The organism is Aquimarina sp. 2-A2, from assembly GCF_045505135.1.
GTDB classification, from domain to species: domain Bacteria; phylum Bacteroidota; class Bacteroidia; order Flavobacteriales; family Flavobacteriaceae; genus Aquimarina; species Aquimarina intermedia.
The window spans coordinates 1-115343 of the sequence record NZ_JBJKFI010000006.1; the positions used below are offsets into that span (position 1 = coordinate 1).

Annotated in this window: 135 protein-coding genes and 2 pseudogenes (1 of these 137 running past the window's edge); 58 read left to right on the forward strand and 79 right to left on the reverse strand. The window is 35.1% G+C overall.

The genetic code is table 11. From position 1 onward, the window contains the following. Positions 1–72: 72 nt before the first annotated feature. From ACJRPK_RS13350 to ACJRPK_RS13375, 6 genes are all read right to left on the reverse strand, one after another. Positions 73–867, reverse strand: a complete 795-nt coding sequence (locus ACJRPK_RS13350; RefSeq protein ID WP_407140637.1) for a hypothetical protein — start codon at positions 865–867, stop codon at positions 73–75. A 369-nt stretch (positions 868–1236) separates the two neighbouring features. After that, positions 1237–2349: an SMP-30/gluconolactonase/LRE family protein gene (locus ACJRPK_RS13355; RefSeq protein ID WP_407140638.1), complete on the reverse strand. Its 1113-nt coding sequence runs from the start codon at positions 2347–2349 to the stop codon at positions 1237–1239. Positions 2350–2420: 71 nt separating this feature from the next. Next, positions 2421–2996, reverse strand: a complete 576-nt coding sequence (locus tag ACJRPK_RS13360) for a Crp/Fnr family transcriptional regulator (RefSeq protein WP_407140640.1) — start codon at positions 2994–2996, stop codon at positions 2421–2423. A gap of 271 nt (positions 2997–3267) precedes the next feature. Next, a complete protein-coding gene (locus ACJRPK_RS13365) occupies positions 3268–3768 on the reverse strand; it encodes a hypothetical protein (protein WP_407140642.1) in 501 nt (166 codons plus the stop codon). A 752-nt stretch (positions 3769–4520) separates the two neighbouring features. After that, positions 4521–7004: a YCF48-related protein gene (locus ACJRPK_RS13370; protein ID WP_407140644.1), complete on the reverse strand. Its 2484-nt coding sequence runs from the start codon at positions 7002–7004 to the stop codon at positions 4521–4523. Between the two features lie 354 nt (positions 7005–7358). Continuing rightward, positions 7359–7940, reverse strand: coding sequence for a hypothetical protein (locus tag ACJRPK_RS13375; RefSeq protein ID WP_407140646.1), 582 nt, complete (start codon positions 7938–7940; stop codon positions 7359–7361). Positions 7941–8066: 126 nt separating this feature from the next. Here ACJRPK_RS13375 and ACJRPK_RS13380 point away from each other — a divergent pair, with 126 nt between their 5' ends. Continuing rightward, positions 8067–8264, forward strand: a complete 198-nt coding sequence (locus ACJRPK_RS13380; RefSeq protein WP_407140648.1) for a transposase — start codon at positions 8067–8069, stop codon at positions 8262–8264. Between the two features lie 154 nt (positions 8265–8418). Here the strand turns inward: ACJRPK_RS13380 and ACJRPK_RS13385 are convergent, their stop codons facing one another. The 6 genes from ACJRPK_RS13385 to ACJRPK_RS13410 form a co-directional block, all read right to left on the reverse strand. Further along, the gene (locus tag ACJRPK_RS13385; protein ID WP_407140650.1) at positions 8419–9831 is read right to left on the reverse strand and encodes an RtcB family protein; all 1413 of its coding nucleotides are present in this window, start codon (positions 9829–9831) and stop codon (positions 8419–8421) included. 365 nt (positions 9832–10196) lie between these two features. Continuing rightward, positions 10197–10835: a hypothetical protein gene (locus tag ACJRPK_RS13390; RefSeq protein WP_407140652.1), complete on the reverse strand. Its 639-nt coding sequence runs from the start codon at positions 10833–10835 to the stop codon at positions 10197–10199. A 509-nt stretch (positions 10836–11344) separates the two neighbouring features. Continuing rightward, positions 11345–12454, reverse strand: a complete 1110-nt coding sequence (locus tag ACJRPK_RS13395; protein WP_407140654.1) for a hypothetical protein — start codon at positions 12452–12454, stop codon at positions 11345–11347. A 137-nt stretch (positions 12455–12591) separates the two neighbouring features. Further along, positions 12592–13260, reverse strand: a complete 669-nt coding sequence (locus ACJRPK_RS13400) for a hypothetical protein (protein WP_407140656.1) — start codon at positions 13258–13260, stop codon at positions 12592–12594. A 173-nt stretch (positions 13261–13433) separates the two neighbouring features. After that, a complete protein-coding gene (locus tag ACJRPK_RS13405) occupies positions 13434–13892 on the reverse strand; it encodes a hypothetical protein (protein ID WP_407140658.1) in 459 nt (152 codons plus the stop codon). A gap of 721 nt (positions 13893–14613) precedes the next feature. Further along, positions 14614–15903, reverse strand: a complete 1290-nt coding sequence (locus ACJRPK_RS13410; protein ID WP_407140659.1) for an HNH endonuclease — start codon at positions 15901–15903, stop codon at positions 14614–14616. Positions 15904–17314: 1411 nt separating this feature from the next. On the opposite strand from ACJRPK_RS13410, the gene ACJRPK_RS13415 reads away from it, so the two are divergent. Beyond that, positions 17315–17647 (forward strand): single-stranded DNA-binding protein, encoded by a 333-nt coding sequence (locus tag ACJRPK_RS13415; protein ID WP_407140661.1) that lies wholly within the window; start codon positions 17315–17317, stop codon positions 17645–17647. Positions 17648–17787: 140 nt separating this feature from the next. After that, complete coding sequence (locus ACJRPK_RS13420; protein WP_407140663.1) at positions 17788–18999, forward strand: alpha/beta fold hydrolase; 1212 nt, start codon at positions 17788–17790, stop codon at positions 18997–18999. Between the two features lie 88 nt (positions 19000–19087). Here the strand turns inward: ACJRPK_RS13420 and ACJRPK_RS13425 are convergent, their stop codons facing one another. Continuing rightward, positions 19088–21358 (reverse strand): fibronectin type III domain-containing protein, encoded by a 2271-nt coding sequence (locus tag ACJRPK_RS13425; protein WP_407140665.1) that lies wholly within the window; start codon positions 21356–21358, stop codon positions 19088–19090. Between the two features lie 177 nt (positions 21359–21535). On the opposite strand from ACJRPK_RS13425, the gene ACJRPK_RS13430 reads away from it, so the two are divergent. From ACJRPK_RS13430 to ACJRPK_RS13445, 4 genes are all read left to right on the forward strand, one after another. Beyond that, entirely contained in the window at positions 21536–22423 is an 888-nt protein-coding gene (locus ACJRPK_RS13430) for a hypothetical protein (RefSeq protein ID WP_407140667.1), read from the forward strand. A 122-nt stretch (positions 22424–22545) separates the two neighbouring features. Further along, positions 22546–23148 (forward strand): superoxide dismutase family protein, encoded by a 603-nt coding sequence (locus ACJRPK_RS13435; RefSeq protein WP_407140668.1) that lies wholly within the window; start codon positions 22546–22548, stop codon positions 23146–23148. A 100-nt stretch (positions 23149–23248) separates the two neighbouring features. Continuing rightward, positions 23249–23779 (forward strand): RNA polymerase sigma factor, encoded by a 531-nt coding sequence (locus tag ACJRPK_RS13440; RefSeq protein ID WP_407140670.1) that lies wholly within the window; start codon positions 23249–23251, stop codon positions 23777–23779. Between the two features lie 2 nt (positions 23780–23781). After that, positions 23782–24582: an anti-sigma factor domain-containing protein gene (locus tag ACJRPK_RS13445; protein WP_407140671.1), complete on the forward strand. Its 801-nt coding sequence runs from the start codon at positions 23782–23784 to the stop codon at positions 24580–24582. A 105-nt stretch (positions 24583–24687) separates the two neighbouring features. Here the strand turns inward: ACJRPK_RS13445 and ACJRPK_RS13450 are convergent, their stop codons facing one another. The 7 genes and pseudogenes from ACJRPK_RS13450 to ACJRPK_RS13480 all read right to left on the reverse strand — a co-directional run bounded on the left by ACJRPK_RS13450 (position 24688) and on the right by ACJRPK_RS13480 (position 31616). After that, complete coding sequence (locus ACJRPK_RS13450) at positions 24688–24840, reverse strand: hypothetical protein (RefSeq protein ID WP_407140673.1); 153 nt, start codon at positions 24838–24840, stop codon at positions 24688–24690. A gap of 101 nt (positions 24841–24941) precedes the next feature. Beyond that, a complete protein-coding gene (locus ACJRPK_RS13455) occupies positions 24942–25094 on the reverse strand; it encodes a hypothetical protein (protein WP_407140674.1) in 153 nt (50 codons plus the stop codon). A gap of 21 nt (positions 25095–25115) precedes the next feature. Next, positions 25116–25454, reverse strand: coding sequence for a hypothetical protein (locus ACJRPK_RS13460; RefSeq protein ID WP_407140675.1), 339 nt, complete (start codon positions 25452–25454; stop codon positions 25116–25118). A gap of 3 nt (positions 25455–25457) precedes the next feature. Next, positions 25458–26309: pseudogene (locus ACJRPK_RS13465) on the reverse strand (methylated-DNA--[protein]-cysteine S-methyltransferase). Between the two features lie 263 nt (positions 26310–26572). After that, the gene (locus ACJRPK_RS13470) at positions 26573–28798 is read right to left on the reverse strand and encodes a TonB-dependent receptor (RefSeq protein WP_407140677.1); all 2226 of its coding nucleotides are present in this window, start codon (positions 28796–28798) and stop codon (positions 26573–26575) included. 23 nt (positions 28799–28821) lie between these two features. Beyond that, positions 28822–30114 carry a tetratricopeptide repeat protein gene (locus ACJRPK_RS13475; RefSeq protein ID WP_407140679.1) on the reverse strand — a complete coding sequence of 431 codons (1293 nt, stop codon included), beginning with the start codon at positions 30112–30114 and terminating at the stop codon, positions 28822–28824. Between the two features lie 182 nt (positions 30115–30296). Further along, positions 30297–31616: pseudogene (locus ACJRPK_RS13480) on the reverse strand (DUF4331 family protein). A 122-nt stretch (positions 31617–31738) separates the two neighbouring features. Here ACJRPK_RS13480 and ACJRPK_RS13485 point away from each other — a divergent pair. Continuing rightward, a complete protein-coding gene (locus ACJRPK_RS13485; protein WP_407140681.1) occupies positions 31739–32920 on the forward strand; it encodes an LETM1-related biofilm-associated protein in 1182 nt (393 codons plus the stop codon). A gap of 23 nt (positions 32921–32943) precedes the next feature. On the opposite strand, the gene ACJRPK_RS13490 is transcribed toward ACJRPK_RS13485, so the two are convergent. Both ACJRPK_RS13490 and ACJRPK_RS13495 read right to left on the reverse strand, forming a co-directional pair. Next, positions 32944–33564 (reverse strand): hypothetical protein, encoded by a 621-nt coding sequence (locus ACJRPK_RS13490; RefSeq protein WP_407140682.1) that lies wholly within the window; start codon positions 33562–33564, stop codon positions 32944–32946. 2 nt (positions 33565–33566) lie between these two features. Beyond that, positions 33567–34061, reverse strand: coding sequence for an RNA polymerase sigma factor (locus ACJRPK_RS13495; protein WP_148782809.1), 495 nt, complete (start codon positions 34059–34061; stop codon positions 33567–33569). 193 nt (positions 34062–34254) lie between these two features. Here ACJRPK_RS13495 and ACJRPK_RS13500 point away from each other — a divergent pair, with 193 nt between their 5' ends. The 7 genes from ACJRPK_RS13500 (at position 34255) to ACJRPK_RS13530 (ending at position 41432) form a co-directional block, all read left to right on the forward strand. Further along, on the forward strand, positions 34255–35553 hold the full coding sequence (locus tag ACJRPK_RS13500) for an NAD(P)/FAD-dependent oxidoreductase (RefSeq protein ID WP_407140684.1): 1299 nt from the start codon (positions 34255–34257) through the stop codon (positions 35551–35553). Positions 35554–35682: 129 nt separating this feature from the next. After that, complete coding sequence (locus tag ACJRPK_RS13505) at positions 35683–37839, forward strand: TonB-dependent receptor (protein WP_407140685.1); 2157 nt, start codon at positions 35683–35685, stop codon at positions 37837–37839. A gap of 94 nt (positions 37840–37933) precedes the next feature. Then, on the forward strand, positions 37934–38554 hold the full coding sequence (locus tag ACJRPK_RS13510) for a hypothetical protein (protein ID WP_407140687.1): 621 nt from the start codon (positions 37934–37936) through the stop codon (positions 38552–38554). 49 nt (positions 38555–38603) lie between these two features. After that, the gene (locus ACJRPK_RS13515; RefSeq protein ID WP_407140689.1) at positions 38604–39953 is read left to right on the forward strand and encodes a 2TM domain-containing protein; all 1350 of its coding nucleotides are present in this window, start codon (positions 38604–38606) and stop codon (positions 39951–39953) included. Further along, the gene (locus ACJRPK_RS13520; protein WP_407140690.1) at positions 39950–40276 is read left to right on the forward strand and encodes a 2TM domain-containing protein; all 327 of its coding nucleotides are present in this window, start codon (positions 39950–39952) and stop codon (positions 40274–40276) included. Before ACJRPK_RS13515 ends, ACJRPK_RS13520 begins: the two co-directional genes overlap by 4 nt. A gap of 48 nt (positions 40277–40324) precedes the next feature. Beyond that, the gene (locus ACJRPK_RS13525) at positions 40325–40630 is read left to right on the forward strand and encodes a 2TM domain-containing protein (RefSeq protein ID WP_407140692.1); all 306 of its coding nucleotides are present in this window, start codon (positions 40325–40327) and stop codon (positions 40628–40630) included. A 49-nt stretch (positions 40631–40679) separates the two neighbouring features. Next, positions 40680–41432: a LytR/AlgR family response regulator transcription factor gene (locus ACJRPK_RS13530; RefSeq protein ID WP_407140693.1), complete on the forward strand. Its 753-nt coding sequence runs from the start codon at positions 40680–40682 to the stop codon at positions 41430–41432. 41 nt (positions 41433–41473) lie between these two features. Here the strand turns inward: ACJRPK_RS13530 and ACJRPK_RS13535 are convergent, their stop codons facing one another. Both ACJRPK_RS13535 and ACJRPK_RS13540 read right to left on the reverse strand, forming a co-directional pair. Beyond that, positions 41474–42277 (reverse strand): lysophospholipid acyltransferase family protein, encoded by an 804-nt coding sequence (locus tag ACJRPK_RS13535; RefSeq protein WP_407140695.1) that lies wholly within the window; start codon positions 42275–42277, stop codon positions 41474–41476. Positions 42278–42422: 145 nt separating this feature from the next. Further along, on the reverse strand, positions 42423–43019 hold the full coding sequence (locus ACJRPK_RS13540) for an NUDIX hydrolase (RefSeq protein ID WP_407140696.1): 597 nt from the start codon (positions 43017–43019) through the stop codon (positions 42423–42425). A 38-nt stretch (positions 43020–43057) separates the two neighbouring features. On the opposite strand from ACJRPK_RS13540, the gene ACJRPK_RS13545 reads away from it, so the two are divergent. Then, positions 43058–43822, forward strand: a complete 765-nt coding sequence (locus ACJRPK_RS13545; protein ID WP_407140698.1) for a peptidylprolyl isomerase — start codon at positions 43058–43060, stop codon at positions 43820–43822. Positions 43823–43827: 5 nt separating this feature from the next. On the opposite strand, the gene ACJRPK_RS13550 is transcribed toward ACJRPK_RS13545, so the two are convergent. Beyond that, the gene (locus ACJRPK_RS13550) at positions 43828–44544 is read right to left on the reverse strand and encodes an RDD family protein (RefSeq protein ID WP_407140699.1); all 717 of its coding nucleotides are present in this window, start codon (positions 44542–44544) and stop codon (positions 43828–43830) included. Positions 44545–44580: 36 nt separating this feature from the next. On the opposite strand from ACJRPK_RS13550, the gene ACJRPK_RS13555 reads away from it, so the two are divergent. The 7 genes from ACJRPK_RS13555 to ACJRPK_RS13585 all read left to right on the forward strand — a co-directional run bounded on the left by ACJRPK_RS13555 (position 44581) and on the right by ACJRPK_RS13585 (position 51858). Then, entirely contained in the window at positions 44581–45540 is a 960-nt protein-coding gene (locus ACJRPK_RS13555; RefSeq protein ID WP_407140701.1) for a stage II sporulation protein M, read from the forward strand. Next, positions 45537–46424, forward strand: a complete 888-nt coding sequence (locus tag ACJRPK_RS13560; protein WP_407140703.1) for a hypothetical protein — start codon at positions 45537–45539, stop codon at positions 46422–46424. The genes ACJRPK_RS13555 and ACJRPK_RS13560 overlap by 4 nt, the downstream gene beginning before the upstream one ends. Further along, entirely contained in the window at positions 46414–47178 is a 765-nt protein-coding gene (locus ACJRPK_RS13565) for a hypothetical protein (protein WP_407140705.1), read from the forward strand. Before ACJRPK_RS13560 ends, ACJRPK_RS13565 begins: the two co-directional genes overlap by 11 nt. Beyond that, positions 47175–48392, forward strand: coding sequence for a DUF4350 domain-containing protein (locus ACJRPK_RS13570; RefSeq protein ID WP_407140707.1), 1218 nt, complete (start codon positions 47175–47177; stop codon positions 48390–48392). The genes ACJRPK_RS13565 and ACJRPK_RS13570 overlap by 4 nt, the downstream gene beginning before the upstream one ends. A gap of 41 nt (positions 48393–48433) precedes the next feature. After that, positions 48434–49465 carry an AAA family ATPase gene (locus ACJRPK_RS13575; RefSeq protein WP_407140709.1) on the forward strand — a complete coding sequence of 344 codons (1032 nt, stop codon included), beginning with the start codon at positions 48434–48436 and terminating at the stop codon, positions 49463–49465. A 23-nt stretch (positions 49466–49488) separates the two neighbouring features. Beyond that, the gene (locus ACJRPK_RS13580) at positions 49489–50802 is read left to right on the forward strand and encodes a DUF58 domain-containing protein (protein ID WP_407140711.1); all 1314 of its coding nucleotides are present in this window, start codon (positions 49489–49491) and stop codon (positions 50800–50802) included. Between the two features lie 102 nt (positions 50803–50904). Further along, entirely contained in the window at positions 50905–51858 is a 954-nt protein-coding gene (locus tag ACJRPK_RS13585; RefSeq protein ID WP_407140713.1) for a LysR family transcriptional regulator, read from the forward strand. A gap of 20 nt (positions 51859–51878) precedes the next feature. Here the strand turns inward: ACJRPK_RS13585 and ACJRPK_RS13590 are convergent, their stop codons facing one another. From ACJRPK_RS13590 to ACJRPK_RS13600, 3 genes are all read right to left on the reverse strand, one after another. Then, a complete protein-coding gene (locus ACJRPK_RS13590) occupies positions 51879–52076 on the reverse strand; it encodes a hypothetical protein (RefSeq protein ID WP_148782828.1) in 198 nt (65 codons plus the stop codon). Positions 52077–52209: 133 nt separating this feature from the next. After that, positions 52210–53010: a TIGR00266 family protein gene (locus tag ACJRPK_RS13595; RefSeq protein WP_407140715.1), complete on the reverse strand. Its 801-nt coding sequence runs from the start codon at positions 53008–53010 to the stop codon at positions 52210–52212. A gap of 79 nt (positions 53011–53089) precedes the next feature. Further along, positions 53090–53554: a DUF4442 domain-containing protein gene (locus tag ACJRPK_RS13600; RefSeq protein WP_407140717.1), complete on the reverse strand. Its 465-nt coding sequence runs from the start codon at positions 53552–53554 to the stop codon at positions 53090–53092. A 152-nt stretch (positions 53555–53706) separates the two neighbouring features. Here ACJRPK_RS13600 and ACJRPK_RS13605 point away from each other — a divergent pair, with 152 nt between their 5' ends. The 6 genes from ACJRPK_RS13605 to ACJRPK_RS13630 all read left to right on the forward strand — a co-directional run bounded on the left by ACJRPK_RS13605 (position 53707) and on the right by ACJRPK_RS13630 (position 59723). After that, positions 53707–54159, forward strand: coding sequence for a DUF4870 domain-containing protein (locus ACJRPK_RS13605; RefSeq protein WP_148782831.1), 453 nt, complete (start codon positions 53707–53709; stop codon positions 54157–54159). 56 nt (positions 54160–54215) lie between these two features. After that, positions 54216–54551: a PadR family transcriptional regulator gene (locus ACJRPK_RS13610; protein ID WP_148782832.1), complete on the forward strand. Its 336-nt coding sequence runs from the start codon at positions 54216–54218 to the stop codon at positions 54549–54551. 1 nt (position 54552) lies between these two features. Next, positions 54553–56310, forward strand: a complete 1758-nt coding sequence (locus ACJRPK_RS13615) for a PspC domain-containing protein (protein WP_407140720.1) — start codon at positions 54553–54555, stop codon at positions 56308–56310. A gap of 41 nt (positions 56311–56351) precedes the next feature. Next, complete coding sequence (locus ACJRPK_RS13620) at positions 56352–57071, forward strand: head GIN domain-containing protein (protein ID WP_407140722.1); 720 nt, start codon at positions 56352–56354, stop codon at positions 57069–57071. A gap of 95 nt (positions 57072–57166) precedes the next feature. After that, on the forward strand, positions 57167–58633 hold the full coding sequence (locus tag ACJRPK_RS13625; RefSeq protein ID WP_407140724.1) for a serine hydrolase: 1467 nt from the start codon (positions 57167–57169) through the stop codon (positions 58631–58633). 223 nt (positions 58634–58856) lie between these two features. Then, positions 58857–59723 (forward strand): GIN domain-containing protein, encoded by an 867-nt coding sequence (locus tag ACJRPK_RS13630; protein WP_407140726.1) that lies wholly within the window; start codon positions 58857–58859, stop codon positions 59721–59723. Positions 59724–59788: 65 nt separating this feature from the next. Here ACJRPK_RS13630 and trxB read toward each other — a convergent pair whose 3' ends face one another. Then, complete coding sequence (trxB, locus tag ACJRPK_RS13635) at positions 59789–60757, reverse strand: thioredoxin-disulfide reductase (protein WP_407140728.1); 969 nt, start codon at positions 60755–60757, stop codon at positions 59789–59791. Positions 60758–60919: 162 nt separating this feature from the next. On the opposite strand from trxB, the gene ACJRPK_RS13640 reads away from it, so the two are divergent. From ACJRPK_RS13640 to ACJRPK_RS13700, 13 genes are all read left to right on the forward strand, one after another. Next, on the forward strand, positions 60920–61555 hold the full coding sequence (locus ACJRPK_RS13640) for a trimeric intracellular cation channel family protein (protein ID WP_148782838.1): 636 nt from the start codon (positions 60920–60922) through the stop codon (positions 61553–61555). A gap of 75 nt (positions 61556–61630) precedes the next feature. Then, the gene (locus ACJRPK_RS13645; RefSeq protein WP_407140730.1) at positions 61631–62161 is read left to right on the forward strand and encodes a hypothetical protein; all 531 of its coding nucleotides are present in this window, start codon (positions 61631–61633) and stop codon (positions 62159–62161) included. Between the two features lie 483 nt (positions 62162–62644). Continuing rightward, positions 62645–63259 carry a hypothetical protein gene (locus ACJRPK_RS13650; RefSeq protein ID WP_407140732.1) on the forward strand — a complete coding sequence of 205 codons (615 nt, stop codon included), beginning with the start codon at positions 62645–62647 and terminating at the stop codon, positions 63257–63259. A 123-nt stretch (positions 63260–63382) separates the two neighbouring features. Then, entirely contained in the window at positions 63383–63829 is a 447-nt protein-coding gene (locus ACJRPK_RS13655) for a hypothetical protein (protein ID WP_407140734.1), read from the forward strand. Positions 63830–63879: 50 nt separating this feature from the next. Further along, a complete protein-coding gene (locus ACJRPK_RS13660) occupies positions 63880–64692 on the forward strand; it encodes an OmpA family protein (RefSeq protein WP_407140736.1) in 813 nt (270 codons plus the stop codon). A 128-nt stretch (positions 64693–64820) separates the two neighbouring features. Next, the gene (locus ACJRPK_RS13665; RefSeq protein WP_407140738.1) at positions 64821–65222 is read left to right on the forward strand and encodes a DUF983 domain-containing protein; all 402 of its coding nucleotides are present in this window, start codon (positions 64821–64823) and stop codon (positions 65220–65222) included. Further along, positions 65219–65854: a Crp/Fnr family transcriptional regulator gene (locus ACJRPK_RS13670; RefSeq protein WP_148782846.1), complete on the forward strand. Its 636-nt coding sequence runs from the start codon at positions 65219–65221 to the stop codon at positions 65852–65854. Before ACJRPK_RS13665 ends, ACJRPK_RS13670 begins: the two co-directional genes overlap by 4 nt. Positions 65855–65921: 67 nt before the next feature. Next, entirely contained in the window at positions 65922–67643 is a 1722-nt protein-coding gene (locus ACJRPK_RS13675) for a SulP family inorganic anion transporter (RefSeq protein WP_407140739.1), read from the forward strand. A 140-nt stretch (positions 67644–67783) separates the two neighbouring features. Next, on the forward strand, positions 67784–68317 hold the full coding sequence (locus ACJRPK_RS13680; protein ID WP_407140741.1) for a GNAT family N-acetyltransferase: 534 nt from the start codon (positions 67784–67786) through the stop codon (positions 68315–68317). 255 nt (positions 68318–68572) lie between these two features. Beyond that, positions 68573–69922 (forward strand): rhodanese-like domain-containing protein, encoded by a 1350-nt coding sequence (locus tag ACJRPK_RS13685; protein WP_407140743.1) that lies wholly within the window; start codon positions 68573–68575, stop codon positions 69920–69922. Positions 69923–70043: 121 nt separating this feature from the next. Further along, positions 70044–71057: a zinc-binding alcohol dehydrogenase family protein gene (locus ACJRPK_RS13690; RefSeq protein WP_407140745.1), complete on the forward strand. Its 1014-nt coding sequence runs from the start codon at positions 70044–70046 to the stop codon at positions 71055–71057. Positions 71058–71213: 156 nt separating this feature from the next. Beyond that, positions 71214–71597, forward strand: a complete 384-nt coding sequence (locus ACJRPK_RS13695) for a hypothetical protein (protein ID WP_407140746.1) — start codon at positions 71214–71216, stop codon at positions 71595–71597. A gap of 112 nt (positions 71598–71709) precedes the next feature. Then, positions 71710–72099, forward strand: a complete 390-nt coding sequence (locus tag ACJRPK_RS13700; protein ID WP_407140747.1) for a hypothetical protein — start codon at positions 71710–71712, stop codon at positions 72097–72099. Between the two features lie 51 nt (positions 72100–72150). On the opposite strand, the gene ACJRPK_RS13705 is transcribed toward ACJRPK_RS13700, so the two are convergent. From ACJRPK_RS13705 to ACJRPK_RS13750, 10 genes are all read right to left on the reverse strand, one after another. Next, positions 72151–72345 carry a hypothetical protein gene (locus ACJRPK_RS13705; RefSeq protein ID WP_407140748.1) on the reverse strand — a complete coding sequence of 65 codons (195 nt, stop codon included), beginning with the start codon at positions 72343–72345 and terminating at the stop codon, positions 72151–72153. 76 nt (positions 72346–72421) lie between these two features. Further along, on the reverse strand, positions 72422–72664 hold the full coding sequence (locus tag ACJRPK_RS13710; protein ID WP_407140750.1) for a hypothetical protein: 243 nt from the start codon (positions 72662–72664) through the stop codon (positions 72422–72424). A 27-nt stretch (positions 72665–72691) separates the two neighbouring features. Beyond that, complete coding sequence (locus tag ACJRPK_RS13715; RefSeq protein WP_407140751.1) at positions 72692–73021, reverse strand: hypothetical protein; 330 nt, start codon at positions 73019–73021, stop codon at positions 72692–72694. A gap of 32 nt (positions 73022–73053) precedes the next feature. After that, a complete protein-coding gene (locus ACJRPK_RS13720; RefSeq protein ID WP_407140752.1) occupies positions 73054–73305 on the reverse strand; it encodes a hypothetical protein in 252 nt (83 codons plus the stop codon). Between the two features lie 13 nt (positions 73306–73318). Further along, positions 73319–73543: a hypothetical protein gene (locus tag ACJRPK_RS13725; RefSeq protein ID WP_407140754.1), complete on the reverse strand. Its 225-nt coding sequence runs from the start codon at positions 73541–73543 to the stop codon at positions 73319–73321. Beyond that, positions 73540–73785 (reverse strand): hypothetical protein, encoded by a 246-nt coding sequence (locus ACJRPK_RS13730; protein ID WP_407140755.1) that lies wholly within the window; start codon positions 73783–73785, stop codon positions 73540–73542. Before ACJRPK_RS13730 ends, ACJRPK_RS13725 begins: the two co-directional genes overlap by 4 nt. 12 nt (positions 73786–73797) lie before the next feature. Beyond that, the gene (locus ACJRPK_RS13735) at positions 73798–74022 is read right to left on the reverse strand and encodes a hypothetical protein (RefSeq protein WP_407140757.1); all 225 of its coding nucleotides are present in this window, start codon (positions 74020–74022) and stop codon (positions 73798–73800) included. 159 nt (positions 74023–74181) lie between these two features. Further along, positions 74182–74373: a hypothetical protein gene (locus tag ACJRPK_RS13740; protein WP_407140758.1), complete on the reverse strand. Its 192-nt coding sequence runs from the start codon at positions 74371–74373 to the stop codon at positions 74182–74184. A 10-nt stretch (positions 74374–74383) separates the two neighbouring features. Further along, positions 74384–74581 carry a hypothetical protein gene (locus ACJRPK_RS13745; RefSeq protein ID WP_407140759.1) on the reverse strand — a complete coding sequence of 66 codons (198 nt, stop codon included), beginning with the start codon at positions 74579–74581 and terminating at the stop codon, positions 74384–74386. Beyond that, positions 74578–74745: a hypothetical protein gene (locus ACJRPK_RS13750; RefSeq protein WP_407140761.1), complete on the reverse strand. Its 168-nt coding sequence runs from the start codon at positions 74743–74745 to the stop codon at positions 74578–74580. The genes ACJRPK_RS13745 and ACJRPK_RS13750 overlap by 4 nt, the downstream gene beginning before the upstream one ends. 205 nt (positions 74746–74950) lie before the next feature. Between ACJRPK_RS13750 and ACJRPK_RS13755 the strand changes: the two genes are divergently transcribed. The 5 genes from ACJRPK_RS13755 to ACJRPK_RS13775 all read left to right on the forward strand — a co-directional run bounded on the left by ACJRPK_RS13755 (position 74951) and on the right by ACJRPK_RS13775 (position 76855). After that, entirely contained in the window at positions 74951–75442 is a 492-nt protein-coding gene (locus ACJRPK_RS13755) for a hypothetical protein (RefSeq protein WP_407140763.1), read from the forward strand. Positions 75443–75449: 7 nt separating this feature from the next. Then, a complete protein-coding gene (locus ACJRPK_RS13760) occupies positions 75450–75755 on the forward strand; it encodes a hypothetical protein (protein WP_407140764.1) in 306 nt (101 codons plus the stop codon). A gap of 94 nt (positions 75756–75849) precedes the next feature. Further along, positions 75850–76017, forward strand: coding sequence for a hypothetical protein (locus ACJRPK_RS13765; RefSeq protein ID WP_407140766.1), 168 nt, complete (start codon positions 75850–75852; stop codon positions 76015–76017). 74 nt (positions 76018–76091) lie between these two features. Beyond that, a complete protein-coding gene (locus tag ACJRPK_RS13770; RefSeq protein ID WP_407140768.1) occupies positions 76092–76397 on the forward strand; it encodes a hypothetical protein in 306 nt (101 codons plus the stop codon). A 245-nt stretch (positions 76398–76642) separates the two neighbouring features. Continuing rightward, entirely contained in the window at positions 76643–76855 is a 213-nt protein-coding gene (locus tag ACJRPK_RS13775) for a hypothetical protein (RefSeq protein ID WP_407140770.1), read from the forward strand. On the opposite strand, the gene ACJRPK_RS13780 is transcribed toward ACJRPK_RS13775, so the two are convergent. The 29 genes from ACJRPK_RS13780 to ACJRPK_RS13920 form a co-directional block, all read right to left on the reverse strand. Next, positions 76845–77513: a DUF6549 family protein gene (locus ACJRPK_RS13780; protein ID WP_407140772.1), complete on the reverse strand. Its 669-nt coding sequence runs from the start codon at positions 77511–77513 to the stop codon at positions 76845–76847. The two genes, ACJRPK_RS13775 and ACJRPK_RS13780, sit on opposite strands and share 11 nt — an antisense overlap. Next, on the reverse strand, positions 77510–78106 hold the full coding sequence (locus ACJRPK_RS13785; protein ID WP_407140774.1) for an N-acetylmuramidase family protein: 597 nt from the start codon (positions 78104–78106) through the stop codon (positions 77510–77512). The genes ACJRPK_RS13780 and ACJRPK_RS13785 overlap by 4 nt, the downstream gene beginning before the upstream one ends. Then, positions 78103–78651, reverse strand: coding sequence for a cupin domain-containing protein (locus ACJRPK_RS13790; protein WP_407140776.1), 549 nt, complete (start codon positions 78649–78651; stop codon positions 78103–78105). The genes ACJRPK_RS13785 and ACJRPK_RS13790 overlap by 4 nt, the downstream gene beginning before the upstream one ends. After that, positions 78629–78919 (reverse strand): hypothetical protein, encoded by a 291-nt coding sequence (locus ACJRPK_RS13795; RefSeq protein WP_407140777.1) that lies wholly within the window; start codon positions 78917–78919, stop codon positions 78629–78631. The genes ACJRPK_RS13790 and ACJRPK_RS13795 overlap by 23 nt, the downstream gene beginning before the upstream one ends. 3 nt (positions 78920–78922) lie before the next feature. Beyond that, positions 78923–79159: a hypothetical protein gene (locus tag ACJRPK_RS13800; protein ID WP_407140779.1), complete on the reverse strand. Its 237-nt coding sequence runs from the start codon at positions 79157–79159 to the stop codon at positions 78923–78925. Next, positions 79156–83247, reverse strand: a complete 4092-nt coding sequence (locus tag ACJRPK_RS13805) for a GDSL-type esterase/lipase family protein (protein ID WP_407140780.1) — start codon at positions 83245–83247, stop codon at positions 79156–79158. The genes ACJRPK_RS13800 and ACJRPK_RS13805 overlap by 4 nt, the downstream gene beginning before the upstream one ends. Continuing rightward, positions 83247–86042, reverse strand: coding sequence for a tail fiber domain-containing protein (locus tag ACJRPK_RS13810; RefSeq protein WP_407140782.1), 2796 nt, complete (start codon positions 86040–86042; stop codon positions 83247–83249). The genes ACJRPK_RS13805 and ACJRPK_RS13810 overlap by 1 nt, the downstream gene beginning before the upstream one ends. After that, the gene (locus ACJRPK_RS13815) at positions 86039–86998 is read right to left on the reverse strand and encodes a hypothetical protein (RefSeq protein ID WP_407140784.1); all 960 of its coding nucleotides are present in this window, start codon (positions 86996–86998) and stop codon (positions 86039–86041) included. The genes ACJRPK_RS13810 and ACJRPK_RS13815 overlap by 4 nt, the downstream gene beginning before the upstream one ends. 56 nt (positions 86999–87054) lie before the next feature. Further along, on the reverse strand, positions 87055–89055 hold the full coding sequence (locus tag ACJRPK_RS13820; RefSeq protein ID WP_407140786.1) for a hypothetical protein: 2001 nt from the start codon (positions 89053–89055) through the stop codon (positions 87055–87057). Beyond that, a complete protein-coding gene (locus ACJRPK_RS13825) occupies positions 89055–91241 on the reverse strand; it encodes a hypothetical protein (protein WP_407140787.1) in 2187 nt (728 codons plus the stop codon). The genes ACJRPK_RS13820 and ACJRPK_RS13825 overlap by 1 nt, the downstream gene beginning before the upstream one ends. Further along, positions 91234–94017: a hypothetical protein gene (locus ACJRPK_RS13830; protein ID WP_407140788.1), complete on the reverse strand. Its 2784-nt coding sequence runs from the start codon at positions 94015–94017 to the stop codon at positions 91234–91236. Before ACJRPK_RS13830 ends, ACJRPK_RS13825 begins: the two co-directional genes overlap by 8 nt. Beyond that, positions 94007–94639, reverse strand: a complete 633-nt coding sequence (locus tag ACJRPK_RS13835) for a hypothetical protein (protein ID WP_407140789.1) — start codon at positions 94637–94639, stop codon at positions 94007–94009. The genes ACJRPK_RS13830 and ACJRPK_RS13835 overlap by 11 nt, the downstream gene beginning before the upstream one ends. After that, on the reverse strand, positions 94636–95079 hold the full coding sequence (locus tag ACJRPK_RS13840) for a hypothetical protein (RefSeq protein ID WP_407140791.1): 444 nt from the start codon (positions 95077–95079) through the stop codon (positions 94636–94638). Before ACJRPK_RS13840 ends, ACJRPK_RS13835 begins: the two co-directional genes overlap by 4 nt. Next, the gene (locus tag ACJRPK_RS13845) at positions 94970–95224 is read right to left on the reverse strand and encodes a hypothetical protein (protein ID WP_407140792.1); all 255 of its coding nucleotides are present in this window, start codon (positions 95222–95224) and stop codon (positions 94970–94972) included. Before ACJRPK_RS13845 ends, ACJRPK_RS13840 begins: the two co-directional genes overlap by 110 nt. Before the next feature lie 42 nt (positions 95225–95266). After that, the gene (locus ACJRPK_RS13850; RefSeq protein ID WP_407140794.1) at positions 95267–96175 is read right to left on the reverse strand and encodes a hypothetical protein; all 909 of its coding nucleotides are present in this window, start codon (positions 96173–96175) and stop codon (positions 95267–95269) included. A gap of 2 nt (positions 96176–96177) precedes the next feature. Beyond that, positions 96178–96726: a hypothetical protein gene (locus ACJRPK_RS13855; protein ID WP_407140795.1), complete on the reverse strand. Its 549-nt coding sequence runs from the start codon at positions 96724–96726 to the stop codon at positions 96178–96180. Continuing rightward, positions 96723–97370: a hypothetical protein gene (locus tag ACJRPK_RS13860; protein ID WP_407140796.1), complete on the reverse strand. Its 648-nt coding sequence runs from the start codon at positions 97368–97370 to the stop codon at positions 96723–96725. The genes ACJRPK_RS13855 and ACJRPK_RS13860 overlap by 4 nt, the downstream gene beginning before the upstream one ends. Next, on the reverse strand, positions 97370–97528 hold the full coding sequence (locus tag ACJRPK_RS13865; protein ID WP_407140797.1) for a hypothetical protein: 159 nt from the start codon (positions 97526–97528) through the stop codon (positions 97370–97372). The genes ACJRPK_RS13860 and ACJRPK_RS13865 overlap by 1 nt, the downstream gene beginning before the upstream one ends. Further along, complete coding sequence (locus tag ACJRPK_RS13870) at positions 97528–98835, reverse strand: phage major capsid protein (RefSeq protein ID WP_407140799.1); 1308 nt, start codon at positions 98833–98835, stop codon at positions 97528–97530. Before ACJRPK_RS13870 ends, ACJRPK_RS13865 begins: the two co-directional genes overlap by 1 nt. Positions 98836–98840: 5 nt before the next feature. Beyond that, the gene (locus ACJRPK_RS13875) at positions 98841–99719 is read right to left on the reverse strand and encodes a hypothetical protein (protein WP_407140800.1); all 879 of its coding nucleotides are present in this window, start codon (positions 99717–99719) and stop codon (positions 98841–98843) included. A gap of 114 nt (positions 99720–99833) precedes the next feature. After that, positions 99834–101042: a hypothetical protein gene (locus ACJRPK_RS13880; protein ID WP_407140802.1), complete on the reverse strand. Its 1209-nt coding sequence runs from the start codon at positions 101040–101042 to the stop codon at positions 99834–99836. A gap of 485 nt (positions 101043–101527) precedes the next feature. Next, positions 101528–101905 (reverse strand): hypothetical protein, encoded by a 378-nt coding sequence (locus ACJRPK_RS13885; protein WP_407140804.1) that lies wholly within the window; start codon positions 101903–101905, stop codon positions 101528–101530. A gap of 2 nt (positions 101906–101907) precedes the next feature. Continuing rightward, complete coding sequence (locus tag ACJRPK_RS13890) at positions 101908–102255, reverse strand: hypothetical protein (RefSeq protein ID WP_407140805.1); 348 nt, start codon at positions 102253–102255, stop codon at positions 101908–101910. 13 nt (positions 102256–102268) lie between these two features. Further along, on the reverse strand, positions 102269–102574 hold the full coding sequence (locus ACJRPK_RS13895; RefSeq protein WP_407140807.1) for a hypothetical protein: 306 nt from the start codon (positions 102572–102574) through the stop codon (positions 102269–102271). Next, complete coding sequence (locus tag ACJRPK_RS13900; protein WP_407140809.1) at positions 102571–102897, reverse strand: hypothetical protein; 327 nt, start codon at positions 102895–102897, stop codon at positions 102571–102573. Before ACJRPK_RS13900 ends, ACJRPK_RS13895 begins: the two co-directional genes overlap by 4 nt. A gap of 186 nt (positions 102898–103083) precedes the next feature. Beyond that, positions 103084–103419, reverse strand: a complete 336-nt coding sequence (locus ACJRPK_RS13905; protein WP_407140810.1) for a hypothetical protein — start codon at positions 103417–103419, stop codon at positions 103084–103086. 319 nt (positions 103420–103738) lie between these two features. After that, the gene (locus tag ACJRPK_RS13910; RefSeq protein ID WP_407140812.1) at positions 103739–103981 is read right to left on the reverse strand and encodes a hypothetical protein; all 243 of its coding nucleotides are present in this window, start codon (positions 103979–103981) and stop codon (positions 103739–103741) included. Positions 103982–104155: 174 nt separating this feature from the next. Then, the gene (locus tag ACJRPK_RS13915; protein ID WP_407140814.1) at positions 104156–104365 is read right to left on the reverse strand and encodes a hypothetical protein; all 210 of its coding nucleotides are present in this window, start codon (positions 104363–104365) and stop codon (positions 104156–104158) included. Between the two features lie 2 nt (positions 104366–104367). Next, entirely contained in the window at positions 104368–104592 is a 225-nt protein-coding gene (locus tag ACJRPK_RS13920; protein WP_407140816.1) for a hypothetical protein, read from the reverse strand. A gap of 227 nt (positions 104593–104819) precedes the next feature. On the opposite strand from ACJRPK_RS13920, the gene ACJRPK_RS13925 reads away from it, so the two are divergent. From ACJRPK_RS13925 to ACJRPK_RS13975, 11 genes are all read left to right on the forward strand, one after another. Continuing rightward, positions 104820–105095, forward strand: a complete 276-nt coding sequence (locus ACJRPK_RS13925) for a hypothetical protein (RefSeq protein WP_407140818.1) — start codon at positions 104820–104822, stop codon at positions 105093–105095. Positions 105096–105125: 30 nt separating this feature from the next. Next, the gene (locus ACJRPK_RS13930; protein WP_407140820.1) at positions 105126–105485 is read left to right on the forward strand and encodes a hypothetical protein; all 360 of its coding nucleotides are present in this window, start codon (positions 105126–105128) and stop codon (positions 105483–105485) included. A 2-nt stretch (positions 105486–105487) separates the two neighbouring features. Beyond that, the gene (locus ACJRPK_RS13935; protein ID WP_407140821.1) at positions 105488–105673 is read left to right on the forward strand and encodes a hypothetical protein; all 186 of its coding nucleotides are present in this window, start codon (positions 105488–105490) and stop codon (positions 105671–105673) included. Between the two features lie 10 nt (positions 105674–105683). After that, positions 105684–105947, forward strand: coding sequence for a hypothetical protein (locus tag ACJRPK_RS13940; protein ID WP_407140823.1), 264 nt, complete (start codon positions 105684–105686; stop codon positions 105945–105947). A gap of 3 nt (positions 105948–105950) precedes the next feature. After that, positions 105951–106115, forward strand: a complete 165-nt coding sequence (locus tag ACJRPK_RS13945) for a hypothetical protein (protein ID WP_407140825.1) — start codon at positions 105951–105953, stop codon at positions 106113–106115. 13 nt (positions 106116–106128) lie between these two features. Then, complete coding sequence (locus tag ACJRPK_RS13950; RefSeq protein WP_407140827.1) at positions 106129–106374, forward strand: hypothetical protein; 246 nt, start codon at positions 106129–106131, stop codon at positions 106372–106374. A gap of 68 nt (positions 106375–106442) precedes the next feature. Beyond that, positions 106443–106748 (forward strand): hypothetical protein, encoded by a 306-nt coding sequence (locus ACJRPK_RS13955; protein ID WP_407140829.1) that lies wholly within the window; start codon positions 106443–106445, stop codon positions 106746–106748. 26 nt (positions 106749–106774) lie between these two features. Further along, on the forward strand, positions 106775–107209 hold the full coding sequence (locus ACJRPK_RS13960) for a DUF1778 domain-containing protein (protein ID WP_407140831.1): 435 nt from the start codon (positions 106775–106777) through the stop codon (positions 107207–107209). Beyond that, positions 107206–107685, forward strand: a complete 480-nt coding sequence (locus tag ACJRPK_RS13965) for a hypothetical protein (RefSeq protein ID WP_407140833.1) — start codon at positions 107206–107208, stop codon at positions 107683–107685. Before ACJRPK_RS13960 ends, ACJRPK_RS13965 begins: the two co-directional genes overlap by 4 nt. Positions 107686–107878: 193 nt before the next feature. Further along, the gene (locus tag ACJRPK_RS13970; RefSeq protein WP_407140835.1) at positions 107879–108118 is read left to right on the forward strand and encodes a helix-turn-helix domain-containing protein; all 240 of its coding nucleotides are present in this window, start codon (positions 107879–107881) and stop codon (positions 108116–108118) included. Between the two features lie 13 nt (positions 108119–108131). After that, positions 108132–109499: an RtcB family protein gene (locus ACJRPK_RS13975; RefSeq protein WP_407141137.1), complete on the forward strand. Its 1368-nt coding sequence runs from the start codon at positions 108132–108134 to the stop codon at positions 109497–109499. Here ACJRPK_RS13975 and ACJRPK_RS13980 read toward each other — a convergent pair. The 11 genes from ACJRPK_RS13980 to ACJRPK_RS14030 form a co-directional block, all read right to left on the reverse strand. Continuing rightward, positions 109489–110847, reverse strand: coding sequence for a phage terminase large subunit (locus tag ACJRPK_RS13980; RefSeq protein ID WP_407140837.1), 1359 nt, complete (start codon positions 110845–110847; stop codon positions 109489–109491). The two genes, ACJRPK_RS13975 and ACJRPK_RS13980, sit on opposite strands and share 11 nt — an antisense overlap. After that, positions 110819–111241 (reverse strand): hypothetical protein, encoded by a 423-nt coding sequence (locus tag ACJRPK_RS13985; RefSeq protein ID WP_407140838.1) that lies wholly within the window; start codon positions 111239–111241, stop codon positions 110819–110821. The genes ACJRPK_RS13980 and ACJRPK_RS13985 overlap by 29 nt, the downstream gene beginning before the upstream one ends. 191 nt (positions 111242–111432) lie before the next feature. Beyond that, positions 111433–111900, reverse strand: coding sequence for a hypothetical protein (locus ACJRPK_RS13990; protein WP_407140840.1), 468 nt, complete (start codon positions 111898–111900; stop codon positions 111433–111435). Positions 111901–112621: 721 nt separating this feature from the next. Further along, positions 112622–112900, reverse strand: a complete 279-nt coding sequence (locus tag ACJRPK_RS13995) for a hypothetical protein (protein WP_407140842.1) — start codon at positions 112898–112900, stop codon at positions 112622–112624. Between the two features lie 76 nt (positions 112901–112976). After that, positions 112977–113327, reverse strand: coding sequence for a hypothetical protein (locus tag ACJRPK_RS14000; protein ID WP_407140844.1), 351 nt, complete (start codon positions 113325–113327; stop codon positions 112977–112979). Between the two features lie 49 nt (positions 113328–113376). Continuing rightward, positions 113377–113583: a hypothetical protein gene (locus ACJRPK_RS14005; protein WP_407140846.1), complete on the reverse strand. Its 207-nt coding sequence runs from the start codon at positions 113581–113583 to the stop codon at positions 113377–113379. Between the two features lie 30 nt (positions 113584–113613). After that, complete coding sequence (locus tag ACJRPK_RS14010) at positions 113614–113919, reverse strand: hypothetical protein (protein WP_407140848.1); 306 nt, start codon at positions 113917–113919, stop codon at positions 113614–113616. Positions 113920–113946: 27 nt separating this feature from the next. Further along, positions 113947–114165 (reverse strand): hypothetical protein, encoded by a 219-nt coding sequence (locus ACJRPK_RS14015; RefSeq protein ID WP_407140849.1) that lies wholly within the window; start codon positions 114163–114165, stop codon positions 113947–113949. Positions 114166–114509: 344 nt separating this feature from the next. Beyond that, entirely contained in the window at positions 114510–114800 is a 291-nt protein-coding gene (locus ACJRPK_RS14020; RefSeq protein WP_407140850.1) for a hypothetical protein, read from the reverse strand. 18 nt (positions 114801–114818) lie between these two features. After that, positions 114819–115301, reverse strand: coding sequence for a hypothetical protein (locus ACJRPK_RS14025; protein WP_407140852.1), 483 nt, complete (start codon positions 115299–115301; stop codon positions 114819–114821). 31 nt (positions 115302–115332) lie between these two features. Further along, on the reverse strand, positions 115333–115343 hold the 3' portion of the coding sequence (locus tag ACJRPK_RS14030; RefSeq protein WP_407140853.1) for a hypothetical protein. Its footprint extends 175 nt past the window's final position; only the last 11 of its 186 coding nucleotides appear in the window; its start codon lies off the right edge, out of view — the gene reads right to left on this strand; it ends in the stop codon at positions 115333–115335.

The following is a 115343-nucleotide window of genomic DNA, read 5'->3' on the forward strand; positions in this document are numbered from 1 at the left end:
GTTTTTCATGGTGACAGTTTGAATTTAAAGTTAGTAAATTCGAATTATTAACTGTCCTATTTTTAGGGAAGCCTACAAATTTATTTCTTCTTTTTTTACTTTTAGATTTTTATCATTATAACTATAAGTATCTCCATAAGATAAATTTCCATCCGCTGAGTATTTTTTAAATTCAATTTCGTTGTTCTTATTGTCGAATTTAGATTTATTTATGTATTGTATTGTGCTGTCCTTGAAGTAGCCAGTATGCTCGATTAGATTGTTTTTTAAATCATACTCAAATGTCTTTCGATAAGATGGGTTATTATTAGCATCAAGATTTATTTCTTCGATAAGATTTTTGTTATCATCGTATATATAGTTCATTATATCAATAACTACATTTTTTGAGTTATAGCTAATTTCAGAAACTTTGTTTCCTGATTGATCGTATTGAATTATTCCTTTTGCGACCAATTTATTTCCATTTTTATAAAAAGAATTTTCTATTTCTCTTGATTTTTCATATTTGTAGGTTCTCTTATATTGAATAGAAAGATCACTATTGTAATTAATATGCTCTATTTTGTTATTATACCTATCATAATGCGTGGAACTTTTAGAATAAAACCCACCCTTAGATGTGTAAACATATTCATCTATTTGATTCCCGGATATATTAAAGGTAATATCAATATCTAAATGATCTTCTCTTGGGACTATTAAAGGTTCTACTTTTACAATTTTATCGTTTTCCATGAGTGCCTTAAAACAACGCATTTTTAGCATTTTAACACTTCCCGTCAATCCCAGTTGATCTAATTTATTTTCATTTTGACTAAAACCTATAAAGGAAACCAGTAATAAGATAATAATTTTTGCTTTCATTAAATTTAAATTGTTTTTATTTTTAAATGTAGCCTAACAATGTTATATAATTTCCAAAGGTAACTATACTTCGCATTTACGATTCACTACCCTAAGTATACAAAGTGGAGTTGGTAGCGGGTTTTAACAGTGACTAAACTACAGATTTTAATTAAGATAAGCGAATTTTGTTAAGCACTAGTTAATAGCCACTAGCCAGAAGGTAAAATTTTATTGAAGGAAGACAGGAAATAGGATAGCATGAGGCTTAACTGAGCTCTATAGAAATACTCAGCAATCGACATACTAATAAATATCGACCCGGTTTAGTTAATACGGCCTTCATGCTCGGTCGTACCGACCACATGAATGGTTAGTTGTTAGCCACTGTTATTTATCTAATTTGTATTTCGAAATATGACCAGAAACATCTCCACCAAGGAAAAGATATCCATTGTGCTCTTCAACAGAGGTTGCTTCTGCCACAAACTCTCCAGTTGTATCGTAATATGTTTTTAAAATCTCTCCATTGCAACTCAAATGCATTAACATTCCATAAGGCACTCCTTCTGGTTGTAAAAAAGATGGAAGACCGTAAACGATTTTTTTAATTACAGGTTTTGGATGTATTTCATCTAATGAATTATCTCTTTTAGTAGAAAACCCAAGCCAAAAACTACCATCTAATCTTCTAGAAATTCCGTTTGGAAAGCCTGGTAAATTATCTAAAAAAACATCTTTAGTTCCTTTTTTATCACCTTTGAGCCAATATCTAATTATTCTATATCTTGCTAAATCAACCATTAAAACGAAGTCATCATTTTGAGATACTGCAACTCCGTTTCCAAAATAAGTTCCATCTATAAGAGTTTTTACTCGTTCGGTTTTTGGGTCGTAACTATAAAGCCCACCATCTGGTTTAGCTTCCATTAATAATTTCCAAATATTTTTATTGCTAAAGGTCAGTTTTGATGATGTATTTGTAAAGTATATCATCCCATCTTTAGCTATATCTACATCATTAGGTATTAAGAACTTGTTGCCGTTCTCATCTTCACTTGCCAAAGTTTTTATTTTACCATTTTGGTCAATACTTATCAAACCTCTTTCTAAGTCGCAAGCAATAAGATTCTGATTATAATCAAAATGTAATCCCGTAACCCAAGATTCTGAATTCGCAAATACAGAAACTTTTCCTGATACATCGATTTTTAAAACTCTACCATCTGTGAAGTCTGTTTTAGAAATGTGAACTCCACAATACAAATTTCCTTGATTATCTACTGCAATGTCCTCTGGGCCAAACCAACCATCTAAATCTATCCGCTCGCTTGTGCTTAATAATTCATTTTCTGCAAGTACTCCTTCCTGCTTTGGTAATAACGATGGCGACCAAGCTACTGCACTAAATGACCAAGAGTTATATAGAACACTAATACTACATACTGAAAATATTGAGAGTATTATGATAATTGATCCCTTTATTTTCCTTGATATTTTCATTGTGTTTCTTTTTTTACGATTTACAAAACACAAAGAAACAACAGCCTTTAATATTTACATCTTGACATTTGTTAGGAAATGGAAATCTCTTTCCTAACTCGACTTAGCGATTCGGAAGCTATGCCAAGAAAACTGGCGATTTGATGTTGAGGAACTCTACTTATTATTTTTTTGTCGTAATTTTCTAAAAAATCTAGATACTTTTTTTTTGCTGATTTTGTCTGCATTGTTAAAGTTCTTTCTAAAGCACAAAGATGATTTTTTTCGGCTAAAATTCTACCGAATTTTTCAAACTTTGAAGATTCTTTATATAACTGATCCAAACTATGAGATGATATTTCATAAACGATGCTATCTTCAATAACTTCTAAAATTTCTGAAGAAGTTGTTTGATTGATAAAACTGTTGAAAACCGTTATAAATTGATTGTCACAAGCGAAGTAAGTAGTAATATCTTTTTCGTCTAAACTTTTATATGTTCTTAATAGTCCAGATTCAATAAAGTACAAGGACTCTGCCATATTTTCTTCTTTAATTAATACGGTTTTCGCTTTAAACTCTTGCTTTTTTAGATGTTTAGAAAATTTTTCCCAGTCACTTTCTGTCAACCCAATTAATTCTTTCAATATTTTATTTAGTTCGTTCATTTTTTTTAATGTTTGTTACGGGACATTTACACTAAATTAGTTTCTAACCTTGTTATTTTTTGTTTATTTCTAAGATGTCTCTCATCAATGAAACCTAAAAATATATTTCTAAAAAAGACGTTCCAAATCCCATTTCCTATATGGTCAATAGCAACATGTTTTTCTTTATAAAGCCAAATCAAAAAGATTTGGCGAACTCAGTAAATATACGCTAAACATAGGATGTAGCATTTATTAGCTATGTTTTATAAATCGTAGTAATAACTAGTTTTTAATTCTCAATCAAATGCTCAATACTCTGTCCTGAATAAAGGTAAGATAATCCATTTCCATCACCACCACTCGATTCAGAATCGGAAATTGTTATTTTTAGTTTTTCAAATAAATAATTTCCTTGCTCAATTTCTTTAAAGTCATATCCTTTTGAGTTCAGCTGATTTAAATAAATATTAATATCCTTTTCAAACACCAATTCAATATTATCAATCCAAACTTTAAGTCCCCAATGAACTTCTAATTCACTAAGGGTATTGTCTTTGTCATAACTCAAAAAGAAATAATTTTTCGTTCCACTTATGTCTTGATAAACATCCCTTTTTTGGTCAATATCGTGACTTGTATCACCATCGAAGAATTCAGACATTTCAATCACTTTATCATCTTCTTTGTGTTGATTCTTTAGTTTTTGTCTGACCGATTTTCTATCATCATTCCAACGGAAAATATCAGAGTTCAATTTAAATCCTTCGTGCGGTAAAATCTCTATTTTCATATTTGGTCAACTTGTAGCCTAACAATGCTATATAATTTCCAAAGGTAACTATACTTCGCATTTACGATTCACTACCCTAAGTATACAAAGTGGAGTTGGTAGCGGGTTTTAACAGTGACTAAGCTACAGATTTTAATTAAGATAAGCTAATGTTAGCCAAGTGGCAGAAGTCAATATGAGGGAGACACAGAATACTGACTTATTAAATTCAAGTTATGGTTCCTGATTCCTGATTCATTACTACACGATTATTTGAAACTTTAAAATTTAAGATTTTTTATTTTACATTTAGTATTCAAAATACACCCTTTCCGACCGCGCGTTGCTTGGCCACCTTTCCCTGTCTAGGGAAAGGAGCCGTTTTTAGATTACTTACCCACTATAATCGCAACCGTCAAAGCACAGTTTAATCCATTTGTAACACTCACACAATTTATGGGCTTATTAAAAGTCAATACTATAGGTCTAAAACAGGCTAATAAAGTAATGCATCTATCCGCTATCGAATATAATTTAAAGAAGTACTTAAAATTCATTAAGAAAGACTCAATAAGTAAAGCGGGAGTGTTTTGATCCATATTTTTCGATCAGAATGCCTTCTAAGGCCTGAAATAAAGCGTTTAGAGCAATTTGTATTGCAGTAGTTATTAGTATATCGTTTTAAAGAACCAGCGCTTAGATCCAAGATTTTATACCGATCTTATCATTTTTAAGGGCTTATGCAACGGTTACCGGTGTTGGCAACAGTTATTTTATTTCCTAATTATTTTTTTTGTTATAGAAGAATTATCTGATTCAACTTTTATAAAATAAATACCTGGATTTATGGAATTAGGAATATTATTCAATTTGATTATTTGAGATGAGTAATATTCTTGTTTTGAATATACTGTTTGACCTAAAATATTTGTTATCGATATTAATAATTTTTTGTTTTCAAATCTTTCAGGTACAGAGATATTAATGTTTTCATCAAACGGATTTGGGTAAACTGCAATTTGTTCCTCATAGAAATCCTCAATACTTAATTCCGTGTTTACAACAACATTAATTTCCGTATATGTAGATTCGCCACAGTCATTTATTTTTTTTGCTTTCAATGTATGTAACCCCTCTGTTTCCCATAAAACTTTAACTTTATAATAGCTCGTATTATTATCTACTATTAACGTTCCTCCACTATCTAGTACCCATTCAGTTGTTGAAAATAAATCAACAGGTATTATATATTCTTCTTCTGTATTAATTAAAGTATTATCATTACCAAATATGAGTTCAGGTTCAGAAGGTATATATGTTTTTAGATTTTGAATAAAATTATAGTCCCATAAGAAAATATTATCTTCATTTTCAACGTAAATATTTGGATAAGAGCTATTATAATCAGCCCAAAATCGCTGAGACCATGTTAATCCATTGTCATGAGAAATATATAGATTTCCACTATTATCAAGTATCATAAATGAATCATCATCAATTGCTTTTATTTTATTGATATAATATGAAATGTTACTTTCAATAAGGTTTTGGTTGGGAATATCATATATAAAAATTTTACCTCCTGGATATCTAGGGTAGAAATATATTTTATTTGGATTACTATAATCAAATCTATCATATTGAAGATTGTGAGAATAGCCTGAAATCTGTGCAACAAAGTCCCAAGTTGTTCCTCCGTCGTTTGTTTTATAAACTATAGGTTCTGAATTTGTAGAACTACCATATAATATAAAGTTATCTTCATCTATGAACTGATATTGTCTAGTTGTCACATCACTAGGTGTTGGAATTAAACTCCAAGTTAAGCCTTTATCAGTTGAATGATGTATGTTTCCAAACCCAAAAACATATAAATCGTTTACTGATACTTGGGTAAGTTTACTTACTGAATAGTTTGTGTCAGCTGGCAAATCAGTAATATTTAAAATTGGACCATCTACCCATGTTGCTCCTTTGTCAAAAGATTCAGATATAATATATCCTTCACCATAATTACTTGGATTGGAATATCTCCAATGACTAATATAATCACCTTCTGCATACAAAGTAAAGCCGACAACACCATCTGTCTCATAGACTTTTTTCCAGCTAGAACCTTTATCTTCAGAGATTAAGATTGAAGAATGAGTGTAGTTACCTCCACTTACAACTGAATAGATATATTCATTTTCATTAATTTTTTTGAAATATCCAGCACTATTAGAATTTCCTTCTCTCGGTGAACCACTGTCAAGTTGAATCCAATTTGCTCCTCCATCTATAGTTTTATATATAAACCTTCCCATATTTGGTGAACCTTGTTCTTTCTTTCCTATAGCAAAACCAACATTGTTTGTTGTGATATATATATCAGTTAAATAGCCATCTTGGTTGATATTTGCACTTTCTTCAATTCCATTTCCTATATCAACTTTTTTAATTCCATTTACTACATAACTTGAATAATATAAGAAATCATTATTTACTGTAAATGCTCCAGTAGTCCATTCAACATAATAATTTGTTTGTGTCCAAGAATTTCCACCATCAACAGTTTTGTAAATGAAATCTCCTCCACTTAAATATCCTGTTTGAGAATCAATAAATTGTAATTTTTGTATATATGAGTTTGAGGGATTATTCTCAATTGTCCATGTTTCTCCTCCGTCAATAGTTTTGTAAAAGTCATTACTTCCCCAAACATAACCTATGTTTTCATCTAGGAACAATACATCATTTGGACTAAAACCACCAAAATCAAGTGTTGAAATGTTTGATGTTACTTCAATCCAAGTTTCTCCACCATCAATTGTTTTGTACAAAAAAGCTGTATCATTAACTAAATAATCATTTATACCAACTAGATATCCCAAATCATCATTAATAAAATTGACTCCTGTAAAATTTTCAAGACCATTAATTCCTATTCTTCTTTCCCAATCTATTCCCTTGTTTTCAGTGAAAAGAATAATTCCATCTGCGCCAAAAACAAAAGCTTTGTTAGAATCAATTAATTCAACATCATTTAATGGATTATAATAAAAAGCTTGGTAATGAGGTAGTTCATATGTTTCCCAAGAAATCCCACCATTATTGGTGGTCAGTAAAGAAGAACCTCCTATTACAAATCCATTATTTTCATCCCAAAATCTAACATCAGACAGTGCACTTATCTTGTTTTCAATATATTGTCCACATTGAGAATATGAGTTATAAAAAATTAAAAAGGTGATAATAATTGGTAATACTTTTTTCATTTGTAATGTTTGTTTTAATTGTTGCCAACAATGTTATATAATTTCCAAAGGTAACTATACTTCGCATTTACGATTCACTATCCTTAGGTTACCAAGTGAGGTGGGGATTTGGTTTTAACAGTGACTAAACTACATTTTTTATTTAAATAAAGCCAATGCTAGTAAAATGGCACTAGATATTAGCCATTAGCCAGAAGGAAAAATTTTATTGAAGGGAGACAGAAAACAGAATAGCATGAGGCTTGACTTAGATCTATAGAAACATATCGCAATCCAAATAGTAACAAGTATTGACCCGGTTGAGTTAACACCGTATTTATAGCTGGTCCGATCGACTGGATGAATGGTTAGTTGTTAGCAACTGTTTTTTATAAATTCTTCAATTCCGTTCTCAGAATGCAAATCAAAAGATTCGGATTTGTACCAGTCTATAGCAAGAAAGTCATAAGTCTTTACAAATTCAGAAAGTCCATTTTTAAATTTATTTTCCAGTTCTTCGTTTTCTATTCTTCCTGTCGTCCAAATATATTTTAGTTTTCCATTGTCTTCGTCTAGTAAAAGAGCAAACTTTTTTGAGCCAAAACCAAACGGAACTTTTTCTCCAGTCAAATGTCCAACATTCTGATGAACAACTTCTTTAATTCTTTCCATTCCATTCTTCTCAAAAATTTCCGCAACAGATTTAAAGTCAATTTTTTTGTCAATAGTCTTTATCGGTATTTCACCAATTTCGGTAATGTCTGTAAATCCGTAACCGTCAAAATGTTCTTTTCCAAATTCGTTGATTCTATTTGACTCCTTTTTGATGAATTCTAAATTGTCTTTTGGTAGTAATTCAATCATTAAATGGTCATCTTCCCACAAATGCAATACGTCAGCAAACTCATATGGTTTTTTCTCTTTTGGTTTAATTCCGAATAGTTTTCGTAGGTTCATTCTCAAATTGTGCAGTAGAGTAGAGCCTGATAGCTCTACTCCTATGTCTATCTGTTAAAGATATAAATATTCTAGAACTATCAGTGTCCCCTTCATCAAACCGTACGTGAACTTTGGAGTCACAACATGAAAGGCAAACGACAAAGCACAGTTGAGCCGGTCTTTGGGACACTCACACAATTTATGGGCTTATTGAAAAACATTACTATAGGTCTAAAACAGGCCAATAAGTGTATACATCTATCCGCTATCTCCCATAATTTAAAGAAGCATTTAAAATTCATCAAGAAAAACCCAGTACGTAAAGCGGGGGATTGTATTTAATCCATATTTTTCGATCAGAATGCCTTCTAAGCCCTGAAATAAAGTGTTTAGAGCAATTTGTATTGCAGTAGCTATTAATATATCATATTAAAAAACCAGCGTTTAGACTCTAGATTTTATACCGATTTTATTTTTTTTAGAGCTTGTGTAATGGTTACCGGTGTTTTGTGGTGTTTTTCTTTTCCTTCTCCCTTTGTTCTCGTTTCTGTCTTGCCTTAACTTTCCAAGGAGCATCAATGCCCCAATCTCCAGCCATTATGCAACCATAAGGCAAAATTTCATCTACAACTTCCCCCAAACCAAATTCTTTCATTTGATCTTGTACATTTTGTGCATTTTTATAAGCACTTGGCAATTCTGAAATGTCAATATGGTTGGAGAAAAAACGAATATCTAAACCATCAGTTTCTTCTGCAAAAATTTGTTCTTTCGTTTTACCTACTTGGTTTCTCTTGTGTTGCGTTCTACTAATATTTCTGCCAGCTCCGTGAGGTGCAAAACCTAAATTACTTTCAGTTGTTTCTCCTTTTACAATTAAGACAGGTTCACTCATATTCAATGGAATTAGTCTTAATCCATCTTGCGAATCAGGCACAAATTTATTATCCAATGGTGTTGCTCCTTTTGCGTGATAAAATAAATCATCTTCCTTAAACACAAAATTATGTTCGTTCCAAAATCTATTTACAGGTTCAATATTTAACCCTTGATATGTCGCATTATGAATTACTGTATGGTTTAATTTAGTCCAATCTCTAATTATCTGAAGAGCTTCCCAATACGTTTTTCCTTCATCAGTATCGTAAGGAATCCAAGCATTTTTGGCTAAGGTCTTTGGAGATATTTCTTTTCTAAAATATTCAGCCAATTTCATTCCAGTTGAATACAAGTTTGCTCCAAAACCACGACTTCCGTGGTGAGTCACCATAATTGTCTCACCAGTATTTTTTGACCTACCCATAAATAGGAAATGATTTCCATCTCCTTGAGTTCCCAAATGAGTTTTTGCGAAATTTATACTTCTTTCGCTGTTAAGGTATTTATTGTTTAAAATTCGTTCTAATAATTCCTTTTCTAATTCAAAATGGTCTGTACGACCACCACCTCCAAAATGTGTTACTGAATGAGCAATATCTAATGCTTTCTTTGGGTCTATCATACCAAAGTTTGTCATCATTACAGAGCAGCAAATATCCGCACTGTGCATTGCAGGGTGAATTGCGTTTTTTGTCGCAACAATTCCACCAACTGGAATTTGTCCATTTTCTCCAGTTGGACAAGCATCTGGCATTACTGCACCTTTTGTAATTGTAGGTGTTTTCATCAACTCTTCCATTGTCTCGAAAACTTGCTGAACATTAGATACTTCATCTTCTGATTCAGCTCTTATATTCTTATAATATGACAATGAATTTTCATATGGGTTTATAATTTCAGGCATTATAGAATTAGCATAATTCAATATTGATTGACCTTCCAAATTGTTTTTATTGGCAAATTCAATTATTTCCTCGAAGTATTTTGAGGGTTTTAAACCTAAACCTATTAATGTTTTTCCTGTTATCATTTTTAGTTTTTTCTAAATTGTTGCCATCAATTTTAAATAGTCACTTTTGGTAACTATATAGTTCTTTTACGATTCACTATCCTTAGGTTATGAAACGGGGTGGGGATTTGGTTTTAACAGTGACTAAGCTACAGAATTTAATTAAGATAAGCGAATTTTGTTAGGCACTAGTTAATAGCCACTAGCCAAAAGGTAAAATTTTATTGAAGTGAGAACAAGAGACAGGATGACAGCATGAGATATGATTGAAATCTATAGAAACACATAGCAATCCCTATACTCACTTGTATCGACCCGGTTTAGTCAACACGGCGTTCATGCTCGGTCGTACCGACTGGATGAATGCTTAGTTGTTGTGCATAGTTTTATCTTAAATAATTATATACACTTCCTGGTTTATTGAAAGATTCAACTATGTCAAATGTTATATGAATCTTAGAGGTGTATTTTCCTTTATAACCTTTTTTCTTGATCAACTGGATGAGTGTTTTTAATATTGTTTGATCATATAGTTCAGCCTTCTTCTGCTGCATTATTTCAGTGTTTTCAAATAAAAAAATATACTCCGATCCAAGACTAATTAATCTCTGAATAGTTGGTTCTTTTAATGAGCTAAGTATTTCGCGATCAAGGACAGTTAATTGAGTCTCCTCAAATAACATTTTATCGTATATTATATAATCTACATTTAATTCTTTAGCTGAAAAATTTTTCGGAGTTTCTGGATTTAACTTATTATAGATTTTAATAAATCTCTCTCCTATTATCTGTCTGTCTAAATAATAAATTGGTAGTTTAGTTTCATCGATTTCTTTATCAATTATCAACCTAAGTCGTGGCCCAAAGCTTTTAACTATTGGCTCATAATATATATCGGCATTTAAAAGATGTGCAGAATATTCCTTAATTAGAAAATCATTCAAGTGGGAATATTCAGGAGTTAGTTTTTCTATTCCTTCTTTTACCTTTTTTGCTTTAATATATGTTGGATCATTTGTGAGCATAGTCAATTTTATTTATTAAGCAGTAGAGTAGAGCCTGATAGTTCTACTCCTATTTGTATCTGTTAAAGATATAAATATTCTAGAACTATCAGTGCCCCCTTCATCAAACCGTACGTGAACTTTGGAGTCACAACATGAAAGGCAAACGACAAAGCACAGTTTAACCCATTTGGGACATTCACATAATTTGTGGGCTTAGGCATAATCAATACTATAGGGCTAAAACAGGCCAATACGTCTATGCATCTATCCGTTATAGCATATAATTTGACGAAGTCCTTAAAATTTATCAAGAAAAACCCAATATATGAAGTGGGAGTGTTTTTACTCCATATTTTTCGATCAGAATGCCTTCTAAGGCCTGAAATAAAGCGTTTAGAGCAATTTGTACTACAGTAGCTATTAGTATATCATATTAAAAAACCAGCGTTTAGGCTCTAGATTTTATACCGATCTTATCTTTTTTAAGGGCTTGTGCAACGGTTACCAATGTTGTAAGTAGTACTTATTCACCCTTCTTTCAATGGTTTTAAGACTAATTCATCTATTATTTCATATTCTTTATCTCCCCAATGACTATCTCCTGGAATAGCAGGAACTTCTAACCAATGAGTAACTTCTCCGTTGTCTAAAACTGTCTTTTTAGGAAATAGTTCTCCTCTCTGATTTTTCTGTATTGATTCTAAAGTTTCATTTAATTCATTTATAGACTTATAGTCACTTATAATCAATGAAATCAGATTAAACAATCCGATTAGAGCGTTGTCAACCTTTTCTTTATTTAGTTGTTTTCCATTATGAATAAAATCATTTCTGGTTTTACGAGCGAAGTTTAAAAGTCTATAAACTTCTAATGGAATATACCCTTTTTGAAACAATACCTCTATTCGTGTAGATGTTGTCCAACTTCTAAAATCTTTTAAGAAGTCTTTTCTTCCTTCAACTATTCCCTTAATTTCCTTATCAATCACTTGGGATTTCCATATTTGATTGACCAACTGCTCAATGGAAGTCCATAAAAATATAAGACTTTCAGACCATTGATTTCTAACATAATGAGATGTCCCATCAAGTAGCATATTTGGCGAAAGATTTTTTATTTTCTCAAAAATCAGTTCCCCTTTTTTATAACTATCCTGTAATTCAGTAATAGTTATTGAATTAGGTTCTAATAGTTTAATCGCATCCATTGTTCCAACAAGTTTATTTCTTATTGATTTATGAAAACCAGCAACAAGACCAGAACTTCCTCCGTGAATTTTTATATAACCATCAAAAAACAGAGTGCCAAATGAAATATTATCAGGCTGTACAGATTCAGAATAGATTCCTCCAAGTAATAATATTCCTAATGTTTGATTAAATTTCGCCAAAGAATCTTCTTTGTTTGAAAACTCTTTAGTGGCTGGTAATACTAAACTTCCGTCAAATCCAATACCAAGTGATAGAGGTGCAATACCAATATCTATAAACGTTGACATTCTATTTAATTTGACATAATCATAGTCTTTACCATTGATTTGCTCAAGTGAAGGGTCCCATATATCAGTTTCTCTTACTATAATCCTGAAAGGTTTACAATTTCCTATTATTATTGGTGTATGATTATTGCTTTTCAATTTAGTTATGTCGGTTTTGGGTATTACTTACAACGTTAAGTGTATGTTTTGATTGGTGATAATCGTTTGCGTAGCGATAGCGCAGACAAACTATTTGCCAAATGAAATCATACATAGTGTTGTGTGCTTTATACTTTTTAATCAAAGTAGTTTCTCCAACTACTTCCATACTTGTTGTCAAAATTTAATTTACTATCGAATTTGACGTAAATAAATTTGTTATTTTTTAAGTAGTTGAATTCATCATATGGTTTAATTGAATGAAAGTACAGTTCTCTTATTTCACTCTCCTTTTGTTTTGCTAATTCTAATTGTGATTCGTCATGGCAAAATATAATAATGGTTCTGTTAAAAAGTTTGACACACCATAAATTGTCAACCATCTTTCTAATTGACTCTTCCATCTGTAGTTCACTTACTTCATGGAAAGCCTCTTCACATGCAACGCTTTTGAAAGAACTAAAAATTGTGAATATTATATTGTCATAAGAGTTGTATTCAGGGTATTGTTCAATGAATATTTCAGATGCTTTTTCTTCCAGAGAAGGATACGGGTATTTTTCTCTTAGCCTAGAGTCTTTGAGGGAATCCAAAATCACATGTAATCTAGGTGCTGTGCCGAGAACTTTTCCAGCGGTTAGCATACCTTCATTTTTATGTTTAAGTATGTCAACGTATATGTTGAGCGGTTTGACTTTGAATTCATTAAAGAAAGCATCATAAAACCCTCTAAAATTAGAGTCCTTTTCTAAAAGACCATTTCTAATGTTTTTTGTCTCAATATATTCTTTGTCTCTACTTGTCATTTGTTATGCATAACGTTTAATATATGTGTCGTAGCAAGGCAAATTGTTACCGTGCTTTTCGATTTTTATTGCGCATTGGTTGCTAACTTTTATTTTGTGCAGGCATTGCGCTTTACCAAAAATACAATAACCATTCGATTGATCACTTTGCTGCTATGATCACATATATAATGTTAGGTTCCTTTATTTATTTCTCCGAATCGTTTAATTTTTGCGAAGGCTTTGTGTCTGAATTTTTGACTATATTTTTCATTTTCTATTAACCAGTTCAGTCCTTTTTTTAATTCAGGATTAATTTCATTCTCGTTCAACCATTCAATTCCTAATTCAGCCCAATGAGTTGAAATGCCAAAACTTACTTTAATTACTTCTATTTCCAGTTCAGCGATTTGGAAATCTGAGTTCAATTCAGACTCATCTATCTTTTCATTTAAATAATTTCCAAAATCGGTTCGATTCATCTCAAGAATAGGTAGAATTCCGAGTATTCCACCCTCCTCAAGAGATTTTAGTCCTTCGGCTGTATCAGCAAACCAATTTCCATATTTATCAACTCCAGCATAATATCCACTATTTTTTATATCAAAAATAGGGGTCCATTTTATATATTTTCCGCTTTTGGTCTTTTTCAATTTAAATCATTTTCATTGCACCTAAAACTGTTAAATAATCACCTTTGGCAACTATATTTCTCTAATATCTATATCAAAAAGCAACTAAAAGTTACCAAGTGGGGTGAGGATTTGGTTTTAACTGTCACTAAACTACAGATTTTATTTAAATAAAGCTAATGTTAGGCACAAGGCAAAAGTTTATAAAAGGGAGACAGGAATCATGACGCCAGCAAGATACATGACAATTAAATTCAAGTCTTGGTTCCTGATTTACGATTTATTACTACACTATTATTCAAAACACACCCTTTCCGACCGCGCGTTGCTTGGCCACCTTTCCCTGTCTAGGGAAAGGAGCGCTGTTCTATATTACCCACCAACTATAAAGGCAAACGACAAAGCACAGTTTAATCCATTTGGGACACTCACACAATTTATGGGCTTACGAAAAATCAATACTATAGGTCTAAAACAGGCTAATAAAGTAATGCATCTATCCGCTATAGCGTATAATTTGAAGAAGTACTTAAAATTCATCAAGAAAGACTCAATAAGTAAAGCGGGAGTGCATTTAGCCCATATTTTTCGATTTGAATGTTTTTTAAGGCCTGAAATAAAGCGTTTAGAGCAATTTGTATTGCAGTAGTTATTAGTATTTTGTTTTATAAAACTAGCGCTTAGACCCAAAATATTATACCGATTTTATCTTTCTTGAGGGCTTGTGCAACGGTTACCATTGTTACCTGCTGGCTTTTTTTCCTTTTAGTTCAAAATTTAAATTTATAGTAAAATCTCGTTTATTATTATTCGAAAAGTCGTTAAATACCCAACCTTTAGTTTTATCGAAGTGACGGAACGTTCTCCAAAATCTTTTGTATTCGTTTTCTTCCAAAAAATTATTGTTGTCTTGGTCACATAACGGAATTATAAAAGCAAATACTTTACACGTGAAATAGAATTCTCCGACAGCAAATGGAATCTCTTTGTCTTCCGTTTTTCGTAAAAAGTAAGTTAATTTGGGTTGTAGTGCAAAAGAATGATAAGAAGTCATTTCTGCAATTTTTGGTAATCTATCAATTTCTATTTTACCATTTATCCAATCAATGGTTTTTTCGAAATGATTCAAATACTTTTTGTCGATTATTGAGAGATAATATTTGCACAAAGCTTTGTATATGTTTTGAGATATAATTGGTTGCTCTGCTTCTAATTTTAGACTATAATTTTCATCATCTTCAATAGGTCTATCATCTTCACTTTGAAATGAAAATTCAACATTTCCATTATTCTTTAAATCAAAATTTTTTCCTTTAAATTTTTTAGAACCGCCTTTTCCTTTTCCTCTATTTTTTCCTTTTACATCATATATTGTTCTAAAAAGGGATAAGTATTGAACTATATCAGGTTCAATTGTTTCACTAAACCTCTTATTACACTCATCACATTCTTCATATAGTACAATTGTTTTGTTTCCAAGTGCTTCTGATATTGCGTGAGCTTTGCTGTCAAATGTTGTTGAATCACTTTTTCTATAACAAAACCTGCAAATTCTTTGAGGTTTGTTTTTTTCTCCTATTTCTACTCTTTTATCTCCAACTCCTCCCAAATTATAATTTCCCATTAAATCTCCAAATAGTTCTGTCGTCTGACTATTTAGTTCTTCAAAATCTAGCCCTTCTTTTATGGCTCGCAGATAGTCTCTTAATTTAATGCTTTCTGCAAGCTCCATTTTAATATTCGGAAGAAAAAAGAAAGATTCTTCATCTCCTAGTTTGTTGAAGAAAGCCTTCAAAGCATTTACTTGCGGTAACTTTCTGTTGTATTTTGATACGAAATCGCTTATTTTAGTTATACTTTCAGGTGAGTTGTTTTGTAATGAGATAACTAATGGTCGATCATTTTCATCAACTGTCGCAAATATTGAAATAATGTCATAAACAAATTCTTCAACTTCGTCTTTATTAGGCGATTTTAATTCAAATCCAATAGTATCGTCTAATGCTATAAATTTTATTTGATAACTGTACATTGTTTTCAGCTTGCAGGTAACACTGTTATATAATCACCTTTGGTAACTATATTTCTCTTTTGCGATCACTACCCTAAGGATACAAAGTGGAGTTGGTAGTGGGTTTTAATGTACTAAACTACAGATTTTATTTTACATAGAAGATTTTTTATATAGATAGGATTATAAACCACTAGTTCGATAGGAGCCAGGAATCATGATGACAGGAAACAGAATGTAATAGTTGCTAGCTTGTAATAGTATGTTTAAACTTCAACAGGCTAACTTCAGTATTCAATATTTTATATTCAATATTCAACTACTATATATTCTTTTTTGCATCACCCAAAAAAGAATCAACCCGCCCGAACGCATATTTTAGGTTACTACGCGATAAATCGTTTAGGCGGGCGGGAAAAGTCTAGTCTTAAAAAACTTTCGCTAAAAATAACGTTCAGTACGTTACATGAAATTAAACAGGCTAACTGATTTAACCTCAATAATTGCTACTGTTACTTTAAGAATGGCATATACTTCTCGTTTTATACGAATTTCCTGTAGCCACTCCCTTCACTTCATTTTTTACGCTAAAGTTTTTATAGGACGTTTTTATCTCGCACTAAAGTTAATGCGGGCCAAATACTTTTACATTTAGCGTTTACTATTTAATGTTTTAAACTTCAACATGCTAACTTCAGTGTTCGATATTTTATATTCAGTATTCTAAATTCACCCTTTTCCCACCTCCCGGAAACCTTCAGGACAAGTGCGGCACGCTTTCCAACCTCCGGGAAACCTTCAGGACACGGGCGGCAACGTTTCCCACCTCCGGGAAACCTTCCTGACAAGTGCGGCACCTTTTCCCACCATCGGGAAACGCTCCTGACAAGTGCGGCAACTTTCCAAGCAGTGATAGCAAGGGTTTGCAAAAAAATCGATGTTATGACTCTCCACATACTATGTCGACTGTTTATCGGGTTTCCCTTCGATATAAATCATACATTTTTAGACATGCTATCCGTTTTATCTTCAAAATCATAAAAAATAATAATGTATCGGTAAAACGCCCAGTGTGTGAAATAAACGTTTGGAATCCTTTTGAAACATAGGTTTTACATCCCAGCCCAGCCTTCCCTTCAAAGGGAAGGAGCATAAAGTCTCTCTTTGAAGAGAGACTTAGGGAGATGTTGAGCACATTATATAAATAGAAACCCTTTTAGGACAAATAGCAGATATACAAAAAAATAATAATTCCGTCGCTTTTTACATATCCCAGTGTTTACAGCTGTTCAAACCGACAACAAACGACTGTAACCGAATATAAACGAAAGCAAATACTTGATAACCACCTCCTACTCCACCCCCATCCTACTTTTGTCCCAGTGCTTTTAAAGCCATAATAAATACTTTAATTAATTTAAATTTTTATATCATGAGTACACTTAAAAACAAAGTTCAGTTAATCGGTAATTTAGGTCAGGATCCGGAAATCATCACCTTGGACAGTGGTAAAAAGCTAGCAAAATTCTCACTGGCAACCAATGATTATTATTACAACAAAGAGGGGGACAAAGTTACCGATACACAATGGCATCAAATCGTTGCCTGGGGTAAAACTGCCGAGGTGATCGAGAATTACGTAAACAAAGGTCAGGAACTGGCCATCGAAGGCAAACTTACCACACGTAGCTATGAGGATACCGCAGGGGCTAAACGCTATATTACCGAGGTGGTATGTAGCGAATTGCTTATGATGGGTAAGTAAGCCCACTAACTACTCTACAAACCTAAGACCTGCTCAGAAGCCTCGCTCCTGAGCAGGTCTTTTTAGGTTTAACAGATTTTTAACCGCGCTATGCTGTTAGTCTATGCCAAAAGTTCGACTTTTATACAAACGAATTCTTTATGAGTATTTCCAAAATTACCTTTACCAATGTAGACGGACAAACCTTGTCCGGTAAATTAGAACTTCCGGCAGATCAGCATCCGCATAATTTTGCAGTATTTGCGCATTGCTTTACCTGTACCAAAAACCTAAGCGCCGTACGTAACATCAGCCGTGCGCTCGTAGCGAAAGGTTTCGGAGTGTTACGTTTTGATTTTACAGGCTTGGGAGAAAGTGAAGGAGAATTTGAAGACACTAACTTTTCAGGAAATGTCGAGGATTTGATCGCTGCAGCTGAGTATCTTAGAGAACATCATAAGGCACCTACCCTGCTTGTCGGACATTCGTTGGGCGGAGCAGCAGTTATCTTTGCAGCATCTCAATTACCTTCTGTACAAGCAGTGGCTACCATTGGTGCGCCCTCTAATCCTATTCATGTGCAACATTTGCTAAAAAGTGAATTGGAAGAAATACAAAAAAACGGAAAGGCCGTGGTCAACCTCAGCGGAAGAGATTTTACTATCAAAAAGCAATTTCTGGAGGATCTGGAAACCAAATCTCTGCCCGATGTGGTCAAAAATTTTGGTAAATCCTTACTCGTCATGCATTCACCACAGGATAGCTTAGTTGGGATTCAAAATGCTGAAGAAATTTATGTCGCTGCGTACCATCCTAAAAGCTTTGTTTCGCTTGACGGTGCCGATCACTTATTAATGAAAAAAGAGGATTCTTTATATGCAGGTGATGTGATCGCTACCTGGGCCTCGCGTTATGTACCGATGCCTGAGCAAACCAAACTATCTACCACCCACGAAGTAGTGGCCAGTCTGGATGACATCAATAGTTTTGTAACGCAAATGAAAGTTGGGAATCATCATATGATTGCCGATGAACCTATCGCCGTTGGCGGAACGGATTTTGGTCCGAATCCATACGAACTTGTATCAGCCGGATTAGCGGCCTGTACCGCAATGACCATAAAGATGTATGTTGCCAGAAAAGGTTGGCCTTTAGATCGTGTCGAAGTACATACCAATTATAAGAAAACACACAAAATTGACAGTGACCATTCTGAAGATCCGGAGGCTAAAATTGACACATTTTATCGTGATATCAAGTTAGAGGGTGCGCTGGATGATAAACAAATCGCCCGCATTTTACAAATTGCTAATAAATGTCCGGTACACAAAACCTTACATACCGAAACACAGGTCATTACTGAGATTGTGTAAATAGTATCAATCGAACTTACTATAAATAAAAGAACCGCCTTTCGGCGGTTCTTTTGTATTTCAAAAACTAGTAGGATTCTTACAGTCTCTAATTTTTGAGTAGCTTTTTGACCTGAAGCGTCTTCCCTACTTCATTACGAACCGTAATAAAATAGATTCCTTTATCAAGTCTTTGCAATGGCAAGGTAATTCTGCCGGCTTTATGTTGATATGCATACACCAACGTACCTCCTACGCGATAGATTTCAATAGCTACGCTCCCCTCTTGAGTTGGTACATCGATTTGCAGGTCTCCCGAGAATGGATTCGGATAGATAGCTACCGCCTTATCTTCTGCAACTTCCAGTTGAATTTCAGGATACGCTATTTCGCTGCGTGTAGCAGTTGCAATTCTTGTGGTAGTACAAGCTCCCAAAAACTTCCAATCAGAAGGGGTTCGCTCAAATAAATTACCTTGATATGTGACTTTATCGCCGGTTTGATAAGAAACTCCGCTACGCCACTCGTTTATCCCAGCACAGATATCATTCGGAGGATTAGAAGTCGTTGTATAACTTACGATCAAGGTGGCTGCTTTGCTTGCACCTCCTTCATAAGAATCTGCTACGCGTTTTGCCGATGTACTCGTACTACTCACACCTGTACCTGTAATCACGAAGCTGGCACTGTTTGATGACACCCATCCGCTACTGTTTACCAGGTTTTGTACCATCCCTTTCAAATCCGGCGATCGTTGCGCACTACCCCGTTGTCCCCTCGTCCATGCAGCAGGTCTCCATACTACACGATTGCTAAATACCGAACGATCCGATACATTGTTTGCTGATGAAAACGCTGCAGAATTGCTGCTATTTTCAAGCGCTATTTGTAGTTCAGTCGTTGCGCTGTTACTCTCATCCGCAGTAAATTGTAAATACGCACTGGTTATGGTTGCATTTTTAGGAAGGCGTACCGATTGAAAACGTAATCCTATGGTTTGATAACTTGAATTGTTACTGCTATCATACACCAATTCTAAGTCAGAACTGTTGGTGTATAACGCCCCATTTTTATCCTCTTCAACATCATCTGCTCCACTTACAATGGGTACAGTGATCGTTCCCGAATCCGGATCAGGATCTACGGCTCCATTTCTGTTTATGGTTATCACACTGCCGTTAGAAGGATTCCAAATATCAAGGTTAGCAGGTACTGCAAATACATTGGCATTAGAAACTTCGCCAACTTGAGCAGCATTATCAACCTTTATCGTACGTGTTTCGATTGTATTTTCATCTACAAAAATCCACTTAAATTGATTGAAGGAGGCCGAGTTACGAGTCCAAGCCTTGCCATCATTATTAGAGCGTAATGGTGCTCCCCAACAACCTTCTCCGACATACACAGTTCCGTTTTGATTGTCTCTTACAAATCCTTCATCATTACCCGATCCTGAACTGGGACGTATCGGCCAGGTGGATTTTACGGTATGTGCATCACACTCCACTACAAGTTTGACCCCTTTGGTATAAAAAAGATTAGCCCAATAATTGTACTGATTATTACCTTCACGCTTTGCAGATACGTGTGGACGCATGGGCTTATGATATTGCGCCATCTTCCATAACACATCTGTGTTTGCATTAAGATCATTCTCTAACCAGGTAGTTTGATTTCCGGCTATCGATATCTCGGTATTCAGCGTATAGCTACGAACTAAATTTTTTCCAAAAGTAATAGCATAATAAACATTCGACGATGGTACATCAAACAGATTATAGATACTGTTGTTACTATCCTCATGATTACCACGAGTAGCGACTATAGGAAACATACGATTATCACCGGCGATAGTTAATTGCCAATCTGTAAACCATTCCCTCCACTCACTATTACTGTCGCCATTGGTCATATCCCCACCAAACAACACCGCATGAGGTTTCAGTTTTGCCACCAAACTGTTGGCATTACGGCGCGGAGTCCGGTTATTACGAGAATCACCTCCCGCGATAAAAGACAAACGACTATTATCTGACGGAGCGGTTTTGAACCAAAAACGTTCACTTACCCCCTGACTGTCGCTAATTACAAAATAATACGCAGTGTTAGGCTGTAATCCCGTTAATCGTGCAAAGGTATTGTTCATACCTTTATAATAGACGCTACGGTCTATGGATTTAGCATAGGAATACTTACTGACATTCGTCCCATGATCTACCGTGTCATAATATACAACGGGATTGGATCCCGAGGTTTGATCCCATCCTATAACAATGGAGGTGGCCGGATTACCTCGTAGCGTCAGTCGATACTTGTCATTAGAGGCATTAAGCTGCAAAGCAACTAAAAATACTAAAAAGAGTGTGTAGAAATTTTTCATGAATACATTATTAAGTTGGTACTGTTCCGTTAGTTTTTTACTAAAATAATTGCTTATTTCATACTAAAAATGGAGTTAATTCATTAGTAACCAAAACTTAAACCCGTTAACTATAACATTTAAAAAACTTAACATTGAAGGTATCAAAGACCAGTCAATAAACCTTTTATTTATAGCATGAATATTTTTAGAACCAACCAACTCCTGCATCTTTCGGTATTTCTTATTTTTATCGGCAGAGCGTATCAACATTTATTTTGGGACGCTCCCTATCGTACTTTCTTTTGGGACGAAGCTTTACTTAAACCAATAGTCGAAGGCTTATTCAATCGCTCCTGGCAAGAATATGTAACCGATTTGGAAACCGATACACTAATTACCACTATCATACGTATCAATGGATACTTATATCTTTCTGCTGCGATGGCTACCTTAGCATTTTTAAAGTATAAGCAGAAGCTTTTTACGGCTATCATTTTTTTGGGAGGCTGTAGTTTAGTACTCCTATCAATATTGCTAACTAAAGAGAAATTCTATCACACCGCACAGTTTTTTGAACATAGCATACAGTTCGGACTTCCCTTTATACTTCTTTATTATCGATCCAAAAGTGTCAATGAGAAAACGTTCTTTCTTTTACTGAAGCTCAGTATTGCAATTACCTTCTTCTCACATGGCTTATACGCATTCGGATTTTATCCGGTACCGGGGACTTTTGTGGATATGGTCATACAGATTTTAGGAACTGATGAAACGATGAGTGTAAACCTTTTGTACATCGCAGGAATACTGGATTTTGTTATTGCTATTCTTATTTTTGTACCTAAAACAGCACTATATGCCTTGCTTTACGCTGTTGTTTGGGGAATTCTCACAGCCATGGCACGTATTATCGCCTCTATAGATTTTATTTTTTTCTGGCAAAGCCTACATCAAAATTTGTATGAGACAGTCTATCGAATTCCGCACGGTATAGTTCCATTTATAGCCTACATCATCCAGCACAAGTTCGCAAAAACAGATGACTCTACAATTCAGCATGCTGAAGAGCGCGTTCCCTTATGATTCGTTAAAAAGCAGCAACTCTCTTTTAACATTTACACTTAAATCTACCTTAAATACTTTGTTAACTACAAAAACTGCATTACCTTGTCTTCTAATCAACGAATAAAACAAAATTAAAAAGTATGAAAACGCTTAATTTAGCAGTGTTGGCACTTGTTTCTATAGTTCTTGTAAACTGTAAGGACGGAAAAAAAGAAGATAAGACTGTTGACGACACAATGACAACCGATATGACTTCCGACACGAATATGGAAATGGAAGAGGAAGTCGAAGAAAAAATTCTTGAAGTAGTATTAGAACCAAAAAGTGAGACTGATGTCAAAGGTACCATACAGTTTACTGAAGCTGAAGGTATCGTAAGTATGGAAGCTAAAATCACCGGACTGTCTGAGGGACAACATGCTATTCACTTACATGAGAAAGCTGATTGCTCATCTGCCGATGGTAAATCCACCGGAGGTCACTGGAATCCAACCGCTGAGCCGCATGGTAAATGGGGTGCAGAATCAGGATACCACAAGGGTGATATTGGTAATTTTAACGCGAATGCACAAGGAGAAGGTACCATAACTTTTGCTACCAACGAATGGTGTATTGGCTGTGACGATGATCAAAAAAATATAATAGGTAAGGCTGTAATTGTACATCAGGGAACTGATGATTTTACCTCTCAACCTTCTGGAGCGGCAGGCACCAGAATAAGTTGTGCAGCAGTGATTGAATAAACACGTACCGATGAAAGTATAGAGGGCATGATGAATAATCATGCTCTTTTTTATTTTAAATGATTTTTATAGTACCTTAGAGGTATTCTAACAGAACTATATGCAACCAACAGAACTGATTCTTCAGTTACAACAGAAAAATGAAAAGGCTTTTCAGCGTATCTACGAGTTATATTCGGAAAATACGTTTGGTGTTATCTACAGCATCTTAAAAGATGAAGTTTTAGCTGAAGAAGTATTGCAAGATGTATTTATAAAAGTATGGGACAATGCAGCTCGATATTCAGAAAAAAAAGGTAGATTTTTTACTTGGATCTTAAATATTGCCCGCAACGCAGCGATAGATAAAACTCGCTCTAAGGCATTTAAAAATTCAAAACAAAACCAAACAGCCGATTATTTCGTAGATATACTGGAAGAGAAAAATAGTTTTTCTCATAAAATCGATGCAATTGGCATCCAAAAGTATATTGATGTATTAGAACCTGTTTGTAAAAAACTTATTGATTATCTGTTTTTTAAAGGGTTTACACAAAAAGAAACATCGGAGGCACTTGATATGCCATTGGGTACAGTGAAGACCAGAAACCGAAACTGCATTAATAAACTTAGAGAAATATTGGACGTATAATTATGGATAGTAAAAACTATATAGACTCTGGAATTCTTGAATTGTATGTGTACGGTGCTCTTTCTGAAAAAGAAAGCATGGAAGTCTCACAGACATTGCAGCAGCATCCCGAAATACGTGCCGAAGTTGAGGCAATAGAACGTTCTTTAACTCAATTGTCTACCGCAGCAGCGCCTTATCAACCGGATCAGGTATATCAGCAAATTAAAACAAAATTAAATTTTAAGGATAAGGAAGTAGCAGTGATTCCTATCACTCGCAAACGTACCAACTGGCCTGCCTATATTGGTTGGGCTGCATCTGTAGCATTGCTTATCGGTTTGTTTATACAATTTGATAAGAACAAAGAGCTACGTCAAGAAGTGGTACAATCTCAAATTGAAAAGAATCTCCTCGAAGGTAAAATTCAGGTGGCTGAAGAAGACTTGACAAAAACCAAAACTATTCTTAGTGTGCTGCGTAACAAGGATGTGATCGAAGTGCCATTACAAGCACAACAAGTAGCTCCTGAAGCGTATGCTGCAGTATATTGGGATAAAGAGAGTCAGACCGCCTATATTGATGTTGCCGGTTTACCTACGCCTCCCCCGGGAAAAGTTTATCAGGTATGGTCCCTGAAGTTGGATCCGTTGACGCCAACAAGTTTAGGTACACTGGATAGTTTTAACGAAGAAGCTACGAAGGTTTTTGCCTTAAACAATGCCAACGAATCTGAAGCATTTGGTATTACACTGGAGCCTGAAGGCGGTAGTGAATCTCCTACTATGGAACAATTATATACCTTGGGTGTGGTAGCATCATAACTCTACAGATTTATATAACTAAACACAGAAGTCCGAATTAAAATTCGGACTTCTGCGTTAATAATACCTCCACACTATCATTTCTAACAGCGACTCATGATAAAATTAATGAGTAAGATAGTAATATAGCTGACCCGCCCAATAGCCTATTAAAAGTGTTGCCAGAACTGCAAATGAAGTCAGAATGATCCAAAATGCCGCGCTATTTATATCAAAAAGTGATTTTGAAGAGATTGTAGTGATTTTTACTTTACTCATGATTACAGGTTTTAACTATCAGTATAGAATTCTCAAAATTTGTTACATATCTACTGATAAATCATTTGTCTTACACTTTTTTAAATGTAAAATTTTTGGAATTAACTAACTTCTAGTTCAAACAAACAGACCGGTGCAGTTTTATAGTGATCGGGTAAACTGCTGGTATCCTTTAAATCTTGCATTCCCAAAAAATCAAACCCTGCGTTGGTATAGTGCGCTATTAATTTTTGATTATCGCCTAATGTATCCAATCGCACAAATCGCTTGTCATGTTACTTCGCATACTCTTTAGCCCAAGTTACGATGGACTTCACAAAATTATGTCCACGATATTTCGGATTTGTTGCAATACGGTGGATATATACCGCGGCATCCTTATTTTTTTCTTCCCAGATTTGTGCATCGCTAAAGGTGGTTGCCCACACACAAGCAACGTCTCCTTCAATCAGTAGCTTCCATTGACGATTATCCTGAATCTCCCCAATCACCAAATCCCGATCAAATTCCGGCCAAACCACTACCGTTTTTTTTGCTTTTTGATAAGCAGCTGCTATAGCATACAGTTCAAAAATTGTTTCCAGATCTCGTATCGTGCTGTTTGTTATATCCATTGATTATAAAGTTATTGGTTTTTCTTGATTTGCATGTTCCCATCCTATGAGTGTTGCTTTTGTTGTGGGTCCCCAGCGATACCCTCCCAATACTCCTGAAGCTTGTATAACCCGGTGACAAGGAATCAGAAAAGCTACCGGATTACTGCCAATTGCCGTGCCTACTGCTCTGGATGCCTTGGGCTGTTATATACTTTTGGCAATCGCTCCGTAGGTTGTGAGTTGTCCTTGCGGAATTTTAAGTAAGGCTTCCCAAACTTTTAACTGAAAATTTGTTCCTTTAATATGCAAAGGCACTTTGTCGGTTACTTTTTGATCTGTAAAGAAAGCTTCAGCCTGCGCATGAAATTGATTGCGTGCTTCTATAATTGTAGCTTGTGGAAAATCATTACGAATTGCCGCAATTTGTATAATCTCATCAGTTTTAAATGCCAGATGACATATGCCCTTTTGCGTTGCAGCAATAAGCAGTGTCCCAAACGGACTTGAAATGCTGTCAACGTACAATGATAAAGATTTACCTTCGTTTCTATATTCGGCCGGCGTCATGCCTTCAATACTTACAAATAAATTATGTAATCTACTTGAGCTTGACAATCCGGTCATAAAGGTCGTGTCAAGGACAGTGGCTTGTTCCTGACGTAAAATAGTTTTAGCATGCTCAATGCTGATATATTGCAAGAATTTCTTCGGACTTGTACCTGCCCATTGTGTAAAAACACGTTGAAAATGATGCGGACTCATATGCACCTGACTAGCTAATACGGCCAAATCTGGTTGCTCGGTGTAATTTGACACCAGATATCTGATAGCTTTTGCTATACGTTCATAATTGATATGTTTCTGCTCAGTCATATGTTTAATATCTATCACAAATATGAAAAAGACAGCTTAAGCAGACAATCCATTTCTTGCGATTGTGATAAAGTTAGTGTTTTGTATTACATCTTCTGTTTCTAAAATATACCCTGAACTGAAAAATCCTCTGGCTCAAAAAGAGCACAGAGGATTTAAAACTAAGGGCAAAAAAAGGAAGGCTTGCTTGAGAACCACCTCTAACAAGCCGTCTCCTTAAACAACATCCAAAAACAAATCATGGATCTTCATGTACTTAGCAGTTAAAAACTGTATGTGATACTTGCTTTCAAAAATCTTGAGGTTCCCGGTGTAAAGTGAATTTCTTCTACCGGTGCTGTCTCATTAGTCAATCTTGAGGTAGTCGCGAATTGTGTTTCATTCCACTCCACATCAAATACATTATCCATCGATACACCCAAAGTAATATTGCTGAAGGTATAACTCACATTGGCGTCAGTTACAAAATAACCTTTGGCCACTATACTGTTGTCCTCATTGGCTGCTCTATCTCCCAAATAACGATATCGAATTCCGCCAGAAAAATTATTTAAATTATCTACACCGAGTCCGCCCGCCACTGTGACTTTTGGAGCTAAAGGAATATAATCTTCGCCGGTTTCAGCTTCTTTGCTGCGTGCATGCGTATAGGTAAAATCACTATCGAGAAACAACCAATCGTTCATTTGGTATCGCGCGCTAAAATCTACACCCAATCGTCGTGTTGCTCCGCTAGGTTCTACAACACCTTCATCCCCTACATATACAAACTCTTGTTCCAGATCCAGTATCCATAATGCTGAACTTAAGAAGATTTTGGGAACAGGTTTCCAATACAGACCTAAGTCAGCTCCGCTTGCCTTGGGCAAGGTTTCTCTGCCATTTTGTTGTACGACCACACGAGTATCATTACTATGAAAACCTATCCCTGCCTTGAAGAACAAATTCATATTAGAGGTCGCAGCATAATCCAAACGTACTTTTGGACTGATCAAAGTTTCAGTTTTGGCAGTTGATTCATAAGTAACTGCTAGTTCATCTTCATAGATGTTTTTGAAATAGTCCAGACGCAATCCGGGTGTTATTTTAAATTTTCCTCGTGTAATTTCAGCTTCCAAAAAGCTAAAAATATTGGTCTCATCGATAGCTCCTAGTTGCTCATACGCTAATACGGTTTTACGATTGAGTGTTTTAGATAATTCGATATCATCTACGGCATCATATCGCATCCCAAAACCTGCTTTTGCGTCTATTTCTGTGCCGCCAACAACATAGTTGTTTGTCAACGTACTGGTAATACCCATAAGATTACGAGATTCGTATTGTTTGATTTGATCTCCATTAACAGGGTCATTTAAAAAAAACGTAAAATTAGAGAACAATAAAAAGTCATACTTGCTAACATACGCCTGAGTTCTAAAAGTTGAATTGGCAGTCAAATATTTGGTGAATGTTGCATTCACGTTACTACGCGAAGTTTCGCCACCTTCGGTAGCGTCTATGGCGCCAAATCTGGAAATGATTCCTTGTGCTACTGCGCGTTCAGGAATTTGACCCGAGGCGTCCCATCGACTTTTAAAATGTGATGCCGAAATCTCAAATTGTTGCGTATCAAAGACTTTTTTGTATTTACCAAAAAGATTAAGACGATTAAAGTTTTGGGGAGCCTCAAACGGTCCGTCCCCCTCCATATACTCTATGGCTGTAATAAATTGTTCATTATCATTTTTTGGACTCCAGTTAAATAAACCAATGGTACGTAGTGTATTAAAATCTCCTGTCTCAACCTTAATCTTGTTTTGCTCAAATCGATCAGTTGTTTGAAAAGCGATATATCCTGCAGTATTAAAGTTTCCTTGCGTAGCATAATAAGGTCCTTTATCAAATTCCATACGATCCATAGTTTCCGGAATCACAAAATGTAAATCAGCATAACCCTGACCATGCGCATGAGACACCATGTTTACCGGCATACCATCTACTGTAATACGCACATCGGTTCCATGATCAACATCAAATCCACGTAGGAATATTTGCTCGGCTTTACCACCGCCCGCATGTTGTCCTATAAATAATCCGGGAACACGCTGTAGTAATTCCTGCGAAGAATTCACCGGGTTAATGGTATTGTCAAACTTTTCTATCGTTTGTAAAGGGTTAAGTTCTTGTTGCAAGACCATTTCATCTAACTGAAAAACTTTTGATTTTAGCTTAAATGTAGTAGCTCCTGATAGCATACGCTCGTTGAGTACGATATCCTCAGGTTCAAATCCAAGTAATCTTAGTTTTAACGTATCTCCAACACTATTCTGAATTAATGAAAAGCTACCGTTTTCTAAGGTATGCACGTGTTTTTGAGAATTCGTATTGTATACATACACTTCAGCAACAGGTAGTTCAAATTCGTCTAGAATCACCCCTTGAACCGGACGCACCTGAGCCTGAACCACGATGCTCAGTAAAAAAAATAGCATAGTAAGGTATCTCATGATAGTAGATTTATAAGGGGTTTTTATAGCTTTTGAATACGTTTGGCAAGTACAGGACCTAATTCATAGGTGCTTTCTAATAAGCTTTCTTTAATTGGAAGCACCTTGTATTCTAATTTATTAGACTTATATACCTCAGCGATATGAAACTGTGCTTCGGGTTCAAATGTCTTATCAGCAATATGATCTTCTACAATCGTCAATGCTTTTTTATGATCTCCTTTTAAATGATAGATATAGGCTAACAAATCATAGGTTTGTGGTGTCGGTCGATTCGCGACTTCTTTTTGAGCCAAAGCCAAAGCTTCATCAAACTTGCTATGTTCCTCGGCTATTAGTAATGCTACCGGAATATTATACATATCACCATAGCTATCTTCTTTTACAACCTTTAAAAATGCCTGAATTTCTCTTTCTTTAGTGATTGCCTTATTTTCAAACTCCGCTAATTCTGCTTTAAACAAATGATAATCCGGAGATTGATGTGTCTGCATAACCGATACAATAATCCTACCCGCCTCTTGTGTATTATGCTCATGAGAGTATACAATCCAGGCAATTCCTTTTTTAGCATACGCGTTTGAAGGATCAATAGCTAAGGCTTTGAGGTAGTGTGCATACGACGCTTTAAGATTACCTGCATGACCATAATAATCTGCAAGGTTAGTATATGTCCAAAGCATCAATTCATCATCCTTACTCTGTACGGCGATCACTTTGGCTTTTTCCATATATTTTATGGTTGCATCGAGATTCCCTTTGTAATCATTCCATTTTGCCAATCGAATTAAAAAATTGAAATCCTTTTGATCTGCAAACTGATGTAGGTATTGTTCGGCTTCGAGATAATTTCCTAATTCCATAGCGATATCAAAAAGTACCATCTGAGTTTCTTTTTTATTTTGATCCAGAGACAGAGCTTCAATCGCTCTGGATTCTGCTTCCAAAAAGCGGTGTTGCGAAATGTAATTTCTAGCCAGTGCAAGTAAATATCCTTCTTTTTTAATAGCGGCAATAGTGACACCTTTTCTTAGAATCTTTTCAGCATTTTTGAGGTATTTTATATCTCCTGTAATTTGAAAAAGTTGAGAATATGCTGTACTCACAGGGTGAATTGCCATAATCCTTGTCGTGTCTGCATCAAGTTTTCCATTCCAAAAATTTAATCTCAGTTGCGCATTCTTCAAGGCTGATGTATCATTCGATTCCAGATACATAGTATAATCATTAGGATCTGTTACTTTTGGGTCGCTCGTTGTACATGCTATAAAGCTTATGCCAAGTGCTAGTAGGCTGGTTACGGTTTTTAAATTCATTAGATTTAGTTTTTGAAGATGTTGTTGTTGTTGTTTGGTAAATAGCGTAAGATATTGAGCTGTTTAAAGTTTGGTCATTTGCTCAATTAAGTGATCAAAAAGTAGACTGGGCGTATCATGGGTTTATCGTACTTACGTGCTGATAGAAATATGCCCAGTCCTTAACTTTTATAGAGTCTTTATTAGATACTATGAGGTGCCTCTAAGTATGGGAAACTGTTAGAGGGTGTCTCCCCTTCATTACTAACACCATCGGTTACTAATATTGGTAAATCTGCAACTCCGTCACCGTTAGTATCCTGTCCGTTAAAACGTGCTCCTGTTTCTCCTCCAAATAATAAGATCAAAGAAACGTCGATCACATCATCAGTAAGGTTTCTACCGGTTAACACATTAGTTCCATCATAATAAGTAGTAGGTAAATCCGGAGCAACCTGTAATACATCTGTAGCTAAAATTGTAGTCAAAGTCGTTGCGTCCAATCCAAGAATATTATTTTGATATTCTGCACCGAAAGCTGCGTGTAATGCCACTGCCTGGTTTAGAAATAAAGGTTGAAATTTTGCAGTTTGTTCAGAAGGAATCGTCACATTAAAACTGTTTTTCGTTTCTGATGAACCACTCAAAACTGTATTGATACCAGGACGTCCCATTTGATCTTGCTGGCTGTAAGTTCCGCTAAAATCTGCGGTCATCATTTCCATTTCGTTAGTCATACCATCATCGTCGTTTCCACAACTAGCCACTGCCGCTGCTAATACTATTGATGCTGCTAAATATTTTATTGTATGTAATTTCATAATTTTAATTTTTAAATAAATGATTGCTTATTGTTTTGTTTTAGCTTCTACCCAGGCATTAAATACTTTGGCTCCTGTGCCTGCCGGGTGATCAAAAGTTCCTCCTAAAAATGCGTTTGGCACTTCAACAACTATGGATAGTACATTTGTATTATCAAAGTCATCTGTTCCCGGAACATTAAATCCATTAGGTGCATCTCCGGCGATTACCTTATTATATTGACTAAAGTCAAAAAAGAAAGGATCTTCTCTAAGACCAGCGAAATACGAGATTCCGTTTGCCGTGGCAGTTTTAGCTTCAGAAGACGTACTGATTTCTACTTCGCCTAAATAAGACGCATCGGTTTTAATTACACTATTAAGACCTGTAGCACTTGGAGCAAAAGGTCCGAAGAAATACATTTTACCACCTCTGGGAATTGCTTGAATTACTAAATCTTCAATTAAATCTCCATCATTGTCAATATTAATTTCTACCAGAACATTCTCATCAAATGAGGCAGAAGTTCCTGCGGGTGCTAATGAACTTTGTACATTGGCAACAAAAACCGTATTGGATTCGGTTGCGCCTTCAAATGCATAAAAGTCTGTAATATCTGCTGTGGTTCCTGCAACCTTTGGCGCATCTAGGTGATCTGCCGCTGTCAAAACAACTCCTAACGATACCAGACCGCCAAGAATCCATAAATTTGTTTTTTTCATACTGTTCATTTTAATTATTTTTAAAGTTTACAGCTATATTTACGTCTAGAAACCAATCACGGTTTTTCAAAAAGAGTTAATAATTTGTTAAAGAAACTTAATTAAGCTTAAGCAACACATCTATGAATCCATCTACATCAGGTTGGCTTAACAAGTTTTTACGAGAGTTTACGGGAGATGAGAGGCAATCCTTTGCAAGTATGGAAGTACTTTATGAGGCGTTGCTGCAGTCAGGTTTTTTATATGGCGCTTCGGTAGAAACTTTGGTTTTTAAAGATTCCGGTATCGTTTATTCTGAAGAAGAGCGTACCAAGATAAATTTATTAACTGCGCTGGTTAGTATGTATTATGATACTATTGAAGATGGTAGCACCGAAGATTGTATAGCGGCTCTTTTACAGTTCTACCACCACTTAAATACTAAAAAATCTATTTTTCCTTGGACCACGTTAATTACCTCAAGCAAAAGTGAGAAGTTAGAAAAGATTTTACACGCGAGGATACAAACTAATGAGTCGGTAGTTATTAAAAACTTTAGTCACTTACTTACCAATGCGCTTTTATTTATAGATGTGTTAGCATTCGAACATTTTTTGATTCATGATATCAATCCGATCGACTATGCGACAAAACTGGAAGAATCAATTACCAACACCGTGTTTCTGGCCTTAAAATCCAAAAGTCAAAAAGACGAATATGACGGATTATTAATAAAATTATTTTCTTCCTCCGTTCGTTACAATCAAGTATCAGAAGATGATGTAACTTTTGACAATGTCCACCTGGAACGGTATACGGACGCATTAGAGAAACGTTACCTGCTTGATCTAACCAGTCTTGCCGTTTGGAACGATCATGAATTGGATCCAGGTGAATTAGATTTTTTAGCAACTTTGGGCATGGAGCTAAATATCCCTGAGAGTCAAATAAATAGTTCGCTCAAAAAAGTAAAAACTTTTATTCAAAACCATCGTCAGGAGATTTCCTTCTTTAACTATTCGAATCCGGCTCACCATTTTTATCGACAAACCTCGAGAACGGTTCGGGTATTAATATTGAGAAATAAGAAAAGATTAGTAAAAGAAATTTCTGAAAGTAAGGACTTAATGATCCTTTTGGGGCAGTCCACCGTACGTGATTTATCCAAAGAAGAGAAAAAACGTGTGAAAGATCAGTTACTGGATATCTGTAAGTCGGTCCCGTCGTTAACTATCTTTATATTACCGGGTGGTAGCTTATTGCTACCTTTATTAATCAAATTCATTCCGCAGCTATTGCCTTCAGCATTCAATGAAAATAAATAGCCTTCTATTTGAGTTCCGCAACTTTACATCTGTAACTGCTCGAGTTCGTCATAATTCTTTTTCAACCTTCGCGTAAGTATTCCATAGACTAACCGATAAAATAGCGCTATCACGGCTATAAAAACAATTATAACAATTACAGAAATTCCGAGGATCAGCCAAACAGGAACCTCTTTGGTATCACCATTCTGAAAATCATCTGTAAAAAAGATACTGTAAGACATGGTTGTCAAAAACAAGACGGCCAAAAAGCTAAGATTGATCCAAACATATAATTTAACCGTATTACGTGTTTTTAAGATATTCTGCATTAGAACCTTTGCAGAATCTGTAGTCTGTATTTTTTTGTAATTCAAATAAAATCGTATGATAAAATAAATCAAAATACCATAGGATACCACCGATGAAATCGTCAAATAGTTCTCCATACCGGAAGTTTTGATCTCATCATACTGTCCGTTCACCCTAAAAAACACATCCAATGATCCCCAAAGTAAAAACTCCAGAACACTAATGATAAAAATCCATTTGACCATTGAAGAAGATCGTTTTAAGATCATCTTATAAATATCATCATAAGAAAGCTTTGGGAGACCTTGCTCCTGCTTTTTCCAATGTTGCTTTAATACCTCTAATTCATCCATAGTTACGGATTTAATATTTTCTTTAATTTTGTTTTCACTCGATTCATCTTCACTCTTGCATTGACCTCTGTTATCCCCATGGTTTCTGAGATATCACGATACGATTTATCTTCGAGGTATAGAAAAACTAAAGCTTTTTCAATATCATTCAATTCTTTTACAGCTGCGTACATTAATTTGAGTTGTTGTTCCTCTTCATCATCATATTCTTCGGCACTTATTTTAAAATCTACCGTATCAAAATCTGTAGTCGGTATACTACGCTTCGACTTACGATACAAAGTTATAGCTGTATTCAATGCCACGCGATACATCCAGGTGCTAAACTTCGCGTCTCCTCTAAATTTTGGAAATGCTTTCCATAATTGTATAGTAATCTCCTGAAACAAATCATTATGTGACTCAATATCGTGTGTATAAATACGACATACTTTGTGCACTATATTCTGATTTTGCTCCAAATGGGTTACAAAATTATGTTCTAGTTCTTTATTCACTTGGTTGGGTTACTCATGATAAGTATACAAAAAATTAATTTTGTTACACCTATATTACAAACTAACTGTAACCACCTGTAAACAAGCACTATTTTGGGAAAATAATTTTCAACCATATACAAATCTTAATATATCTTTAAAACTATGGAGGTATCAAAAATTCGCTTTAACTTTACGGTATATCCTTTTGTATATGAATATTCCTTTCTCTAATCTACCCCGACTTGTTATTATCGGAGGTGGATTTGCCGGTGTTGCCTTAGCTCGAAATCTAATAAAAGAAAACTTACAAATCGTCGTATTGGATCGTCATAATTATCATACGTTTCAACCTTTGCTGTACCAAGTTTCTATTGCCGGGTTAGAACCCGATTCTATAGCATATCCTTTTAGAAAAATAATAAAAAAGGGCAAAAACTCTTATTTTAGAATGGCCGAGGTACAATCCATTGACCCTGATAAAACTCAGGTACATACGAATATAGGATCAATCTCTTATGATTATCTCGTGATTGCGACGGGTACGCGAACTAATTTCTTTGGAAATGAGGTTATTGAACGCAACGCTATGCGTATGAAAAACTTACCGCAAGCCTTAAATTTACGAAGTTTAATGCTTGAAAATTTGGAACAGGCGGTGATTACTACAGATCCTGAGAAGCGCAAAGAGTTAATGACCTTTGTTCTTGCCGGCGGCGGACCCACAGGCGTAGAATTGTCCGGCGGTATCGCAGAGCTCAAAAATCACGTATTACCCCGAGATTATCCTGATATGGACTTTGACGAGATGGAGATACATCTTATTGAGGGTGCAGAACGTTTGCTACCACCAATGAGCGAACATGCTTCTAAAAAAGCTGAAGGATTCTTGAATGAATTGGGGGTTATCATTCATCTCAACACACAGGTTACTAATTATGAGAACAAGCTTGTATCTACCAATACAGAGCTTAGTTTACGAAGTGCCACTTTTATCTGGTCTGCCGGAGTAACCGGAGCACCTGTTGAAGGTATACAGGCATCTTCTTTGATTGATAAAATGAATCGATATAAGGTGAACAGGTATAATCAAATTGAAGGATATACCAATATATATGCTTTGGGAGATATTGCCTATATGGAAACTGAAGACTTCCCTCAGGGGCATCCCATGGTTGCACAACCTGCCATACAACAGGGCAAACATTTGGCCAAAAACCTAAAGCGTCATTTTAAAAATAAAGCGATGGAACCTTTTACTTATTTTGATAAGGGTGCAATGGCAACGGTGGGTCGCAATAAAGCTGTCGTTGACATGGGGAAACTACGCTTTGGAGGTTTTATAGCTTGGTTTGTCTGGATGTTCATCCACTTGTGGTTTTTGGTTGGTTTTAGAAATCGATTGGTTACTTTTTTTAACTGGACCTATAACTACATCAACTACGACAAAGCAGCACGTTTAATCGTACGACCTTTTAAAAATAAGGAAGCGGATACCACACAGCGTGTATAATATACGTTCGTAATACGTATTTTTTATTTTGCAATTCATCTACTGATCTTTACAGTTGGGTCACAATTTATTTGAATCAAGTCTGATATACTGGAGTTTTGAGCTCTCAACCAAAACATCTAGTATCCAATGATAAAATTAGTTCTGATTTCAATTGTAAGTATATATGCCCATGCACTGTTTGCACAAACTGCTATCTCTGGTAAAGTTACAGACAAAACAGGAAGCCCAATTGCCGGAGCAAACATCTATATAGAAGGTTCCTATGACGGAGGTTCCTCAAATGAAAATGGAGAATTTTCCTTTACAACTTCTCTAACAGCACAACAGACGGTAACGGCTTCTTTTTTATCCTTTGAAACGTTCACCAAAACTATGCAGGTTTCTGAAATGAATGCGCTGACAATTGTGTTAAGAGAAGATGTAAACAGTCTGGAAAGCGTTGTACTAACCGCCGGTAACTTTGCTGCAGGTGATAATAGCAAAGCATCCGTACTTAGTCCGTTGGATATTGTAACCACAGCTGGAGCCGCGGGGGATTATATCGGAGCCTTTCAAACCTTACCCGGAACCTCCAATGTTGGTGAAGATGGTCGCTTGTTTGTACGTGGTGGCACCGCCGATGAGACCAATGTATATATTGACGACATCAAAGTCTTTCAACCCTACAATGCTTCAGCCAGTAACTTACCAACCCGCGGGAGATTCTCTCCTTTCTTGTTTAAAGGCACCAATTTTTCTACCGGTGGGTTTTCTTCGGAATATGGAGATGCGTTATCGGGTGTTTTATTACTCAACACAATTGATACGCCTGATCAAGATAAGACAGAAATATCGCTTATAAATGTAGGCGCAGGTATAGGACATACCAAAAAATGGAAGAAAAACTCACTAAGTATCAATACGTTTTACCTAAATCTAAAACCTTATCAAGATATTGTTTCCCAACGTGTTGATTGGATAAAAGCACCCGAAAGCTTTTCTGGTGAAGCCGTATACCGTCAACAATTCAAAAATGGATTATTAAAAGTATACAGTGCGCTAAGTGATACTAATTTTGAACTTATACAAGAGGATATAAATATTGGAGAGGGAATTCGTTTTAAGCTTAAAAACAAAAATTTTTATAGCAATACTTCCTATACTGGTACTTTAGGGACGGACTGGAAATTAACGACAGGAGCCAGTTTTGCCTTGGATAAAAATCGAATCGGAATTGAAGAAACCAAGGTGCGTAATGAGACGCAAAGTTTTCATTTGAAATTAAAGTTGAAAAAGCGATTTAGTAACAGGTTTCAATGGTTTACTGGTGTAGAACAGTTTATCGAAAAATTCGATGAAACGGTTGATGATCCCAGTTTTCCTTTTTTTACAAGTGATTTTAAAAACACAAGTACTGCACTATATACTGAAGCCAACGTCTTTTTCAGTAAAAAATTTGCAATGAAATTAGGTTTAAGAGGTGTTCATAATTATTCACTAAACTACACAAAGGTATCACCACGTGCGTCGCTGGCATATCAGCTCGATACTTCTTCTCAGATTTCCTTGGCTTACGGAGATTTTTACCAAGCACCTAAGCAAGATATTCTAAAATATTCAAGTCAGCTAGCTCCGGAAAAAGCGTCTCATTTTATTTTCAATTATCTATATCAAAAGAGTGGAAGAATGTTGCGATTGGAAGGATATTACAAAACCTATGACAACCTTATAAAATACACTACGGCGCAACCCGAATATAGTAGCTTGTATAGTAATGACGGAGAGGGGTATGCCGGGGGAATTGATGTTTTCTGGAAAGATAAAAAATCACTGAAAAATTTTGAGTATTGGATAAGTTATTCTTATCTGAATACAGAAAGGGATTACAAAAACTTTGAAAGAAGTGCCACTCCTAATTTTGCGGCTACTCATACTGCTTCATTAGTTGGTAAGTATTGGATTCAAGATTGGAAATCAATGGTTGGTGCATCACTAAATCTTGCTTCCGGACGGCCTTATGACAATCCAAATGCAAAGAATTTCCAAGCTGAAAAAACAAAAGGATTTTCTGCATTAAACCTGAACTGGGCATATTTGATAAGTCAACAAAAAATTCTATACGTTTCTGTTTCCAATGCCTTAGGCACTCCTGCAACCTATGGATATCAATACGCCAATACGCCCAATTCAAACGGTACTTTTGAACGACGCGCTATTCAACCCGCTGCAGATCGATTTTTTGTCGTAGGGTTCTTTTGGACAATAAGTACCGACAAAAAAGATAATCAATTGGATAGGCTGTAAGACAATTTAGTAAGCAATATTGACAATTCAGTCATTTTAAATTTAAAAACTACTGCTCTTACAGCATCTTTACAACTCACAAAAACAAGCACTCATGAAAACAGTTATTTTAATTTTAGTAAGTTTTACCTTAAACATGCTCACCGCACAAACCCCCTATGATGAGGGAATGAAAAAAGCCTTCGAACTTTGGGAAAGCGACAAAGCTGATGAAGCAGCCAACCTCTTCGAACGTATTGCTAATGCTGAGGACCAACATTGGTTACCTTATTATTATGCAGCTCAAATTAACATTATTCAAACGTATCGCACAAAAGATGCAGCTACCATTGAAGCACGATTGAAAAAAGCACAGAAGTTTATTAATCACGCGAACTTAATTTCGAAGGACAACGCCGAATTATTTATTCTCGAAGCCATGTTAAACACTGCTTATGTAGCATATAACCCTTCAAACTACGGCATGACACATTCTCCAAAAGAAGCCTTATACCAACAAGCAAAAAGCTTAGACTCCATGAACCCCAGAGCAATACTAAATCATGCGGAGTGGAAAATGGGTTCTGCTAAGTACTTCGGAACAGACCCAAAGCAGTATTGTCCCGAAATTAATAAGGCTATTGCCCTTTTTGAAAATATTGAAAACAAAACTCCCTATTATCCTACATGGGGATTAAATCAAGTAGCTCGCATACAGAAAAACTGTAATGAATAACACGTAATATTTGTTAACTTTATCATTCTTGTATCGCAAAACGTACCTCATGAAAGATCTGAAACTCGTACTCATCATCACCGGGATAATATCGATAGCTGTTGCATTGATAGTTCTTCTCAATAATGGGTTTAATACTACCTATATATTTACGGCGCAATGGTGGGGAATAAACATCATGTATTCGATGTTTCTTACGATTATCAATGTAATCTATTTTAGATTTATTAATTACAGATTTGCATGGAAAAACCAAGGGTTACGACGGGTTTTGATTGGTGCGGGTGGATCTATTGTAGTTACCATGATTGGTTACGCTATCTGTACGTATGTTACAATCGTTCTAATTCTGGGAGGTCAAACCACTCAAGAATTTTTAGCAGATCAGTCGTTTAAGGACTATGTAATTCCTTTACTGTTCACAACAATCGCTTCATTATTTTTTCATGCAATGTATTTTTACAAGGCATTACAGGAAAAAAAGGTTACCGAGCAAAAAATTATAGCAGGAACAGCATCGGCAAAATTTGCAGCCTTAAAGAACCAACTAGACCCACATTTTTTGTTCAATAGTTTGAATGTATTAACATCCCTTATAGAAGAAAATCCTGCTACAGCACAAGATTTTACAACTTCTTTATCAAAAGTGTATCGATACGTTTTGGAACAAAAAGATAAAGAATTGGTGAGTGTTGATGAAGAATTGAGGTTTGCAAAAACATATATGAAGCTATTGATGCTTCGATTTGAAGACAGTATTCAGGTTGACATTCCTTTGCAATCGTCTGATCCCGAAGCCAAAGTGGTTCCGCTTTCTTTACAGATTTTATTAGAAAACACCATCAAACACAATATGGTAACACCATCAAAACCCTTGTATATTCGAATTTACGAACAAGATGGTTTTTTGATCGTAGAAAACAATTTGCAACCCAAATCCGTACTTGCACAAAGCAGCGGGATGGGATTAACTAACATCAAACAGCGCTTTGCATTATTAACCAGAAGAGAATTTCTTGTCTATAAGTCTAAAGATGCATTTATTGCAAAGCTCCCTATGCTAACAAAATTAATAACAAGTAAAAATATGGACATGTCCGCAACATTTGAAAATCCAAAAGCGCTCAAATATAAACGAGCTCAAGAGCGTGTACAGAAGATTAAAGAATTCTATTTTAGTTTAACAGCCTATTGCATTGTCATTCCGTTCTTAATTTTTATAAACTATAAAACGACAGGTTTTGACTTACCATGGGTATGGTTTCCAATAATAGGTTGGGGATTCGGATTAATCTTTCACGCGATGGAGGCCTATAACTACAATCCAATACTTGGAAGAAACTGGGAAGAAAAAAAGATTAAAAAATTTATAAAAGAGTCTAAAAACAAAGGATTATGAATAGCCGAGAACAACACAGCGCTTATACTAAAGCAAAAGCCAGAGTTCAGCGAGAAAAAGGATTTTATAGTCACTTAATAGTTTATATAATTGTAAATGTAATCCTTCTTTTCTTAAGAAATGATGTTATCGATTATTTTACCATGGAAAATAAATCACTTGACTTTAAAAATTGGTTCGACTGGAATATTTTAATTACACCCTTTCTTTGGGGAATTGGTTTACTTTTTCATGGATTATCTGTTTTTGGTAAAGGTACCGTGTTTAATAAAGCCTGGGAAGAACGAAAGATTAAAGAATATATGGATCGTGATGATTTCTAACGAATAGCACATTAGAATAATAAGAATAACCAATAAAACAACACCATTATGGAAAATTTTCAAGAGCATCAAAGATATCAACGCGCAAAAGAACGGGTGGATGAGTTAAAAAAATTTTACAACAATTTATTTTCATATTTCGTAGTAATTGGTTTTCTGGCAGGACTGAATTATTATACAAATGAATGGAGAAATCCGTGGTTTCTATGGGCTGCATTTGGTTGGGGAATTGGATTGGCCTTTCATGCGATCAAAGCTTATCGTATAAATCCCGTATTTGATAAGGATTGGGAAGAACAACGCATACAAAAATATATGGAAGAAGAACAAGAGACACAACAGCGTTGGGAGTAGCAACTATTCATATAACTTGTAACTAAAATTTAAATCGTAAACTAGCGTAATGAAAATTTTAATAATCGAAGATGAGCGTCCTGCAGCCAGAAGACTCAGCAGAATGCTTGAAACACTAAATCTAAAGGCTGAAACCATGCTGCATTCTGTAGAAGAATCCATAGACTGGTTTACTTCAAATCCGCATCCGGATTTGATTTTTTTGGACATTCAATTAAGTGATGGATTATCATTTGAGATTTTTGACACGGTATCTGTTAAAAGTGCTATAATCTTCACAACCGCTTACGATGAATACGCTTTAAAAGCTTTTAAATTGAACAGCATTGATTATTTGATGAAGCCTATTGACCATGATGAACTAGCAGTTGCAATCAACAAGTTTAGAGACCATTTTGCGGTAAACGAAGTACAGCAGTTTAACATTGATGATATCAAAAAATTATTAAACACTTCTACTCCAACGTATAAAAAGCGCTATACCGCACGGCTCGGTCAACGTATTAAGATTATTGAGTCAAGTGATGTAAGCTATTTTTATTCAGAAAATAAAGGCACCTACATTCATACGCTAGAAGGACGAAATTACTTATTGGATACCACACTGGATTTGGTAGAGAATGAAACAGATCCAAAAATATTTTACCGGGTAAGCCGTAAGTATGTTGTAAATGTAAGTGCAATCGATGACATTATCTCATATACCAATTCGCGCCTGGAGCTAAAACTAAAGGCTACGGCTGATCATCAAATTATTGTAAGCCGTGAGCGTGTTAAAGATTTTAAAGAATGGCTGGAATAGTTCGATTCTTAGCATATTAGTAAACCCACCGCATCATGTGCTTAATACTCCCAACGACGCTTTTCGTTCAAGGCTTCTTCGGCTTCAAGCTCTTCTTGTGGAATGACTTTTAAGAAAGAAGAATGCTGTTCGATAGAATATTCTAATTTACTTACGATATCATCAATTGAATCATTCTCATAATCAATATCCAAAGGAGGTTTGATTACCATCGACTGTAAAATACCGCGTTTTTTAATTCGAATTCCTTTTTTGTCAAATGAACGTCTAAATCCATCAATAACAATAGGTATAACAATAGGTTTGTATTTTCTAATAATATGAGCAGTTCCTTTACGAATAGGTTTAAAAGGTTTAGTAGTTCCTTGGGGAAAAGTTATTACCCAACCATCGTCGAGCGCACGCGAGATATTGGTAATGTCACTCATTTTAACCTGACGGTTAATGTCTTGACCTTTTGCTCTCCAGGTACGTTCTACCGTAATTGCTCCGGCATAAGCCAGTACTCTGGCCAACAAACCTGCGCGCATGGTTTCCTTTGCCGCAACATAGTATAAATTAAGCTTTGGGTCCCACAAGTATCCAATATTCTTAATAGAGTCAACCCGTCCGCTTAAACTAGCATTGAACACATGAAACATGGCTACCACATCTGCAAAATAGGTTTGATGATTTGACACGAACAAAACATTTTGCTCTGGCAGTTCTTTAAAAATTTCACTCCCCTCGATCTGTAGTTCATTAAAACCACGATAACGACGATGTGTCAAAGCCCCCATTATACGGATGAGCCATTTTTTTAGAAATAATATATGACCAAAAGGATTCCTTTTAAATAATCCCATAATTTTTTTGAGTTGTTAGTTGTATTTACAGCCTAGACTGTTTCTTTTAAACTATTCTTTATTCTAAAATTAAACTCTTTTGTCACTTGAACAGCTACTGATTCATTTAGTTTTAGAAAAAACGAGGATCAAAGATACAAAATCCTTATCCTATAGCAGACTTTATAAAGACTTTAAGTTCACTTAACATCATGGCTGTTGCTCCCCAGACTATATAACCGTTTAATTCAAAGGAAGGTACTTCAATATTTTTTGCATACGAAGTAGTTAAGTTTTTAGAAATTACATTATCATCATCTAATAATTCACTTATCGGTACCTCAATAACTTTGGCAACTTCTTCCAACTGCGGAACAAAATCAGGCAAAATATCGGTAAACCCTAAGAAAGGATGCACCCAGAAATTTGAAGGTGGAATATAAACCTTTGTTAAAGGTGATAATATTTCTACGGTCTCACGATCAACACCTACCTCCTCCCAAGTTTCTCTGAGCGCTGCATCACCATAGGTACGATCATATTCCTCTACCTTACCACCGGGCAAAGCTATCTGCCCCGAATGCACGCCTTCGTACTCAGGTCTTAATATCAATACCAGATTTGTAATTTCTTCTTTTGGATATAAAAGCATCATTACGGCAGCATGTCTCGGGCGCTTTTCTTCTATTTTTATAGTATCCAATTCACGAATACGCATGTCAGGAGCCATAAGAAAATGAGAACGTTCGCCTGGTACTGACATTTTCTTTATTTTTGGAATCAATTGTTTAAATGTTTCAAATGTCATTGACCAGAATTGTTTTAAAGTATAGCCTGTTTATATGGGTTTTTATTATTTCGAGTTGTGAAGATACACAATCTACTAAAAATAAAAACACCCAGTTTACTAATGATCCTTCAAAAAAAGTTAAAACTGAATCAGGCTTAAAAGAAAGCCTTACTACTGATACTGTTAACCCACAAATTGAGCAGTCTGCTTCCTCAAAAGATACCCTCTCTAAAATTACGAACGATAATCTGATAGAATTCATGACGGCATATGGTGCCGAAAACCCGGAAACCTTAGTTGAGATCTCAACACGTTTAGGAAGTTTTAAAATTAGGTTGTATCAAAAAACTCCTATTCATCGCGCTAATTTTATTTACTTGGTAAATGAAGGGTATTTTGACGAAACATTTTTTTATCGTGTTGCTAAAAATTTTGTGATTCAGGGAGGTAATAGCGATCGCAATCAAATGGCATTAAAAAGGTTCGAAATTGGCGATTACACAGTACCGCAAGAACAAGTTAAGGGCTTAAAACATACACGAGGTGCTGTAGCTTTATCAAAACGTTGGGTAGACAATCCTTCAAACAGATCAACTCCATACGAGTTTTTTGTAGTTGTTGCAAAAAATGGAGCACATCATCTGGATGGTGAGCATACTATTTTTGGAAAGGTAGTAGAAGGCATGGACGTAGTTGATAAAATTTCGAATGTTCCGGTTGACCAAAGCGAGTGGCCCAAAAAGAATATTTTTATAAAGGCCCAAGTGATACAATAAAAGACTTATGCTTGTTCCGCATAATATTTATAATCTTCTAGTACTCGACTTATAAACTCAGCGGGAGGTGGTATTGGAGTTATTTCCAAAACTTGCGATACTCTATCGGCTAATTGTTCTAAAACTTTTTGTTCACGATGCGCTCGAGCATCATAAAACAATCTCTTTATTTTCTGAATATCCGAATCGTTGAACATAGTTACCTGAGGATAGGTTGGTTGGTAATCCTCGGGTAACTCTGCAAATATCGTATGTTTATGAGGTATGCGATTACGTTCACTAATCACTGTGGTATTTGCTGCCAGATCACCTAAACGCTGCCCTGTTCCTTTGAACACAATGGTAACAATAGCAATACTACCAAAGCCTAACGTAATATCTATAATTCGTAGCAACCAGCGCGTTAGATAATTAGAAAATGTAGGCGGCGTGCCATCAACGCGTACCACCCGAAGATTTACAAGAGCTTTACCAGGGGTTCTTCCATTCCATAAGGCTTCCCATAACAGATAATACAGCAATACAGGTAAACTTATAATCATTTGCGATACCCAACCTTGTGATAGACTACTTCCCAACTGACTCATTAGCAATACAGCCAAAATCATATAAGCGATCAAAAATAGTGAATCTAAAAAAAAAGCTAGAATACGATCTCCTACGCCCGCAACATTTTGCTGAATACTCACATTTTGCGCCGTTTCTATTTGAAAGTTATCCATGAATTATGTTACTTTATCCTCTTAATTTAATGATCCATGCGCGAAGCGGCATTTGTGAAGCAAAATAAGAATAAATGGTTAAGATTTGAAAGTGTTTTAGATAATACTACTCAGATTTCTCCAAAAGAGCTTTCGGATCTATATATCGAGGTAACAGATCATTTAAGTTATGCGCAAACTTTTTACCCTCAAAGTCAAACCTTGGCTTACTTGAACACTATTGCTTCAAAAGCACACCATAAAATTTATAAAACAAAAAAAGAAAAACGTAATCGTTTGCTCTCTTTTTGGTTAAAAGAGTTTCCTACGGAATTTTATTATTATCAAAAAGAATTACTCATTGCGTTTTTGATTGCTGCTTTGTTCACTGCTATTGGTGCGTACTCTGCAGCTACCGAAGGAGCATTTGTAAGATCTATTTTGGGAGATACGTATGTAAACATGACCTTAGAGAACATTGCGAATGGTGACCCCATGGCGGTTTACAAACAAATGGGAGAGGCTGATATGTTTCTTGGTATCACTATTAATAATATTCGGGTGGCCTTGTTATGTTTTGTCTTTGGAGTACTTTTTGGAATTGGCACACTCTTTATTTTAATGCAAAATTTTATAATGTTGGGATCTTTCCAATACTTTTTTTATGAAAAAGGGCTCCTTTGGGAAAGTGCCAGAACAATTTGGATACACGGGGTTATTGAGATTTCAGTAATTATTATAGCTGGCGCCGCAGGACTGGTAATTGGTAAATCCATACTTTTTCCTAAAACATATACACGGCTTACCTCTTTTGTTCGAGGTACCAAAGCTGGTCTTAAAATTGTTATAAGTACCATCCCATTTTTTATCATAGCCGGTTTTCTCGAAGGATTCGTAACCAGACATACCGAAATGCCTGACTGGCTTGCCATCTTTATCATTACCGCTTCTGTTATTCTAATTTGTTACTATTATATTTTCTACCCAATACGATTACATAAAACTACCCATCAATGAACGCTTCAAAGAAGATAAATTTTAGACAAAAACGTGAACTAGGTGACATCATCAATGATACCTTTTCCTTTTTGCGAAATCATGCCAAAGCTATGTTAACAGTTCTGGCAAAAACTGCAACTATACCCTTTCTGTTAGCTGTAGTAGCAACAGGATATTACACACAAGTCTCTTCAAAAATTTTTAATCCCGGTGGCTACTCCCCTTACGACATAGGAGATACTGGCACTATTTTTATTGCAATGCTTTTTTTATTTATTACGATGATTTTGTTCTATGCAGTTTTGTTTAGTACTGTATTACATTATATAAAAGCATACATAAGAGACGAAAATGCAATTGACGTAGACGAGATTAAAAATCAAGTAAGCGAAAATTTCATGAAATTTCTGGGACTTGGTATACTGTCCAGTCTAATGGTCGGTTTCGGTTTTATGCTTTGTTTTCTACCAGGCATTTACTTCTATGTTCCCTTAAGTTTAGTTTTTGCTATTATGGTATTCGAAGGAGGCTCTACGACAGATGTCATTTCAAAAAGTTTTGAGTTAATCAAAGGGCAATGGTGGGTAACATTTGGGACATTGCTAGTTGTTGGCGTGTTAGTGTCCCTAATCGGTCTTATTTTTTCTGTTCCGGCGATGATTTACACCTTTTCTAAAGGTTTTGTAGCTGCTTCAGAAAGTTCTTATCTTGATTCCGCTGATAGCATCGATTGGATTTATGTGGGATTAAACACCCTATCATCGGCAGCTCAATACATCTTATATACCATCTCTGCAGTAGCTTCTGCATTTATTTATTTCAATTTACATGAACGAAAATATAATACCGGAGCCTTGGAAGAAATTAATACGATAGGAAAAGATCATCATCTTGAAGAATAAAATACTGATATTTTATATTTTCTGTTTGAGTTTTGGATCGCATCAGGCAGCGGAATTCAAAAGTGTTGAATCTGATAGTGCTCAAATTCAAATTGACACTTCAAGTGTTCTAGAACCGTTATTTTTTGACCGAACAAGACTATCAGAATATAAAAAATCCAAAGATTTTGATTATACCGAAGTACCGGTTGAAGATTCTTGGTGGACACAATTAAAGCATTGGTTACAAGAGTGGTGGCATAAATTACTTGCTTCCTTATTTGATATAGATGAAGTTTCGGGAGCATGGTTGATTATCCTGGAAATTTTGCCATACCTGCTACTTTTGGGCATTTTAGGACTTATCGTGTGGCTATTTATACGTGGTAAAGTGGGGCGAATGCTTGATGAAAAAGAAGAATTTCCCGATAGCTTATTTCAAGAGGATCAAGAAATTATAAAAAATCAAAATATTTATCAGTTAATAGAACATGCCGTCGCAAAAGCTAACTATCGTTTGGCCATTCGTTATCAGTACCTTTTGGTTATAAAACTTTTATCCGATGAGGATCACATTCTATTGGTTGCACAAAAAACAAACGCAGATTATGTTTTGGAGCTTGAGTCAACTTTACTAAAATCTGGTTTTAAAGATCTTACACAGGTATATAATTTTATATGGTATGGTAATTTTGAGGTGGACAGTAAGAATTATAAACGCTTCGAAATCAAATTTGAACAGTTTCGTAATATGATCACTTCAGCATCCATATGAGTAAAGGATATAAAATAATTGCTATATTACTATTGGGACTGCTCGCGCTTCTCACATATTACGAAGCCACAGAGCCAGCACCTATCAATTGGTACCCTAGCTATTCCAAGTTGGATAAGATTCCGTTAGGCACTTACGTTTTTTATAATGTTTTAAAAGAATCCCATAAAAAAATTCAGGAAGTTAACACCTCTCCGTATGAATTTTTAGCAAGCAGCGATTCCATAAACGGAGTGTATTTTTTTGTAAATGGACATGTCAATATTGAAAATGAAGAACTAGATCAGGTATTGCAATGGGTTACGAATGGGAATACATTATTTATTTCTGCAAAAACTATAAGCCATCAACTGTTGGACACCTTAAATCTTACCGCTGATCATCTGATTTCACTTAAATCTATTGAGACCAAACCGGAAATTGCACTAACCAATTCCAACCTACCGGGTGATGATAACTATCACTACAATCGTGATATACATATTCCTTATTTCTCGAGTATTGACACATCTGCTACTAAAGTTTTGGGTACGGTAAAACTTTCAAATACTACTGATAGCCTACAACAAAGGCAATTTAATTTTGTATCTCAGTCTTTTGGAGACGGACAAATTTTGCTTCAAATGTTTCCTGAAGCTTTTGGTAATTATTTTATGTTGACAGATGAAAACTACCAGTACACAGAAAATACTTTGGCCTATATAGATCACAATCAACCTTTATTTTGGGATAATCATTACAAATCCGGAAAAACTACCTATTCCTCTCCCCTATACTTATTGTTCAGAACCAAATCATTAAAATGGGCATATTACACCATAATTTTTGGCTTAGTTCTATTTGTGATTTTTGAAGGGAAACGCAAACAGCGAAGTATCCCTGTGGTCAACCCGCTTCAAAATCAATCGGTGGCATTTGCACAAACGATTAGTGCCATGTACCTTGAAAGAAATGATCATAAAGCTATTGCTATAATGCAAATTCAGGAGTTTCTAAACTTTTTACGTGAAGAGTTCCGCTTAACGATTGATGAATTTTCCGGCATAGATTATAAAGAGATTTCATTAAAAAGTGGTAACTCGATCAAAGAGACAAAGCAGCTTTTTGAAGACATGCAAGCTATTAAAAACAAATCAAGCGTTACCAATGAAGAGCTTATTAAATTTGTAGCCAAAATAAAAGCATTCAAAATATCTTATATTGAACAAAAATGAAACTGAGAACTACAGCTGAGTTCATCAAATAAAAAAAATCCATGACAGACCAAGACTCAAATAAAACACCCATCAACACCGATGATAATACGGCTAATTCATCCTTGTCTTTTAAAAACAGAATAGACCTTACTGACTTGCAACAATCCTATAGCAGCATTAAAAAGGAGCTATCAAAAGTGATTATTGGTCAGTCTGACTTTGTTGAGTTACTTATGGTTGCTCTGTTGACAGAAGGACATGTCTTAATTGAAGGCGTTCCCGGTATCGCAAAAACGATAACGGCCAAATTATTTGCCAAAACATTACAGACTGACTTTAGTCGTATTCAATTTACACCAGATCTTATGCCAAGTGATGTTTTAGGTACATCAATCGTAGATCTCAAGACAAGCGAATTTGTCTTTAAAAAAGGTCCTGTTTTTTCAAATATCATTCTTATTGATGAGATCAATCGTGCTCCCGCAAAAACTCAGGCGGCTTTGTTTGAGGTAATGGAAGAAAAACAGATTACTATGGATGGGGTTCGTTATGTAATGGAACCTCCCTTTATGGTGTTAGCAACTCAGAATCCGATCGAACAAGAAGGAACCTACACCCTACCAGAAGCGCAGTTGGATCGATTCTTATTTAAGATAAAAGTAACCTATCCAACGTTTGCAGATGAAGTTGAAATATTAAAATCACATCATGAACGTACGGTTAAAGATCCGTTAGAACTCATAGATGCTATTCTGGACATAGATAAGCTTCTCGAATATCGCGACAAGGTTCAACAAGTGTTTATAGAAGAAAAGTTGCTTCAATATATTGCAGAAATTGTTACCAAGACCCGATCCCATCCTCACTTATACCTGGGAGGTTCGCCCCGGGCATCTATAGCTATCATGAAAAGCGCCAAGGCTTTTGCTGCCATTGATGGTCGTGATTTTGCTACGCCGGAAGATATTAAGAAATCAGTTGCACCGGTTATGAGGCATCGGGTTATCGTTTCTCCTGAAAGAGAAATGGAAGGTATGACCGAGGAAAAAGTTATGCAACTAATTCTACAATCTATAGAAATTCCACGATAATTGTGATCCGATTTTTCAAATCTTTGTATCTCACAGATCGCACCTATTATGTATTGGGTGCCATTATCCTGTTATTTTTTATATCGTATTGGATTGTGGCCTTATACCCATTTGTTTGGTTGTTATGCATAGGAATTTTTATCATTTTTGCTTTAGATTTTGCCGCCTTGTATGGTCTAAAAGATGGGATTGAGGGTTCCCGGGAATTAGCTGATAAATTTTCTAATGGCGATTACAACGAAGTTCAAATACGCTTAGAAAACAGATATCGATTTAGGATTAGAACCGAAATCATTGATGAAATCCCCTATCAGTTCCAAAAACGAGATTTTAATAAAACACTGACTGTAGATGCAGCGTCACAAACTCAATTTACGTATCAGCTAAAACCGCTAGCCCGAGGTGAATACAAATTTGGGTTTCTTAATGTATATATAAGTTCTCGTATCGCTTTGATCAAAAGACGCTATAGATTTGAAAAAGAGTATATTGTAAAAGTGTATCCCTCTTTTATACAGATGAAAAAGTACGATATTTTAGCATTGGATACCCGGTCCTATATTTTGGGAGTACGCAAGACCCGACGTATTGGACATACCATAGATTTTGAACAAATCAAAGAATATGTAACCGGTGATGATGTTCGCTCCATTAATTGGAAAGCAACGGCAAAGCGAGGTAGTCTCATGATTAATCAATTTCAGGATGAAAAATCTCAACCCGTATATTCCATTATCGATGCGAGTCGGGTCATGAAAATGCCGTTTAACGGATTATCATTACTGGATTATGCCATCAATAGCAGTTTATCTTTTTCGAATATCGCCATACGGAAACAAGATAAAGCAGGGCTTTTAGTGTTTTCTAATACGGTCTCTAGCTTTTTGCCACCTATGGGAAAACGCAGTTATATAAATGTGATCTCTGAAACACTTTACAATATTAAAACGGCTTTTTTGGACGCGGATTATGGGACTTTGTATGCCCATGTAAAACAAAAAATTACTCAGCGTAGTCTCCTTTTATTATACACAAATTTTGAGCATTTTTCTGCGTTAGAACGTCAGCTACCGTATTTAAGAACTTTGGCAAAAAAACATATGCTTGTTGTCATATTTTTCAAAAACACAGAGCTTGACAGCCTAATAAATTTACCCGGAACCTCAATCCCGGAAATCTATCAACAAACTATCGCACTCCAATTTGCACAAGAGAAAAAGCGAATGGTGAAAGAGTTACAGAAATACGGGATACAAACAATACTTACTACTCCGCAACAGTTGACTACAGATACCATTAATAAATATCTCGAAATAAAGGCAAGAGGCATTTTATAGAATTACTACTTCATTTTTAATATAAAGAAAATAGATTTTTAAAAATTTACGCATAATTTTTATCAATAGCTTTTGTATCTTCGTAGCGTAAAAGAAAAAAAAATGACGATCACTCAATTACGTTACGTATTAGCGGTAGCAGAACATCAAAATTTTACGAAAGCAGCAGAAAAGACTTTTGTGACTCAACCCACCTTAAGTATGCAAATACAAAAATTGGAAGATGAGTTGGACATACAAATTTTTGATAGAACCAAAAAACCTATAGAGCTTACCGAAGTTGGTAAAAAACTTGTGCAGCAGGCTCGCAATATTGTTAATGAAAGCGAACGTATTCAAGATATTGTGGATCAGCAAAAAGGATTTATTGGAGGTGAGTTCAAATTAGGTGTCATTCCAACGGTAATGCCTACCCTTTTACCGATGTTTTTAAATACGTTTATAAAGAAATATCCTAAAATAAAACTCAAAATTGAAGAACTCAATACTGAGACGATCATCCAACGATTATTAGACGGTCATTTGGATGCCGCAATTGCCGCTACACCCCTTGAGCATATGCACATAAAGGAGCGAGTGCTGTATTATGAACCTTTTGTAGGATACATCCCTCCAATGCATCGCCTTAACCAAAAGAAAAAAATTGATGTTGCCGATTTAGACATTGATGACATGCTATTGTTAGAAGATGGACACTGCTTTAGAGATGGAATTATCAACCTGTGCAAAATTGATAAAAATTATGATGACGATCACTTCCAGTTAGAAAGCGGAAGTTTTGAGACCTTGGTAAAATTGGCTAATGAAGGTTTAGGCATGACATTACTACCGTATCTTCATACGCTAGATATAAAAGAAGATGAGAAGCATAATCTACATTACTTTAACGAACCAAGCCCTGCGCGGGAGGTGAGCTTGATTTATAATAAAAGTGAATTGAAGATGCAAATTATCGAAGTACTTCACAATACCATTGCTGGCATTGTAAAAGGCGCGATAACATTTCAGAACGTACAAATTATCAGCCCGCTCGGAAAAATAAAAAGCGACTCGTAAGTCGCTTTCCATTTCAATATTTACTTTTTTAAATACACCAGACACGGTTGTAATTCTGGTCTATTGAGCGCTAGAGATTGAATCCAAATTTTTAATTCGTCGATCTCATGTGGAAGTAAGCGTTTCATTGCTTTGATAACTTCCTTTGTAAACAAATTTACATCAAAACTTACTTTGTCTAGCACAGTTTTGGTGTAATCAAACATTGCTCTAGCCATAAATTTTAGGGGTTTAAAGTTGTTAGTTATCCTACATTTATTTGTAGGAATTTATTTACGCTGTTAACGTTGTCTAAACGAATATAGCGAAATAAATCCAAAATTATTGTTTTTAATCCGTTATTTAACATTGTTAATATTTGTTATCGCCATCCAAGAGATCACCGATACCTCCTAGAATACTCCCTTCCCCTCTACTTTTACCACCTTCTCTTGGAGCTAAGGCTAATACCCTATTTGCCAATCGACTAAAAGGTAATGATTGAATAAATACTGTACCCGGACCTGTCAAGGTCGCAAAAAATAAACCTTCACCTCCAAAAATGGTGTTTTTGATACCTCCTACAAATTCGATATCATAATTTACCTCTTTGCTAAATCCGATGATACACCCCGTGTCTACTTTGAGTTGTTCTCCGGCGGCAAGATGCTTTACAGCCGTAGTTCCACCTGCGTGTACAAAAGCCATACCGTCACCTTCTAATTTTTGCATGATAAATCCTTCTCCGCCAAAAAGTCCACGGCCTAATTTTCTTGAAAATTCAATTCCGACAGAGACGCCTTTGGCTGCACATAAAAACGCGTCTTTCTGACACACAAATTTGCCATGAAATTGCGTTAAGTCTATGGGAATTATTTTACCCGGATATGGAGAGGCAAAACTAACCTTCTTTTTACCATTCAATTCATTATAAAAAGCCGTCATAAAAAGACTCTCACCTGTAAGCAATCGTTTACCTGCTCCAAATATCTTTCCCATAAATCCTCGATCGTTCTCAGAACCATCTCCAAATATGGTATCCATCTTTATGCCGGTCTCCATCATCATAAAACTTCCTGCCTCGGCTATAACCCCTTCCTGTGGATCAAGTTCTATCTCCACATATTGCATTTCTTCTCCGTGTATTTCGTAATCAATTTCGTGTGCTGTCATTATAGTATGTTTAGTTATTGTACATTCTATCTATACGACGTTAACAAAAAAAAATTGTTACAAGAAGATTGAGGATTTCTTAAACTTTTGATTGTTTTACTTTGATTGTCCACTCAAAATTGAACTGAGAGACTTCGATACCTTCACAATTCTTCCCTACAGATCGCATCCATACGGTTTGACCTTCTCCGGTTGCAATCGCTCTTTGAATTCCTTCTTTAATTAGCGGTCCATCTGTGCATTGAAAGGTAATCCTGCCAGTTGCTTTTTTTGTAAACGTAGCGTTATTCTGAGCAACTAACATAGAAATTTTCTTTTTAGAATCTTCTATATACCCAACTACTAATGCTCCCGTACTAAGCTCTGCTGCCATTCCTTGAACTGCCCAAAACATCGAATTAAAAGGGTTTTGGTTGATCCATTTGTGCGTAACACTCACGGTACATTGCTCATTGTCAATAGATTTTACCCGCACCCCACATAGCCATGCCGAAGGAAGTTTAAAAAGACTGAAAAGGTTTAATTTACGCGGTGTAATGGTCATAAGTATCATTTTAGACTCCTAAAATATTTATAATAAACATACCGTGCAAATTAAACTTATATCTTAAATAAATGTTAAATTATGGTACTATGTTTTGCATAATACCTTTTTTTAAACATATATTTGCATAAGCAACTATTATATCATTCATCATGTCAGACACTAATCACAAAAACATCGCAACTTTTATTCACTTAGGAATATTCTCTAAATTTTTTATTCCTTTTGGAAATTATATCATTCCAATAATTCTATGGTCGACTAACAAAGACAAATCTAATTTTGTAAATAGCCATGGAAAAGAAGCTATCAATTTTCAATTAAGTATTCTTTTATATACTATAATTTTGGGAACACTTTCTTTTCCTTTTTTTGTATTTAATTTTTTTAAACATATGTCAATTTCCGATATCATGCATGGACATGATTGGCATATCAATTTTGATCACAGTGGAGGCTTATGGATGCTCGCTGGTGCCTCTTTTATAGGTATTATAGCCCTGATAGGATTCTTCTTAGAAATTATTTTTATAATCAATGCTGCAATCAAAGCTAAAAACGGAGAATTATATCAATACCCGCTTACTATAAAATTTATTAAGTAAAAATTACAATCATCAATCAATCAAAATGAACAGTTTAACTTTTAAAAAATCTCTTTATGAAGATCGAAAACACAAAAGCGCAGATGCGCAAAGGTGTTCTAGAATATTGCATTCTTTCTATACTCAAGGATGATGATGCCTACGTGGCAGAAATTCTTGAAACATTAAAAGACGCAAAAATGCTAGTTGTAGAAGGCACTATCTACCCCTTATTAACCCGCCTCAAAAATGCAGGTTTACTTAGCTATCGCTGGGAGGAATCTACCTCAGGACCCCCTAGAAAATATTACGGACTCACAGATACCGGTAAAGTATTTTTGACCGAACTTAACACAACTTGGAGCGAACTACAGGGCGCTGTAAACTTGGTAACCAAACAAAAAAATAAATAAAATGAACAAGACAGTTAATATAAATCTTGCCGGAATATTTTTTCATATTGATGAAGACGCCTATATGAAACTTCAACGGTACCTTGACGCCATAAAACGTTCATTTACCGATTCCCAAGGAAGAGACGAGATCATCGCTGATATTGAAGCCAGAATTGCTGAGCTTTTTAATGAAAAAATTAAAGATGAGCGTCAGGTAATTGGACATAAAGAGGTAGATGCCGTAATAGAAGTTATGGGACAACCTGAGGATTATCAAATTGACGAAGACATTTTTGAAGATGAACCAAAAACAACAACTCAAGCAGCCCCACAACGGTCTAAATCTCTTTTTAGAGATACAACAAACTCCTACGTAGGAGGTGTAAGCAGCGGCTTAGGTCATTATTTGGCCATAGATCCTGTTTGGATTCGATTAGCTTGGATTCTGTTTACAATTTTCTCGAGCGGTGGGTTTATCCTCATTTATATCGCATTATGGATTTTTGTTCCAGAAGCAAAAACTACGGCTGATAAACTAGCTATGAGAGGAAAACCGGTAAACATCAATACGATTGAAAAAAAAATAAAGGAAGGTTTCAATGATGTTGCAGATTCAGTAAAAAATGTAGATTATCAAAAGTATAGCTCAAAGGTAAAGAGCAGTTCTACTTCTTTCTTTGATGCCTTAGGAGATGTGCTTATTTTTCTTTTCAAAATTGCTATAAAATTCATCGGAGTCATATTAATGATCGTCGCAGGTGTGACACTTATAAGTTTATTCTTTGGTCTGTTTGCTGTAAGTACTTTTGGTGTAATTGATACGCCGCTAAATGAACATTTACAAGTATTGAATCATAGTGATGTTTCTATTTGGTTGATCGCTATCTTTACCTTTCTAGCCGTAGGGATTCCTTTTTTCTTTCTTTTTATTTTGGGTCTAAAGATTATGATACCTAATCTAAAATCAATCGGAACTACAGCAAAACTTGGTCTTTTAGCTTTATGGATTATTTCAACCGTTGGATTAGCTGTCATAGGAATTCGACAGGCCACGCTCGAAAACTACACTGCAGAGGTAGTTACAGAAGAAATCATTCTTCCTATTAGTAAGAATGATACACTGCAAGTAAAAATGAAGAATAACAGAAGATACATACACCATTTATCCCATCGTAACGACTACAGCATTCGTAAAGATCCAAAAGGAAATAAAGTGATTGTATTACAGGATGTTCGGTTATACATCAAAGAAAGCACTGATTCCATAGCTCGTATTTCAATCCTAAAAAAAGCTGAAGGGTTTTCATACGATAACGCCAGCAATGCTGCCGACGCTTTACTTTATAAGTATGAGTTAAAAGATAATGTGTTAATACTAGATGGGTACGCACTAACGGCTATCAAGAATAAATACCGGGATCAGGAAGTTCAAATAATTCTTTCACTTCCTGAAGGTACAACGGTATTAGCAGATAAGAACACCTACAGTTATAACAATTCATGGAAATTTGATGAATATATCTCTTTATCAGGTAAAGAAGGAAAATATGTTACTCTTAAGGAAGGTAGTTTTACTTGTGACGACTGTCTAGATAATGAAGTGGATGGTGAGTGGAAATATAAAGAATGGAACGATGATGAGAATCAAAATGACTATAACTCAGACGAAAATGAGGAATTTAATCTTAAAATAGATGAAGATGGCCTAGAACTTAATAACGAACCCGTAAAAGTAAAAATCGACGAGAATGGTATAGAAATCAAAACCAAAAATTAAAACAATCAAAAATCGAACAGTAATTTTAAACTAATCACCTTATGACAACTTTAGCCAAAATTTTAGTAACTCTTTGTTTAACCTTAGTGTGTTGTTCCTGTAATATTCCGTTTAACGGAGTAAAAGGAACAGGAAAAGTTATACAAACCGAACGTGCAATCAGCCAACCGTTTAATCGTATTAAAGCAAGTAGCGGTCTGGACGTTATTTTATCAAAAGATATTGACGACAAAATTATCATTGATGCCAATGAGAACCTACATGATCTAATTGATATTTATGTAAAAGATGAGACGCTTGTTATCAAGTCAGAAGAAAATATCTATAGTGCAGATCAAAAAAGTGTATTGATCTCCTATGAAACTTTAGAAGAAATTGCTGTTAATAGTGGAGCGAGTGTCACCTCGACTCAAGTGATTGAACAGCCAAAAATGAAATTAAGTGCAACAAGTGGGGCTGATATTGAATTAGAGATTAAATCAGAATCCTTAACTACTTCGGCCACCAGCGGAGCCTTTATAGAAATATCGGGAATGGTAAATTCTCATAAAGTTTCTGCCACCAGCGGAGCAGTAATTAAAGCACAGGAAGTGCTGAGTTTAGTTACCGAGGCAAAAGCAACCAGTGGAGCTTCAGTTAAGGTTCATGCTAAAAATGAATTTAACGGACGTGCTACAAGTGGTGCAAGTGTTCGATATTTCGGAGCACCGGAAAAAGTATCAGAGGTTGATAATTCCGGAGGAAATGTAAGTCGTAATTAATCCAAAAATGAGGATGATCCATGTATGATGCAAAAAAAATGTAACTTACTGATATCATTCACCATAAAACTTTACACAAATTATATCTCTTTAAAATGAAAACAATATATCGTTATCCAACACGCTCCATTTCGTTAACCATAATAGTAGTTGCTCTCCTAGCCTTTGGCACCACATTTGGCCAGGATAAAGCTGATCAGATTGATAAATTAATGAAGACCTATCATGTGTATGATCAATTCAATGGTTCCATATTGGTCGCAGATAAGGGCGATGTCATATACAGCAGAGGCTTAGGCTTGGCCAATATGGAGTGGGACATTCCTAATGCTTCAGATACTAAACATCGATTAGGTTCGATTACTAAACAATTTACTGCTGCTTTGATTCTTCAATTTGTAGAACAAGGAAAATTGGATTTAAATGCACCTATCACTAAATATCTTAAAAATTATCCTAAAGCACAGGGTGATAAGATAACCATTCATCATTTATTAACGCATAGTGCGGGGATACCGAATTATACAAGTTTAGAAACTTTTCAGGATATCTATAGAAATCCATATACACCAAAAGAATTCTTAACGGTGTTTCAGGACTCCGTATTACAATTTAATCCGGGGGAAAAATTTGCATATAGTAACTCCGGCTATTTCTTGTTAGGTGTCATCCTGGAAGAAGTTTCCGGAAAAGCTTACGAAACTCTATTACATCAGAATATCCTAAATCCTTTAAACATGACAGCCACAGGATACGATCATCACGATCGCATTCTCAAAAACAGGGCTACAGGATATGACAGAGAAGGAAAAAAGTACACTAATTCTAAGTATTTAGACATGTCCTTGCCGTATGCTGCAGGATCTATGTATTCTACCGTTGAAGATTTGTATACTTGGGATCGTGCTTTATATACAAACAAGGTACTCACACAAAAATCTCGAGACCTTATGTTTACTGCGTATATGCCTACGGGTAGAGCTTCTTATGGATACGGATGGAGTATCGGTAAAGAAAAAGTAGCTAATCGCGATAGTATTACAGTGGTAGAACACGGAGGCGGAATCAATGGCTTCAATACGTTGATATACCGCATCCCCGAAGATAATCATGCTATTATTTTATTAAATAATACAGGAAGAATCGAACTGTTTGATATGGCCAAGGAGCTTACCAAAATCTTATACGATCAGCCTTTTGAAATGCCAAAACAATCGTTGGCTCTAGCGGTTATGGAGTCTATCAAATCACAAAACATCGAAAAGGGCATGAAGACTTTCGAAACCCATCAAAACAATAAGGATTACAATCTTAACGAAAATGAAATGAATCGTGTGGGCTATTATTTTCTTCAGAATAGCAAAACAAAAGAGGCTATCGAAGTTTTTAAAATGAATGTGGTGGCTTTTCCGGAATCATCAAATGTTTATGATAGCTTAGGGGAAGCTTACTTTATGGACAAGCAAAATGAACTTGCTCTCAAAAATTACAAAAAATCACTTGAATTAAATCCGGAAAACGAAAATGCTGAAAAATTTATCGAAAAAATAAAGAACCAATAATAGTAAGGCGAGTACATCGTACTTGATTTCACAAAAAAAATTATCACAATCCTATCATAGGCCAAATGATAGGATTTTTTTATCATATTTTTTAAAGTTACTCGTTAGAAGTATAGACATCAGATAAAAATAATTTATGAAGCTGTAACATGAATTTGCGCATAGAGTCTTTTATCTTTGCACTAACAGTATCCGAATTATTGTTTTATCGAAAAATCACACTATGAACATCTTGAAACAACTACCTATCCTACTTGTATTAATCTTTGTTACCGGTACGAGTATTGCTCAAAAAGAACGTCTTAAGGGAAATAAAATCGTTATGACCGAGCTTAGAGAAATTGATGCTTTTCATACCATCAAAGTTGAAGATAACTTTGAGATAAGCATTCAGGAAGGGTTAGAAAATTCGGTCGCCATCAAAGCTGATAGCAATCTACAAGATGCTATCATCCTTACAGTTCAAGATAGTATTCTCAAAATAGTTTCTGACAAAGACATACGACGCGCCAAATCGTTACATCTCACGATTTCGTATACCACCATTTTAAAACATATTGAACTACGTAACGAGGTTAAATTGACCACTGCCGGTCTGGTAAATGCAGAAAAACTCTCTTTACACCTGTATGACCAGACAGAAGCTTTTATGTCTACCGAGTCCACAAAATTTACTGCATACGCGTATGGAAAAGCGTCGGGAGAGTTTCATACCAAAGCAGAGGAAGTTTCTTATCAAGTAAATGAAAATTCGGAAATCCAAGGTATTGTTACCGCTGACAGCCTAAAGGTAGACCTGTACCAAAAAGGTTCTAGTAAATTGGAAGGAAAAGTTAACGGTGCATTAATACGTGTTGACAATTCAACTAATTTTAGAGGAGAAAAACTTAGTATCAATACAGCCAAACTCATTGCCGAGGGAGGAAGTGATTGCTATCTATTGGTTAATGAATTTTGTACTATTGAAGCCAAAGATACCTCCGAAATTTATCTTCTGGGTGAGCCCAAAGTAAACTTGGAAATTTTTAGCGGTGAAGCTTCACTTTATAAAAAGGGACTGGACTATTCTCCCAGTTTATTGAAGTTGTAAAAAAAACCCCTAAACATGTATAAAAGTTGAGGGGTTGATTTAAAAAGTATAAATTTAACCGCCAATTAAGCAGTTACTTCTTCACCTGATTCTACAGTGGCAAGATATCGCTCTGCATCGAGGGCTGCCATACAACCGGTACCTGCCGCAGTGATTGCCTGACGATATTCCTTATCTTGAACATCTCCAGAAGCAAACACACCAGGAACATTAGTTTTAGTCGTTTTTCCTTTTGTAATGATATATCCGGTATCATCCATATCCAATTTACCTTTAAAAATTTCGGTATTTGGCTTATGACCAATAGCTATAAATAATCCGGTAATAGCAATCTCCTCTTTCTCTCCGCTTTGATTATTCACCATACGTAATCCTTCGACTACCTGATCTCCCAAGACCTCATCAACTTCGGTATTATAAAGTACTTTGATATTTGGAGTACTATTGACACGATGCTGCATCGCTTTGGATGCTCTCATTTCGTCTTTTCTAACTAACATTGTTACACTTGAGCAGATATTTGCTAAGTATGTAGCCTCCTCGGCAGCAGTATCTCCTGCTCCCACAATTGCTACATCCTGACCTTTATAAAAGAATCCATCACAAACGGCACAGGCGGACACTCCCCCACCTCGTAAACGCTGTTCACTTGGCAGTCCTAAATATTTTGCTGTAGCACCCGTCGAAATGATGACTGTTTCTGCTTCAATTTCTTTTGAGTTATCAACGATCACTTTATGGATACCTCCTAATTCTTTGCTGAAATTTACTTCGGTTACCATCCCGATACGTACTTCGGTTCCAAAGCGCTCAGCTTGTTGTTGGAGTTGTACCATCATTGTAGGACCATCAATACCTTCAGGATACCCGGGAAAATTATCAACTTCGGTAGTTGTAGTTAATTGCCCGCCGGGCTCCATACCTGTATACATAAGAGGTTTCATGTCAGCACGCGCTGCATAGATAGCTGCTGTATAGCCAGCAGGACCGGATCCTATAATAAGACACTTTACTTTTTCAATAGTTTCAGACATAATCAATTCAGTTTACATTGGTAAAAGTAGTAATTCGAGCTAAAAACTTACAATAAAGTTATTAAGAAAAGTTATAATCTTATAATATTAAGTTATGAAAAAACAGCCTAAGAGTTCTTGGATATCCCTTCTAAATGGTACATTTGCCCAAAATTTCAATCAATGGTTATTGAGCTTACCGTATTTGATATACTCGATATTTTAGGAACAATGGCATTTACGATCTCAGGTGCTTTGAGTGCTATGAATCGTAGACTTGATTTATTCGGTATTTTCATTATTGCATTTGTTACCTCTGTGGGTGGAGGTACCGTACGGGATGTCCTCATTGGTCAGACCCCCGTGGTTTGGATGCAGAACACCACTACTATTTATTTAATTAGCTTGGTTACCCTCTTCGCAATTGTTTTCAGAAACAAACTTGATTATCTTAAAAAATCAGTCTTTTTATTTGATACTATAGGATTAGGGATTTTTACAATTACAGGAGTAGAGACTGGTATTAGAGCAGGTTTAGACCCTATTGTGTCTGTTGCTTTGGGAACTATTACTGGATGTTTTGGAGGTGTAATACGGGATATATTATGTAATGAAATTCCGGTAATCTTTAGAAAGGAAATTTACGCTACAGTTACCATCGTTGGGGGTATCTGCTTTATGTTTATGTATAGCATTGGCTTAGATATGACATTGACCTATATCGCTACTACACTTCTAATTATTGTTATACGGTTATTGGTAGTGACTTACCAGATAACGTTGCCCTCGTTTACAGTAAAAAACCCAAACATTGATTGAATTAATTAAAAATCAGTACCTTAAACAAATTATAAAATTTTTATTTTCCCGATTTAATCTAAAATCCTACTAGTTATGTCAAGCATTTTTAATCAAGTTTTAATACTTTTCTCTACACTTTTTAATGTCAATTCTGAGATAGTGGCAGATAGGTCAGAGCTTCTTCTGGATTTACAGAACCAAACTGCGACTATTACCTATTATGATTTGGAAACATCTGAAAATGTTGAAAAATTATTTATCCAAGAAGATTTAAAGCGTATAAAGCAAGCTACGAAGTTTACCTCCTCCTACGAATTTCTAAGTTTATCTAACGTTGCCGTAGAAGCCAAAAAAAATTCTGTAGATATCACGATCACCTTTACGTTTGACAAATTTAGTGACGTAGGTAAGTTTATTAATCTCAAATTGGTAGATGGTAAAATCATCTTTCCGCAAATGGAAATGGAAAAAGTAACCTCATCCAACGGCAAGAAAATGAAACTAGAAGAGTTAGATATAATAGCATGGGATGCTACAACGAAAATTTTTGAATTAGCTATCAAACGTGATAAGAACATTGATAGGTATCAAAATTTTGAAACTATTGCGCCTTATTTTGAGTAACAAAACCTAACAGCAAAACAAAACTTTAGGAAAAACACTTTTCATTGCATTAACCAGTATCACTTTAAAAAAGCTCAGTATCTTTGTTGAAAAATTTTTCAATCCATTGTGAGGATTCTGTTTTCTATACTATTACTGGCGACATTAGTACTACGGCCTGCAATTGAGATAAGTAATATCCTCTATTACCAACTTAATATTGATTACATCGTTGAAAAATATTGTGTAAACAAAGAGCGTCCCAGTCTTAATTGTAATGGAAAATGTTATTTAATGAGTCAAATAAAGACTCAAACCCCATCGCAAGAGAAGATACCTAAAACTACTATAAGTACTGAAGCTTTCATCCCTTTATTTTTTGAAGATCTATCTGTCCAAATTGAACAAAATAACAATTTTTCTATAGAGACTTACACGCTAATACCGGATTTTGGATTTCTATACTTTTGCTAATCACCTTAGCAGGAGGTTTCCCCTGGACCGATGTATTTGGTAAAAACTTCAAGTGGGTACAAAAAATCACTCATACAGGATCCGAATGACTGGAATGGTATCACGATTATCTCCACTCGAGATGGACTTCCTATCACACTTGATCAAATGATAGCTACCGCAAAACAGGAGAAGCTTCCCGGTATTACAAAAATAACTTTACCTCAAAATAAAACTGGTGTGTTTAGTGTATCTAATACTTATCCTCTAGATCAATCACAACAAGTCATGCTGCATTTTGATCAATATACAGGTAAAACGTTGGTGAAAAAAAAGTGGAATGATGTAGGTGTTTTAATGCGAGGCCGTATGTGGGTAATGGCATTTCATCAAGGTCAATTTGGCAACTGGAATTGGTTGCTAATGCTGTTTACAGCCTTATTTTTGATTATAATGAGTGTAGCCGCGATTACGCACTATTTGGTAAGAAAACGAAAAAACATTTGGGGCGTTCCCAATGTACCTTCCAGTTTTACCGCAGGGTATTGGGTGTTGGGAAGTATTATTTTTCTAAGTATTGTCTTTCCGCTTTTTGGCGCTAGTATTTTTCTCATAGCAACCACAAACTATATATATCGTAAGAACAAACAATTTACATCTTCATGATCTGAAAGACTTTCAGCAAAAAACTGGATTTTTTTCTAGTGTACAACTATTTGTAAGAATTTACGTTTATATCAAAAAAATACTGAGAAGTATCAATATATTTGAATGATAAAAAATTATACCATGACTAAACTAAGTAACCTAGTATTCATACTTGCAGCCTTGCTTCTTACGTACAGCTGTGATTCCCTATCTAAAGAAGAAGAAGCTTTTGACAAAAAAATGCAAGAAATAATCGATGTTCACGATGAAGTGATGCCAAAAATGGGAGAAATGAGTGCATTGATTAAAAATCTTGAGTCAAAAATTGACACTACAAATGCTACTAGAAATTATAAACAAGCGCAACAAAATTTAAAAGACGGATATGATTTTATGATGGAATGGATGAGCGATTTTAGTCAGAAATTTCCACATGATGAAAAAAACAAAGAACTCTCTAAAGAAGAGCTCAATGCTAAAATGAAAATTTTAGAGCAAGAGGAAGTCGAAGTTAAAGAATTGAGAGATCAAATAAATTCAAGCATTCAAAACGCCAAATCAGTATTAAAAATTACTGAAGAGGAATAGTCTTAAAAACTGGAGAAAATTATATTTTAGCAGCAACAAATCATATATTCATGAATAAGTTATACACCCTATTTATTCTTCTTGTAGTATCCTTTCAAACGATGAATGCTCAGAAGAAAAAAGATCTACTTGAAGAAATCAGTCAATTACGTCAGGAACTTAGAGTTTCGCAAGGCCAAGTAAGTGATTGCCAGCGCAAGGAGGTAGCTAGTCAAGCACAAATCGCCTCACTAGAAAGACAGGTGGAAGATCTACGAGAATCTAACACCTCCTTACTTTCTAATATGGGGAGTTTCACTGCACTATCAAAGAAAAAAGCAGAAAATCTAGAGTCTTCTTTAGTTAGTTTACAGTTAAAAGACAAAAAGATTAATGCGATCAACGATGCTTTTAGCAAAAATGACTCGATTAAATTAGCGGTGCTTACAAAGTTCAAACAAGCCGTTGGTAACGATGCAGCTATCGGTGTTCAACAAGGAGCTGTTTATATTACCATACCTAATAGCCTACTTTTTGGTGATGATGATAAAAATTATAGTCTTCAAGATAAGTCTAAAGCCTTATTGAGCCGTATAGGTACTGTGCTGGTTGCTAATCCTGATCTAAAAATTGCTGTTGAAGGTAATAGTAATGCACTTAAATTTGAAAAAACTGAATTGAGAAGTAACTGGGATTTGAGTTCATTACAGGCCGCTGCTGTTATCCAAAGTTTACAAGAAGAGTTTAAAGTACTTCCCAAACAAATGGAAGTCTTGGGAAAAAGTGAATATGCTACTGAGGGAATTGAAACCGTTACACGAATTCGTGTTGATCCGGGTTTCAAAGACTTTTATATTCGCATCAAAGATAATATGAAGGAGTAATCTTCTTACTTAGCTATAAACAAAAAAATCTTACATTATCGTAAGATTTTTTTGTTTATAGCTGTTCTATGTAACCTTTGTTACCAACTAAAATTGGAGTTTTTGTACCTTTAACTAAAATACAAGCTATGTTTGGTAAAGGCTCAAAATTGTATAGTATTCTCTTTTTGAAATGTCCAAGATGTCATGAAGGAGATTTTTTAGAATCACATCCTTATACGTTTTCTGATTTTAATAAGGTAAAAGAGCGATGTGAAAATTGTGAACTCAAATATAGTATCGAACCTAGCTTCTATTATGGTTCAATGTATGTCTCTTACGGTGTTGGTATAGCACTAGCAGTGGCTGTTTTTGCAACCCTATATTTGTTAGGATTAGATTTACAACCATTAACCATATTTTTTAGCATCCTTACCACCTTAGTTTTGCTGATGCCCTATATAGGTGCAATTTCTAAATCTATTTGGGCTAATCTTTTTTTTAAGTATGATAAAGAGTTTGCGATGAAAGTTAAACAATCACAACCATGATCCAGGAATTAAAAAAAAGTTATGGCCATCAATTTGAAGATGCCTTATTACAGGAAATTGCACAAGTCAGTACTTTTAGAGAACTTCCCGCAGGATACAAACTCATGGAAATCGGTGATTATGTGAAAGGTATGCCGCTACTGGTATCCGGAGCTATTAAGGTTTTACGCGAAGATAAAGATGGTGATGAATTACTGCTTTACTATCTGGAAAAAGGGGATACTTGTTCAATGACAATGACTTGTTGTATGGGTGAAACTAAAAGTGAAATCCGTGCTATTGCAGAACGCGATACCAAACTCATTATGGTGCCTATTCGCAAGATGGAAGAATGGATTACCAAATATAAGAGTTGGCGTAACTTTGTATTCGAAAGTTATCACAATCGTCTTAATGAGATGCTGCTGACAATAGACACGATCGCATTTGATCGAATGGATGAACGATTGGTTAGCCATTTGAAGGAGAAAGCCAGGGTGAATAAGGACAATGTGCTATATCAAACGCATCAAGAAATTGCTTATGAGCTCCACAGTTCACGTGTCGTTATTTCACGATTACTCAAAAAACTTGAAAGACTTGGTAAGATTGAACTGCATCGTAACCACATAACCATTGTTGATTTATCCTAGTTGTGTAACTCATGTTACTGTAAAATCTCTTAGCATCTCATAATTTTGACATTCTTATAAGTGCACTATGTTAAAAAAATATCTTCCTATACTACAATGGTTACCAAAATATCAGAAGGAGTACCTCTCAGGTGATCTAGCTGCCGGTATTACCGTTGGTATTATGCTGATTCCACAAGGAATGGCTTATGCTATGATTGCCGGTCTTCCTCCTGTCTTTGGGTTATATGCCTCTTTAATTCCTCAAATTATTTACGCATTATTGGGCACCTCAAGACAACTTGCTGTAGGTCCTGTGGCCATGGATTCATTGTTGGTCGCCTCAGGATTAGGAGCATTGGCTATTTCGGGTATTGATCAATACATCGCCATGGCTATATTTTTAGCGTTATTCATGGGTATAATTCAATTAGCGCTTGGGTTATTTCGCATGGGATTTTTGGTTAATTTTCTATCAAAACCAGTTATAAGTGGATTTACCTCAGCAGCCGCAATTATCATAGGTTTAAGTCAGTTGAAGCATTTATTAGGTACTTCTATTGAACGAAGCAATCAAGTTCATCTGGTTATTCTGAACGCCATAGACACAATTGATCAAACAAATTTGTATACGGTAGGCATTGGTATTGCTGCGATTATATTAATAAAAGGATTACAGAAAATTCATAAGAGTATCCCGGCTGCCTTGGTGGTTGTAGTGGTATCTATTCTAGGAATGTACCTAGGAGAACTTAACGACTTAGGTGTCAAAATTGTTGGCGAAATTCCGCAAGGTTTACCAGAGTTTGGCGTACCAACGGTAGATTATTCTCGTATTTCTGATTTAGTTCCTATTGCCCTAACACTGGCGTTGATTGCTTTTATGGAAGCTATATCGGTCGCAAAGGCCGTCGAAGAAAAACATTCTGACTATGAGGTGGATGCTAATCAGGAATTAATCGCACTGGGAACAGCCAATATTGTAGGATCATTTTTTCAATCGTATCCAACTACAGGTGGGTTTTCAAGAACTGCGGTTAATGATCAATCCGGAGCCAAAACCGGGATTGCTCCTCTGGTAAGTGCGCTGATCGTTGGACTGACCTTACTTTTTCTTACGCCACTATTTTATTATTTACCCAATACAGTTTTGGCCGCTATTATTATGGTAGCGGTGTTTGGACTCATTGATATTAAATATCCACTTCAGCTCTTAAAAAATGCTAAGGATGAATTTTTTCTACTGCTCATTACGTTCGCGATAACATTATTTGTGGGCATCAAAGAAGGCATTTTACTAGGAGTCTTATTGTCCTTGTTGCTTCTGGTCTACAGAACTTCGAATCCTCATATTGCCATACTCGGTAGGATAAAGAATACAGATTATTTTAAAAATGTATTACGTTTTGAAAATACCGTAGAAATTCATGAAGAAATATTAATTCTACGGTTCGATGCTCAGTTATATTTTGGAAACAAAGATTATTTTAAGAATGAATTACAAAAACATATACTAAAGAAAGGAAGTTCATTAAAATATGTGATACTCAATGCAGAGGCTATCAATTACATAGACAGTAGTGCTACAAATCTGTTGTTTAATCTAATCGAAGAGCTGAAACAGAAACAAATAACGCTACTAATAGCTGGAGCTATAGGTCCTACACGTGATATCATCTTTAAGACCGGCCTTGCAGAGGTGATCAAACGTGACCATTTATTTGTCAAAACTAGCGAAGCTTATAACTATGCACTCAATATGGGGGAGCGTACCGAAATACAACAAAAAATCACAACCCAAACCCAATAATCCATAAAAACACACAGCCCTACGCCAATTATATGTAGGTTTTTATAACTATCAACCTGTCTTAGCATATCAAGTTCAAAACATTTTTTGATTTTGGGGCAAAAAAGTATAGCTTAGCTAAACATCACAACCAATTGGAAATGGATTTGAAGGTAAGAGAATTAACCAGTAAAGATATACCTCAGATAGTAGCGTATTGGCATACATCTCCGTCTGATTTTTTAGAAGGCATGGGTGTTGATCTCACAAAACTTCCGTCTCGGGAGTCGCTTAGCAAGATGTTATCTAATCAATTAGCTTTGCCTATCAAAGAAAGAGCCTCCTATGCGCTAATTTGGGAATGTGATGGTGTAGCTGTTGGACACTCTAATGTAAATGCAATTAGTTATGGTCAACAAGCTAACATGCACTTACACCTTTGGACAACACCATATCGAAAGCGTGGTATGGGTACAGAATTAGTTAAGAAATCCCTTCCTTTTTACTTTAACAATTTAAAATTACAACTTCTAATTTGTGAGCCCTACGCTTTAAATCCGGCACCAAATAAGACCCTGGAAAAGGTTGGGTTTACCTATGAAAAAACCTATCGAACAATTCCGGGATCCTTAAATTTTGAGCAAGATGTCTGCAGGTGGGTGTTAGATCGTGAACAGTTGGAAGTTCTTTTCTAATCTAATGCTATTTTTTTTTCGTTTTGATAATCTTATTTCACGACATCAATGATTCGCTTTAGTATTTAAATACGGTTCAAGTTTTCCATTCCTTACTTTAGCGTTATAACCACGTTAAACTCTGTTAAACCTCTCTTTAAATGTAACATAAGTTACACTACTTCTAAACGATACTTTCTAATTTTAAAAGAAATAAAGTAATGTATGTCAAACTGAACATACTTTCCGTTTACAGTAAACTTTAAAAATACACCCATGATTATCAAACAATTCGAAGATAAACCCCTAGCGCATTACTCATATGCCATTCTTAGTGATAATAAGTTAGCCATCATAGATCCGGCACGAGATCCTCTACCCTATTATGTTTTTGCGGAAAAACATAATGCCAAAATAGTTGCGGTCTTTGAAACACATCCGCATGCTGACTTTATAAGTAGTCATTTACAGATCCATAAAGAAACCGGAGCTACGCTTTTCACCAGTAAACTAGTAGATGCCGCCTATCCTCATGAAACGTTTGATGATGATGATACCTTCACAATGGGATCGGTTCTGTTTAAAGGAATCAATACCCCGGGTCATTCTCCGGACAGCATTTCGATTGTAGCAAGCACTACTGAAGATTCTGATGAAGCGCCAGCCCTATTTACCGGCGATACGTTATTTATTGGTGATGTTGGGAGACCTGATTTACGAGAGAAATCAGGTAAAATGCAAGCCAAAAGAGAAGAGCTGGCCAAACAAATGTATCACACCGTGCAAAACAAATATAACGATCTACCCAACGAGACCCTTGTTTATCCTGCACACGGAGCAGGATCCCTTTGCGGTAAAAACATGAGCTCAGATTCATCAAGTACTTTAGGAAGAGAGAGAGAAGAAAACTGGGCTTTCAAAAAACAAACAGAAGAACAGTTTGTAAATCATATCCTCAGTGATCAACCCTTTATTCCATCCTATTTTGGTTTTAATGTGGACCTCAATAAAACAGGAGTTGAACACTATGCCAAGTCCATTCACAATGTAGCTACAAGGATTGGGGTGTCTTCCCTAGATACGGACATAATCATAATTGACACCCGGGATGAAGAAGTATTTAAGAAGAATCATTTGCCGGGAAGTTTTAATATTATGGCAAGAAATGATGATGATAGCTTTGAAACCTGGTTAGGTGCTATTGTAGAACCTGAAGAAAAGTTTCATATAGTATTGAATTCTATCTCCGATAGCAATTACATACTAAGTCGTGTAGCAAAGATCGGATACGAAAAACAGATGAAAACTTTACTTACGCTGGAACCACAAATATCTTTGCACAGGGCTGAGCCCTTAGACTTGGAAACTTTCAAACGAAATCCAAAAGATTATACAATTGTAGATGTTCGTAACAAAAGTGAAGTTAGTGACGGTAAGATTTTTGAGCATGCCCACGCCATACCCTTAAATACTTTGAGAGATTCTATAGACACGATTCCTGACGACAAACCTGTAGTAGTTCATTGTGCCGGTGGCTATCGTAGTGCAGCAGGTAGTAGTATAATCGATGATTTAAAGAGCGCTGTAAAAGTGTATGATTTGAGTGATCATATCAAAGAATTTTAATTAATCGATATAGGGTTTCGGTAGATAACAATATTAAATATACAGCCATTGTACAATTTTTAAAGCTTCATTCTGACGTAGCCATTTAGCAATTTTGTATTTTTAAAATAAAAACATACCAATGAAAGCAATAGGATTTAAAACCTCCCTCCCAATTACTGAAAAAGAAAGTTTTATCGCTTTTGAAACCGATAAACCATCAGCTTCAGGCTATGATCTCCTGATTAAAATTGCAGCTATTTCTGTGAATCCGGTGGATTTTAAAATCCGACAAAATGCTGCAAAGGACACGGTACTGGATACTCCTAAAATAATTGGTTGGGATGCCGTAGGAACAGTAGAAGCCGTAGGTGATAAAACTTCCAGATTCAAAGTCGGGGATCAGGTGTATTATGCAGGAGATCTTACGCGTAGCGGAAGTAATGCCGAATATCAATTGGTTGATGAACGTATCGTAGGTAAAAAACCAAAAAAATTGTCAAATGCTGAAGCGGCAGCCATCCCGCTCACCGGACTTACGGCATGGGAATCTCTTTTTGACCGGATCAAAGTAAACCCAGACACTGACCGAGGAAAATCTGTTTTAATTCTTGCCGGAGCTGGCGGCGTAGGTTCTATTGGCATACAGCTAGCAAAAAAGGTTGCAGGACTTACCGTAATAGCAACCGCATCCCGAAGTGAAACAGAAGATTGGTGTAAAAAACTGGGAGCTGATTTTGTAGTAAACCATTATCATTTAAAGGACGAACTTAAGAAAATTAGTCATAGTGAAGTAGATTATATTTTGGATTTTGTGGATATGAATTCGTATTGGGAAACTATGATCGATACTATCAAACCCCAAGGTCACATCGTATCAATTACCGGGAGTAGCGATCCTTTGGATCTCTCGCTCCTCAAAAATAAAAGTGTCACCTTCTCTTTTGAATTTATGTATACACGATCAATGTTCACAACCGATGATATGGAACGGCAACATGAGATTTTGAATAGATTAGCAGATTTATTAGATGATGGCACTTTACGAACAACTTTAAACAAAACGATGCAAGGTCTTACGGTGGAAAATTTAAAAGCGGCACATGCTTTACAAGAATCCGGTAAAGCAATAGGTAAAACCGTAATTGAATTTTGAGTTAGTGCCTTTTTATAAGTGATTAAATTAAACTTTTCTTATCTTTTTGGTTGTTTTCGTTACATAAATATATATCAATATATAACTCATCAAATCATAAATATATAATTGTCTAAGTTGAACACAAAATTACACAACAACCTTTAAATTCCAAACATGATAAAATCAGAAAGGCTCAATAGAATTCTTAAAGAGATAGAAAAAAGAGGTTTAACAGCTTATAAAATAAGCCAACACACCAACCTTACAGCCAACGGAGTACAGAAAATTATAGATAAAGACACGGAAAATCCAAGAATAGGGACTATAATTGAAATTGAAGAGTTTTTAAAATTAGATGACAATTTTTCTGTTGTACAAGAGCCACAAGAAAGTTATATGAACAATCAAGAGTTGGACAACTTAACTCGTCTAGTACAAGATAATTGGGAAGAATTAAGTAAAAGGGAATCTTTTAAAGGTTTCTTTTTTTCCCAGATTGCAAAGGCTCTTAATATGAAGATAGAAGATATTTTTACTTTGGCACTAAATAAAAAGTAAAGTATATATCTGTTTTTGTTATGCAATTACAATGAAAATTTTGGTGCTAAAAAATTAGAGCTACTTAAGTATTTCTACCATTCTTCGAACCAACCTCAATAACAACCAAATAATGAATAAATTAGAAAGGGTAAATAAAATAATAGAGGCTATGGAGTCTCAGAACATAAAAGCCTATGAGATAGCCAAACATACGAGCCTAACTCCAAAAGAAATACAGAAAACTAAGGATAAAGCTACAGAAAACCCAAGAATTACCACTTTAAATGAGATAGAATCCTATTTAGGTATAAGCACGAATACGGGTCAAACTTCCTCTATAACAAATAAGGATATTCTGAATGATGAAGATTTAGTTATTCTATCTCATCAGGTGAAAAAAAATTGGAATCGATTATTACAACTTGAAGATTTTAAAACCTTCTTTTTTTATCAAATTGCAAAATCTATCGACATGCAGATAGAAGATATTTTTGCTGTGGCATTAAATAAAAGAAAATAAAAAAGACCGACTAAAACCGAGTATCTGTCAAAACAAAAAACTATACAAAACTTATACATTAAGGTAGTAAAAACTACTAAAACTACTGTTCAAAGTTGAAAAATTATTATTTAGAATTAACGCCTTGTGAAGCAAAACCCCCGTGTTTACAGGGGCTGTTAACTTAGTCGGGATGACAGGATTTGAACCTGCGACCACACGGCCCCCAGCCGTGTAGGTAATCCCTAGTTTTACTATACTTGCCATGGGTTAAAACTAAAATTTATACAAAATTTGCAATATTAAATTATTAAAGGTGACTATATTTCGGTGTTATGTGGCATTAGGTTGGAACATTTACATAAGCCCACCATTCAGCGTCAATACTTATTTTATAAAATTGACTATCTATTAACCTAATTCTAAAAGGATCGTTTTCTTCGTACATTGGAGACATTATCAATATACGGTGTCCGTCTGCTGGCATTTGTTCATTTCTGTGATACCAAACTAAACTTGTACTAAATCTTTTCTTTGCATTCATGTTTCTAAAACTTAACGGCATACAACACAAAATAAATTGCATTGAAACGCCAATTTATTCAAACCGTTATCAAAAACGCTCTCTAAGTTCTTGTATAAGATATTTTAATAAAACATCTCCGTACTCTTTTTTAGTTAAGTGTCTGCCATCTTCGTGCATTAGCTCATTTACAGGCATAGCAATTTCTGCATCATTTTCAATGTACCTTATCACTTCATCCGCGCATTTGCTGACATTAGCTATACCCAATAATTTTATCTTCATCTCGCTATAAGATTCTGCGTATTTATTAATAGCTTCGTTGATGTCCTTTTTGTTTTTGTGTTCTCCTATAAGCTCATCAAAAATATACTCTTTTAATGAGTCTAAGTTTTTTAATTCCCAAGTTATATCTTCCATTATCTTTTATTTAAGGTTATTGTGTTTTGGTGTTAGTGATCATGTTTCACTTCACCAATACATAGTTGATTAATGCAAACCCATTGCGCGACGCTTCTTTTCATTAGTTCTTTACACTTACTGCAATACGTTACTTTAGGCTTGATAACACTACCTGTACGTAATTGCTCAGCATGGTATATTTTTGCATATTCAGTCATTATAAATTTTAAGTGATGCTCTTCGTGTTTATGAACACTTACTCTTTTTTTAAACCATTCTACTAATCTGTCTAATTCTTTCATTTCTCTACTTTATTTATAAACCACCTATTAGGTTTGCTAATCGTTCAGGGTCACACAAAGTAGCTTCCATGTCCTTTTGGTAACGTCTTAACTCCTTTAGTTCTTTTTCCATTTGTTTGATTTTGTCAGTCTTTCTTTCTTCTCTGCCAAGCCTTAGACCCGCTTCAAAAGCTTCTTTAGCTATTTGTTGGTAAGTTGGGTAAGCTCTGTATTTGGAAATAATGTCTTCTTTAGTCATTTCTCTAATTTATTTTTTAACCTGTCAAACTCTCGTTTCAATTTAAAGTATTCAATCGCTAATAAAAGAGCAAAACGCCACCCTGATCTTATAAGAGAATCACCTGCCATTATCTTTTTGATTGTGTTTTCTGATACTCCAATCTTTTTAGATAGTTCAGCGTAGTTCTCACAACCGATTACCTCCATTGCTTTTTTAAGCTTTTCACGTTCTGTTTTAAGTGATACTTTTCTTTTTGCCATTTAAGGGGTGTTTTAAAAAGGTGTCTCCTGTTTTGGAATTAATTCTAATTGAGATCTTAAGTTATTTAAAGTTATGAATTCACCTTTTATCCAATAACCTATAGATCTACCATTAACTGTTTTCTTTATTTTCCTTCCTGTTCTTGCATTGAACAGCTTACCGCAAACACTCCACTTATAATGTGTGTGTGTTTTGTGTTGCCACTTCAAACTGTAATTAACTGATATTAAGTTCATAATGCTTTGGTTAAGGTGAGTATACAACATTGTTGTAGTGCATTTACCTTTTAAAAACCAAGCTATGCGTGTATGGCAAACGACACTACAACACCATATATAAAACATAGCTTAAAGCCTGTGTTTAATTCGATTGTTCGTGTCTGTTTGCTTTTAATTTTAATTTTTTGCCTTTGCGCTCTGTGGTTTTTGCAAAACCATTAAGAACTTACTCAAACGTTCCTCGTATTTCTTTGGTAAATTCTGTGAACCATTAACAGCTTTTATTAAAGTGCTATCAGGCATTTCAAGATGTTGCTCTATTGCTCTAATACTTAAAAACTTTTTATTTTTTTGCATCCATTCAATCATAGAATTATATTTAGTTGATTTGTTTTTTTGTCAATCCAATAGCCCTATCTATTTCCATTCGCCATTGGTCTCTTTGACTTCTTAATATCTCTAAATATTTTCTTTTAGCTTCACCAAAGGTTTTAAATACAGAATCGTTGTCAACTTCATCTTCGGTCTTTTCAATACCGCATTCAACATAATTACTTGTATAAATTTTATAATTCATTCTTCCCAAAGTATTAAATCGTTATTTACATCTAAACCAACATCAGCCCATTTTCCCATAGCTTCATATTTAGCTTTGATTTCTTCGGCTTTAGATTCTTCAAATTTTTCAAGACACTTGTTGTTATCAGCGTCAATTACCATTTTTAATTCTTGATTTTTCATTATTATAAGTTTTAATATTACCTTCTTCTTATCGCTCATAATCTTATATAATTACGTTACTATTCATTTTCAAAAGCTATTTAAACACGTTTTAAAACCTGTCTACCAAACTAATGTTAAGCAAATATAATAAAAAAGTATAACATATTGCACTTTTATTGAATTTATTTTGTATATTTGTTGTGTAATTAATTGATAGTTAAAGATGGATAAAACAAAAAGGCTTATCATATTAGAAAACTCTTTAGAGAAAAAGAAACAGCAGTTTAGCGATAAACTACAGCATCATTTTGATACAGTTAAGCAAGCTAACGGGCAACCTTTAAATGATAAAAGAAACGGGCAAGCAACATTAAACAAGTGGGAAAAGCAAAACGATTCCTTGATAAATTTAAATGAAAGTATAGCCAAAACAGAAGATGCAATTGAAAGAGAAAAAGGTAAAATAATAGATTGCGAAAGCGTTAAAAACAATCTTCCCGGTACTATATTAGAAATGATTGAAAACGGAAGGTTAACTCAATGGAGAAAACACCCCAACACTTTTTTTGTGGATGGAGTTGATAAAGCAAGAATAGTTTGGGATAACAAAAAGAAGATTGTCGCCCATAAATACATCAATAAAATAACCGATAAGGATCAATGGAAAACATTCGCTAAAACATATAACGAATTATTTAAAAACTTGAATAAATAAACAGAAAATGAAAACAATTAATTACAAAGGAAAAGGCAATCACTCGGTTAATGAACTAGAGTTAATAATAGAGCAACAAGCAGAGGAACTACACTTATTAAGAAGTGGTCAAAAGGAATTACCGATACACGGTGTTAGCGTTTCGTTATTAGATACGATAGACCAACTCATAGAATTGTACGAAGAACGATTGACAAAAGCAAATAGAAACAGAAATTACATAGAAGCACATAACAACCAATTTGGTATAGACGTATTAGACCACTTGAAAGCAGTAGTTAAACATAATGCGAACTTTAACGTTAAAGCATAAGGTTTCGTTGCGACCTTGAAACACAGAGTTTTGAATTAAATATAAACTTTAATAAGGGTATTAATTATAGCCCTTGTTAGCAACTTTTAAAATTATGGATGAATTACTTAAATTACTAACAAAGAAAGAAACAAAAATAGGTAACGGACTTATGAGTATAAGAATATTTACTGATGGAAGTGGATTTATATTAGCAGAAACAGAAGTGGAAATTTTTGAGTTTAATAGTTATAACGAACTTATTAAATACTTAAAAAAGTAATAATTTTTATTGTTGCTAACGTGATTACATAAGATTAGTTGCGGAAATTATTAACTGAATTAAATAAAAATACAATGACAATACAAAACGTTTTAGATTGGCTACAAGAAGCAGAAGATAACAACTGTTGGCAAGTAAGTACCCAAAGTGTTAAACGACATTTGGAAGAAGTACAGAAACAGCAATTAATTTTATATGGTGTTACCCAACAAAGTGAACAGTTTGCTTTTGATGATGGTAAGGAATTTAAGGAATGGCAGAAAAAACAAGGAATAACAAGAATTGGTGACAGTAGGTATAAATGGAATGACTTTGAATATGATAGACGATTCTTTTTAGAAAAGTACTTAGAAGACCGAAATAAAGCAAATTGTGCTTAACACCGAAATATAGTTACCTAAAACTTAAATAAATGAAAGGCAGGACATTAGAATCATACTCGCATCCTATATTGTCAGTATTTATTAAAACTTTAATCAGTATCACTTATCTTGCGATACTAGTTTTTGAAATAATTACTATAGCTCCAATATTAGTAATGTTGATAGAAGAAAGTGTATATAAAGATGGTAAAACCCTGTTAAAGCATCAAATGAATATGATATGCTACGATAAACTTAAATAAATGAAAGAGCTAAACAAAGAAATAGAACACGGAAATTACACAAGCTCTTTTAACTACAAAGACAGGACTTTTATAGTTGATAAATTTGCGGGTTACTGGTTAATAACAGAAAGTCAATTTATAATAAGAGAGCGTGGAGAAACATTAGAAGAAGCCACTTTGAAAATAAAAACCAAGTGGGATGAAGTTAGCGAAAAGTATTCTAAAATTTAAAAAGATCATAGCTAACACCAAAGCCAATAATACCTTCCCCTTTAATATCTATTCCTGCTATAAAACCAACCCCAAAACGTTTGTTACGAACGGTGATAACTTGGCTATCTATATCTTTAATTTTAACGTGTGGGTTATCGCTAACTATGTCAGTTGTGTAATGGCTTTTAGTCCATCGGTTTTTAATGCCTGTAACAACTCTTAATTTTGCAGGAACTGATATTTTTTCTATTCCGTTTTCATCTTGATTAGACCATCCTGCTATTGAATAATCCTCTGTATTTAAAATGAATTTACGCTCAAAATCGAAAGGCACTTTCGTTTCGTGGGGAACAGTAACCGAATCAATTATAGTTTCTGTTTGAATGATCGTAGCAGAATGAACTTTATCGAACTTCTTAGATAAATCTATTAATTTTTGATCTTTAATGTAAAGACCTTCTTTTAATTCCTTGTTAGTAACCTCTAAAGCGCGTTTTGAAGCCACTAGATCACCTTCTTTGTTTTTGTAATACTTTACAGTGTCCTGTATAGCCAAAAGGTTGTTAGCGTGCCTTAAACCTTGATCTATATTTTTATTATTCGATTGTATCAGCAGGAACACCAAAACACTAACCGCAAATATCCAATACCAATTTTTCTTTACATAATCTATCATCCTATTCCTTTTAACTTTTTATATTCCTGCTCCATTTTTCCATCATAATTATGTTTTGCGTATCCCGCTCCGTTATAATAGTAAGCGAACTTCGCCCAGTTTTTTGACCTTAGATACTTATCTATTTTCCTGTATTTAACGAAGCTTACAAAAGCTCTTAGATGCGTATTTACGTCCAAGTCCATTGCCAACACAAAGTTTATTACATCAGAATAACCGCACTTGTCATGGTTGAACCCCATTATCTGGAATTTGCCATAAGAAGCAGATTTTAAAGCAGCTTCAGGAAATAACATAAATGCCTTATCAAGCCTTGAATATTCTGCTATCCCTCCTTTATAATACTTACTCCCTTTTGACCAACTTTTTTGTATAATGTCCTCGTTGCCTTCTTGGTAATCTTCAGGGCGCAATCCTAATTTTTTAATCTCGCTATAAAAGATATGTGCTTCAAATAGTATTTTAGGCGAACCATCTTTATTAAATCCTGAACTTCTACTTTCCACTTTTGCAACTGCTTCAATAACTTCAACCTCGCACCCTAATACTAAGGCAGCTTCTTTGTAATCACGTTGTGTTAGCCCTTTTCTCATGTAAAAGATGGTGTTAAATTATCTGGCGGGGAATAAATGAACCGGACTTCCAAAGATCCTTTTTCAAGTGCTGCGGTTTGGTGTGGAATCCCCCTATCAATTGTAAGTGTATCACCTACTTTTAAAATGTACTTTACGTTTTCTTTAATGCCGTTATTTTTAATCTCTAAAGTAACTTCAAACTCACCCTCTAAAGGGGCTAGTTCTTCAATGGCATTACTGTGATAATGTTTCAATAGAATAGCTCCTGAAGTCCAGTAAGTATCATATTCTATCAATTGTGGTGCAGCTGTTTCACGTTTAACGGTATGGATTACACCGCCTTGAACTGTTGGCAATACAAGTTTATCCCCCGGATTAGGCTTATCCAAGAACTCAAACGGTATATCTTGTGTAACAGTAAATTTGTTGTAAAAAAGTTCATTGAACAAGCCATTAATAGCGCGATCGTGGTTCTTTACGAACTTATCGACAATATCAAATTTCTGCTCTAAGATTTTCATCTTCTCTTCGAAAACTTCTTTACTTACCATGATTCTTAACAAAATCTATTATATTTTGACCATGCGTTAAATGTGCGTTTGCCATTCCTTCAAAACGTTTTAAACTATCTTCTTTTTCATCTACTCTTTTATCCTGTAATGTTGCTATCTGAGTGTCTTTTTCTTTTATATCCTTCCTTAGATACCAAATCACAACACCTAAGTATATGCAGAATCCTAAAAGAATACCTCCTATAGTTAATTCTCTAGCGGTTAATATCTTCATTGCATCATCGGCATTTTGGGCTATAAGAGTAGGGGGTAAAATCATTCCTTATTTATTCTTTGAAAGGGGATTAGCATTTTTTATAATCTGCTTTGCCTTGTCTTTTAAAACAGTCTGCAAAAACATAAGACCGATACCACAAACTAATAATATTAGATCGTGAGCGTCCATCTTAACTGTGCTATCAAAGAAGTAATATTTGATAAGCTTGAATCCTTGCGCAATGAAAATCACACAGCCCAAAAGCCATAAGATTGCATTACCTACTTTATTCCAATTTCTCATAATTTATTTATTTGTGTTTGTAAAAATTTAACTACTAAAGGATACATGAAAATCCTGTGTCCTTCATTGTTTGGATGAAGCCCGTCCGCTGACACAAAATAAGCGGTGTTAAAATGTGATCTATATGGGTCTATTCCTGATTTATTAAATAAGTCTAAATATCCGTGTCCGTTAGTTATAGCGTACTTTACAATTGCATCTGCGTAATCCTTTAAAATATTTCCTGTAGCGTTGGCGGTTTCTCCATTAGACCTTTTAATCGGTGTTAAAAACACAATCTTAGCACTTGGATTAGCTGTTTCAATATCCGTAACAATATCATTAATACTACCGTAGAAGTTTCCGGGATCTGACCCTACATTCAGCGTACCAATAGGTCTGTTATACCCAAAATCGTTAGTTCCTAAAGCAATTATATAAAGATCGGATGTAGAAGGTAAGTTTTGCGCTCCTGTGTTTATATTAGTCGCAAAGTTATTCATCGATTTACCTGATACCGATAAGTTATGCAGCGTGCTAACACCTAAAGCATTACTAGCAACTGAAGCATAAGAAGAAGCCGTTGCATAACTATCATCTTCTGTACCGATAGAATCACCTATTAAACAGACTTCAATACCGTTTCCTAAATTAGAATCAATTTTATATGCGTTGTAAGACGCGTTATTTGCGTTTGATCCTTGAACTACTTGAACGTCTTTAACGTCTGGAATAGTTCTCGGTAACTGTACGTTCACATAAGCTGCGGTGGCAGGAGAAACGAATTTTTTACCGACTAACCCACTTATAAAAGTGTTGGATTCGTTCCAGAATGAAACATTAAGATTACCCGTATAATTATGTGAATAAGCTGTGTTTGGATCGACTTTCAAAAATCCTGTTGATCCAACATTTGAAGCCACCGTTCCAGTACTTGTGTAGCCCGTGGTGTAATCTCCATATCTGTAATCAAAAATACTATTAGTGGTACTTGGGAATATCTCCCCGTTTTCTTTAAAGGTGTAAAACTTTGATTTTACCCATGTGCCATAGTTAGCCCACCCCGAAGGTTCAGCCCCGGATGCTTTATTATATTCCTTAACAACCATGTCGGTAATGCCCTTGTCCGCAATATTTCCTGTCCAACGTACAAACGCTACTTTATCATCAGTGATGTTAATATCATCGTTATTGTTAGATCCTCCATATGCGGCATCAGCTCTTGGTATCGCTACCTTGTTTTCATCGTAAAACCTGTATGTTTGAAAGTTGATACGCCCTAATCTATCTCCTTTTTTAACTGGTATATAATTAGATAAATATGTAGCTGCATTTACAGAAGTTCCATCACCACCATTTACAAAAGCTAAACCATCTTCAATATCAGGGCTATCAAGATTAATCTCGTTTATTTCTGATCTGTATACTGGTATTTTAGGATCTGAGTTATGATAAATTAGCTTCCATGCTCCGTCAACAATAGCGTGAAGTCCTAAATTATTACTTGCTGTGTCGTTGACCACCATAGCGTAATTAATGGGGCTGTCGTGTGTATCTGGCAAGTCCGCAACAGTGTTGTAATCCGCAACATACGTATCACTTCCTTTTATAACAGATCCGTCGGCTTTTATAATCCTGTCTTGCGCTCTTAGCTTTACGGTGATGTTTGAAGAAAACGGACAATTATTAAAAGTAATCCCACCACCTGAAGCTAATAAGTGCAGGTCTAATGTTATTGGATCTGCTGCATTAAATTTTAAATTATTAAAAACCTTAGTTCCTGTGTTTTGTAAGTTAATAATTCTGGAAATGCCTGTGATAACATTTATTTCTCCGCCGTTAACTATTAAATTAAAGTCGTGTTTTTCTGTTTCTAACGGATAAGCCGTGAAGCTTGTGTAATCTACATGGTCTGTATGTATATTTAGATTGTCAATAGTTAAATTGACTATATTGCTTCCTGTGGCAGAAAAATCTCTCGGTCTAATTCTAAACCTAGGAACTGTGATGTTTCCAAGATGCGCGTCCTCTTGTTTACCGTAGAGCAACTGAAGCGGTATAGATGAGTGTAAATTACGTATGTCCGACCAATACCAGTTAAATCCCTGTGAAAATTTAAAAGAATCGGCAACCTCAAAGTTAATTATATTTAAGTTATCGATATAACCTCTCTCATAAGTTAGTCCGTTTAAAGATGTTTCAAGGTTAAATGTAGGTTTCCCATTAGCCGGATCAACCTCAAATAAAAAACTGTTTTTGAAATCAATAAGTACGTTTTCAATAACTGCATCACCTCGAAATGAAAACACTGGATTTCTTAAAGGTTCGTCATAATACAAAGTAGCGTTACGTATATGCGACCTACCTTCTAATTGTTCAGGCGCATTATTGTTTTTAAACCACACGTTATGAAACTCTCCTCCATCAATAGCGGATTCTTTCCCGTAAATCTGCACCTGTCCGTCGATCATGGTAAGGTTTTGTGCAATTACACCGCGACCTAACGTTACTGATCTGTTGTAGAATCTTGATCCTATTAATTTTGTATACCTTCCTCGCTCTGCATTAACACCTCCTACACCGTTTTCATCTGTTATAAAATTATAGGTGTCATTTTGAGCGTGTTCATTAAAAGCAATTGTATTATGCTCCGCACCCTTAACAGATATATCACCATTGTAATTGTCTCTGAAAGTGTTATAACGGATTGTATTGTTTCGAATCACGTGGTAACCGTCCTCTAAGTTTATACCAAGACCAGGAGACTTAGTACCCGTGTTATAAATCTGGTTATACTCGATTATAGAAAATTGCCCCGGGTTAGATATACCGTCACGTTTATTAAATGCAATAATGTTATTTCTTATAACCGTGCCTTCCGATATATAAGGAGTTGTTACTCTTATCACATGACTAACTGTGGTATAAGGTATAATAATCCTAACTTGACTCGCTCCATCTGGTATCCTTACCGACTCGTACCAATACAGACGCTCCGATTTACCAACATAAGTTCCAACACCATCATAGTAAGCTGCAAAGAATATTTTAGGTTTAAAGGTTGTTCCAAAAGCATCCCCGACTAACATGAATTTACCTTGCTCTACCATTTCGGCAGTTGTCAAGCTAAAAAGCGAGTTTGAATACATATACTGATCATCGACTAGGATAGCACCATCCGACTCATTTATATTCCCCTGCGTATAAGCAAGTGTGTTATGAGGATTAGAAAAATTATTGTCATTTGCAAACCAAATTCCGTCCGCTTCGGCTTTAGTAATTGAGCAATTCTCTATAGTAACATTCATTGCATCAGAGCCTACAACTATAAGGTGATTTCGCTCGTCTGGATTCCCGACACCACTTAACGTATGTTCGTCGCGTTCCCCGATTAAATCAATACCTCTAATTGACGCCCCGTCTGTTTTCCAAAAAGCAAATATTTCTGATCCCGAAAAGTTATGCCCTAACATCTTAATCTTAGGATTACCGTGTTCATTCGGAACACCTTGCCAAGAAGTACCATCGCCAGTTATAACAATGTTTGCAGGAGTTGTTCTGTTAGTACTATTATGTTGTGCTGCTGAAAAGGCGTAAACATTATCGGTGTCGTTGTATAAATAAGCTGTGCCACCGCTTGCGTTGACCAGTTTAGCAGCTTTTAAAAACGTTGCTCTATTATCTGTTACACCATCTCCAACCAGACCGAACCAGTTAACTACTACATCTCCTTTAACCGTTCCTGATAGATCACCAACATTAAATATTTGTGCGTACTTATCGTTAGCGTGAATTTGTGTTTTATCAAAAACCACACTCCCGGTTGTGATTATCTTACCACCATCAAAAACAAGCATTACCCCGGTTGGTACGGTAAAGTTACTAGCTGTTAAATCAAAGTCTTTTTGTATAGCCCAAATGGAGTTAGCTCTTGCCGATGTTCCTGTAGTAAAATCACTTGGAGAGCTTGGAATAAATACATTTTCGTTAGATGATCCGCTAACACCCGAAACACTTCCAATTGTGTAAGTAGCATTTCCCCACTTCACAACCTGAGCGTTTAGACTTAATCCAACTAAACAAAATAATATTAATAGTATTCTTTTCATTATTTATTTTCTAAAACTTCAACTCTTAATTCTAATTCTTTAATTGCTTCAACTAATAATCCTACTAAATTCTGATACGCAACGGTGAGCGTTTTCATCTCATCGTCTCTTTCAGTTATGACTTCAGGAACAAAATCTTGTACGTTTTGAGCAATTAAACCTATCTCGTTTTTTGTTTCTCCTATTTTGTTATATGTAACCCCGTTTAGTCCTTTAACTTTACTTAGAGCGTTTGTAATAGGTGTTATATTCTCCTTTAATCTTATATCTGAGTTCTGCGACAAAGCCCCGTCAATCGACAAAGCCCCAGTAGGGAACAGGGTCATTTTTTCACTACCATTCACCGCCCATTGATAACCCGCTGTTGCAAATGAGTTACTAAAACTAGTATAGTTCCCTAAAGAACCCGCGAAATCAATATTATCATCTGAATTCAATCTTAAAACACTAAGTACCGCTCCCCCATCTTGTGACAGCTTTATATTTGGGTTATTACCCTCTAATAGATTACTTTCGTCTGCTTCAATAGTTAATGTTGCATCTCCGTTATCTTTTGAGGTTATTTTTAAACTCTTGTATATTTCGGACTCTTGAATACCAATATTATTTACAACAAAATTTTCTGTAGGATAGCTTAAAAAGTTCCATTTTGTGTCACTATTTGCGCCTGAAAAATCGTTGTTAGAAGCTATAAATGATTTAGGTATTAGTGTTGGTGCGGAGTTATCGTTTAACATCAAAATTGAGTATTCAGGAAGCAATGTACCCCCTCCCCCGTCTTGCAATTTAGCTTCTGTGGTATTGTTGTTCATTATTAGCTCGGTTTGATCTCCCTCGACAACAAAATGCGCGTTTCTTTGTGATGTTCCGCTAATTCCATTCCTTACAGAATGCAAGCCATCAATTGTTAATTTAGAGTTAATAACATAAACCCCCTCAAAATCACAATCTTCTGAAATACCACCTATTATCTTATTCCCGTTAGATGATCCTATATAAAAGTTATAATTATAATTAGCTATAGCTTTCATGTTTAAGAAGGTTGTGTTTCCTGAAGCTGGGGTATTTGACTGATAAACACCGAAATCGTTGTCAAAAGCTTTACTATCTATTACCTCTGAGTTAAGAATACGAGTAAAAGCCCATCCGTTATCCTCTGCATAGCAATTAACTATTCTTGAATTACTTATTTGTCCTCCCCCAAAAGCATAATTAAAATTAAACATAGATATGTTTTCGAGGATTAAATCACTTGTGGCGTTTGGAACTCCAAAAACATCAAGCTCTACATCTTGTCTACCGTATAAGTTCAAATTACTTACATGATTACTCCCTTTAAAATCAAAAATGTAATTAGCTGTTGGTGCTACCTGAATAGTTGTTGCACCGTCTAACTCCCCTAGTGTAGAAATACCCTCAATATGTTTTTTACCAAAACCAATTATGTCAACACCTATAGGAACGTTAACATTTCCTATTATATAATACTTACTAGTATTTAATACTGCTAAAGCGTTAGAAGTACATCTCAAAGCAAGTTCAAACTCCACAGAATCATTATTCACTCCATCACCTATAGCCCCGAACCATTGAGGATAAACCAATGTATTAGATAATTTACCTACCGTGTTTGATGGGTCAATTATAAAGTCTGTTTCTTTGGCTCTTATATATGTGTCGTTAAAGGTTACTATCCCTGCATTTTCTAGCTTACCACCATTAAAAAACAATGTAACTCCTGCGGGAATTGTAATACTCGCATTAGCCAAATCATGCACGTATCTAATCTCCCAAATACTGTTTGCGTGTCCTGCGGGGATAGCCGAAAAATTGAAACCTTGACGAATAATCTTATACCCTTCCTGATTTAATGAAGCATCTCTATCTTTAAAACTTATAGTGTTGGCGACATTTTTAATATCCTCATTATCTACAACTAAAGAAGAACCACCTGATATGCCGTCGATCTCTGTTTGAAGCTCTTGTATAGCTAATTGAGTGTTATTTGCTACCGTGTTCCCTGTAGGAGTGAACGGTACTTGCGCTGCTGTTTGATTATCTGTGTTTACCGTGTGCGATAGGTTTGATATTTGGCTTTCAGTAATGGTTAAGTTAGCTTGGTTTACATCTAAATCAACTGTATTAGTTCCTATTACGTTGGTAACGGATAATTTATTAGATGCTGCTTTGATGTTTTTGAATTCTAAATTAACTCCTGTTTTCTGCTTGAATAATCCTACTCCACCCGTTCCAACATTAGAAGCTGTATTTGTTTGCCCTGAACCTGCTGAAAAGCCGTCTAGTTCGGTTTGTATTTCGGTAATGGCATCTTGTACATTTGTGCTTATTGTGTTTCCTGTTGCTGTATAGGGAACTCCCAAAGCGTTTTGTATTTCGTTATTTGGGTCGGAATCCGCGTCATTAATCGATGTTATCAAAGCCCCTCCATCTGTTCCTGCTGTTATTAAATTACCTACATCTGTGCTTACGATCACACCGCCACCACTTGAATTAGCAGGAACACTATCATAAATCCAGTATTGCGTCTCAGGATCTACTACAGTTAAAGCTTTGAAGTCTAGTTTAGAAATACGAACCATGCTAGTAGTTTTTTTATCCCACTTAACACCATCAGAAACCTGTAAGTTTCCTATAGTATCCATGTATATTGTACCTGAAGGTTTAATTGTAGGGGGTGTGGCTTTTTCTTTTAACTGCACCGCATCCCCTTTCATTATTTGCCCGTATGATACTGAGCAAAATATAAGTGTTAGTATGAATATTAAATTTCTCATGTAAATGCTCTTCCGTCTACTAAAATTTCTAAATTTGTTTCTATTGTGTATGGCAATGCTTTAACGTTAGCCACTATATGTCTATCTGTACCATTATAATCTCCCTCTATTTTATCCCCCATCTGTATAGCTTGCTTATTGGTGTTTGTTCTCTTGTCTACCCAGTAGCCGTCTATTTCAACGAACCTACCCGTTACGCTATCTGCTTTACGAATCCATAAGTCAAACTTGTATACACCCGTATCTACTACGTTATTTTGAGCATCTTGACTGTATACTTTGTAATTTGGGTTTTCTGTTGGGTTTGTTAATCCTATATTCCAAGCTTTAAATGTTGCTGTTACAATATCTGGTGTAGAGTGATTAAAAAACTGATCGCTTTTTAGGAAATAGGTTCTTGAACCCTCTAAAGTGTCGGTTACGTTTATATCTTTTATTAGGTAGTATTGACCGTTAATAGTCTTAGTGACTGCAAAATCAGAATCCACTATATAGCCTGTTAAATCATTTGCAGCACCTTCTTTGTATGTGAATTGATCGTAGTAAGCTCTGTTATCATCAACAAGTCCTTCCGCTATGTCATTAGCGGTTGCAAACGCAGTGTCTACGTATGATATTTCAGCAAAAGAAGGTAGACCCTCTAAGTCTGCATAACTATTAGATTTGCCCGCCTTACCGATTTTAAACTTTGTTATACCCGCTTGTTTAATTAAAGTGAAACCCGTGGGCTGTGGCGGGTTTTGGGTGTCCATTTCTTCCTCAAAAACCAACCCTGCCGAACCTACTAATTCTAAGAATCTCGCGTACTCAACACTAACTAGTTTGTTTTGTGTTTTACTAAAGATTATTATAGGATCGTTGTTCTGTAAATTCTGTACTACATCTAATTCAGAACCTGTCCTTCCATCGGCTATAATCCCCTTTAAATCATCTATTTGATCTTGAATACTCGACATACGTAAATATACTATTTTTATTTAGACTAAATTAAAATAAGATACTAAAAAAAGGTTTAGTACCCGTGTTTTAGGAATCCGCCACCTTCACTTATTTGAAGGAATCCTCCTGTTTCAATGTTATTTGCAACTCTTCTTTGACTACCTGAGCTAAATAGATTAGTGTTTGGTTTCATGGTTACAGTAAGATCATATTTATTAGTTGATCCCAACGGCTCACTGTCAAACTCTGGTTGTATATAGTTTTTGCCATCGATAAAAACCCGATCTAAAACCAAGATCCTACTAAGCTTCCTAATCATTGCGCCCGGTATTGGCATGAACTCAAACGAATAGTTATCCGTTACCTCACCGTTTAAGTGGGTAATCTTGCTGTCTGTTCTATTAATTTCAACATTAGTTTCTGGTGCTATTGTTTTTTGTCGGACGTAAGGAAGTCTTAATAAGTGTTGTATTCCTGTTTGATAGTTAACCCTGTTGTTTTCCGTGTTACTTGCTCTAATTTCAAAAACGCGTTCGTGTTTTTCTCTAACATCTAAACGCTCACTTATAAGGCAGAATGTCTCACCGAATCCCGTAACATCTAATTGCAAATAGTAGATGCCTTCATAGCTCGTAAAGTCGATTTCAAACTCATAAACCTCATAAGGCAATTGATTGTAGTTATACGTTACGATCACAAAATCCTGACTTACTGAATCGGCTCTGTAGTTAGTTAAAGCAACATAAGCACTTACTTCTTCGTCAAAAAATATTTCAGTTATTTGATACCATCCTATATTATTCAACTTTATAAAACCATTATTTTTATAATAAGGTGGTAGTTTTTTACTGTAACCGCTAAATCCTGTGGCGTTTAAGTTTGCGTCGTATGTTTTCCCTCCATCTAAATAAACCCCCACATAATTATCATTGTATATTTTTAATAGTCCATCTCGGCTGTCAAATATATTTGTGTTATTACTTACTTTTTCCACTGGCACTAAAACCTCCGTGCCTTGGCAATCCTTCATCTTTAACTGATAATCATCATAAGTACTTCTAAACTGACAGCGTACAACATCATTCTTTTCTATAAGATGAAAAAAGTCTTTAAAGTTTAATCCTTCTTCTTCTACTGAAAGAGTATTATCAAAGTTCTTATATTGTTTTTCTTTTTGAATAGCAAGTGAAATACTGTTCAGTTCTGGATATAAAAAATAAGGCGTTAACCTTTCCGCGCTAGACTCATCATCTACTATTGAGAAATTTAAGTTTTGGTTACATCCGAAATCATCTTGAACATACATTGTGTAGTCACCAACCAAAATACCATCAAAGCTTGGTGATGTTTTGAATGTAACTCCATCAAGGCTATATCTTAAACCTAAAGACAAAGGAGATAGACCGTGTTTTGATACCTTAGCTTCTGCCACATAACCGTTTGGCGTTAATCGCTGTTCTACCTCTGGTATTTCATATCTGTTTGGCGGTAAAAAGTATTGTCTAAACGCTCCACCGTCGTAGAATTCAAGGGTTAACTTAGTTCCTCTATAATCATTTATAGTAAAAGTATTAGTTGTTACGTTTATAGTTCTGTAAGACCCGGTACTGCTCCATATCTTAACCGTTCCCGCAGGCTTGTTCATTGTTATATTTAGGTCAACTAAATAACAAGGCTGATTTGAAGATGTAGAATAGTTGTGCGAAACAAGTTTTAAGGTGTCTGCTGCAGGGGTGTTAACAATACTTTCAATTGTAACCGCTGTTCCTGCCGTAGAATAAGCGTTATCATACAAATTCTCTGTATCTAAAGCAGTAATTGTAAGAAGCGTATAACCTGAATTACTATTGTCTAACTCAAATGTAGTACCGCCCCTTGCGTTGTAATCTGCATCAAAAGCGTTCTTGAAGTTAAGAGCTAATTGAAATATAGTCTCTGTAGATGCGTTTCGTACTTGATACGCCTGTAATCTATTAGGTTTAAATGTCTCCTTTGTATTAAAAGACGGGTTAAACATGATAAAAGTATCATTGGCGGGTCTACTGCTAAATTTTAACGTTATTTTACTTGGCATTATCTTCTACTTTTAATCATTTCTACTTTTGCTAACTTTCCTTCTATATCTACTTTGAGAACCCAACCGTATTGCTTTTCTCCTGTTTCATCTTCGTACTCTGCAAGCCCGTATAGATTGGGTATTTCCCTATTATTTTCTATGTAAGATCCTTGGATCTCTTTTTTCATTTGATAGGTTAAAACTGTAGTGAATTTTACGATCGTGCTGTCCATTTTTGGATAGATAAAATCTCCTACTGTGTAACTTCCGTTTTCGGCTCTTTCAGGTTTATTCGGGTACTGGGTTATCATTCCTGCATAACCAGTGGTACTATTGTATTTTATTAACTTCTCAGGGAATTTGTAAAGACTAGTTCCGAATAGCCACATATGTCTAAACAATGACCGCATAGGGGTTAATCTAAAGTTACCCACACTATCAGGGTCATACACTTTTTTAGGTGCTGACGCTAGTAAGTCTCTCCATAAATAGAGGGCATAATTTGTTATAGAACCTCTTGTGAATTTGTTACTATCGAAAAGGAATAATTCATTGTCATATGGCGTGTCCTCTGTAGGTGCTACGCTTTGGTTTTTTCTACGGGCTTGTTCTACTCCAAGTAAATCAGTTCTTATTTTACTAACTCCATCGTACACCTCTTTTGCTGTAGTTGTTGGGAAACCGTATTTGTTTTTTGCATTATACTCAAAACGCCCTTGCTGCTCTTCGTACTCTCCTGCTTTATTGTTTCCAAACTCAGCGCTTACCCAAGAATAATTTTCCGCGAATGATTCAGTAACCGCCGACACTCTTCCGAAATGTATTTTCTCTTTATCCCTAAAAAAGTGCTTCAAGTCCTCGACTACAAATATTTCTTTACCCCCTATTTTTTCAATTCCATAACCAGTGGCGAAATAACCTTTTGTAGACAACAGGTCTTTAAGTGATGTTGATAACGTTTCAGGTATATCTGTTGGATTGTTATTCACATCAACCTTGTTTAATTGACGTATCATTTTACCGCTAGCTATAGTGGCGTGTTTAAATTCACCTTGCGTAAAATAGTCTGATCTGTAGTTTTTTGAATCACCAGTGATAATCTCTAAAAGTCTCGAATAACCATCATCTACTGTTAAACAGTTAAAAGCTGTGGGGGGAAACACACTATCTTCTGATATGTTTATTTTTAAATTTTCTTGGTCATAAGACAGTTTCCAATCAAAACCTCCTGAGCTTTTGTCCCAGTCGCAAAAAATCGCTAATGATTCACCTCTTAAAACATCTATAGATACAGTTTCAGAAATTACTATTGTATGTTCTCTCCCTCCATCTGGTGGCGTAACCCTTTTTACTGTAATTGCTTCGGAAAGTTTCCCATCATATTGAAACTCGGTGCTATTATAAGATAATTTTCTGGCTACAAATAAATCGAACTTCTTACCATTTGATCTTCCGAATAGTGCATCCGCTTTAAACTCTATTTTTATATTTAGCTTTTTATCTCGGTCTGATTCTTTATAAAATATTTGATCCTCGTTAAAGAATATATTGTCACCCCCGCTTGTGAACCCTACAAAATTTGTAGTACCAGTTATATCTGGGAAATTTAATTGACCTTGTACGGAAACATCACTCTGTGACTTTACATCAAACGTTAATGATACAGGCGCAAAAAAACCGTCTTGAATTAATATATCTTCCTTGTTAAATAAGTAACTCTCATTTAAAATTGTTCTCCCTATAGTTACAAAATTCTTGTATGTTAAATCCGAAATTCTATTCCCGTCTACATCTTCCGTTCTATCAAACTCAAACTTTTCGCTCATTTGAGCTTCAATTTTATCTGCTAAAGAGCCCGTTTTTATGTTTATTTTTACCGTAGCTGTTTTTTGATCTCTAACCGCTGAAGTTATTTCTAATTCTGATTCGTAGTCTAACTCTAAAATGTCTGTAGAAGGGTTTCTTTCTTCCCTTCTTAAAACCATGCTTCCACTTGGTGCGAACCTTTTATAATAATCCCATATATATACCGCTCCTTCTTTTGTAAATTCGTACGCATCGCTGTACTTAGTTATAAATGACAAAGCATCCCTATTTCTTTCAAATGATCTCTTAGGTTCAAGACTGTTGATAGGATCGTTCTTTAACTCTAAAGGCTTCATGCCTTCTCCAAATAGCGTATATTTAACTTTGTCGTTATACATCTAATCTTCTTTGGCGTCTTAATAATTCAGAAATATCCGGGGCGGGCTTGCCATTATCTACAATCAAATTCACTGATTTAAAACCTTTTTTGATTCCTCGCTCTATCTTCTCTTCCATTCTGCTATTAAAGTCACTCATTAATACATCGATAGTCGTGTTGACCGTATCAGGTGTTATTAAGGAAGGTGCGTATTTGCTTGTCATTATTGGATCATTAAGCATTAAGTTATTCTTTGAGTAATCATCAAACGCGCCTAATGAACTAAAGACCATATCATCTTTTAACACGTTTGTAACCGTTGGTGTACTTGGGGTTACTTGAACCTTTTTAGTTTTAGGGTTATAGATTACCTCTTTTCTACCACCGTCACCAACCACCGCTGCACCTTCGTAATTGTCGTTAGCTCCTTTACCGTGTTTGTATTGTGGGATTGGCTGCGCTGCAATTACTCCGATTTGTACGGCTGCTAATGCAGCAGTTAAAATAGCTGCCGGAATACCGTCTTTTAAGGCTGCTACTGTTGCTGCTGCTCCTGCTATTACTGCTTGTGTTAGGTCTAATGCTTTTTTAAACTTAGCTTGCTTTATTTGCTCTTGTCTAAGCTTTTTATTTAGTTGGTTACGTCTTTGTTCGGCTGCTTCTTCAATTTGTTGCCTTTCCTCGTCTGTACCTCTAAAGTTTCTTAGTTTAGCTTCTGTAGCTACTTCGTTGGCTTCAATTTCTTCTTCTATCTTAACTATTCTACGATCAAATGAAACGCTAACGATGTCGCTTATAGCTGCAGTAGCATCTTGCGCTATTGCTAGTTTCTCTGTCCAGTTTTCCTGCCAATTACCCTTGTCCTCTCTGTATAATGATTTTAACTGCTCATTACGTTTGGTTAGCTCGTCAATTATCTCTTTGTTTTCAGGTAGATCGAAATCAATCTCAATACCTTTTGACAAATCGTCTGCTTCTATACCTTTTAAAGCATCGATAGAACGTCTAACATCGTCTATCCGGAACTGTAATTCACGATACCTTTCTGTGCTTGTGGCAACCTCGTTTTGCTCTTTTCTAAGAACACTTATAAGTTGTTCAAAGGATGCTATAGAGCCTTTCACTACATTGGATAGCTTACCTACTTCCTCTTTATTCTCAACAATCTTATTTTTGTTTATCTCTAATCTTTCCGAAGTTTGTTCTATTGGCTTCATTGCATTAACAAAACCCTCTCTAAAAGCAGTAACTAAATCCTTAGCTTCTTCCTTACTAGATTTTGCAACGTTAGCAAACGCAGTTCCTATTTGTTTAACCGCTTTTAACGGATTGGAAAAATCTATATTTTTAAAGCTCTCAAAGCTTGCGAAGAAATCAATAAAAGATTCTTTAAGTGTCTTTACTACGTTACCCAGTCCTGATAATGTTGCCCCCAAAACCTTGAATGCAAGACCAATCCTAGATAACGTAGTGGTTGACAACACTTCGTAAAGCTTACTAAACTGATCACCTAAAAAAGAGGTGAATTTTTGTAGTAATGGGAAATCATTCAAAAGCACTTTTACAGGCTCAATAAAATCATTGAATCCCTGTGTAATACCTTGAATTCCTGTTTTTAAATTCTTGAAACCGTTTGTTAGATCGTCTACAATTCCAACAAAAAAGCCTAAGAAGTCTATTCCTTTAGTATCTGTTGATAATTGCCCTATTGCAACTTTTAAATTTTCTACCGAAGCAGCCCATTGTTCTGAGCTATTTGCAGCATCATCAAGAATACTGCCCGCTTCTTTTACTTCTCTCTTAGCAATATTTGCAACTGCTTGAACGAAATCTGGTGTTTTTTCAAGCTCTGCGTTTAATTCTGCTGCGGAAATACCTAAGTTGTCAATTCTTAATTTTGATTCTTTAGATAATCCTTCAACTAAACTATCCTTTAAGCTATCTATACTTTTACCAGTTTGTGCAGCTCTAACGGCTAAAAACTCGAATAACGTATCACTTTCCGTTAATGATAAATTAAAGTTGTCAAAATCAACAAGTGACCTTTTAATATCTAAGTCAGACAATAATCCCCTGGTTGATTTTTTAACGCTCTCAAAGGCTCTACGTCCTTCTTCACCTAATCTGACAAATGCAAACTCTACTCCTTTAGCTTCCTTTGCTAATTGAATGGATTCTTTAGTAAAATTAAAAGCTAATCTTACACCTTCTATAAGCCCGAATGCGCCTATAAGACCTTTAATAGCGTTCGTAGCTAAACCAAATTTGTTTGGATAATTACCGACGTTATCCCCCATCACTTTGATAGGCTTGTTAATAGCGTCTATTTTTCCTCTTAATCTCTGTACTTCTTTTTGTGCTTTTATTGTAGCACTGTTACTTAACCCCTGTTTAGCTGCGAGGTTTTGGTATGCTAAAGTGGCTTTGTTAAGTTTTAATCTTAGTTTCGTGTATTCATCAGCCAAAGAGCGGGTTTCCCTTTTTGCTGCTGCGGTTTTCTTTTGTAGTAATGTCGTTTCTTTCCCTGCTTTAGAAGTAGCTATAGCATAATTCCTTTGCGCATTTTCATACCTTTTTTGCGCTACTTCCGCATCACTAAGAACCTTTTTAGACCTTACAAGTTCTTTGTTTACATCAGATATTATTTTCTTACTCTCGCTTGGAAATCTTACTTTTTGAGCTTCAACACCTATAATACCTATCTTCTCAATCATTTGATTGAGTTGCGTAATGGCTTTTTGCCCTTCTTCTAAGGTCTGCTTAGATACGTATTCTACAAAGGCGTTATTTGCCATTTCTTTTGTTTTTTAACTGTTCTTGGGCTCTTTTTCTATTAAGATCAAATGCGCTTTTTTCCGCTGACAAAAATCTTTCTAGTGACATATCCTCTGGATAATGTCTGTTTTTTATATCACTTATAATTTCAAGGCTAGTCTCATAGCTAACAACCTCTTTTTCTTCTTCGTCTTTTAAGTTCCCTTTTTCAATCTGCAATTCTGTTTCCCACGATGGCAAGTACTGCTCAGAAACTTTAACTATTACTTCTCTGGTGCTTTCACCGTCTTTAATTCGTACTCCCGCCTTTACTAATCCTTTGATTAATTGATCGCGTAATTCATCGGTCAATGGAAATTCAACGGCAAATTTTATGATTGTTTTTACTGTTTCTATCTTTAGAATTAGAACAGCTATTTTATTTCTGGTTTCAAGTAGTATCCTTGATTTTTTACTGGCTCTTTTATCAAAATAAGCGTCGTAAATATCATCGTACGCCTGTGTTAATTGTTCTTCGGTTGGTTTGCCTGAAATTGTCAAATAAGAAAGATCATCTTTACCTAGATTGTAAAAAAAAAGTGCAGCCGGAATTTGTAAATCTTTCCAGTACTCCACTTTTACTTTCTTTTTAAATAATCTCACAGTCCTGTAATTTTTCTTAACGCTTCTCTATATTTTCCTGCTAAATGAAGATTCCAAACATCCTCGAAATCCTTTTGGTTTAATCCTTTCAAATCCTCCCCGTACTTCTCGAATAACATCTCTGCTTTTTCATCTGTACTCTCGAATAAAAACTCCGTGGGTTTTGGATTCTGAATAAACAACCCTTTCTTAAAATCGCCTTCTCTGATTAAATCGACTGTTCCCCCTGCCGAAGGATTCTGAGCCATTTTCTCGCGTTTATACTCTTCGCTTTTATAAGTTCCAATAATTTCTTTACTGGGTCTTAATCCTGCTTTTAGTTCTGCTTCCTTAGCTTTTATTACTTCCTTGCTGCTTAGTATCAGATTTGCGACTTCTTTTCTTAGTGTCGCCCCCGTTAGCTTTGCTAGCCTGTCTCGTATCTCTAAAACTGATGCCATCCAATACCGCTTTTACTTTTTTCTTTTTGAGTTCTTCGCGTAAATATTTGTACTCTTGAATGTTTGACACGAATTCTATTTGCTCTTCGCGTGTTTTGTTTTCAAACCATTCTTTATTTACCGAAGTGTTTTTGTCTAACCACATATTGTTTTAATTAAGGGCGGGTATTTCACCGCCCATTATTATTTACACTGTATAACTTTTGGATTCTCCTTTGTACTGCGCACCTGTAGCGGTCTCAACAATATCATAAGTACCATCGTTAAGAGATAATTTGAATACGTCTGCCGTTGCAAATGCTGAAGTAGTTAAATCATAAAGCTCTGTAGCTGAGTTGTACACTGCTGCACTAACTGTTTTGCCAGTTACCTTGAAGTCGTCAACCGTTAACCCTTTAACAACAATCGAAGGATTGAATTCTGCCACTACCTTAACCGAAACAGTTGTAGCAGCATTAGCGGGTACTACTGGCACTGTAATTTTAGCATCCAAAGCACCTTTTAGGTTCTTTACGTTAAACCCGTTAACATCACCTTCGATAAGTGACATTTTACTGTTGTACTGAAAACCATCCGTTAACTGGAATCCAATCATTGTCTCAGCCGGATCAGATCCGTTTGAATTCTTGAAAGGTTTTACGTTTAAGTAACCCGCAGAAAGTCCTGTTAATGTACCGTCTGGCTTTGTCGCTACTCCAATCACATTGTTTTTCCAAACTAAGATGATGTTGTAGTTTCCGTAACCGTTGAACGTATACACCGCAGAATGCCATGAGTACTCATTTGAGTAAACGAATTCTAATTCTGGTAAACCTTCTCTTGTAGGTAGTTTTATACCTGTGTTATACGTCTTAAATTGCGTATCTTCGTTGTTTTCGTTGAAATCTACCGCGTTGTTAAACGGAAACCAAAGCCCTTTTTGAACTTGTAATTTCTGGTAAGTTTCGTTGAAATCTTCTTCCGCAGGGTTAAACTCCCATGTTTTGCTAACGGCTATAAAACCGTCTGGAATCCCAGTAGGGATCTTACACCCTAGAACTCCTGTTCCTTTTCTTGCGCCTGCTGTGCAGTCTATGTAATTTACTAATGTTGCCATTTTTATATGATGTCTTTTAAATTGTAATTAATCGTTCCTTGACAATTATCCGTTATCCTTAAATTCACGTCGAAACTCATTGCATCCCAGTAATCAAGTGGATCGTCACCAGTGCCTAGCATTAATTTGCCGTAGTCTGGATACTCCGTTGATTTGAAATACGTATTTTCGTTGTTGAATTTGTTTAACTGAATATTGTTTGCCTTCGTAAAAGCTTGTAGAACTAATGATAAGTTTGGATAAAGAACTGTATCGAATACCGTCTCAAATCTTTGATCGTTAAAGAGATCCGCGCTAGTGTTTGTTGCTAATATGAAAGTAAATGTTCCTGTTGCAACTCCCTCGCCCTCTACATAAGAGTTTGGTAGCTTGTACCAAAGAAGCGGGTATGCTTTCTGTTGATTTACTTGCCTTGTTAGCAGTACTTTGTTTAGCTCGTCTTGATCTCCTAAGTGATAAAAAATAGGATCACTCTCGACACTGTTAATCTGATACGTTGGAAGTGTAGCAAATAAGTCTCTGAAGATTCTATGTATTCTTAGTTTCTTCACAGTCCGAATCTGTTTTTGTTCTCAATCGGTGTAAATGACCAATCCGGAAAATCTTCCTTGTGATCATTCATAAACTGATATAGAGATACTTTTTTAGACTTATCGCTACCTAAGTAGTCCGTAAACATTACACCTCGCCTGTAACTGAGTTGTGGGAATCCAATTAAATCAGATCCGCTGCACCACTCAACCATTTCACGCCACACTCCAACTATCGAAGGATTAACGTTTACTTGCTTAGTGTTTTTACCTTTTACTACTACTTGACCAAGTGTTGTGTTTTGCGCTACTTGGCTATCTATGTATTTACAATAGATATAATTAGCAATCAAAGATGTTTTAAAACTTCCTTTGGTATCAATAAGACCTTTCCAATAATAGTCTACCCCTCCTTTTTGATACTCAGTACCATTAAGGAGGTTCGACCATTTAGCATCAGATCCATCTACAATCTCACCATTTACATCTAACTTTGTGTAGAACTCTTTGGTGGTCTTATATCCTAATCTTTTTTCCAAAAAATCAGGCTCATGTTTATCAATGAATGTTTGCAGCTTGTTATTATTATTAGCCACAGACGAACTACCTCCCCCAACTTGGGACAGGTAAATTTCTCCGACAAAGTATGAACCGTTTATAATCATTATTTCTCTTTACTTTTTTTTGAAGTAACCTTCTTCTTTTCTTCGTGGATTTTAGCTATTTTCTTGTTTATAAGGTTCATGGCTACATAACCACTAACCTCATGAACATTTCCTTTAGCTAGACCTTCATAGTCTTTTATTACCTCGATCGTAACCATTATATTGGAGTTGATTCTAGAGTAGTCAACGCAGCAGAAATACTGGCTACTTTTCTATAACCCGCTGTGTCGTTGGTCTTGATTCTTAATAGCATTCTCTTGCGAGCTTTTAGAGTTTTTTCATCTTCTAAGAACTGATTTGCGACATGACCAGTAGTCATTTCGTACTCGTCACCTTCGAAGATTGTTCCTCTACGGCTATCAAATACTACCATTTCGTCATCTGCAACAAGGTTTGATTCAATTACAATCATACCCGCAATTATCATTTGACCCGCTTGGTTTTCTGCGAATGGAACGCTTAAATAATCTTTTGTGCTATTCTTGGTTCTTCTAAGAGCGTTAACAGTGCCCATGTTTAAAACCATCGTATCAGCTTCATACTTAGATCCTTTACCACGCCCAATATCTTCTTTAACATCAAGTGCTAAATCATAAATATTCGCAGTATCAAAGCTTTTGGCTGTAGCTGTATAGGCAGGAGCTTGCGTGTAGAAACCGTTTAACTGGTCGCCGATATTTGTTCCTTTGTAGATTTGCTCTTCTTCGAAAAGCTCTACATAATCACGGAAGAAATCCGAAATCTCGTCGTAAAGAGTAGCTTCATCTTTTCCGAACTCTTCAGATACAGGAATTGAAGTACCAATCTTTTTTAAATCGGCTGAACTCTCTTTCCATTTTACCGTAGACTCTGGAAAAGCTGCGCCCTCGGCAATCGCGGTAACAACGGCTGCTGTAGTAGCTTCATCCCATTCACGATATTTAACCGTTCCTGAGTGGTTTGCAGGAAGTTTTACACGTTTAAAGACATCTAATAGCGTAATCTTACGATGCGCCATTTTATCAATCCCTTCTTCTCTGTAGGCTTGTGTGTTTCCTGTAACTGCGGTAGATGCAAATGCAGCTGCCTTTACCTCGAATTTAAAAGGTCTGTTGTCCTTGTCGTCCAAAGAATCCTTAATGCCAGATAATACTTCCTTCTGGAATTTAAAGTTTTCGATAGTCTGAAAAGATTTAGACTCTTTAAAAGAAGCTAATTCCTGCTGTAACTCTTCGTTGGTTTTCTTTTGATCCTCTAAAGAATTTTTAAGAGCAGCCATATCTTCTTTGGCTTTAATAAAATCTTCGTTAGAAACCATTTCCCCGATTTGTTTTGCAACATCAGTTTTGTAGTTTTCTAAAGCGTCTTGCGCTTCTTTTACTTGTTCTGGTGTAGCTGCATTCTTAACAGCTTCTTCCATCTTTGTTTTTAAATCAGTGAGCTTTGTGTTTATCTCCTCTACTGATTTTTTTTGTTCTTCAGTCATTGTAACTAAATTTTAATTTGTTTAAAAAAATCAACTTCCGAGGTTTCATCTTGAATAGTTTTCACTGGTTCTTGCTCTGCCCCATGAGTGTCTTTCGACGGCTCGTTTTCTTCAATATTTTTACTTGTTTCTTGTACTGTTGTGAGTTCATTTGCCCCGTATAGCACTGCTGAGTACTCTACTAGCTTAATTTCTGTAACAGCCCAAAAGAAACCCGCTGAATCAACTGTGTCTTTGTTGATTACGTATTTGTAGTATTTGTCCCAATTCCCTTTTTCATACGAATGATCTTCTTCATCCGAATTCATACATAGGAAAATCTTAATGTATCTAAGTCCGATACTGTGTTGCTTGATTTCATCATCACTATATAAGTGGAAGCACTTTTCATCGTACTTCTTCTTTACAATAGAATTACCTATTAAGGCTTGTCCTTGTTTTATATCTGATTTGATGTTGAATGTCGCTAGATCCATGTATTCAGAACGCATCTGCACACGTGAACCGATAATAGCATCAGTTGAGTAATCGTGGTTCTTTAAATGATAGATAAGTTGCTTATTAGAAGCTCCTTTTTCTTTGATCGTTCTATCCCAACAATCAGGAATAAGAACATCCATATAAGAATCCGCCCAGCCCGCCATATTTGCAATAGCATCAACTTGTATTTCATCATCTCTAAGCTCTGCTTTAACCGAAAATGATTTAGTAACCTCTGAACCTATTTTATCCTTTGAGTTAGCCTTTAAGCTTATGCATCCATAATCAAAGTTTTCAGATTTGATCTGAGATGAGCATTTCTGAGCAATAAGACTTTTCCTATTGCTTTTCAAATACGAAAACAAAGCTTTCTGATCCTTTAATTCTGGTAATACAACTCTCATGATTTATTCTTTTTACAAGATGATTCTGAATCTTTACACTCGCAATCATCGCATTTAAGCACGATCTTACCCATCGCGGCTTTTTTCTGTTTTATACTCTTTTTAAGAGCTTCTTTATCTATTTTTCCCATCGTCCTTTAACTCTTTATCTAATTCACATATAATCATAGCTTGCTCGTATGGAACATTTGATTTAATTAGCTTTTCAAGCATTTTAGATTTCCTTTCTTTTGCTTCTAATCGTTTTTCTTCCATGACTGCCATAGCGGGCATATGATCGTAACTAAGCTTGATTGTTTTTGATTCCTTGTGGTAGCCAAAGTATGTCGCCCATGTATTAGCAAAGTCATCTGCAGCGAACTGTATAGATCCCTGTATTAGGTCTAAATAGCCCATTATTCGATTGTCGTAGGTAGATTGCCCGGCAGCCCACCAGTTGATAGTGTCGCTGTTTATCCCAAATAAGGATGCAGCTTTAGCCATGTCACTAGCTGTTGAATCGTCGTATAAAAGCTTAGAAAAGTCGTTTGCTAATGACTTAACATCTAAATTGTAGTTTGAAGCGTGTACGTCTTTGTTGTATAGAATATTTTCTACGTCTCTCTTTTCCTGAGCAGACATATCTTGCACAACAGACATATCCATTGTTCTATTAGAGGTTAAAAACTTTGCGCTAAATTTTAGATTGATATTCTTTGCCCTTTGTGCTTCTTCTATGTTACAAAGCGTAGGTTCTAATGCAGTAATTCTACTTGGAGACGAAAAATAAGAATCATCGGTCATGCCATTTGCTATGTCATAGAAAAAAGCTAATTCCGATAGTGGTATTTTTCTTGATGTTCCAGAGGTTTTGTATTCTATCTCACGTTTTAAAAGCTCTCTTTTATCAGAACTTGCAAGCTTCATTTTAGGCATCTTATTTATTTCCTTATCGTTTATGCAATTAGGAATTAGATGCTCTAATGACATCACCTTAGTAATATCATTTGGATTTGTAGAGCTTGAAGATAGCACGCGTGTAATATTTCTCCCCAAAGATTTAAACCAAAGGTGCTTGTATAAGAAGTCTGTTTGTGATTGTGAAAAGTTAGGATCTTTTAAAAGAAGCGTAAACGGATCGTTCTCTAGAACTTTACCATCTTTATCTAATACTGATACTCTCGCCCGGCTAAACGTCGAACAAAGTATATCCATAGGAACGAATAACCCTATGTTTGTAAGTGATCTAGTTAATGGATCTTGACTACCGCCAAAAGCGGATAATGTTTTCTCGTAAAATATAGTGCCGTCAGCTAGTCGGGTTACATTTAACCCCCCTCCCATTAACGCGTTCCATGCATTACTTAATCTTCCTATAGCAATTTATGGTCAGTCACCGCGATATTTTTAGGAGTGTATAATTCTTTTAGTATTAACTTGATTGCTTCGTTAGGTCGTACAATATTAATGTGACCGCATTTTTTACATAACACGTCACCGACTACAATATTTCCTAAATAAGAATTGCAATTAGTACAAGAAGTCTTGTTCATACATACAAATTAATAAGCTAATTTACAAAATTATTTTTATTTAGACTAAATAAAGATAAGTAATTTGAATATAAAAAAACCGATAACTATTTAGTATCGGTTGAGTTGGATGTTTATATCGTTATTTCTAACGTTGTTTCAGTTTCTTTATAGTCCTTTATCGCATGTTTGTTTTTTAGAGATTCTAAATTTTCTTTACTAATACAACCCCTTATAAACACATCTCCGTTAGGGTTTACTTTTCCGTACTCTATTATGTATTTCATGTTTTTGCTTTTATCTTATGTCGTATTTCAGCACTATAGACTTATCAAACATAGCCCGGTATATTGTTTCTGGATCTTCTTTACGTAAAGCTAAATTCATTGCGTCATCAAATCGTTCATCTTCTCTTAAATATACCACCGCCCCATCAATAACGCTAGTTCTTAAAACCTCTATTCTTGGTCGTGGGTATTTGAGTGTTGGGGGTTTTTCTGCTTCATGTAACCCAAAGCAAATGATTTTATCGTGTTTCTCGTGTATATACCTATGATCTAAGTTTACCATTGTGGATATAACGTGTTTATTGGTAGGCTCATTACTCATGGTTCTATGGTTGAATATGTGTTTTTTGTAACCTACTTTTATCAAATATTGCTCAAAATGTGTCATGCTTACAGTGGTATTATATGGTTTTCTTTCAGTCCGTAATCTATAGAGTAGTTAATGCACTCTGCTAATGCTGCGAAGAAATCTTTGTTGGGGTCTATGTAGTATACTTGTAACGGGTCTTTAAATCTTGGAAAGTAATATTTTAGAAATAGGTCTATACTGAAGCAAAACTCTATATCACATTCTGACATTTCCATTTTATCTCCGTTGGATATAGTTTTTTGAGGAATATCCATTTTGTATACTTCAATCAATCCGTTGCCTTTATACTTTCCTTCCTTCAACGTAATAAGGAAGTGTGCGGTTACATCTTTTTTAGAGTTGAAGTAAATGCCTTTTGTTTTGTTCATGCTATCGACTCCTTTAATTATCTAATCGTAAGTTTCTTGCTTTCGGGTTTCTTACGTCTCTTAGATCGATTTGAATATCTATAATTTTACCGTCTACTAAAAACGAGCAGTCAACTAATGGGGAATCCCTAGTAGATAACACTACCCCTCCCGTCCATTGTGTGTTAGAAGGCTCTTTAAATGGAATAATTAGTTTGTTCGCAATTCTCTCAGCTACATCCTTATATTCATTTTCCGATGATACAGCATTTATCTCTCCGTAAGCCTCTTCGCTATCATAAATCTCTTTTGCTATAATATCAATTACTTTATTTTTCATTTATCTTTGTTTCTTATTAAAGAATATTCAATAGCGTTTTCAATATACATAGAGGCGTTATTTTCACTTTCTATTATCTCATTAGAAATTACAACCTCAAAAAACAATCCCCCCCCTCTGTAGTATACTTTCCATAAATCATCCTCTTGGAGATTTTTTCCTGTCTGAAAATCACATTGGCTCAAACAGTAAGTGTATTTGTTTCCTTCTACTTTATAAAAAGGTAAATTTTGCATAAACGAATTCCCGTTGTAACCAAAATCAACAACGTTAAGCCCATTGTTCAATAATTTTAATAAATCACTATTTTCTGTGTCTTTCATATACTATTCTATTTCTTCATCTACTATAACCACATAGTCTAAAGGGAAAGACCCTACTAAGTGATCCAGAAGATACATTTTGTGTAATCCTTCGTGTATTTGGTAATCATCACACCTTATGCGTCTACAGTCTCCTGTTTCTTCTTTATAAACTAATAGTACCTTTGATGGTTGCCATGTCATAGGTTAAATATAGTTATATTTAGATAATCCTTTGTTTTTTATGATAATATCTTTCGCTTCTTCTAGCGTTTTAAAAGAATTGTCGCAATACCAAAATCCTGAAGCTAAAGTTCTGTAAGACCAAAAACAGTCTCCTTTTTTAATTACAATTCCTAGAAATGTGACATCAAGGTCTTTAATAATACATAATTCTTCAATAATAAATTCGCCGTTAAATTCTTTTACTCGGAATTCTGGGATTTCATTTGACAAAACAATATACTCATTAGTGTTTCTGTATTCTCTTTTAGACAATACTCTCCATTCGTTTAAGTCTCTTTTAAGTCTTTTATTTTTCATAGTCATATTTTAAAACAGCCAAAGCCAATTTTAGAGGTAATTCAAAAAAAGTTTTAACGCCAAATTTTAAGTTAAAATTAAATGAATAATTGACTTTGACTGTTGTTTTTTATTTAATTGTTTTTCTATAAACTATTTTTTCGTTCTCAATTTTGTATTCGCTTATAGTCTTAATCATTGTTTAAAGATATTACCAAAAAAACACTGGCACAAAAGAAACAAGAAACTGCACTAAGCCAAAGCCCGGGTTCTATTATTAAAATAGAATACGTTACTGAGTACAATACTATACTAGTACATGATGCGAATGTTTTGCTTTTCATGATTTACCCTTCTTTAATATTTTCAGCACTTCATCTAATCCTTTAATTGTATTTTCCTGAGCCAATTGTAGTTCAGCTATTTTCATAGTGTACCAAACATCAGAACTCCTGTCAATATCGAATTTTACACCATTAGCTTTTTGATCTGCTTCTTCTTGTTCTAACCAATCATATTTCTCATCAGTTAACTCTTCTGCTTTATCTAAAATATCAGGGTTTATTGAAGTTTTTCTTTTCATTATTTAAGTTTTAGTTATATCTACTTGCTCTTTGTAATCTTCTAAAGCTTTTTCGTATCCTAAACAAAAATCGTGTCTCTGGCATGAGCATCTTTTACATTCATCGATCTTCCTTTTCCTAAGTTCATCTATAATACTTTTCATAATTTAAGTTTACTATTCACTGATAATACTTTATCTGATCTCGTGAAAACCATCATAAGCCTTATCTAACTCTATCTCCACAACTCCTGCACTATTACAAGAAGGGTATTCACTTTCTCTTATCTCTTTATTTATGGATTCCGCTTCTTTTTGGGCTAACTCCAAAGTGCTCCATACGCTTGTTATGTTATCTGGATAGTGCGCACCTCCATTATCCACTAATACTAAATATATTTTCATAGTTAATAGTTTGATGTTATCGTCAAATACCTTTCAGCTTCGATCTTATTAAAATACCCGCTTAGAGGTTGACCAACATCAGGATTTATAGTTCTAAAAGATACTTTCTTGTCCTCTACCTTGTATATCATTACATCTAAAAAGTGACCATACATACTCACAGATGCTTTTTGCCCTTCTTTTATTGTTAAATCATTCCTGTCTTTCATAGTTATAGTTTGTTTCATAGTTTTCAATTTAAAACCCCCGCCCGTCAAACAGGGGTTAGATTAATTAATCAACGCTTAAGCGTCTTAGATAGGAAACAACCCCCTTCCTACATTGGTGACAACTAACTTCTTCATAATGACGTGTTTTAGTTATACCGCAATATACAAAACTTTTTCCAAATATAACCAGTTTGATACTTATTTTTTTGTATATTTACGTAATTTAATACTTAAAATGAAAAGATATGAATATTAACAAAGAACTATTAACGGAATTAGTTAACAAGGAATTTAACGAGGGGAAAAACTTAAGCGGAACTTGGGAAGGTTATGAAGTTGAAGAACACATAGAAGAAATACATAATTCATTAATCAGTAAATTAAATCCTATAGAAAAACAATTAGCTATAGATGCCACTAGGCTTTCATTACTTGAAAAGATTAAAGAGATTGCATTTGGTGATGGCTCTACTCAGGAAAGAATGGTGGACATAAAGGCGTTATTCACAAATGAAGCTTAACACCAAAATATAATCACTAAAACATAAACTATGAAAGAATACCGAATAGTACTTTGTATTATGAATTATGGAAACCTAATACTCTTCTATGTTTCTGAAGGGGTTTATAGTAAGGGTGGGTTTTTAGTCTTATTCATTGTCACCTTTATCCTATTAATGCGCGAATACAGGGTTAAAAGAAAGCAACATAAACCTGTTTTAAGGGTAAATGATAATGATCTATTTAAATTCAATAGAGCAATAAATAATTGCGCAGAAAAAATCAAAAGTGTTTCCAAAAAAGAAAAAACATTCAAAGTAACTATGACTAAGAACGGGGATGTATCTTTTGATACTCCTGAAGCATTTGATTTGTTTACTAAAACATTTACTACTAAAAAGAAAAATTGATTATGGAGAATATAGATTTTGTATTGTGGACGGTTTTATACCCAGTAGGAGCTGCCATTGCTTCTTATTATGGATCTAAGGAGCGGTACATAAACGGCAAAGAACCTTATAGAGATAGCACTTCATTTCTCTCAGCTATTATCAACTTTGGTATATGGATGGTAGTTGCTAATGCTTTATATAATTAAAACATAAACTATGAAAAACATTTTAATATTACTTATTATCACGCTTGTATTAGTCGGATGCGCTGAACCTACAAATATTGATAACTGCATTATAAATTCACCTTCTGGATTCTGGTCGGGTTTATGGCATGGTATGATTGCTCCTATCTCATGGATTGGTAGTTTACTTATGGATGATGTCCTGATATACGACATTAATAATAAAGGCGGTTGGTATGACACAGGTTTTATGCTTGGAATTGGAGCGTTGTCATTTGGATCTAGTAAAGCATAAACTATGAAAGAAACTAAAAAAAGAGGCTTTATATTTAGATTAATTGTAAGTTGTTTGATATACGTGGCATTAGTGGTTATATTCTTATATGTAATCAAACTACCTGAGTTAATGTCGGGTTCTTTTGCTACAGTAGCGCAACTGTATTACTTAGATATTGATAAATGATAAAACATAAACCATGAACCAAAAACAAGAAACACTAAAAGAAGCTTTGAGCCTTATTGATACTCAAAGGGAGCTTATTAAGTCATATGAGAATAGAATCGAGATTTTATCAAAACATATAAAGGTTAATAAAGAACTTATAAAACTAACCGAAGAAAACAGGGATAAATACAAAAACGAATCAAGACGGTTTCGATACGGGCTTCTTTTTTATGTTGTTCTTTGCTTAATTTTAATCGGAATAATTACTGCACAATGACTATTAACCAACTCCAAAACCTTTATTACGCACGAACAGGAAAAGAATTAACTTTAAAAGAATAAACTATGCCATGTAGCGATCCAACTCCAAGCGGAAGGGAAGAAAGAGCGGCAATAGCTCTTAAATTGATAATTGACTTTAAAACATTAGGCGAAGATATAAATTACCCTGATGGATTTAATGGTGATATTTCTGGATATTCAATATTTGGAAGTGATAAATACTTAAACGAAGCAACCAATATTCTTTGTTCTTTTTGTAAAATTAAAGGCGAAGATTTTATATACAACGGAAGATTTAAAGAGCGTAGGAGATTAGCTGATTGGTGGGATGAACACAAAGAGATTGATAAACGAGAAGGTAGATCCTAATTTATATTAACTTTACAAACTGAATTATGAGAGCAAAAGATATAAAAACAAAAGATCAATTCTATGCGTTTGCCGACGTATGGTATCAACGATCCCAAAAGTTAAGAGATGTTTGGCAAAATGAGGAACAACCAAGAGCTAAACGGGAAAAAGCATTTCACTTATGGAAAATTATGTTTGATAGAGTAATAAATCTAACTCGTGTTGCTATTATATTTGATAAACATAAACCTGAATACAGCGATGAAGTTTACGGTTTTAGAGATAATCCAATTGTTGATACAGAAGGCTTAATTGATGATCTATACGTCAAGGGGCTTCCTTTACATGATAAGTTGTTTCTATCTGATAGAGACTCAGAAACATTTTTTAAAGCTATCGATAGCCCTGAACCACCTAACGAAGAACTTAAAAGAGCTGCTGATAAGTATAAAGATAATAGTAAAAAAGATAACAAATGAAAATTATATATTTAATGATTGCAATAGACTTGTTAGGCTGTACGGATAAGCCTGAGGAAACTAAAACAATAAGCGGTGAAATAACTTATTACTCAGTTACCTACCCGGGAGGGGAAGTAGAACGTTTGTACACGCTTCAATCAACGTTAAATTACGGAAACGGTAAATGGGATCAAACAATAGATACAGTAATGAGAGAAGAAACAAAAAGCCCTGCGTATAGTATAAATATTCCTGAAGATGGTGAACGTGATTATATTAATCGAATGTATCATAAGAACAACGTTAATAGTACTAAGAGCAGCCCTAGTTTGGGTATTGATATTACTGATTGGGAGCTTAACAGTAGGGATTACAGTAAGCTAGTAAACAAGGATATTGTAGAAACCCCATATAAGGCTAATAAATGGTCTGTAATTTTTACAATCCTATTTATAGTTGGTCTTATAGGTCTTGTAATTAGTAATCCAAGATAGTAAATGAATAAAGCTATCTACAAAATACAGGTGAAAGACCTTGTAACAGAGTTTAGATCGCAGCCATTAAACTTTAAAAAGTGCTTGCAAATACAAAAGATTGAAAAGAATAATAAAGCATGGAAAGGATTCAGGGTTAGAAATATGAAGTTTTCTATAGATGGACTAATTTCAATTCACATAATTAAAATAAATGAATAGATTAAACGCTGTAATTAAATCCAAAGGAATAACCCGAAAAATACTTATGAAACGATTAGGTATTAAGGATTACTCTTCCCTTAAATCATTAGAAAACAACCCTACTTATAACTCAGCTAAAAGAATAGCTGATGAATTAGGTTGTGAATTCCATGAGCTATTTGATACCTCTGAAGCGTTCTATCACTCATACGATGAAAAGGGAGAATGGCAGGGGATTAGGCGTAAATAAAAAAAACAAGGATATGAAAGTAAACGGAAATACATTAATAGATTTAGGATATAAGCCTGATAACTGGTTTGCAAAAGCAATTGATTATATAAATGAAAATGATTTAAACGAAGTACAAATTAAAGATTACATAAAAACAATCTTGCCACCACCACTAATACAGCCTTTCAAAAAACCTTTATTTTATCACCAAAACATAAAAGCAGAGAACACAGAAGAAGTTGACAACTTAAACCAAGTTATTAAAACAATGAGCGAGGTAATGAGAACTCCTACCGTTATAAATGGCGCCGTAATGCCTGACGCGTGTCCTACGGGCGAAATAGGGCAGATTCCCGTTGGTGGTGTTGTTGTTACTAAGAACGCAATACACCCGTCTATGCATTCAGCAGATATTTGTTGCTCTGTTATGGCGACGAATTTCGGTAGGGTTGATCCGAAAAAAGTTTTGGACGCTGCTCATTCTATTACTCATTTTGGTTACGGAGGGAGAAAAGATTTGTTTGATATTCCTGCTGCGTTAGAATCAAAGATAAAAGGGAACTCATTTCTCAATGACGAAAAAAGCTTAATGTTAGCAAGAACTCATTTAGGAACTCAGGGAGATGGTAATCATTTCCTATTTGTTGGTGTTTCTGAAAACACAGGAGACACATATATGGTCACCCATCATGGGTCTAGGGGTTTTGGAGCGCATCTTTACAAAAAAGGAATGAAGTTAGCAGAACAATTCAGGAAGAAGCTATCACCTAAAACAATTAAAAGAAACGCTTGGATTCCTTACAATACAAATGAAGGAAAAAACTATTGGGATGCATTACAAATAATAAGAGAATGGACTAAATTAAACCATGAATTAATACATAACAGAACTGTAATCGATTCTGGAAAACATCTAACTGACATTGATAGGTTCTGGAACGAACATAATTTTGTTTTTAAAGATGGTGATCATTTCTATCACGCAAAAGGGGCGACACCTCTTGATAATAAATTTGTTCCCGATTCCATTAATGGGCTAAGATTAATACCGTTAAATATGTCTGAACCAGTATTGGTTGTTAAGGGAGAAACGAATAAAAATAACCTTGGATTTGCACCGCATGGAGCAGGTAGGGATATTAGTCGATCAGCTCATAAAAAGAAATATCAAGGTATTGAAGATATAGAAGTGTTCAAAAACGAAACTAAAGGCTTAGATATTAGATTTTATTCTGGTAAAATAGATATTTCAGAATTACCTTCTGCATATAAAAAAGCTGCAAGTGTACAAAAACAAATGGAAGAGTACAATTTAGGAAAGGTAGTTGATAAAATAATGCCTTACGGATGTATAATGGCAGGGCACTTTGACGCTCCTTGGATGAAAGTTAAAAAGTAATCCTAAGTTTAATCTGCATATACATAACCACGTATCTTATAGCATCAAGTATGTGATCATCCGCTTTTATCGGTTTATCTACAACTCCAAGCCTATCCATATCCCATTCGTATAAATCGTATTCAGCTTCTATATCAGGTGAAGTAGTAGTATATACCACTCTAGCCCTTTGAAGAAAAGATATGCCTGCAAATACACTCCCTGCGGGTTTAGACGCTGGCTTTGCATTGTATCCCGCGCGTCTTAACTCTAATATCTTTAAATCACCACCCTGACCACCGGGATCACATATAAGCGGTGCGCTCTTATCAAGTCCTATCCTATTCATTTCATGGATAAGCCCTTCTTTCATTTCTCGCTCTGGCTTGTATAGTAATTGGTTTACGTAAAACACACCATCATGATACTTAACCTCGGCTATTGCGGACGGGTTAGCCTGACCAAAGTCCATTCCGTAGAAACTATCATAAGGAAGCGCGATAAACTCCGCTAAGCTCATGGTTTCCCATCCTGTATAAATCTTGTTTGGTTTCTCCGCTTTTAGTCCTAACCCGTATACTTGCCATTTATATTCATTTGCCGTCTTTTGAGCTTCGTTCTTCTGGCATCTCTTTAGTTCGGTTATTTCTTCTTCAGTATACCCGTTTTTATTCTCATTACAATCGTACTTATACGCATCCTCTCCAATGTAATCATGTATCACACTCATGTGAACCGGTTGGTGTGATTCTATTTTAATCTTTTGTGGTAGAGGGCAAAAAGGATTGTCTTTGTATGTTGAAGGGATTACTATAGCGTTATCCTGCTTGCTTACGTCATCAATAAAACTATTTTTCTTTGGGTTCCAGTCCATGAAAACTAAATCCGCTCTCATGTCGATCTGGTCAAACGTTTCCTTGCTTGTTTTATAAGGTTCGTTTAGCCATGCTACGTTTTGTGTAAGACCATGCACACTCTCTTCATCGTCTGTACCATGTATCTCAAATGTACTGTTGTTATCATATGCATAATAACTCTCAGTTTTATTACGTCTCCTTACATCTAGTCTATCACTTATCCGAAGTACCTTTTGGAAATCCTTCCATACAGTGTCCTTACAACTCTTTTTAGTCTCACGCCATGCTGTTACTCTCCAACCCTCGTTTGCTTCGCATAACCTATGCATACATTCGATTAAGCTCCATGTTTTAGAACTTCTCGAACTCCCGGTGTTTATAATGTATTTGTATTTTCTTGTGCCGTCCTCGTTCTTTTGATTGACAGCCCACCAGTTCATTAAGAATACTGGCGTTAATCCGTAGCTTGAAGTATCGCTGCTATTATTTTTTAACTCTGGAGATGAAATCATCTATGTTTGTTCCGTCTGGCAATGTTACATTCATGCCTTTTTGGGGCTGTATCTTCTCGCCGCCTGTGGTTACATCTAGCTTATCATTCATGCCGTGGTTGTTCTTCAATATAAAAATTGACATAGCAGGATTATACTCATTTTCTAAGCCTTTTTGCATTATTCTTGACTTGATTAAAGTCTCTGCTTTTTTTATAGGCTCGAAGTCGATCTCTTTAAACTTGTCTTTAAGGTACTGTACAAGCGTCTCGTAGTACCCTAATTTAGACGTTGCATAAGCTAATGAAGAACACTTCTCATCGTTCTTTACTGTCTCATATAAATCCTCGAAGAACTCCTGAGCTGTCTCAAAAGTCCATTTTAAATTATTTGTATTTCCTATCGTTCCCGGCATCTAAAAATCTTTTTGATTATTAATCTCATAATCATAATCTAAGTAAGCTTCTTTATAGTCTTTGTATAAGCAGTAACAACCGTTAATTATCCAAGCTAAAAATATAGCAACACATAAGTAAGTGTCTAAAGTATTGGAGTAGTCCATTACCTTTACAAATAACACTAGTATGATAGCTTTACTTAAACTCATTATGCTAATTCAGTTTTAATTATTTCATTAAGTCTTGCTGTTAGATCCTTGTAGGCTTTATGGTATTTCTTTAATCTTTTTATGTTTCCCTCGGATAATGTTTTTAGTCTGGTTATATCCATGTTATCCTCTAGGTCTGCTAACTTTACTTTTATTGCGTCTGGATTGAATTTTATAGATGAAATATAACTTTCATAATCACCCGTATTCGTAATGGATTCTAAGCCGTTAATTATCCTTCCTGAAAAATCATTAAACAGTGTGTTACTTAATTCAGATGAAGCACCAAAGTCCTCTAATACATCGTGCAACAAAGCTATTGCGCTTAACTCGTCATCTTGGTACTTGGCGTTTACTTTGTCGTATACCCTCACCAAATGACCGATATAAGGTTCACCCATTAGATCAGTCTTACCGTAGTATAATCTATCTACTAGCTCTAAAGCTTTTTGTTTGTATGATGTCATTCAATTAAGGTTATATAAATCACTACGACTGCCGAAGCTATCAAGATCGAAATAATCCTATAGTTCAGTTGACGTTTAAATTCTTCATCAATTCTATCCTGATTCTTAATTCGTTTATTCTGTCTCGTAACTTTGCACATTCTAAATAATCTTCTTTCCTCAAACACTGGCTTAATAAAACTTTCTTAGCATCTATCTCTTTCTGGTAATCTTTTTCATAATCAGCCATAATATTTCTGTGTTTGTGGTTACTACATGATGTCAAATAAAAAAAAGGGAGTTGGCTATGGTGACCTACTCCCTTTCCAATCTTAATAAAATGAAAATCAAAAATCTATGAACAAAAACATCTCACACATCTTCTATTGTAAAGATAATGTTTTATTTTTAATTAGACTAAATAAAAATAATGTTTTTAGGTATAAAAAAAGGTTAGCAGGCACGCTAACCTCTTTATATAATCAATTAATAATTTAATACAGATCAGTATGAAAAAAAATAAATTGATTTGCTTGGTCTTAATAAAAAATGCTAGCCGGCGATTTAATATTGAGACTAATTTGTATCTTAATAAAATTTAAAGTCGTCGAAAACTGGATTTTAATTAAGAAAAAGGATTTAAACAACCCTCTTATTTTGTTCTTCAAATATACGTAAATTAAATGGATTGAAGCGTGTTTTTTTGAGTATTTTATCTTTTTTATTAGTACAAACTGTATTATTAAAAACCCCTTAAACGCTCAAATTCATTCCATGTCTTTAATCCTGCTCCCCTTATTCTTATAAATTCTTTTTTCTCCCAATCTTCAATATATTTAAAATAATCATCATAGTAAATTATATTTCTTAACCTTGTTGAGCAAGCATTTGATTCAAGCCATTCCTTATTAGGCGTTTTTTCTGAATTTTCTATTTTGATTTTATCAACACTTAATTTTTTATGATAAGCTTCTACAATATCAAGTGCTTTATTATATTGTTCTCTGGTTATGTTTTTCATTTAATTTTATTTTAGCTATCAATTACTAAGACGGTTATATAATTATGTGGGGTGTTTCTTTATGTTGTGTGTAATACTACTTTTCTGGTAATCCTAAAGAACTTCTAACTTTAGCTTCCGCAAGTTCTTGTATGAGATTATCACTTTTAAGTAGTTCTTTTGCTTTATCTGCAATCATCTCTTTAAAGTTAAGCTCTTCCATCGCAGAATTTAAACCCTCTCTAAAAGCCATCTCAACCGTATAGTCCAGAGCATTTTCAAACTGGGTTTTCTTATCATTAAAAAGTGATCGATTAAAATACTCACCAATGGTTTTTTCTATATCATCCATTTGTAAGTTTAACTGATCTTTTATTTTAGACTGAACAGTTTCGTTTATAGTTTCTACTATTTCTCTTCTGTCTATTTCTACTTTGAATTTTTCCATGTTTTCTTTTTTTTGGTTAGGTAACTATATTTCGGTGTTGTAGTGCATATCATTTCTCACTTCTTCTATCTATACAATAACTACACTGTTCTTTACACCTTGCGGTTTCGCCAGTTTGCGCTACGCCATCGCAATAAAACGTTTCCTTATGTACAACAACAATAGGTAAACCACATTTATTTTTAGCCAATTCATAAACTAAAGAATTACCAGTACTTGCATTTCCAATTATTCCTATTTTCTTTTTTTCTTTCATAATAAACGTTTGTACCTTATTCCGTTACCCCTAATTTAATAGAGTAACAGATTTTAGAATCAATCCAAAACCATCGGTTTCTTTTTCAAAGTATTTAATTGCTATTCCGAGAGCTTCCTCTTTGCTATTTGCATCTGTTGCCAATGTTCTAAGCATATTTGCATTAGGGTTTTGGTAAACCAATGAAACAGAAAAACGAGGGGTAACACGTGGGATAATTAATTCCTCTTGTATGTATTCGTATAAAGGGCTTAGTGCTTTACTGGTATCTTTGCAGTCCAAGTTCTTTACTAATATTTCAGCTAATTCTAATTTAGTTTGTATCTCTGTTTTCATTAAATAGTAATTATATAGGGGTGTTACCTACAGTTTTTCAATTGCTTTTTGCACATCAAACCAATACTCAAAATCATCTGATTCTTTTGCATGAGAAAATTTAGCAACGTGCGCACAATATTTAGCTTGACATTTAGCAAATTCGTATTGTCGATTCATTGGAATACCAATTTTATCTAAGTATTTCGGCTGCATTTCTATAAAATCCGATATTAATTGTTCTGCTATTTTATTCGGATCTTTCATAATCTAATTTACTAAGGTTAATTGTTGTTTACTCTTTTTTATATTTACACCCCATGAAACTAGACCCATCTGAAATTAATGCATCGCTCATAGAAGAACTAATTATGCGTTGCTATACCATAGACCATGAAATCAAAGTAAATGATTCTGGTAAAGCCTGGGCGCGTTTGAAATATGGGGTTTACTCTTATCACTCATATAACAAAGATTTTGAAGGCCGGGTATCAGTTGGTTATCTTCAAAAAAACTTTTCAAGGCTTATCTTTAAACATAAGAACTTTACTTATCAGGGCGTGAGGTATTACTATGATCGGGGGAAATGGCGGAAAACCGAAAAAAGGTGATCACCAAACCGCACCAGCATCATAAGCTAATTGTTCAATTCTATATTTTAGTGTTTTTATTGGAAAATTTTGTATAAGACTATACATAAAATCTCTATCCTTATTTTGTCCAGCAATTACAATATCAGTCAAGAAAAATTCATTCAACATGCCTTGAATTTTAATATGTTCTCCATGTTCTTCTGTGCTGTCAAGGAATAACAACACTTCCACTTCTTTACCTTGTACGCTTACTTTTTTGAGTGCGTTCCAATTAGCTGTTTTTTTTATATTTTTTTCTTCTGGTTTCATTTCTTTTATCTATTAGTGTTAAAAAATATTCATTTTCTCAGCTTCCTTTATTTCCAATCCCATTAACTCATCTCCAAATCCCCAAGGCATTTCTTCCTCTGATTCTAAGTGATCATAATCTTCGCTATTCTCATAGTTTTTTATGCTTTCGAATTCTACTTCCCATGAGATTGGACATGTAAACGAATAACATTTACCGTAGTAAGTGAAGCCTAATCTTTTAAGGCACTCTTTTTTTTGATCAAAATTCATTTTCCTTGTTTTTTTGATCATTTTCTTTGCTAATCTCCTATTGCATCTAATTTTACGCTTAGATAGAGATTCTGCAATTAACCAATCATACTCAGAAATCCCTTCTCCTTTTTTATTCAAAAACTCCCCATCTCCGCAATAAGTATGTAAACAACCATATCCACTGTTCACACTAGATTCACTCTCGAAAAAACCGCAATTATTACATAAAGTGTTTAAATCCGTTATAATGCATTTTTGTTCTTCCATCTTATTTGTTATTGTGTGTTAGTGCTTGAAACTAAGGCAGGT

Coding starts and splice junctions, on each gene's coding strand:
- ACJRPK_RS13570 (WP_407140707.1), top strand. CDS start 47,175: ATGAGTAAAGGATATAAAATAATTGCTATATTACTATTGGGACTGCTC.
- ACJRPK_RS13420 (WP_407140663.1), top strand. CDS start 17,788: ATGAGTATTTCCAAAATTACCTTTACCAATGTAGACGGACAAACCTTG.
- ACJRPK_RS13680 (WP_407140741.1), top strand. CDS start 67,784: ATGGATTTGAAGGTAAGAGAATTAACCAGTAAAGATATACCTCAGATA.
- ACJRPK_RS13670 (WP_148782846.1), top strand. CDS start 65,219: ATGATCCAGGAATTAAAAAAAAGTTATGGCCATCAATTTGAAGATGCC.
- ACJRPK_RS13515 (WP_407140689.1), top strand. CDS start 38,604: ATGAAAGATCTGAAACTCGTACTCATCATCACCGGGATAATATCGATA.
- ACJRPK_RS13850 (WP_407140794.1), bottom strand. CDS start 96,175: ATGGCAACATTAGTAAATTACATAGACTGCACAGCAGGCGCAAGAAAA.
- ACJRPK_RS13540 (WP_407140696.1), bottom strand. CDS start 43,019: ATGTCAGTACCAGGCGAACGTTCTCATTTTCTTATGGCTCCTGACATG.
- ACJRPK_RS14025 (WP_407140852.1), bottom strand. CDS start 115,301: ATGGAAGAACAAAAATGCATTATAACGGATTTAAACACTTTATGTAAT.
- ACJRPK_RS13770 (WP_407140768.1), top strand. CDS start 76,092: ATGACAATACAAAACGTTTTAGATTGGCTACAAGAAGCAGAAGATAAC.
- ACJRPK_RS14015 (WP_407140849.1), bottom strand. CDS start 114,165: ATGAAAGATCCGAATAAAATAGCAGAACAATTAATATCGGATTTTATA.
- ACJRPK_RS14010 (WP_407140848.1), bottom strand. CDS start 113,919: ATGAAAACAGAGATACAAACTAAATTAGAATTAGCTGAAATATTAGTA.
- ACJRPK_RS13930 (WP_407140820.1), top strand. CDS start 105,126: ATGAAAGAATACCGAATAGTACTTTGTATTATGAATTATGGAAACCTA.
- ACJRPK_RS13500 (WP_407140684.1), top strand. CDS start 34,255: ATGAATATTCCTTTCTCTAATCTACCCCGACTTGTTATTATCGGAGGT.
- ACJRPK_RS13550 (WP_407140699.1), bottom strand. CDS start 44,544: ATGGATAACTTTCAAATAGAAACGGCGCAAAATGTGAGTATTCAGCAA.
- ACJRPK_RS13430 (WP_407140667.1), top strand. CDS start 21,536: ATGAATATTTTTAGAACCAACCAACTCCTGCATCTTTCGGTATTTCTT.
- ACJRPK_RS13960 (WP_407140831.1), top strand. CDS start 106,775: ATGAGAGCAAAAGATATAAAAACAAAAGATCAATTCTATGCGTTTGCC.
- ACJRPK_RS13545 (WP_407140698.1), top strand. CDS start 43,058: ATGTCATTGACCAGAATTGTTTTAAAGTATAGCCTGTTTATATGGGTT.
- ACJRPK_RS13845 (WP_407140792.1), bottom strand. CDS start 95,224: ATGTGGTTAGACAAAAACACTTCGGTAAATAAAGAATGGTTTGAAAAC.
- ACJRPK_RS13750 (WP_407140761.1), bottom strand. CDS start 74,745: ATGAAAAATCAAGAATTAAAAATGGTAATTGACGCTGATAACAACAAG.
- ACJRPK_RS13745 (WP_407140759.1), bottom strand. CDS start 74,581: ATGAATTATAAAATTTATACAAGTAATTATGTTGAATGCGGTATTGAA.
- ACJRPK_RS13355 (WP_407140638.1), bottom strand. CDS start 2,349: ATGAAAATATCAAGGAAAATAAAGGGATCAATTATCATAATACTCTCA.
- ACJRPK_RS13965 (WP_407140833.1), top strand. CDS start 107,206: ATGAAAATTATATATTTAATGATTGCAATAGACTTGTTAGGCTGTACG.
- ACJRPK_RS13785 (WP_407140774.1), bottom strand. CDS start 78,106: ATGAGAAAAGGGCTAACACAACGTGATTACAAAGAAGCTGCCTTAGTA.
- ACJRPK_RS13760 (WP_407140764.1), top strand. CDS start 75,450: ATGAAAACAATTAATTACAAAGGAAAAGGCAATCACTCGGTTAATGAA.
- ACJRPK_RS13510 (WP_407140687.1), top strand. CDS start 37,934: ATGAAAACAGTTATTTTAATTTTAGTAAGTTTTACCTTAAACATGCTC.
- ACJRPK_RS13490 (WP_407140682.1), bottom strand. CDS start 33,564: ATGGATGAATTAGAGGTATTAAAGCAACATTGGAAAAAGCAGGAGCAA.
- ACJRPK_RS13915 (WP_407140814.1), bottom strand. CDS start 104,365: ATGAAAATATATTTAGTATTAGTGGATAATGGAGGTGCGCACTATCCA.
- ACJRPK_RS13970 (WP_407140835.1), top strand. CDS start 107,879: ATGAATAGATTAAACGCTGTAATTAAATCCAAAGGAATAACCCGAAAA.
- ACJRPK_RS13485 (WP_407140681.1), top strand. CDS start 31,739: ATGAATCCATCTACATCAGGTTGGCTTAACAAGTTTTTACGAGAGTTT.
- ACJRPK_RS13530 (WP_407140693.1), top strand. CDS start 40,680: ATGAAAATTTTAATAATCGAAGATGAGCGTCCTGCAGCCAGAAGACTC.
- ACJRPK_RS13900 (WP_407140809.1), bottom strand. CDS start 102,897: ATGAAAGACACAGAAAATAGTGATTTATTAAAATTATTGAACAATGGG.
- ACJRPK_RS13795 (WP_407140777.1), bottom strand. CDS start 78,919: ATGATTTTACCCCCTACTCTTATAGCCCAAAATGCCGATGATGCAATG.
- ACJRPK_RS13445 (WP_407140671.1), top strand. CDS start 23,782: ATGGATAGTAAAAACTATATAGACTCTGGAATTCTTGAATTGTATGTG.
- ACJRPK_RS13860 (WP_407140796.1), bottom strand. CDS start 97,370: ATGATTATAAACGGTTCATACTTTGTCGGAGAAATTTACCTGTCCCAA.
- ACJRPK_RS13560 (WP_407140703.1), top strand. CDS start 45,537: ATGAACGCTTCAAAGAAGATAAATTTTAGACAAAAACGTGAACTAGGT.
- ACJRPK_RS13870 (WP_407140799.1), bottom strand. CDS start 98,835: ATGACTGAAGAACAAAAAAAATCAGTAGAGGAGATAAACACAAAGCTC.
- ACJRPK_RS13730 (WP_407140755.1), bottom strand. CDS start 73,785: ATGGCAAAAAGAAAAGTATCACTTAAAACAGAACGTGAAAAGCTTAAA.
- ACJRPK_RS13820 (WP_407140786.1), bottom strand. CDS start 89,055: ATGCCAAGTAAAATAACGTTAAAATTTAGCAGTAGACCCGCCAATGAT.
- ACJRPK_RS13935 (WP_407140821.1), top strand. CDS start 105,488: ATGGAGAATATAGATTTTGTATTGTGGACGGTTTTATACCCAGTAGGA.
- ACJRPK_RS13840 (WP_407140791.1), bottom strand. CDS start 95,079: ATGGCATCAGTTTTAGAGATACGAGACAGGCTAGCAAAGCTAACGGGG.
- ACJRPK_RS13975 (WP_407141137.1), top strand. CDS start 108,132: ATGAAAGTAAACGGAAATACATTAATAGATTTAGGATATAAGCCTGAT.
- ACJRPK_RS13755 (WP_407140763.1), top strand. CDS start 74,951: ATGGATAAAACAAAAAGGCTTATCATATTAGAAAACTCTTTAGAGAAA.
- ACJRPK_RS13610 (WP_148782832.1), top strand. CDS start 54,216: ATGAAGATCGAAAACACAAAAGCGCAGATGCGCAAAGGTGTTCTAGAA.
- ACJRPK_RS13990 (WP_407140840.1), bottom strand. CDS start 111,900: ATGACATCATACAAACAAAAAGCTTTAGAGCTAGTAGATAGATTATAC.
- ACJRPK_RS13525 (WP_407140692.1), top strand. CDS start 40,325: ATGGAAAATTTTCAAGAGCATCAAAGATATCAACGCGCAAAAGAACGG.
- ACJRPK_RS13400 (WP_407140656.1), bottom strand. CDS start 13,260: ATGACAAGTAGAGACAAAGAATATATTGAGACAAAAAACATTAGAAAT.
- ACJRPK_RS13885 (WP_407140804.1), bottom strand. CDS start 101,905: ATGACACATTTTGAGCAATATTTGATAAAAGTAGGTTACAAAAAACAC.
- ACJRPK_RS13705 (WP_407140748.1), bottom strand. CDS start 72,345: ATGGCAAGTATAGTAAAACTAGGGATTACCTACACGGCTGGGGGCCGT.
- ACJRPK_RS13830 (WP_407140788.1), bottom strand. CDS start 94,017: ATGGCAAATAACGCCTTTGTAGAATACGTATCTAAGCAGACCTTAGAA.
- ACJRPK_RS13950 (WP_407140827.1), top strand. CDS start 106,129: ATGAACCAAAAACAAGAAACACTAAAAGAAGCTTTGAGCCTTATTGAT.
- ACJRPK_RS13905 (WP_407140810.1), bottom strand. CDS start 103,419: ATGAAAAATAAAAGACTTAAAAGAGACTTAAACGAATGGAGAGTATTG.
- ACJRPK_RS13585 (WP_407140713.1), top strand. CDS start 50,905: ATGACGATCACTCAATTACGTTACGTATTAGCGGTAGCAGAACATCAA.
- ACJRPK_RS13690 (WP_407140745.1), top strand. CDS start 70,044: ATGAAAGCAATAGGATTTAAAACCTCCCTCCCAATTACTGAAAAAGAA.
- ACJRPK_RS13375 (WP_407140646.1), bottom strand. CDS start 7,940: ATGAACCTACGAAAACTATTCGGAATTAAACCAAAAGAGAAAAAACCA.
- ACJRPK_RS13660 (WP_407140736.1), top strand. CDS start 63,880: ATGAATAAGTTATACACCCTATTTATTCTTCTTGTAGTATCCTTTCAA.
- trxB (WP_407140728.1), bottom strand. CDS start 60,757: ATGTCTGAAACTATTGAAAAAGTAAAGTGTCTTATTATAGGATCCGGT.
- ACJRPK_RS14005 (WP_407140846.1), bottom strand. CDS start 113,583: ATGAAAGAAAAAAAGAAAATAGGAATAATTGGAAATGCAAGTACTGGT.
- ACJRPK_RS13810 (WP_407140782.1), bottom strand. CDS start 86,042: ATGAGAAATTTAATATTCATACTAACACTTATATTTTGCTCAGTATCA.
- ACJRPK_RS13595 (WP_407140715.1), bottom strand. CDS start 53,010: ATGACAGCACACGAAATTGATTACGAAATACACGGAGAAGAAATGCAA.
- ACJRPK_RS13710 (WP_407140750.1), bottom strand. CDS start 72,664: ATGCAATTTATTTTGTGTTGTATGCCGTTAAGTTTTAGAAACATGAAT.
- ACJRPK_RS13805 (WP_407140780.1), bottom strand. CDS start 83,247: ATGAAAAGAATACTATTAATATTATTTTGTTTAGTTGGATTAAGTCTA.
- ACJRPK_RS13800 (WP_407140779.1), bottom strand. CDS start 79,159: ATGAGAAATTGGAATAAAGTAGGTAATGCAATCTTATGGCTTTTGGGC.
- ACJRPK_RS13645 (WP_407140730.1), top strand. CDS start 61,631: ATGTCAAGCATTTTTAATCAAGTTTTAATACTTTTCTCTACACTTTTT.
- ACJRPK_RS13360 (WP_407140640.1), bottom strand. CDS start 2,996: ATGAACGAACTAAATAAAATATTGAAAGAATTAATTGGGTTGACAGAA.
- ACJRPK_RS13625 (WP_407140724.1), top strand. CDS start 57,167: ATGAAAACAATATATCGTTATCCAACACGCTCCATTTCGTTAACCATA.
- ACJRPK_RS13380 (WP_407140648.1), top strand. CDS start 8,067: ATGAAAGGCAAACGACAAAGCACAGTTGAGCCGGTCTTTGGGACACTC.
- ACJRPK_RS13955 (WP_407140829.1), top strand. CDS start 106,443: ATGCCATGTAGCGATCCAACTCCAAGCGGAAGGGAAGAAAGAGCGGCA.
- ACJRPK_RS13385 (WP_407140650.1), bottom strand. CDS start 9,831: ATGATAACAGGAAAAACATTAATAGGTTTAGGTTTAAAACCCTCAAAA.
- ACJRPK_RS14020 (WP_407140850.1), bottom strand. CDS start 114,800: ATGAAACCAGAAGAAAAAAATATAAAAAAAACAGCTAATTGGAACGCA.
- ACJRPK_RS13985 (WP_407140838.1), bottom strand. CDS start 111,241: ATGCCGGGAACGATAGGAAATACAAATAATTTAAAATGGACTTTTGAG.
- ACJRPK_RS13505 (WP_407140685.1), top strand. CDS start 35,683: ATGATAAAATTAGTTCTGATTTCAATTGTAAGTATATATGCCCATGCA.
- ACJRPK_RS13700 (WP_407140747.1), top strand. CDS start 71,710: ATGAATAAATTAGAAAGGGTAAATAAAATAATAGAGGCTATGGAGTCT.
- ACJRPK_RS13575 (WP_407140709.1), top strand. CDS start 48,434: ATGACAGACCAAGACTCAAATAAAACACCCATCAACACCGATGATAAT.
- ACJRPK_RS13650 (WP_407140732.1), top strand. CDS start 62,645: ATGTATTTGGTAAAAACTTCAAGTGGGTACAAAAAATCACTCATACAG.
- ACJRPK_RS13675 (WP_407140739.1), top strand. CDS start 65,922: ATGTTAAAAAAATATCTTCCTATACTACAATGGTTACCAAAATATCAG.
- ACJRPK_RS13780 (WP_407140772.1), bottom strand. CDS start 77,513: ATGATAGATTATGTAAAGAAAAATTGGTATTGGATATTTGCGGTTAGT.
- ACJRPK_RS13365 (WP_407140642.1), bottom strand. CDS start 3,768: ATGAAAATAGAGATTTTACCGCACGAAGGATTTAAATTGAACTCTGAT.
- ACJRPK_RS13655 (WP_407140734.1), top strand. CDS start 63,383: ATGACTAAACTAAGTAACCTAGTATTCATACTTGCAGCCTTGCTTCTT.
- ACJRPK_RS13880 (WP_407140802.1), bottom strand. CDS start 101,042: ATGGGAGGGGGGTTAAATGTAACCCGACTAGCTGACGGCACTATATTT.
- ACJRPK_RS13890 (WP_407140805.1), bottom strand. CDS start 102,255: ATGAACAAAACAAAAGGCATTTACTTCAACTCTAAAAAAGATGTAACC.
- ACJRPK_RS13725 (WP_407140754.1), bottom strand. CDS start 73,543: ATGACTAAAGAAGACATTATTTCCAAATACAGAGCTTACCCAACTTAC.
- ACJRPK_RS13630 (WP_407140726.1), top strand. CDS start 58,857: ATGAACATCTTGAAACAACTACCTATCCTACTTGTATTAATCTTTGTT.
- ACJRPK_RS14000 (WP_407140844.1), bottom strand. CDS start 113,327: ATGGAAAAATTCAAAGTAGAAATAGACAGAAGAGAAATAGTAGAAACT.
- ACJRPK_RS13475 (WP_407140679.1), bottom strand. CDS start 30,114: ATGAATTTAAAAACCGTAACCAGCCTACTAGCACTTGGCATAAGCTTT.
- ACJRPK_RS13695 (WP_407140746.1), top strand. CDS start 71,214: ATGATAAAATCAGAAAGGCTCAATAGAATTCTTAAAGAGATAGAAAAA.
- ACJRPK_RS13370 (WP_407140644.1), bottom strand. CDS start 7,004: ATGAAAAAAGTATTACCAATTATTATCACCTTTTTAATTTTTTATAAC.
- ACJRPK_RS13735 (WP_407140757.1), bottom strand. CDS start 74,022: ATGAACTTAATATCAGTTAATTACAGTTTGAAGTGGCAACACAAAACA.
- ACJRPK_RS13435 (WP_407140668.1), top strand. CDS start 22,546: ATGAAAACGCTTAATTTAGCAGTGTTGGCACTTGTTTCTATAGTTCTT.
- ACJRPK_RS13910 (WP_407140812.1), bottom strand. CDS start 103,981: ATGAAAAGAAAAACTTCAATAAACCCTGATATTTTAGATAAAGCAGAA.
- ACJRPK_RS13350 (WP_407140637.1), bottom strand. CDS start 867: ATGAAAGCAAAAATTATTATCTTATTACTGGTTTCCTTTATAGGTTTT.
- ACJRPK_RS13980 (WP_407140837.1), bottom strand. CDS start 110,847: ATGATTTCATCTCCAGAGTTAAAAAATAATAGCAGCGATACTTCAAGC.
- ACJRPK_RS13940 (WP_407140823.1), top strand. CDS start 105,684: ATGAAAAACATTTTAATATTACTTATTATCACGCTTGTATTAGTCGGA.
- ACJRPK_RS13620 (WP_407140722.1), top strand. CDS start 56,352: ATGACAACTTTAGCCAAAATTTTAGTAACTCTTTGTTTAACCTTAGTG.
- ACJRPK_RS13600 (WP_407140717.1), bottom strand. CDS start 53,554: ATGACCATTACACCGCGTAAATTAAACCTTTTCAGTCTTTTTAAACTT.
- ACJRPK_RS13415 (WP_407140661.1), top strand. CDS start 17,315: ATGAGTACACTTAAAAACAAAGTTCAGTTAATCGGTAATTTAGGTCAG.
- ACJRPK_RS13920 (WP_407140816.1), bottom strand. CDS start 104,592: ATGAAACAAACTATAACTATGAAAGACAGGAATGATTTAACAATAAAA.
- ACJRPK_RS13815 (WP_407140784.1), bottom strand. CDS start 86,998: ATGTCGAGTATTCAAGATCAAATAGATGATTTAAAGGGGATTATAGCC.
- ACJRPK_RS13410 (WP_407140659.1), bottom strand. CDS start 15,903: ATGTACAGTTATCAAATAAAATTTATAGCATTAGACGATACTATTGGA.
- ACJRPK_RS13895 (WP_407140807.1), bottom strand. CDS start 102,574: ATGAAAAATAAAGTAATTGATATTATAGCAAAAGAGATTTATGATAGC.
- ACJRPK_RS13555 (WP_407140701.1), top strand. CDS start 44,581: ATGCGCGAAGCGGCATTTGTGAAGCAAAATAAGAATAAATGGTTAAGA.
- ACJRPK_RS13925 (WP_407140818.1), top strand. CDS start 104,820: ATGAATATTAACAAAGAACTATTAACGGAATTAGTTAACAAGGAATTT.
- ACJRPK_RS13605 (WP_148782831.1), top strand. CDS start 53,707: ATGTCAGACACTAATCACAAAAACATCGCAACTTTTATTCACTTAGGA.
- ACJRPK_RS13440 (WP_407140670.1), top strand. CDS start 23,249: ATGCAACCAACAGAACTGATTCTTCAGTTACAACAGAAAAATGAAAAG.
- ACJRPK_RS13615 (WP_407140720.1), top strand. CDS start 54,553: ATGAACAAGACAGTTAATATAAATCTTGCCGGAATATTTTTTCATATT.
- ACJRPK_RS13765 (WP_407140766.1), top strand. CDS start 75,850: ATGGATGAATTACTTAAATTACTAACAAAGAAAGAAACAAAAATAGGT.
- ACJRPK_RS13390 (WP_407140652.1), bottom strand. CDS start 10,835: ATGCTCACAAATGATCCAACATATATTAAAGCAAAAAAGGTAAAAGAA.
- ACJRPK_RS13740 (WP_407140758.1), bottom strand. CDS start 74,373: ATGATTGAATGGATGCAAAAAAATAAAAAGTTTTTAAGTATTAGAGCA.
- ACJRPK_RS13720 (WP_407140752.1), bottom strand. CDS start 73,305: ATGAAAGAATTAGACAGATTAGTAGAATGGTTTAAAAAAAGAGTAAGT.
- ACJRPK_RS13825 (WP_407140787.1), bottom strand. CDS start 91,241: ATGTATAACGACAAAGTTAAATATACGCTATTTGGAGAAGGCATGAAG.
- ACJRPK_RS13865 (WP_407140797.1), bottom strand. CDS start 97,528: ATGGTTACGATCGAGGTAATAAAAGACTATGAAGGTCTAGCTAAAGGA.
- ACJRPK_RS13640 (WP_148782838.1), top strand. CDS start 60,920: ATGGTTATTGAGCTTACCGTATTTGATATACTCGATATTTTAGGAACA.
- ACJRPK_RS13775 (WP_407140770.1), top strand. CDS start 76,643: ATGAAAGAGCTAAACAAAGAAATAGAACACGGAAATTACACAAGCTCT.
- ACJRPK_RS13665 (WP_407140738.1), top strand. CDS start 64,821: ATGTTTGGTAAAGGCTCAAAATTGTATAGTATTCTCTTTTTGAAATGT.
- ACJRPK_RS13715 (WP_407140751.1), bottom strand. CDS start 73,021: ATGGAAGATATAACTTGGGAATTAAAAAACTTAGACTCATTAAAAGAG.
- ACJRPK_RS13945 (WP_407140825.1), top strand. CDS start 105,951: ATGAAAGAAACTAAAAAAAGAGGCTTTATATTTAGATTAATTGTAAGT.
- ACJRPK_RS13460 (WP_407140675.1), bottom strand. CDS start 25,454: ATGGATATAACAAACAGCACGATACGAGATCTGGAAACAATTTTTGAA.
- ACJRPK_RS13425 (WP_407140665.1), bottom strand. CDS start 21,358: ATGAAAAATTTCTACACACTCTTTTTAGTATTTTTAGTTGCTTTGCAG.
- ACJRPK_RS13995 (WP_407140842.1), bottom strand. CDS start 112,900: ATGAAAAACATAACCAGAGAACAATATAATAAAGCACTTGATATTGTA.
- ACJRPK_RS13470 (WP_407140677.1), bottom strand. CDS start 28,798: ATGAGATACCTTACTATGCTATTTTTTTTACTGAGCATCGTGGTTCAG.
- ACJRPK_RS13875 (WP_407140800.1), bottom strand. CDS start 99,719: ATGAGAGTTGTATTACCAGAATTAAAGGATCAGAAAGCTTTGTTTTCG.
- ACJRPK_RS13520 (WP_407140690.1), top strand. CDS start 39,950: ATGAATAGCCGAGAACAACACAGCGCTTATACTAAAGCAAAAGCCAGA.
- ACJRPK_RS13685 (WP_407140743.1), top strand. CDS start 68,573: ATGATTATCAAACAATTCGAAGATAAACCCCTAGCGCATTACTCATAT.
- ACJRPK_RS13535 (WP_407140695.1), bottom strand. CDS start 42,277: ATGGGATTATTTAAAAGGAATCCTTTTGGTCATATATTATTTCTAAAA.
- ACJRPK_RS13450 (WP_407140673.1), bottom strand. CDS start 24,840: ATGAGTAAAGTAAAAATCACTACAATCTCTTCAAAATCACTTTTTGAT.
- ACJRPK_RS13590 (WP_148782828.1), bottom strand. CDS start 52,076: ATGGCTAGAGCAATGTTTGATTACACCAAAACTGTGCTAGACAAAGTA.